Below are 115343 nucleotides of genomic sequence, written 5' to 3' on the forward strand. Positions count from 1 at the left end.
CAGGTTGTTGGAGATCTGTTCGGCACCGCCGTCAGCCACCTGCATTAGGGATACTGCGTCGTTGGCGTTACGGATTGCGACGTTGAACCCCTTGACCTGGGCATTGATGCGTTCCGAGATGGCCAGACCGGCGGCATCATCCTTGGCGCTGTTGATGCGCAAGCCTGAGGACAGGCGTTGCAGCGAAGTCGCCAGNCTGGACTGAGAGTTGACGAGGTTACGTTGAGCATTCAGAGATGCCACGTTGGTGTTGATGGTCATTGCCATTTTAAAACTCCTTTGCGTTTCCCACTTGGTGATCTTGCGAAGGTCGCCCCGTAGCGGGTGTTTCCTTCTTCGGGGCATCGCCTGTGACCTCGCAGCTCGTCAAGTTGCATGCCTTGGAACAAATAACGGCGGTTTTCCCCCTTTTTTCAGGGTTACCTGAGCCTTCAGGAAAGGATATTTTTTTGCTATGTACGGAGCCAGTCTGAAAAGGCGCATCCAGCCTGGGTTTACGGGCCGGCTGCCTTGTTGCATGATGGCTCTTGTAGACTAAAGAATTAATGGTTGGGTGCCGTAATTGAGGTTATGGCGGTAATGTGCCCTCAGGGCAATAGTCCCCCATCTCCCAGCCAGATGTGTACAGTAATGCCATTTCCAGGCGGGAGACTCTCGGTGATGACCGAACAGAACGTGCAGGACGAAGAACTCACTCCAATACAGGAAGCCTACCTTCACAAGTTGCTGGCGACGTACCAGGCCAACCTGTATTTCTTCAAGGGCATGTTCCCGCTTACCTTTGAGCACCTGATGCGTGCAGATTTGCCCTTGCCCTTTCAGCTGGGGCCGAACGCGGAGATCATGATCAACAGCGGGCGTTATGTTGGCAGCCCCAGGGATTTTGTCGATCACTCCCACATGATCTACCAGTACTTTGACGACCCTGCCCAACGTCCGCGCGTCAATGTCACCACCGAATTTGCCGACGATCCCAATTCCGCGATTCCCCAGGCTTTTTCACCTTACTTCAAGCGGCTGACCGAGCCCAAGTACCGCCTGGAGCTGATCCAGCGTTTCATCGACCTGACCCAGGAGCCGGGGGATCGGCTACCCGCCCCTGATTTTGGCAAGCGGACTTTGCCGCTGGCCGTGGTGTTTGGGACCGGGTATGGCTGGCATCTGGAACGTCTGGTGGATGACTGGGACATCAAGTATCTGGTCATCCTGGATACAGATATCCAGCGCCTGAACTTGTCCCTGTATTTTGTCGACTACGTCAATCTGTATCAGCGCTTTATTGCCAAGGGGCGATACCTGACCGTTGATTACGACAACAATGCTGAGCGCCTGGGCTGGAACCTGCGCGGTCTTCTCCAACGCCTGGGCCCCCCGTACTTCGTGCAGGGGGCAGGGTTGTTCTTCCAGGATTACGACTCTGTTCAGGTACGGGATCTGTGGTCGGTGTTGCAGCGCGATATGTGGACGTTTTATCGTGGCTGGGGCTTTTTGGATGATGAGGTGCTTGGGCTTTCCCATTCCCTGGAGAACGCGGCGGCACGCTATCCGCTGTATACAAAGAAGCCCCAAATTCCGGATGATGCCGTTGCCTTTGTGATTGGTGCGGGTCCGTCGCTGGATCACCTGCTTCCTTTAATCCGTGCCAATCGGGATCGTGCCGTAGTCATCAGCTGTGGCAGCAGCATCACGGCCATGGCACGTGCCAAGATCAAACCCGATTTCCATATTGAGATTGAGCGGACATCCTCCACTTTTGCCGTGCTGAACGACCCGCAGACGCGCGAGTGGGTGGCGGATGTTCCCATCCTTGGCCTGCCCATTCTGTTCCCGGAAATCTTCCGCATTACCAATCGTCCCCTGATGTTCCTGAAGGAACTGGACGCAGGTGGTTTCCTGTTGGATTTTGGCGCCAAATATCAAGCCTTCCGGTGCAACCCGACGTGTACCAATGGCGGTGTGGATGTGCTGCTGCGCATGGGCTTCCGCGAAATCTATCTGATGGGTGTCGATCTGGGCTTCAAGGACGTGAGCAAACATCACTCCCAGTCTTCCATCTACTTTGATGAAGAGGTGGAAAAAGATGAAATCCTCACCGGCGTAGTCATCCATGGCCACGTCTCGCCACAGTCCAACAAAGGTATTCCGGGCAATTTTGGCGATAACATCCTGTCGACGGATACCTTCATCCACTCGCGTGATGCAATGCAGGCCTCAATTGGCGAGCATCCTGATGCACGTGTATACAACCTCAATGAAGGGGCTCTGATCGTCGGTGCGCAACCGCTCCATGCGGAGGATTTTGCCATCCACAGCACACCTGCCACGCGGGATGCCGCCATCGCGGCCATGCTGGGAGCCTTCACACAGGACTACGACTCAGACCCCTGCGCCAATTTCGAACTCATTCTCCAACAGTTGCGAGCGGTGGAGGATGACTTCGCGCGAATCTGCAGCAAGAAGATCAACAGCAAGATTGATGCTTGCGAACTTTTGTTTGAGCTGCATGCCTACCTGACCCAGCCTGAGCATCAAAGCACGCAGATTTTCCCAGTACTACGGGGTTCCATGCAGCACATGGGGCGTTTCTTCTATGATTGTATCGGGCTGATCGCCAAGGAAGACAAAGCCATTGAATACGCAGAGTTCGGCTTTGGGCTACTGCAACGTTTCCTTGGTGGCATCGAGGCGACCATGGTGTCATTGCTGGAAGACGTGCGTAGCGGAAAAGAACAGACAACCTACCTCGGGGGAAAATCATGAGTCATACGGCGGGGGTGTTTGAAGACAAATCTGTATTGATTACAGGGGGGACGGGTTCCTTTGGTCGCCGCTTTGTGCGCACCCTGCTGGAGAGGCACAATCCCAAGCGGGTGATCGTCTATTCGCGTGACGAACTCAAGCAGTTCGAAATGCAGCAGGAATTCCAGGACGAACGCATGCGGTACTTTCTGGGCGATGTACGGGATGCCGAGCGGACCCAGAGAGCCATGCGTGATGTGGATATCGTAATCCATGCTGCAGCACTCAAGCAGGTACCCGCAGCTGAATATAACCCGATGGAATGCATCAAAACCAACATCATCGGGGCACAGAATGTCATTAACGCTGCCTTGGATAACAATGTCGGGCGGGTGATTGCGCTCTCAACCGACAAGGCCGCCAACCCCATCAACCTGTATGGTGCCACCAAGCTCGCGTCCGACAAACTTTTTGTGTCGGCCAACAACATAGCCGGGCATCTGCGTACCCGATTCTCGGTGGTGCGCTATGGCAATGTGGTCGGCTCGCGTGGCTCGGTGGTTCCTTTCTTTCGCAAACTTTTGCGTGAAGGCGCGCAAGAACTGCCTGTGACCGATGAGCGGATGACGCGGTTCTGGATCACCTTGCAACAGGGCGTTGATTTTGTGATTACCAATCTCTCGCGCATGCATGGTGGTGAAATTTTTGTTCCCAAGATTCCTTCCTCGCGCATTTCTGACATGGCTGAAGCGATTGCTCCAGGCATTCCGCATAAAATTGTTGGAATCCGCCCTGGGGAGAAACTGCATGAAATCATGGTGCCTGCAGATGATGCGCATCACACCCTGGAATTTGATCTGCATTATGTGATCACCCCCAGCATCATCTTCTATACCCAGCCCAATTACGCTGTAGATGGCTTGGGCGACAAGGGGGTCAAGCTGGGCGAGGGCTTTGAGTACAGCTCTGGCACCAATCCATGGATATTGAGTGTGGATGAAATCCGCACCATGATTGCCAACTCGCACGACGAATACAGCTCGCTATCCCGCAGCCAGTCATAGAGGCCGCCATGAGTTTTATTCCCTATGGACACCAGTCCATTGACGACACCGACATTGCGGCGGTTGTTGAGGTTCTGCGCTCAGACTGGCTGACCCAGGGGCCGAGTGTGTCGCGCTTTGAGCAGGCTGTTTGCCAATTTACGGGCGCCGCCCACGCGGTTGCGATGAGCAGTGCAACCGCAGCATTGCATCTGGCATGCTTGGCACTTGGCTTGGGGCAAGGGGGGCGATTGTGGACTGTACCCAACACATTTATCGCTTCTGCCAATTGTGGCCGCTACTGTGGAGCGAGCGTAGATTTTGTCGATATCGATGCGCGTAGCTATTGTATTGATGTCGAGGCGTTGGCGGGCAAACTTGAACAGGCTGCCCGCCTTGGTACTCTACCGGATGTATTGGTCGCGGTGGATTTTGCAGGCCAGCCTTGTGACTATGCAAAAATCATTGAGCTGAAACGGCGCTATGGCTTCAAAGTGATTGAGGACGCGTCACACGCCATTGGCTCGGAGTATGAGGGGGTAAAAGTTGGCAGTCTGGCGGGGATTGATTGCACCATATTCAGTTTTCATCCCGTCAAACTGATTACCACTGCCGAGGGCGGCATGGCACTCACGCAGGACGCTGAACTTGCTCACCGCCTTGCTATGCTACGCTCCCACGGCATTGAGCGAGATCCGACGCGCCTGAACGATACGAGCCAAGGCGCTTGGTACTATGAACAACAGGCGCTGGGCTTCAATTATCGCCTGACGGATGTACAAGCCGCCTTGGGCTCGGCCCAGATGCAGCGTTTGCCGGCATTTCTTGCCAAGCGTCATGCCTTGGTTGCGCGCTATGACGAGCTATTGGCGGAGTTGCCGTTGGTACTGCCCTGGCAAGCGCCACATACGCTATCAGCCCGGCATCTTTACCCGATATTGCTGGCTGATGCAGCAATGCGTCGCCATGTATTCGACCAGATGCGTGCACACAATATTGGAGTGCAGGTTCACTATATCCCGGTGCACCTGCAACCAGACTACAAACGCCTAGGATTTGGCGAAGGGGATTTTCCTGTTGCGGAAAACTATTATCAGCGGACTTTGTCTTTGCCACTCTACGCTGATTTGAGCATCGCGCAGCAGGACGAAGTCATCGCACGCTTGAAGGAGTTTCTCGCATGAGGCTCTGCATTATTCCTGCCCGGGGAGGCAGTAAGCGCATTCCACGCAAGAACATCCGGCCTTTTTGCGGCAAGCCCATGATTGCATGGTCAATCCAGGCTGCGCTGGCCAGTGGCTTGTTCGACCATGTGATTGTCTCGACCGAGGATGAGGAAATCGCGGCAGTTGCGCGTGAACACGGCGCTACCACGCCCTTTATGCGTCCTCCTGAGTTAGCCGATGATCATGCTGGCACGGGTGTGGTCGTCACCCACGGCATCCGCTGGTTTATGGAGCAAGGCCAACCGGTGGAACTCGTATGCTGTCTGTATGCCACAGCTCCCTTTGTGCAGGCGCAGGACTTGATTCAGGCGAATGCAGAGCGGGAAGCAAGCGATGCGGCTTTTGTATTTACCGCCACGAGTTTTGGTTTTCCCATTCTGCGTGCCGTGACATACAATTCGCAAGGAAAGCTTGGGCCTATGTTTCCCGAGCATATCGCCAAGCGCTCCCAGGACTTGCCAGAAGCATTTCATGATGCTGGGCAGTTCTACCTGGGGGATGCCAGATATTGGCTTGAAAATGTGCCGATGTTTGGTCCCCGGTCGCGCATCTATCTTCTGCCGCGTTACCGCGTGCAGGATATCGATACGCCGGAGGATTGGACGCGTGCCGAATGGCTTTTCAGAGCCATGCAGGAAAGCCGCACATGAGAGTCGCCTTTCGCGTTGATGCCTCGCGGGAAATCGGCTCTGGCCATGTAATGCGCTGCATTGCATTGGCACACGCTTTGGCAGAGCAGGGGGCGGAGATTGTGTTTCTCTGCCAGCAATTGCCAGGGAGCATGGAACGCCAGATTCAGGAAGCAGGATTCGTATGCTGGCTGCTTACTTCTGTCCAGGATATTGAGGATGATGCGGACCAGACCAATCGTCTGCTGGATCAGTCACCGGGCTGGGATTGGCTGATTGTCGACCATTATGCCTTGAGCGTGCGTTGGAGTCGGATTTTGCGGGCCAGAATCGAAAAGCTGATGGCGATAGATGATCTGGCCAATCGCTTGCTTGGCTGCGATGTGTTGCTTGACCAGAATCTGAATGCTAATCCTGCAAAGCGTTATAAAGGCCTGGTGCCACCAGACGCCGTATGCCTGTTTGGCCCCGAGTTTGCACTGCTCAGACCCGAGTTTGCGAAGAGCCGGAATGCGTTGAGGCCACGCTCGGGAGAAGTTGCCCGGATATTTGTGTGCTTTGGCGGAGCAGATGCCCCAAATGCCACGGGGCGCGTGCTTGAAACCCTGCTGCCGGTTTTTCCCCATGTGTATTTCGATGTGGCATTGGGGGCTGCGAATCCGCATTGTGAGTCTTTGCAGGCGCTATGCGCACAATATTCAAATGTGACTTTGTCATATGCAAAGATGGATGTTGCTACACGTATGTTGCAGGCCGATCTCTTTATTGGCTCCGGGGGTTCGATGACCTGGGAGCGCGCCGCACTTGCTTTACCCGGTATCACCTTGTCAATTGCAGATAATCAGCAAGCGCTGTCGCGTCTGCTCGCCAGGATGGGGGAGGGTAGAGACTTGGGGATGCTTGAGGATTTCAGCGCCGCCGCGCTTGTCGATACTTTGCGCGCCCTGATTGCTTCTCCGGCTACGGTCCGTGCGATGGGGCAAGCTCTTGCCAAACGTTGTGATGGACATGGTGCAGAGCGTGTCGCACAGATTCTGTTCGATCAGACCTTGATGTCTCTGTCGTCTTAGTTGAGGCAGTGGATCAGACGCAAGGCGAGCAACGTGGGAAGCAACACATATGAATGAGTTGTCACAGGATTGATCGTTCAAGTTGAACGACTTCGAGCGCTTCCCCTCCTCGCTGGCGAGGGTAGCGCCCGCTTTCCTTGAAGCGGTAACGCAGATGCATGGAAAGCACCGCCGTATTGAAGGCAAAAACCTCACAACATAAGGTGTTGCAGCCTAACTTATTTTTTGCGTAGTCAAGGGAGGCTTGCTCCATTCCATTCCAGGCTCGCAGGCGATCCATCCCGTCGGCAAAAGCGTCCGGGTTAAGGTAAAAGCCCCATAACCAGCAAGCTTCCCGATCCGCCATGCGGGAGAATGTCACAATACCGCATGCCAGCTCACCGTACTCGATGATGAGCAGACGGTAATCTGGATTGTTCCGGGTATGCGGCCACCATGCAGCGTGTTCTTCCGGGCTGATGAGATGATCGGTGAACATCACCTTACGGACTTCCGGGTGATTACGCCATGCCAGAACGGTGGCAGATTCTTCCTCGCGGGCAAGGCGCAAGCGTGTGAGTGTGGGGGTATTCATTCGATCATAACCAGGCGGGAGAAGGCCAGAAGCAGATCGTGCCCGTCCCAGCGATCAGCAAACCTCAGCGCTTGGCCCAGCGGAACGATGCGGTCGACTGCGCGGTCCGGCAGCATGAGTGCCCATCTGGTGAGAGCCTCGCGCTCAAAGCCCCAATAGGCCACGGTCTGATCGCAGGCTTCAAACAGGCTTATGCTGTTATCAAGTGACTCTCGTTGGATCTCGTAGATCAACCCATAGCCGCAATGTCCGTCGCGCATTGTAGCGTTGAATCGCTGTGCCGACAGGCGTAGCGGCCAGTCTGTGAGTGATCCTTCAAGTATCACGCCACCTTCCGTGGCAGCAAGGTGAGCGGCGACAAGTCTTGCTGCCAACTGGGTTGGTTCATCCTGCATGTTGCGCCGGGCGATCTCTTGCTTGACGGTAGGCCAGAAACGGGATTGCGCGGCTTGAACCTGTTCCGGTGTGCCTATCCAGAGCAAGGCGCGAGGTGAGGAGCAGGCTTGCTGGGCGAACCAGAATGTATCGTTGTAAAACGCACCGGCCATTTGTGTGAGTGTTTCGGCGCTGGTTTGATTGACATTTTCCGCATGGATCAATGCCCATGATGCCCGATTCGGGAAAACTAGTTCGGTGGCCAAGGGTGGTAATGGCAGGCTGCGCATATACTTGACGGTGGCATCTCCCCCCCAGACCACCCGTAGGTTGCAGCGTGCCGATAGTGCTGTGCTGATCTCATTGTCACGCTCATATGCCAACACTACATTGGCATTTGCAATGGCCGCATGTTCGGGGCGGGCCAGCAACTCGGTGAGTATTCCCAATAGCGCATCACGCTGTGGGTTTTCCCGCCGCGACAATCGCACGATATTGCGATTCCCGCATAGCAAAGACAGGAACCAGGAATAGACGAAAACCGAATCGACGTTTGCAGGGGCAACATGAAAAGCCACTCCACGCGGGCGTAGCAGGCCCAGTTCTCCTAGGTGTTGAAAGCGTGCAAGAAGCGCCTGGAGTGCGGCGGGGCGAAACCAGTAAGCCAGCGCCATCAATTCCGGTGCCGCACGCATGGCTGGGTCACGCAATATGTGATCGGCAAACGCAGCCAAAAAGGCTTGGATTGACGCAGAAAAGGCTTGCAAAGGAGCATGCTGCAAGGCGTCTAACCGCTGCGTGATGGCCGCTTGTTCTGTGTTGCGCAAAGGGATAAGGAGTTCTATCGCGTGCATGTTCAAACCGCCCGTGTATCACTGCAGCCACGCAATTCCGCACGCGGCAGGCGTCCATCCACCCGCAAGGTGCGACCGAGTCGTCCGCATGGGCAATCATCTTCGCCAAGGATGGCTCCTATATCCTCGGTGAGCAGGCTGTGGCCAGGGTAGCTGCCGGGTAGCTCACTGAGAACCTGGATGATACCGACTTGCCCTTGAGGAAGAGGGTGCAGGGTAAGCGGATCACGGACAATGGCTTCGGCATAAGCAGGCACGTGCAGGCGCCCATGCTCGCATTCCATGAAAATCGAGCCGACCTGTTCTGCCATGCCATAGTAGTCATGGACGAAATCAATGCCGAGTGCGGTGCGAATGGTTTGTTTGAAGTGCTCTTTGCTGATTTTACGTTCCGCCAGCCGTTTCCATCCTCCACCATGAATCAAGCGGCTGCCCTTGGGAAATTGCAGGCTGCGGCCTTTTGCGGCAGCGACTTCCAGCAGGTATTGCCAGACGACAAAGGTAAAGCCGAAAAGCAGTACCGGGCGAGCTGAATGCTGGGTAAGGAATGCTTCAATCTTCTCCCAATCAATCGACATATCTGGCCGTAACGCGTAGGTGTGTGCCCGCCCAAAGGTTGAGAAGCCAAGTACCGCAGCGCCTCTTGCGCCAAGTGCCATCTTGTTGTTGAGCAGATCGCTTTGGTCGATGATCAGCATCGGCATGCGCTCGCGGCCGATGAAATCCGTGACGATGTTTGCCAACGCACGGCTCTGGCGGGTTGCTGTGCCACGATCCAGAAAAATGCGTGAAGGTGTGCTGCCAGTGGTGCCGGAAGATCGCAACTCACGCACGATCTCTGCATCGGGTACGCTAGCCAGCTTGGCGCGTTTGAACAGCCCGACGGGAAGCCATGGCAGCGCATCCAGTGTGCGGGCTTCCTGCCAAGTTGGGTGTAATGTGTAAAGCATATTTGCATAAGGTGCACAGGCCTTCGCTTGCTCCTGGTTAAGCAACCGGAGTGCTGAAAACAGGCGTTGCGCTTTGGCTGCCTGGGGTTCGGCAAAGGGGGCTGTGAGGGTGGCGTCGTGGGCGTCCATATCTGCCATTGTCGCTTAAACCTTGGTAAACAGCACACGCAGAGCCGCATAATCCTTTTTGCCGGTGCTTGTCTGTGGCAATACAGGCACAGTGCGAATCTGCAAGCCGCTGGGGTGGACGCTCAGGTGGGTGCGCAGCAATTCCATGGCAAGGTTCTGGGTCTGTATTTCGTCATTGCCAGCCGTCAGCACGACTTGCAGGCGATCATCTCCATCCAGGGTCGCGGCCGGGCTGTGCAGAGTAGATTCAAGTAGGGCCTCGATCTCGTCAAGATTCACGCGGTTGCCGAATACCTTGGCGATACGCTTGCTACGCCCGGTGAGCCAGTAAATACCATCGGCATCAACTCTGGCTAGATCGCCTGTGCGCAGCACACCGCCCAGATCATCCCCGCGCATAAGATCGGCGCGGTTTTCCGCGTACCCTAACATCACATTTGGGCCACGGTAGATCATCTCCCCCTCTGCACTCAATGAGAGTTCTCCGCCGGGAATGGCGATGCCGATTGCGCCGATTTTGTCTTGCAGGCGTTCCCAAGGTACGTAAGCGATTCTCGGGCTGGCTTCGGTCTGGCCGTACATCACAAAGAAACGCCAACCGCGCTCGGTACTTATTTGCGAAAAGTGTGCAATCAACTCTGGCGCCAACCGCCCTCCGGCTTGGGTCAGCGTGCGCAAACTTGGCAGGTCCATGCGTTCCAGGCGCAAGCGTTGCAGCATCTGCCACATCATCGGCACACCTGCCAGCGAAGTTACTTCCGCGCGCTTGAATAGCTCCCAAAACTGGCGGGCGGTGACGGCCTCATCGGTCAGAGCAATGGCCGCGCCACATGCCAGATGGCTGTTGAGAATCGACAAACCGTAGGAGTAGTGGATTGGCAAACTGGCAATGGCCCGCTCTGTCGCATTGAGCCCAAGGTACTGTACGATGGACTGCGCATTGGCAGCGATGTTGGTATAAGAGAGCCTGACCATCTTCGGGTTGCCGGTGGTTCCTGAAGTGGAAAGCAACACGGCAGTATCCGGGAAGATTGCCAGACGCTTCTCAGAAACAGAGTTTTGTCGGATCAGGATGCTTTTGCCATGCCAGGGCAGGCGGGTGTAGCCTTGGATTTCTGCTTGGGGGTCTGTATGCAGCAGCCAATCAGGCGTATAACGCTCAATCAGCGTCGCCAGTGCTTGGGTAGAAAGGCGATCTGGGAGCAGGGCTACGCAGTCGTGGTTACGCAGTGCGCCCAGATAGGCTGTAACCGATGCTACATCGTTGCGGCAGAGTACAAAACCCAGACGTTTGTAGGATGCAATGGGCAAGGAGGCAATAAACTCGTCGGCACGGGTAGCGAGTGCGTGATAGTTCAGATTGTCTGCGGGCTCTGCACAGATCAGAGCCAGGGCGTTTCCAGGCGAATCTAATTGCCAGAATTTCATAGTACCATTCCGCCATCTATGCCAATGACTTGACCCGTGATGTAGCGCGAGGCATCGCTTGCGAGAAAGGCGATTACCTCTGCTACTTCTTCGGGGGTGCCCGCACGCCCCATGCCAATGTTGGCGATGATGCGTTCGCGCTGTTCCGGTTTGTAGGCAGCGGTCAATGCAGTATCAATGAAGCCTGGCGCCACCGCGTTGACCCGAATGCCTTTTGGAGCGAGTTCCTTGGCTGCGGATTTTGTCGCGCCGATCACAGCGGATTTGCTTGCGGCATAAAGCACCTGATTGGCGCTGCCTGTGATCCCCACAATTGAAGCTATGTTGATGATGCAACCAGCGCCTTGTCGTGTCATCAAACGTGCAGCGTACTGCATGTGGTTAAGTGTCGCTGTCAAGTTGATCTGCAAGCTCTGCTGGATAGTGGCACTACCTATCATGCCCAGTGGTGCGTCAATCATGATGCCTGCGGCATTGATGAGCACATCCAGGCGTTTGTATTGTCGGGCAAAATCCTGCAAGGCTGCGCTGCTTGCCTTGTCGTCTTGCAGATCGTAAATGAGTGTGCCCAGCGCTGGTATGTTGTGTGCGGCAAGCGTGGCTTGCAAGTGCGCCAGTGCGTCGCCATTCCGGCCTGCTAGCACCAACTGTGCGCCCCGCGTTGCCAAAATATGGGCGATGGCTGCACCCAGACCGCCGGTTGCGCCTGTCAGCAAGACGATGCGGCCATCAAGATTAAGCGAAAGGGGGAGTAGACCTTGGGTCATTTCGTCAATGCCAAATTGGCCTGGAGATAGTCCAGCGCATCGTGCAGATGTGTAATTATCGCAGTTGCGTTGGCGGGGAGGCTAGAACAATCGCCAGACGGTGCATAGATGAGGCGCGTGCCGACCCCGGCGCGAAGAGCCGCTTCCGTGTCACTTTCGTTGTCACCAATGAGGATAGAGCAAGCCAGATCAATATTGAATTGATGCTGTGCTTTCAAAATCATACCAGGGTTGGGCTTGCGGTCGGGCGAGTCGACGCGATAGTCGCCCAGGCCATGTTCCGGGTGACTGGGGCAATAGTAAACTTCTGCCAGCGGGGTGCCGTGTGAGGTGAATTGATCCTTCATCCATGCCGTCAGTGCAAGGAATTGCTCTTCGCTGTAGTAACCCCGTCCGATACCTGCCTGATTGGTGACAACAATGAGCAGATAATCATGCTTGGTCGCTTGTTGGCAAAGCGCGAAGATCCCCTCCATGAACTCGAATTGATCTGGCCGATGGACATAGGCAAAGTCATGATTGATGACGCCATCACGATCCAGAAAAAGGGCTTTCTGCTTGGGCTTCATGATGCAGAAGAGAAAAAATCTGCACCGGCAGCATAGGATTCAGGCGTGCCGATGTCGATAAATGGTTTGTCTTGCAGAAATACGCCAAGCTTGGCGCCCACGTAGCGGGGAAAGATTTCGCGCTCAAGTGAAATTGCACACTCTGTTGGTATGGATGCAAGCATTTCACGCTGCATCAGGTAGAGTCCGGCATTGATCCATGCTGGGCCGTTTCGTTGTGCAGATTTCTCGTGAAAAGCCAGAATGTGCTGTTGTGCGTCATCAAGTTCGAGTGCGCCAAATCGACTGGCATCATTAACGTGTACGGCACACAAGGTGATCGGGCAAGCCATCGCTCGGTGAGCAGAAACAAAACCAGCCAGATCAGCATCCACAAAGGAGTCGCCATTCAGGATCAGAACCGGATTGCTTGTTGTGTGTGATAATGCCAATCGAATTGCCCCGCCTGTGCCCAGGGGCGTAGGTTCAATGGATTCGATCAGATCCATGCCGAATTCGGTGCGCCAGCGTTCGATCCAGGGGTGTGCGGATTCTGCCATGTGGCCGAGTGCGAAAATCACACGCCGAATTCCCGCGCGCTGCAATTGGATGAGCAGACGGGCCACGAAGGGTTGCTCACCCACGCTGGCGAAGGCCTTTTGCCTGTCTGCCACCACGCTACGTAGCCGCGTACCCAGCCCACCTGCCAGGATGATGGCATCTAGGCGGCTTAATTCAGGCGTGTTCATCATCAAATGGAGCGTAGTAGACGATCTGGCTGCCTTGTGTGTCAAACCTGAACGGTACAACAAGTAAGTGAGAAAGTGCTTCACGGATGGCTGCATGGGTTTCCTGAGGCGCGATGAAGAGCATAAAGCCACCGCCGCCTGCGCCGAGCAGTTTGCCGCCGTGTGCGCCCGCACGCATGCCGGTTTCGTAGATCTGGTCGATAGTTTGCGTGCTGATGAGAGATGACATGCTCTTTTTGAGTTTCCATTGCTCATCAAGCAGACGACCAATTTCGGAAACGGGTGTTTGTGGGTTGATCAGGATATTGACTGCTGCATCGACCAGTTCGCCCATGCGGGAGAGTTCATGCGCCTTCTTGGGCGTGGCGCGGATCTGCTCGACAGCAATTTCAGATGCTTGGCGTTGCAAGCCGGTAAAGAACAAAAGCAAATTCTGCTGCAACTCTTCCAGGCGCGAAGCGGATAGGATCACTGGCTCGACCGAGAATTCCTGCATGCCGCCGAAGTGGATGAGGTTCAGGCCGCCAAATGCGGCAGCAGTTTGGTCTTGCGAGCCGACCTGTTCCTTGAGGATATCTTGCTCAATACGGATCGCGTTAATCGCCAGCTCACGTTTGGTCGGCATCCGGTGAGTGAGTGCATATAATGCGTGAAGCATGCCGACGGTAAAAGACGAGCTTGTTCCCAACCCTGACATAGCGGGCAGATCGCCGTGGTGCACGATGTCGATGCCACGTTCCACGCCCATGTGGCGCAGGCATTCACGGATCGAGGGATGCTTGATGTCGTCCAGGCAGTTCACCTCTTCGCGGTTGTAATAGCGAATACGATATTTGTAGTCAAAAAACGGTGGCAGGTAGCGCAGGGTGATGAAACTGTACTTGTTGATGGAGGTACTTAATACCTTGCCGCCATGCTCACGATACCACACCGGGTAGTCTGTTCCACCTCCAAAGAGGGAGATGCGTAGCGGAGTTCGGCAAATGATCATGACTATGTTCCGTGCTTAGAAATTGCCTAATATGGTGTCAAGAATGTGCTGGCGGCCCAGACCACAGGCTTCATGGATGGCGTCACGGCTGCCGATTTCAAATGAATAATGTGGTCGGGCGGCAATGACTTCAAGCCGCTGTGTGTGTCCCAATCCGCTTAGCAGAGTTTGGGCGCCTGCGCTGACCAGTGCTTCTTGGATGAGAAAAATGCGTTTGCAGTTACCCAATACGGATTGAAGTGCCTGCCCGTCTGCGCTGTTGTAAGCGACCAGATCAATCAGTGTGGGGCTCAGGCCGCGAATGGCGAGTTCTGGCAGAAGGCTGTGTGCCACATGGGTCATATAGCCGGTGCACACCAGTGCGACCTCTTTACCAGATTGAAGAACGCGAAAACCAGCCGTTAATGTCTCCACGCTATCATTATCCGCTACGGGTAGATGGGGTTTGGCATCAAAACGCAGGTATTTGACCCCGGGCTTGTTCAAGCAATGGTCTGCAAGCAATGGGGCCTGGGTATGATCGCTGGGTGAATAGACGGCCACATTTGGTAGTGTGGACATGATGGTAAGATCTTCAATGCAATGATGAGTCGGGCCGGATACGTCGTAGCTGAACCCCGCACCCACCCCGACCAGGGTGACGTTCATGGGCCGCAGTTGCGAGAGAATGGCCAGATTCACGCGGATCTGCTCGAAGCAGCGCATGGTAATGAATGGGGCGATAGCATAGGCTACAACCCGGTAACCTTCCAATGCAAAGCCGGTGGCGAGGTTGATGAGGTTCTGCTCGGCAATTCCGGTGTTGAAGAAACGGTCAGGAAATTCAGTTCTGATCTCGTCGATGACAGGCGCACCAAAGTCGGCAGAGAGAAGTACTATGTCATCATCTTCCCGCATCTTTTGCAGCAGGCGGGTGAGGAAGGTGTCACGCATGGTTGACTTCATGCCGCACCTCCATTACTGAGCAATGTGTCAATCTCGGATGAGGGGACACCCATGACATGGGCAAGCGGGCTGCTTTCCAACGATGGCACGCCTTTACCCTTGAGTGTGTGGGCAATCAGAACCTTGGGTTTGGCACTGCTTGAAGTCAGCAGGGTTTCAAAACCTGCCTGCAATTGTGCGATATCGTGGCCGTCACGAACAACGTAGGGTTCCCAGCCGAAAGCCTCGAATTTGGTTTCCAGTGGATTGAGGTCGAGAATATCCTTGGTGTAGCCAAGCATCGAGCGACCGTTGCAATCAACCATTGCGATCAACTTGTCCAGTTTATGATGCCCGGCGAACATGGCCGCTTCCCATACGGCCCCTTCGTTGAGTTCTCCGTCTCCGAGTAGTACAAAGGCGCGTTGCGGTTTGCGTGCGGTACGTAACGCTAAGGAAATGCCTGTGGCAACACCGAGACCGTGCCCGAGTGAGCCGTTGATGGTTTCGTAGCCAGGGATAATCGGGTCTGGAATGCCGCCGAGAAAACTGCCTGGTTTGCAGACTGTATCCAAGGCTGCGATCGGGAAAAAACCGAGGTCGGCCAGAATCGGATAGAGGCAGATCGAGCCGTGCCCTTTGCTGATGATGATGCGATCACGTTCAGGGTGTAGGGGAGACTGCGGGAAGCATTGGGCGATTTCGCCATAATAGAGCGTGGTGAGCAACTCAATCACCGAGAGCGAAGATGCCACGCGGGTTTCTGGCGCGTGTCGGTGTATCTTGAGTGTTTGCTCGCGTACCCAGCAGGATTTTTCCGCAAGCCATGCCGTGCGGGCCTGTGGGGTTGGGGGCAAGGAAGATGTGCTCATGAATAGCGTTTCTTTCGTTAAGCCGGGGCCGTCGTTTCAAGTAACTTGCGCGGCAGCTTGATGGCAAGCACTTCATTCAGATGATCCACCACATTCTGACCAAATTTGCTACGCACCATGTCTTGGTAACGTGGCGATTCAAAATAGGTATTGAAGGCATTGTCACGGAAAGCGAGGATTTCCGCTGCACTCAAGTTCGCGTTTGCCAGTGGCAGGGTATCCCAGGCATGTTGCGAATAGGCGCCCCAATGTTCGGGTAGGGCGATGCCTTGTTGCTGGGCGTAGGTGTAGAGTTGCGACCCAGGGTAGGCCATGGCTGAATAAAAGTTGGCGAATTCACAATTGAGTTCCTGCGCCAGATCAAGCGTGGCTTGCATGGAAGCGTGGGTGTCATCCGGCAGGCCGAAGATGTAGTTTCCCATCACGCGGATGTCATTGGCCTGGATTTTCTGGACAATTTCCGTGATATCTTCAGTGCTGAAAGATTTCTCTGCGCCGTCACGGACGTGTTCGCTGCCACTTTCGATTCCAAGGCACAACCAGTTGAACCCAGCCGCCCGGAGCTTGGCAAGCATATCATCCTTGACGGTGTCGACACGCGCATAGGCCCAGATGTTCAGGTTGTGACCGCGTGCGATGAGCAGGTCGCAGATGTCCAGCACATGACGCCGGTTGAGTACAAACATCTCGTCGACGAACTTGATGTTTTTCACTCCATGGCGTTCGACAAGATAATCGATCTCACGCACGACCGATTCTGCACTCCACATGCGATAGGCATTCTTGCCGTAAGGGGCGTTGATGCAACAGAAATTGCATTTGAATGGGCAGCCCAGGCTGGTATGGATCGAGGCGTAAGGTGAGCGCTCTTCAATATGGTCGAAGCAGTGCCAGTTGTGCGCGCGGTAACGGCTCATGTCAAGCAGATCCCAGGCGATGCCAGGCATTTCGCCATCCAGATCGGTAATCAGCGGTTCGGTTGATTGTGGCGCCATGATGAGTGTGCCACGCCTCCACCACAGCGATGGAATAGCGCTGAAATCCGTCGTGCCTGCGTCTAGTGCATCAAGCGTTTTGAGGATGGTAGCGGGGCCTTCCAGGCTGCAGACAAAGTCTGTCTTTTCTTCTCGCATGGTGCGGTCGGGCAGAGCGGCAGGATGGGTGCCGGTCATCATGATCGGCACATCGCTGCATTCCTTGATCAGTCGAGCAATCTTTCCCGCCGAAGGCATGTTCTGCGTGGATGCCGAAGGCTGGAGGCCGTATACCACGAGTACCACAAGCTTTGGAGCGTACGCGGAAAGCATTTCCTCAACAGCCTTCTCTGCGCTCAGGCGTGTTGCGGGCACATCCAGAATTGCGACTCGTTTGCCCTTGCGTTGCAGATAGGTGGCAAACAACCCTGCGAATACCGGCGGCTCAATGGCTGCAATGGTAGCCCCCAATGCCTGATAGGTGCCGCGATGGTCACCGGGATTGATCAGCAGTACATCTAGTTTTTCGGCCACATCAGGCTCCTTGCCCGGCCACGATCAAACGTTGCCGTAGCTGTTGTTGCGCAGCATGGTAAAGCCTTTGATCAGCTCGCGAATGCCATCTTCAAGCCTGTAAGCAGTACGGTAGCCGGTTGCCTCGATCTTGGCATTGGAAACGACGTAGTTGCGCTGATCGGGGTCCTTGCCAAGCGGGGCTTCCAGGAAGGTGAAGTCTGGTACTTGCTGGGCGATGCGCTGGCAGAGTTCAAGCTTGGATATATTTGCGCTGGATAGACCCACATTGTAGATCTGGTTACGCATGGCTTCGAAATTTGCCAGCCCGTGGAGAAATGCACGGCACACATCGCGCACATGGATGTAGTTACGCTTGAAGTGAGCTTCGAAGAGCACGATGAAGCGATCATTGACCGCACGGTAGGTGAAGTCATTGACCAGCAGGTCGATGCGCATGCGTGGCGACATGCCGAATACAGTGGCCAGCCGGAAGCTGATGGCATTGGGGTGCTCCATCAGGCGTTGCTCAACTTTGACCTTCTCAATGGCGTAGAGCGATATCGGCCGCAGGGGCGAATTTTCGTCGCAGTAGTTCTTTTCATCGCCTGTGCCATACGCACTGTTGGTGGTGGGCATCAGGATGCGCTGTTCGGGCGACACATGCTGCATCATCATCTCGATGGCATCATGATTGGTGGTGGTGGCACCAATTGGGTCGCGTGCACATAAAGGTGCGCCCACATAGGCTGCGAGCGGGATGATGACATCGGCCGCAGCAATCAATGGCTTCATTACCGCTTCAATACGTACATCACCACGCACAAGCTTGAAATTGGGATCGGCACAGACGTGGTTGAGGCTTGCCTGGCGGTACATGAAGTTGTCTACCACGGTGACTTCATGGCCAGCGGCCAGCAACTCTGGCACCAATACTGAACCGATATAGCCGGCGCCGCCGGTTACAAGAATTTTCATGGCGTTTCCTTTGTTTATGTTGTTTCCGCTCGGGGGAGTGTGTCACTTCCGAGTGGCTTATGGTGCTTTATCGGGTCGCTTCGTCCAGAACTTGATACAAGGTGTCGATACGGTCACGCAGGTCGAAGGGGTGATTGCCCACAAAGAAGCCATGGTCATGCGCAATGTTGGCATTGATGATCGGGCCGACACAGTCGTAGTCGAAGTGCTTGATCACGTCGTGGCGCAGGAAATTCCCCCCTGTGATGATGCGATAGCCGATATCCGCAGCTTTCAGGCTCTGCATGACACGCTTGCGGTCCAGCTTCATGTTCGGGTTCAGGATGAAGGTGAAGGAGAACCAGCTTGATTCGCCGTTTTCACGCTGGATGATGAAACGGGGATCAGCCGCAAAGCGTTGTGTGAAGTAGGTGCCATTGGCGCGGCGCACGGCGGTAAATCCATCCAGCTTTTTGAGCTGCTCGACGCCAACCGCGCCAGAAAGCTCCAAAGGACGAACGTTGTAGCCGGGCAGGATAAAGCGGTAGGCCTCAAAGAAATCATCCTCACTGCGCTCGAACAACATGCTATCGGCGGGCTGATCGCGGGTCCAGCCGTGGTTCCTCATCGCCCGGCACAGTTGATAGAGTTCATCATTGTCGGTGAGAATCATCCCACCTTCCATGGTGGAGATGTGGTGTGAGAAGAACAGGCTGAAGGTGTTGAGGTCGCCATAAGTTCCTGTTGGTTTGCCGTTGAGTGTGGCGCCCATGGATTCGCAGTTGTCTTCAAACATGATGAGGTCATGCTTGTCGCAGAAGGCCCGAACAACGTCCAGTGCTGCTGGGTTGCCCAAGATGCTGACTACCGCCACCGCACGGGTTCGTGGTGTGAGGGCTGCCTCAAGCTTGGAGACATCCATATTGAGCGTATCCAGCTCCACATCCAGGAAACGCAGCTTCAAACCATACTGTTGAAATGGGTAGAAGGTGGTGGACCAGGATATCGCCGGTACAATCACCTCGTCGCTACGTTGTAGGGGTTTTTCACGCTTGTAGGCAAGCGCAGCCACTGCAACAAGGTTGGCCGACGAGCCGGAATTGACCATCACACCGTGTTTGACGCCAAATTTGGCGGCGAACGCCTGCTCAAATCGGCGAACATTTTCACCCATGGTGAACATATTGCTGTCGATCACACGATGCAGGGCTTCCACTTCTTCTGGCCCCCAGGTGCTGGCGGCAAGTTCGTAGTACATATCAATACCTCTGTCAGTTCGTTGATGCTGTGTCCGTTGTGAAACGGGCTAGATAATCCTGAATCGCCAAACGTAATCCTTCCGCATAGCTTGTGCGGGCTTGCCAGCCGAGTGCTGCCAGCCGACCATTATCGAGCAATTTGCGTGGCACGCCATCGGGCTTACTAGGGTCGGTGACGATCTTGCCTGTATATCCAACTGCTGCCGCAACATCCTGGGCAATTTGCAAGATGCTGCGTTCTGTACCGCCTCCGATGTTGATAACAGGGTAGCGTTGTGCCTGGAGGATCGCGTCAAACTGCTCATCCGGCAAGCCTGCAAGGAACAGGCATGCATCGGCGCAGTCATCCACGTAAAGCAGCTCACGCAAAGGAGTGCCAGTGCCCCAGATCGTCTCAACAGGGCTGTTACTGGCTTTGGCAGCAACAAAACGGCGAATCATTGCAGCCATGACGTGGGAATTTTTCGGATCAAAATTGTCGCCAGGGCCATACAGGCTGGTAGGCATGACCGCCAGATAACGTGTGCCATACTGTTGATTATAGGCACGGCACAGCTCAATGGCGGCCAGTTTGGCCATGGCGAAAGCGGAATTCGTCGGCTCTACCGGGCCGTTGAGTAGCTCACTCTCGGGAATGGGTTGAGGCGCGTTACGTGGATAGCTGCAATTCGAGCCTACGAAAATCAGGCGCTTCACCTCAGCCTGGTAAGCGGAGTGGATGACATTGCTATAGATTGCCAAGTTGTCCGCCAGGAATTCGACGGGCTGTGTCGAGTTGGCGTGAATTCCACCTACCTTTGCTGCAGCAAGGATCACCAGATCAGGTTTGTGTTTGGCAAAGAACGGATCTGTGGTGCTAGTGTTGCGCAGATCCAGGTGGCAGCTATCGAGTACCGTATAGCGGGCAGGCTCCGCCTTGCGTGTCAAGGCCGAGCCGAGCAGGCCCCGATGCCCTGCAACATACAGACGTTGTTTGTTGTCACTGTTCATGAGTGGCCTCCAAATACTGATGCAAGCCCCTCATCCAAAGTGATCTGAGGTGCCCAACCGGGTAATGGGTGGAGATTGTACCAAGGCTCCATTATTTCTCGCTGGCGGTATGACCGTGTTGTCACCGTGTTCTGCATCGTCAGCCAATGGCTGTACGGGAATCGCCAAGCCGTGGTCGCGAGTAACGGGGATGTTCACGTTCACCCGCTTGTGACAGTGCGGGCAACCGGTGAGAATTCGGTGGCCTTGAGTACGAACGGATGCCTCGTCAACGAGTTCTGGGTAAGTGTATTCCTTTCCACAGAAGGGACAGCGGATTTGCAGGCGCCACAGTGACTTGCGCCCTTCTTCTGTGATGGTTTTACCCGCGACGGATTCATCGCGGAATATCGCGGAGATATTGACGCAGCGTACTAACGCAAAGGTGCCTAGGGCGGGAATGATCCGGCGCAGCCAGTGGTTCCAGTCCTTGTCTGGCATGGTGGTCATATTGAAATCCGCCTTGTCTATTGTCTCATAATATTTGAGTTTGTCTGTGATGATGCCATTGGCAATGCATTCACTGAATAAGCGGCTTCCTGGATAAGGGCGGATTTGGCCGAGGTAGACATGGCTTTCGGTACAGTGCTGACGATAGAAGGTCAATGTCTCCGAGATCGTTTCAGGGGTCTCCGCTGGGTCCCCGAATATGAAATTCCCACCAAACCCGATCTCGGCCTGTTTAGCAAGTTCGATAGCAGTAGCCAGTTGTTCCGGGCGGGTTTTTTTGTTCATGCTGGCGAGCACGCGAGGGCTCGCACTTTCCATGCCATAGCTGAAGAAGAAACAACCAGCCTCTTTAGCCATTTTGAGTGCGGGGAGATCCAGGGCCGCGCTTGCATGGGTCTGAAATGTCCAAACGAAATCCCAGCCATAACGCTTCCGTCCGTCATTGATGGCGGCGCAAAATTCGCGAAGTCTGGCCTTGTTTACAGCAAATAGTTCGTCAAGCATGATCAGGATGTTGAAGTGGCTGCGATCAAAGTTGACGCGAATTTCCTCAATTACATTTGCGACCGAACGCGCCCGATAGCGCCGATTTACCTTGGCGTGGGTGCAAAACGTACAGCTGAAAGGACAGCTTCGTGCCGCAACCAGCGTCATCAAGCGAGGTTTGCTCTTCGGATAGCGGTAAAGGTATCGAGCGGCGAGAGCGAAATCGTCCATCATTTCTTCGAGACCGAACGGCGAGTAGTCCGGGAAGGGGAGCTTATCGATGTCGATATATTCTTTTCTTTCTTCAGTAAAAACTGGATTAGCGTTGTCCCAGTAGCCTATTCCAGGTATATCTGAAACCGGCAGTCCTGAAGAAATTCGGTTGGCCAAAGCAACGATTGCCTCTTCTCCTTCTCCTATGATGCAGTAATCCGGAATCAGTGTTTCGAATATGAATTTAGCATCATAGGTGACGATTCCCCCTCCCAGTACGATCGGAATGCTCTTATCGAATTCCCTGATGATCGAGATGGCGTCCCGTAAGAACGCAAAATCGGTACATAACCCGCCCAGTCCGATGAAGTCGGGTTGATGAGTCTTGAGCCCCTCAATGATGAGTGTACGCGCCATCTGCTCAGCAGACGTGTAGCCGATGCGATTGTTAGGGTTGACTCCTGCCACCTCATGGCCGGCCTCTTTGAGTGCAGCCGTCAGATAAGCGAAACCGGCAGGAAAGTCGGTGTTCGATAAAAAAGTCGGGTAGGCTGTTGTATAGGAGAGGGTCGGGACGATGAGCAGTATTTTCATGATCTATGCCGTATTTAATAGCAAGTTATTACGAAGTCATGCAAGGCTCCGTGCGAGACCCGCGGGCGATTCAGGAGTGAGGCTGGGATCCAGGTTGGTGCACATATTTATGTTGAAAGAGCCAGACCTGATAGATATCCAGCAGGAAGGCGCGCTGCAGATCCAGCGGCGTACAACCTGCCTCACGAAAATGGGCTTCAACCTGGGCTTCGGTCAGCCAGTCTTCGGTGGGTTGTGGGGGAGTGCCAAACTTTTCGCTCCATTGCGGATAGATATCCATCCGTGGCGTAGTAATGATCAGATGTCCGCCAGGTTTGACCAGACCGACCAGATTGGTGACAAAAGCGGCCTTTTCTGCATAGGGCAGGTGCTCAATGACCTCTGAACAAACCAGGAGATCAAAGAAGCCGCCAAATCCCAAGAAGTGCAGGAGATCGGCGTTCCCGGTGAGGAACTGGAGATTCGGAAACAGGGCTTGGGCGTGATGGATCACGTCTCCCACGGGTTCTACCCCGAGTACAGCGCCATACTGACTGCATAGATTGCTCATCCAACCACGTCCGCAGCCGATTTCTACCATGCTCAAAGGTGCATTCTCGGTGGCTCGGATCCGCTCGATCATCGCCTGGATTTTTTCCCAGCGGGCACGTTCGTCGCCGTTCGGGGTGGGAAGCGACCAATGCTTGTCCTCAGCAAAGAAATGCTTGTAATACAGGCTTTCTTCTACTGTGGGCTTGTAACCGATGTCGCCAAAGAAATCGGGGGAGATGCCCTGATCTAGCCAGTTGGTGTATTGGCGCAGGCGAATGCGGGTGGTGTGCCGATTCAATAAGGTGTTGCGTGCAGCGATGACTTGCCGGTTGCGGCGTTCGCTATCAGTTGCCAGTGCTGTGAGATGCGCCTGCAATTCGGTGGGCGAAGAGAATAGCTCGATTTCTTCGCCTGCCTTGAAAAGCTTTGCGCAAGCAGGCCGATCCGGAGGGAGCCAGCTTACCGCGGGCGTGGCTGCTGCCATGGATTCGGTTACGCGTCCAGCGTAAGCCTTGAGCATGGATGGTAGATTGACATTGGCAAACCCCATGCGGATGCCATCCAGATGCAAGCGGAAAAGCGCCTCACGCACCAGCTTCATCATGAGGGTGGATTGCTGAAGCATCGCCAGATCGGGTTTGCCCGCGAGGAGTTTAGCCCGGATGTCCTGATGGATGGCGTCAAAGCGCTGCGGTCGATCAGTGTCGCGTTCCGGCAGGTGCGGGCGGTAGAGCAAATCGCCAAGCGCTGCGTCTTCCAGATAAGGAACGCGTTCGCCATATTTGTTGCCAATGAAGGCGGCCCTGGGATGCTCGGGGGCTGCATCAAAGCGCACGAAACGCTCTGGCACCATCACCACGTTCCAGGTTGCGGGAATCCCCAGGCGATTTTGCACCAGCGTTGTGTCCGCTTCATCGGCCACAATGGCGTGAGTACAATGGCTGAGTTGCTCCAGCACTTCATCCTGGCGTTTGGCAAAATGTGGGAATTCCACCGCCTCTTGTGGGGCGACTGATAAGGATTCCATGGTGATGCCAATGCGACGCGGTGCCACACGCTTGAGCCATTGCCAGAATTTGGCATCGTATTGCGTATGGACGCACCACACCCAGGCCTCATCAAAATGGGTGTCACCCAATATGCTTTCGGCGTGATGGATGAAACTGTCGGCTGCGTCTGGCGCGCGTCCCCAGATGGCAGGCAAAACCGTGCAGCGGTGGCCGTTTTCTTCCAGCCCATCCTGAAAGGCCCATGCACCGGTGTAAGACCAGGCACGTGCCTGCTGCCAGTTGTCAAACTCCAGCATTACCAGCAGAATATTTTTGCTCATCGGGCTTGCTCCGAATTGATTTGTGTTGTTTCTGCGGCCAGTGCCAGGATTTCTGCCCGACGCTGTGCCTGCTCGTGCGCGGGGCGGTTTTTTACAAAGTGCTCTGCAAGGCGCAAGAGTAGGCGCCGCAGGGCATTGTCGGTGCCTGGCAGGGTTCTGGCCCAAGCAATGTACGCGCCTACGTAGGTGGCATCTTTGGTGAGAATCATTTCTGCCAGTCGGGCGACTTCATCATCACGGGCGCTACGTGCGGCTTCTTCCATGCGGAAGAATAGATCACGGGCGGACAGGGTATTTGGGTCATGCTGCGCTGTGCCCGTTCTGCCAAGATGTTGCAGAATAGCGCGTTCGGTACGCATGTCAATAGCATGATTCCAAGCGGCGTGGAAAGTGGCCAAGGCAGCTTGTGTGGCGGTATCCAGCGCACCTGCCCATTTCACACGCAGCAGATAGGGCTCCGCATAGTGGGGCATCAATTCCTGCGCGCGATTCAGTAGTGTTTGGCGTGCGGCAGCATTCTTGCTTTGTTTGGCCCGCATCACCAGGAAAGGTGCAAAATCATCGACATTGTTCACTAGCGCATCCGCATCCATGTCTGGCGTGCCGTAGGCTTGGGCAAAACCCGTGTGTTGAGCACACAGGTATTCCGCAAGTCCGGTCTGCATGGAGTGCTCAGTCAGCGTTTGCATCAGCGCGTGGATTTCCTGTCCGCTGCTGGCGGCGTGCTGGCTGGAGAGGAAATGCTCTGCGCATTGCATGAGTGCGGCGTGATGTGAGGCGGGCAGCGGGTGCAGGATGGCGCGACAGATCAGGTTGAAATCGAAGGCTACATCCGGGTGCAGCCGCATCAGTATGCCCCGAGAATGTCCTGCGCCGACGTGGTCGCGGCAGTAGGTGGCAAGATCCAATTGCTTATGGTGGGCGCCATGTACGCTGGGCCAGTAGACCAGGCGCCCGCCTTGGCGGAAGAAACGGTAGCCGAATTCCACGTCTTCACAGCCGTAGCGGGTGAAGCTCTCATCGAAGCTGATCCCTTGCAGTGCGTCAGCCTTGAAGCTGGTGAATCCACCCATGAAGTTGGAGAGCGGCTGCCCTGCCGTAGCGGTATGGAAGACACTCCAGTTGCCAAGCGTTTCAAACCATTCTGTCAAGGAATTGGCATAGGGCGTGTTTCGCCAGCTTACACACCCCATCAGCATGGTGAGTGGGTCTGTGTGATGATTGTGGAAGGCAATCACATCATCGGCAAAACCTTCGCGCGGGATGATGTCATCGTCAATGAACATCCCTAGCGCTGTGGGCAGGTCTTTGGCCCCGGTGTTACGCGCTGCGGAAAGCCCTCTGTTATGGGTGTGTTCGATGATCTCTACCTGCCGGGCCATGCCCAGGATGGTTTGCCGGATTTCGTCGGTGAGTGGATTTCGACCATCCCATACGATGCGCAATGCGAGGTCTGCCGCATCCACGCGTGCGGCGACTTGCTGCAGCAGCGCCAGATCGCGTCCAAGCGTTGGAACGATGACAGTCAGGTCATGTTTGCTATACATGACGCAAGCCCAGGGTTTGGGGTGAGGCGAGGTTCAACTGTTGAAGAATGGTTTGCGTCCACCGTGCAGGGGAGTAGTCCTCTGCCCATACCTGCTGACCTTTGGCAATCACTGCTTGGTAATCGGTGGGTGTCGCCAGATAGTGGTCAATCAGTCTGAATAGTTCATCTGCATTGCGGAAATAGCGTAACCCCTCACCATCGCAGAGAATGCAGCGGGTTTCCGGGTTATCCTCTTCCAGTAGTAGCGTTCCGCAAGCCAGTGCTTCGCGTACTTTGCCCTTGCATTGGTTGCGGAATGGGTAGGTTTGGGTGTTGATGCAGATACGGGTGCGACGCAGTGCTTGGGCGTATTCCGCAATCGGTAACGGTGGGCGGTCTTTTTCATATACGCCGCCAAGGTGATGGAAGCGTTCGCCATAACGTGCCTTGAGTAGATCAATCCATTCGCGCCGACGCCCCACGGAACTGCCAAACAGTGCAATATCATACAGTGGTGCTTGGTCAGGTTCCGGGTAGAAAAGGGCTGGGTCGAAAATGGTGGGGTGGAATATCACTTTGTCTGTGTCTTGATGCTGCTCGTATGGGCTGATGCCTTGGCGCATGCGCTCCAGGCGCGTGACGTTGGAGTTTTCAATGACTAGATCGGCCCAGCGTAGTGTTTCACGTTCGTAATCCAGATAGCTGCCTTGGTGCGCTGCTTCGTCATAGTCCCACCACAGGGTAAGACACTGCATGTCAGGGTGGAGGCGGCGCAGATCAAGGAAGAAACTTGCAGAGAGATTCTCGTGTGGATGTACCGGTGTGTGCACCAGCAGATCGGGGCGGAAATCCGCGACCGTGTTACGGATTAAGCCTTCCCATTGTTGGCGTAGTTCGCCATCCGGGTTACGACCATAAAGGGGGTGGATACGCACGTTGGAACCGAACGCAACCTGTAGGTCCTTGGCAATCCCTTCCTCATAGGCCCGGCTGGAAATGATGACGTGCCGGGCATGTGCCGGGATTTGCGCTGGGGCGATTACAGGGTGCCCCAGAACGGTAGTGCCCCAAAGGCTTTCGTCACGGTCTGCGATGGCAACGACACGGGCTTTGCCCAGTTGCGGGTAGAACTGCCGGGTATGCGCGCCTGCGCCATAGATGACAACCGGATCGGTTCCACTCTGCGCCAGGATGTCCGCCATGCGTGCTTCAATCAGGCTGATGTAGTCTGCAGTGTCTCGCCCCAGGCTGATGAGGCGATGTTCGCCCAGCAGGCCGGAGGCCAACATGGGGCGCATGACTTCGACCACGCCCGCCGAGTCCTCCAGCGACTTGGTGTCGAAGCGATGGACGAGGAACAGGGTGCGCGGCTTGGCGGCTGTCATGGTGTGTTCAGAGGACGACACCATATTTGGCCAATATCTCGCACGCCTTGCCAACGCTGGACATGTCGATCACGTCTTCGGTATCCATCATGATGTCGAAGGCTGACTCAATGGCGGCAATCAGCGCCATGTGGGCTACCGAGTCCCATTCCGGGATGCTGGCGTAGCGCAGATCGTCAGTCACGCGGCCAATATCAATGGCAAGCGATTCGGCAAATACTTGGCACAGTTTCTCTTTGTTTTGACTCATTTGAGTGTCTCGGGTGGCTTATGAGTGCCTTGTTACATATGTTCGCCTGATTATAGGCTTGTGGGCAATTACCCTTAAGTCCAATAACGGCAGGCTTTGCCCTTTTATTTAGGTGTTTTGGCGACATGGTTTCCAGCCCCCAGCCTGCTAGACTATTGGTGAGCCAAAGTGTTGGCGTCTTTTGCGAGGGCAGCATGGTGCAGATTGGAGACCGTTTCGTTGGGCGCGAGCACGCGCCGTTTGTGATTGCGGAGATGAGTGGCAATCACAACGGCTCCTTGGAGCGCGCGCTGGAGATCGTAGATGCGATTGCGGCTACCGGGGCGCATGCACTCAAGCTGCAAACCTATACGGCTGACACGATGACGCTTGACTGCGATCACCCGGATTTTGTGATTGGCGAGGCTGACAGCTTATGGCATGGCCGCAAGCTCTACGATCTATACGATGAAGCACATACTCCATGGGATTGGCACAGACCAATTTTTGAACGTGCGAAAAGCCACGGCATGCTGGCCTTCTCCACCCCGTTTGACGATACCGCCGTGGATTTCCTGGATGAACTCGGGGTACCGTGTTTCAAGATCGCCAGCTTCGAGAATGCCGATCTGCCCTTGATCCGCAAGGCGGCCTCCAAGGGCAAGCCCTTGATCATCTCCACCGGAATGGCCACGTTGGCTGCGATGGGTGAGGCGGTGGAGGTGGCTCGTAGTGCCGGGGCGGCGGATGTGATTCTGCTCAAATGTACCAGCACCTATCCTGCTTCACCGGCGGATAGCCATCTGCTCACCATCCCGCATATGCGTGAAGCGTTTGGCTGCGAGGTGGGGATCTCTGATCACACTCTGGGGATTGGCGCGGCAATCGCAGCGGTGTCCTTGGGTGGAACGGTGATTGAGAAGCATGTGACCCTGCAGCGTGCTGATGGAGGCGTCGACAGTGCTTTTTCGCTGGAACCGCCAGAACTCAAGATGCTGGTGGAAGAGAGCGAGCGTGCCCGCCAGTCCTTGGGTCGGGTGCATTATGGGCCAAGCAACAAGGAGAAGGCCGCGCTCAAATACCGCCGTTCCTTGTATGTGGTGGCGGACATCAAGGCGGGGGAGCAATTCTCCGCGCAGAATGTGCGGGCGATCCGCCCTGGCTTCGGGCTGGCGCCCAAGCACTACGACGCGGTGATCGGGCGCCGCGCCGCACGGGATATTGCGCGTGGCACCGCCCTGAGCTGGGATCTGCTGGCCTGATCTTCAGCCTGCCTCCAGCGCGTGTCTGAGCTGTTGCAAGGCAGGTGCCCACCCCAGAACCGGGTCGCGCCAAAAAGGGCGCACGCCAGGGTAGAGCGTGCAGGTGGCTGAACCTGCACGGCCCCAGCGCCAATCTGTGCCGGGGAGCAGCAGCCATGTGGGTTTGCCAAGTGCCCCCGCAAGGTGGGCAAGTGCCGTATCCACCGCAATCACCAAGTCCAACTCCGCAACCAAGGCCGCTGTGTCGGTAAAGTCATGCAGCTTGTTACCGAGCGGAATGATGCCAGCCTGGCGCTGCTGATCCAGCACATCCTTGGCCTGTTCGCCAACTTGCAGGCTGAAAAAACGATGACGCTCGCCCAGTCCCTGGACCAGCGTCAGAACGTCATCCAGCCTGATCGAACGTAGTGCATCCACGCTGTTGCCTGTGGCGCCAGACCACACCAGCCCAATCTTGCGTTGGGAAGATGTTGCCCAGCCACCCAGTAGGTTCCGCCAATGCTCACGTTTGCCTGTGTCGGCAGAGAGATAGGGAGCCTGCCCGCAGGCTCTACCATCCATGCAGCCCAGGTGCAGAGGGAGGCTGAGTAGAGGGGTCCAGAAATCGTAAGTTGGGACGACTGGCAGCGCCCCCATGCAGGCATGCACGCCAGGGGCGCTGGCCAGCAGGCCTGCCAGCACGGGTTTGCACAGCAGATCGACTTCAACCCCTTGTTTTGCAAGGTATTGGATGAAGCGGGCGAAATGGATCTGGTCGCCGAATCCTTGTTCGCCCATTACCAGAATGCGCTGACCAGTAAGACTTTCGCCTTGCCACTGTGGGCAGGGCGGCGCTTGAAAGCGGACCGCATCCGTGGCGCTGAGGGCCGGGTCGTAACGGCTTTCATATAAGGGCCACGCTTCTGCAAAACGCGACTGCGCAAGCAAAGCCAGGGCAAGGTTGGAGCGGGCGCGAGGCGTATTTGCAAGGCTTTGGGCTTTGCGATAGCAAAGCTCGGCCTCCTCTGGTGACTGCTGAAAGAGGCGGGCGTTGCCCAGCGTCAACCACAGCTCGGCCTTGCCAGGTTGAGCGATGCAAGCCTCTTGCGCAATGGCCTGCCCCGCAGCGGGCTGGCCTTTACTCACGAGCATCTGAGCGTATTCGCCTTCTAGCTCTGCACCCAAGCGATTGGCCTCCACATAATGGCTGCCGGCTTCATCAATTTGCTCCAGTGACGCGAGCGCACGGGCTAGATTGATCCGTGCAGGCAGAAAATCGGGGCGCACAGCCAGCGCCTGCCGGTAGAAACTGAGGGCGTCTTCTTTGTTTCCCACCCGGAAAGCCAACGCGCCAAGATTGTTGAGCGCCTCCACGCAAGCCGGGTCCGCAGCCAGCAAAGCGCTGTAATGCGCCACCGCGCTGCCGAGGTCGCCCGCAGCCTCGGCCTGGATGGCAGCTTGCAGTAGAGACGGGTTCATTTATCGTTTGGCGCCGGATTTTTCATTCAAGGCGATATTCACGCACCATGTCAGGATGCTGTAGAGCAGCGCCCCCCACATTGCCGACCAGAACCCCGGCACATAAAACCCCTGCACCATCTCGGATACCAGCCAGAAGAGAAAGGCGTTGATGACCAAGGCGAAAAACCCCAGGGTCAGCACCGTTACCGGCAGCGTGAACAGCAACAGCACCGGGCGGATCAGTGCATTCATCAGGCCAATCAACAATGCTGCCACCAATGCGGCGGTATAGCTACGAACCTGGATCGAAGTGACCACCTCTGGAATCAGCATCAAGGCAAGCGCATTCAGCGCCCAACGCAACAAAGTCTGCACAACCGCCTCCTTACATGAGAATGCAACAGCTTTCGTGATCTTACTGCGAAGGGGGGCATTGTTGCTTGGGGGGGCTTAAATGGCAAGCCATGCTTGGTAGTTGTCTTTTGGCGGCGCTAACTGACAAAAATTGAGCTCATTGAGGTCAATGGCTTTTTTACCCATTTGGATTAGTGTCGTGTTGAAATGCGTACTTGAATGGAGACGAAGGGCAAAATAACTTCTGGCTTAAGTTAAGCCGCTTTAATGAGTTCGTTTGTGGCACAGTTCAAAATGTAGACTGTGCTGAAGTTGCTTTGGGCAAAATTGATTTTTTTTGTCAACGGCAGCAAACAGCTTGTTCCATGCGCTTCGGCCAAGCAACGTGACGCTATCAAAAGCAATTAATAAAACAGTTCCTGTAGAGTAGGATATTTTTATTTTCTTTTGGAAGCGTTCGGCAATGCCCGCCGCTGTCTTGTTGATTTCGTCATCATAGTCAACTACGACAGGTGTTGCGATGATGGCTCTGGATTGTTTGCTACGCGCTATGGGGCCAGCGCCTGGTGCTATGCCTTGGCTCTGTAAAAGTTCTCGGCGCAACGCCTCTTCGTAATCATCGACAAAAGTGACCTGAATATCAAAAATTCGTTCTCGAAAACCTTTTTGCGTGATGCGCCCATCGGCGACACCATCATCTCCAAATGCCTGAACTTCTATATGAAGCCCTGGTTGTTTCAGGTGTAGAGCTAAGCGTGAGATTGGATACCATTCTTCAAGTAGCAGTTTGCTGCGGCCTCTTCGTTTGTGGTAATCCTCATTTGAAAGGGCTTCTATTTGGTGTTCGACTTCGGCTGCAAAACTTAGTGCTGAACCATGCATGATGTCTCTCCTCGTATGTCAAAATGCATGTAAGTAGAGCTATTTGTGTAGCTGGCGTTTTTGTTTGGAGGTTAAATTATGCATTTGCAATATAAATAAGCCATGAAATCAATGAGGATATTTGAATCCAATGGGCGATAAACAACCAGCTTCCCCAGGCAAGTGATTTTGGGCAGTCTTTTAGTTCGCTCCTGTACTTGCGAAATAGAATTAGCCTCGAAAAAGGTACAAAAAGCATCCTTCCAAATATGTTTGGGGATGTTGCCGAAACACCTAGCGATTTGTATAGACTTGGAGCCTCTAGCTTTACCGCATCGATAAAAGGTTGGCAAAGTACGGAAAAAACCAAACTTGAAATGATTAGAAAGTAGAAAGGTAGTTCAGTCATAACCCCAAAAAATTTCTGAATGAAAACCATAGCTGACGAGATAAAACGCAACCAAACTTAAGAAAATTAGCTGAGTCTCCTGGTCTGGCGAACAAAGTGCTTCTCAATTGGTTTGAGGACGGCTGGTCATGTTGTGGACTGTCAGTTCATAACGATTTGACAAGGGCCCTCTAAATTTTTTTAAAATGCTTTCGGTATTCTACTCTTTTGTGGCAGTTCGCGGTGTGTAGCATCAAAGACGCACTCACTGGACGACAGGGTAGGTCAAGCAAAGTCTTGCCGGTGATAGAGTGGGCAGCGCTGTGGCTTGGTGGAGGAGCGTGCGGGCCGAGATGCTCGCCGCGCAGCCCGGATTGCGTGTGGATGCGGGGGGAAGGATACCCCGGTCAATTTGCAGAAGCTGATTGTTGGACGTGGCCGGTTCATTTTGCAAAACGATTTTGCCTTGGATGATGAGATCAAGCGGGACAAGTTGGGTGACAAGATAAAGATCCTGCCTGCCAAGTTCGACAAGGAGGGGGCCGAGCGTTATATGGTTGTTTCCAAGAAGGCCGCGCCGCAGATCAAGGAAAAGCTTCGTGCTGCACTGGATAAGCTCAACCGTAGCGGTGAGCTGGGCAAACTGTTTCGCCCCTATGCGCCGATGTGATGTTGAGCCGTTTATTGGCAAGCTCATGTTGCTTATTTTGTTTTGATCTAAGGAAATAGTTTTTTTGCAGAAAATGTAGATAAAGACTCTGGGACAATCGGCTCCATTCCCCAAGGAGATTGTCACCATGAAAAAAATCCTGCGTAATGTGCTGTTTGCTGGCGCTGTGAGCTTGTCCCTGCAAGGCGTGGCTTCGGCTGACACCACGCTTTTGAATGTGTCTTACGACGTGGCGCGGGACGTATTCAAGGACTACAACCCGCGCTTCATTGCGGCCTGGAAGGCCAAGTCTGGCGAGACTGTGGAGGTCAAGCAATCTCATGGTGGCTCCTCAAAGCAGGTGCGGGCAGTGGCTGACGGGTTGGAGGCGGATGTGGTGACGATGAACCAGCCTACCGACGTGAGTTTCCTGGCCGAGAAGGGGCTGGTGGCGACGGATTGGGCCAAGAAATTTCCCAACAACGCATCTCCCTATACCTCCACGATGGTGTTTATCGTCCGTAAAGGAAGCCCGAAGGGTTTCAAGGATTGGAGTGATCTGATCAAACCAGGGGTGGCGATCACCATTCCGCACCCCAAGAATACCGGCAATGGCCGCAATACCTATCTGGCGGCTTGGGGTTGGGCATTGCGCCAGCCGGGCGGCAATGAGAAAAGCGCTGCCGCATTTGTGAGTGCTTTCCTTAAGAATGTGCCCGCTTTTGCTCCGGGCGGACGTGACGCGACAACCAACTTTATCCAGCGTGGGCAAGGCGATGTGCTGATCACCTTTGAAAGCGAAGCCGAGCTGATTGCCCGTGAATTTGGGCGTGGCAATTTCGATGTGGTGTACCCGAGCCAATCCTTGCTGACTGAATTCCCGGTCGCTATCGTGGAAAAGGTGGTCGACAAGCACAACACCCGCAAGCAGGCTCGTGCTTACCTGGAGTATCTGTGGAGCAAGGATGGGCAGGAGAATGCAGCGCAGAATTACCTGCGCCCGCATGACCCGGAAGTGTTCAAGAAATATGCAGCACAGTTCCCCGCGATCAAGACCTTTACAGTGGATGAAGTGTTCGGCAGTTGGGATAAGGCCTTTGCAGCACACTTCAAAGACGGTGGCAGTTTTGACCGCCTCTTTCAGGCCAAGTAATTCATCGACCCTTCTGGATGAGGCCGGGCTTGTTCCGGCCTTTTTACTGTTATGTTAAATGCATCGCGCCATAACGTATTGCCCGGCTTCAGCCTTTCGCTAGGCTATGTGCTGGTTTATCTTTCCCTGCTCGTGCTGATCCCGCTGGGTGGGCTTGTTGCCCGTAGCATGCAGATGTCTTTCTCTGATGTGTGGGCGATTGCCACCTCGCCACGTGCCTTGGCAGCCTATAAGGTGAGCTTCGGCTGTGCCTTGCTGGCGGCCATCGTGAATGCCTTCTTTGGCCTGATCGTGGCCTGGGTGCTGGTGCGCTATGACTTCTGGGGGCGCAAGCTGATCGATTCCTTTGTGGATCTGCCTTTCTCATTGCCGACAGCGGTGGCTGGCATTACCTTGACTTCCCTGTATGCCAATACGGGGTGGGTAGGGCAATATCTGGAACCCCTAGGTATCAAGGTGGCATTTACGCCGCTGGGCATTGTGGTGGCACTGATCTTTATTGGCATCCCGTTCGTGGTGCGAACCGTGCAGCCGGTGATTGAAGATATTGAAGCCGACGTGGAAGAGGCTGCCGCCACCTTGGGCGCGACGCGCTGGCAGACCTTCAGCAAGGTGCTGTTTCCTGCACTGGCGCCCGCATTGCTGACGGGTTTTACCTTGTCGTTTGCGCGTGCGGTGGGGGAGTATGGTTCTGTGATCTTCATCGCAGGAAATATGCCAATGGTGTCAGAAATCACGCCCTTGCTGATCATTTCAAAACTTGAGCAGTATGACTTGCCGGGAGCCATTGTGTTGGCGGTGGTGATGTTGGTGATCTCTTTTGTGTTGCTCTTGGCGATCAATCTGCTGCAATGGTGGTCAGCCAACCGGCATAGCGGCAGGCATGTGGATGGAGGGGTACAGGCATGAGCCGGATTCGTCGTGTCAATACCGAGCCGTTTGCCATCCGTTGCGTGTTGATTGCGCTGGCACTGGGGTTCTTGTTTTTCTTTCTGGGGCTGCCGTTGCTGGCGGTGTTTTCCGAAGCCTTCAAACAGGGCTTTGGCCCCTATTGGGATGCCTTGGCGGAGCCTGATGCACGCTCGGCGATCAAGTTGACGATTCTGGTGGCGCTGCTGGTGCTCCCGCTCAATATCCTGTTTGGTCTGGCGGCAGCGTGGGTGATTGCCAAATTCGATTTCAGGGGCAAGAGCCTGTTGCTGACCTTGATTGATCTGCCGTTTGCAGTCAGCCCGGTGGTGGCAGGGCTCCTGTTCATCCTGATTTTCGGGCGTCAGGGCTGGTTTGGCCCTTGGTTGTCTGACCATGACATCAAGATTATTTTCGCCATCCCCGGCATGGTGATTGCCACCATGTTCATTACCGTACCGTACATCGCGCGGGAGTTGATCCCCTTGATGCAGTCCCAAGGTAAGGACGAAGAGGAAGCGGCGGTATCGCTGGGAGCTTCGGGGCTGCAGATGTTCTGGCGTGTCACCGTGCCAAATATCAAATGGGGGCTGCTTTATGGCGTCATTCTCGCCAATGCGCGGGCAATGGGGGAATTTGGCGCGGTCAGCGTGGTCAGCGGCCATATCCGTGGAGAGACCAACACTTTGCCTCTGCATGTAGAGATTCTCTATAACGAATACAACTCGGTTGGCGCATTTGCGGCTGCCTCAGTGTTGGCCTTGCTGGCATTGGTGACGCTGGTGGCTAAGACCTTTGTGGAATGGCGTATGAAACAGGAAACAGCCATGCTCAATGCGGAGCTGCCGGCTGAGAGGGTGCAAAAATGAGTATCGAGGTTCGTAATATCACCAAGCGTTTCGGCAATTTCGTGGCGTTGGATAATGTTTCTTTGCAAATTCCCACGGGTGAGTTGGTCGCCTTGTTGGGGCCATCGGGCTGCGGCAAAACGACCTTGCTGCGCATTATTGCGGGTATGGAGAGTGCTGACGCGGGTAGCGTGTCATTTCACGGTGAGGATGCAACCCATGTGCATACCCGCGAACGCAAGGTGGGGTTCGTCTTCCAGCACTATGCCTTGTTCCGCCACATGAGTGTGTTCGATAACGTGGCGTTTGGACTCCGCGTGAAGCCCCGCAACGAGCGGCCCAGTGAAGCTCAGATCCGCGAACGGGTGATGACACTGCTCTCACTGGTGCAACTGGATTGGCTGGCCGACCGGTTCCCTGCTCAGCTCTCCGGTGGGCAACGCCAGCGTATTGCCTTGGCCCGCGCTTTGGCTGTGGAGCCCAAGGTGTTGCTGCTTGATGAGCCTTTTGGTGCACTTGATACTCAGGTTCGCAAGGAATTGCGTCGCTGGTTACGCCGTTTGCATGATGAAATGCACATTGCCTCGGTTTTCGTGACTCACGACCAGGAAGAAGCGCTGGAAGTGGCCGACCGCGTGGTGGTGATGAACAAGGGGCATGTTGAGCAGGTGGGGACGCCCGATGAGGTGTACTCTGCGCCAGCTTCACCGTTTGTCTATCGCTTCCTGGGTAATGTGAATGTCTTCCATAGCCGTATGCACGGGGAATGGGCCGAGGTGGGCCGTGGGGGACCCAAAACTCAGGATGAGAGCCTGGCCTTTGTGCGCCCACATGACATCGAAATTCAGCGCGAATCTACGGCGGGTTCTTTGTCTGCCCGTGTGCTGCATATACAGGCGATTGGCCCCCTGGTGCGCGTGGAGGTTGAGCACCAGGGTGAAATATTTGAGGTGGAATTGACGCGTGAGCGCCATGCCCAACTTGCCCTGCAGGAAAACGAGGTGGTATGGCTCAAGCCGCGTTCAATGCGCATCTTCCAAGGCGACCAACTGACGCAGGCGCATACCTTTGATCTTGGAGGCGGTATCTGAGAACCAACTGCTTCACAACTTCAGGCCGAGGCACTGGCCTTGGATTTGAAGATCTGCTGCCGCATCGTTTCGCGGTCGGGCACGGCGTTGGCCTCCCAGTGCAGCAAACGGATGCGGCTCTGCTTGAGTAGCTGGGCTGCACGTTCTCGTAGTGGGTCGCTTGCGCCATGTTCAAGAAAGATGGCTACAACGGGGGTGAAATCCTTGCGGCAGACCACAAAATCGGCATGTACCCGGGGAGAGGCGCTCTGCGTACCCGGCAGCAGCCGTGCGATATCGACGCCGACCAGTAGCGGGTATTCGCCCACACAGCTCTTCAGTTGCAGGTAGATCAGTGAGCCCGCTTGGTCAAGCAAGGCCGCAGGGCGTTCGGCGCTTTTCTTGAGATCTGGCATGGGCGCCACCACTGCGGCAGGATTGACTATCGTAGCCGCCGGGTCTCTGGCAGGCGCTGCTTTGGGTGAGGCGTTGGGAGATAGGTCCGCCTGCGCCTGGACAACGAAAGCCATCTCCCGAGCGTCGTACTCCATCGTCCGGCCACCAAAGCGGCTTCGCCAGATATACCACACCCATATTACGCCCCCGACCAGGGCGGCGAAGAACAGAAAAATCAAAAAACCGGCCAAAATAATCTCCTCCTGGCCGGATTTTAGCCTTATGGCATGGAGTCTGAATACCCTTGTGGCCTGCCTTCCGTCCGCTGGTGATCTTTTGCGGCAGTTGGCAGGGTTATTGGGATGGCTCAGATCTTGAAGCGGCTGACAATTTCCTTGAGGTTGTGGGCGATCTGTTCAATGCCTTCGGCTGTTTCTGCCGTATGGGTGATGGAACTGCTGGTTTCCTCCGCCATCTGCGAGATGTCTTCCACCTGTACCGCAATGCTAGTGCTGGCCGTACTTTGTTCCCGTGTGGCAGAGGCCACATCGGCCAAGCGGGTCAGCGTGGTTTCGGCACCCTGATGGATTTGGTTGAGCAGGGATGCAATTTCGTAGGTGATGTTGACCCCACGGTCTACCTGTGGGATGGCTTCATTCATCACGCGTACCACGTCCTGGGTTTCCTGCTGCACGGCAGCGAGCATTTTCTCGATGTCTACCGTAGCGGTAGCGGTGCGCTCGGCGAGTTTGCGTACTTCGTCGGCCACCACGGCAAAGCCGCGTCCTTGTTCCCCGGCACGTGCCGCTTCGATGGCCGCATTGAGTGCGAGGAGGTTGGTTTGCCCGGCAATATCCTTGATCACCGCTGCAATGTTTGAGATTTGCCGGGCGGCGTCATCCAGGTGGATGATTTGCTGGCTGGCTTGCGACACGCTTGTGCTGATCTGTTCTATTGAGGCACTGGCCTCACCGACCCGCTTGACTCCACTCTTTGATAAATCTGCCGCTTGGCGGGAAGCGCTCTCGGTGCTTGAGGAACTGTCGGAAATATGGGTAATACTGACGGTGAGTTCTTCCATGGCAGCCGCCATGGAAGTTGTTGCGTCGGCCTGACGGCTGGCGGCGGCAGAAATCTGTTGGCTTGATGTGGTGATCAATGCCGTCTGGCTGTTCAGGGTGGAGGCGTCTGTGGCGATCTCAGAAATCATGCTGCGCAATGAACCCACCATCTTGCCTAAGGTGGCGAGCATGCTGCCTGCTGGCGCATGGCTAATATTGACCAGCAGATCGCCTTCGGCAACGCGTTCCATGATGACGATGCCTTCATGTGGCTCGCCACCCAATTGACGCAGTACGCTGGCTGCTATCAACCAGGAAACACCTAGCAGTGCGATGGCCAGTACGACCAGTTCGCTCAGTAGCCAGGTTGCTTTTGACCAGAAAGCTTGGTTGAGGTCATCAATATAGACGCCTGTGCCGATTACCCAATTCCAGTCTGGAATGAGGGCGGCATATGATAGTTTGGGTTCCGGCGTGTCAGAGCCTGCCTTGGGAAACCAGTAATCAACAAATCCACCTCCATCGGCCGCCGCCTTGTTCATGGCTACCAGGATCAATTTGCCGTTGGCATCTTTTAGGTCAGCAAAGCGCTTGCCTTCACGCTCCGGCTTGGGGTCCAGCAATTGGTAGACGTAATCCGTGTTGAAAATGAAGAAGTATTCGGTGGTGTCAAAGCGAACTTTGCGCAGTGCTTCAATGGCTGCCTTGCGCGCGTCGGCATCGGGCATCTGACCTGCCTTGGCAAGGTCTCGATAGTGGAGGATGACGCCGCTGGCGGTTTCAATCTGGGTTTTGATCTTGCTCTTGCGATCTTCCAGCATGCTGCTGCGCAGATCCTTGAGGCTCAAGGCGTTCATGACGCCCATACCCAAAATGGCGGCCAGGCACATGAGAAACAGGCGTGTGCGAACCCGATAGTTCATAAACCAGTTCATTACCGTGCCTCCATTCAGAAGTGTGCTACCTCTTGATAACGGCGGAGGGGGCAAAATCCTTAAGGGGGATAGGGGCATGCATCAACAAGTCTTATATCATGCCAAAAGCCTTGCTACTCCTGCCATCGGCTGGGTTCTTGCGCAGAAGCCTTTGTGACAAGTTGTGGCGGGATCAGTGCTATAGCATGGGGAAGAGGGCGCTTCTTGATCAAGGCGTAACCGTATTCCACGGCTTTTTCTGCTTGCAAATCGGGTTGCTGGGCCAGCGTGGCGATGATCAGTGAGCCCACATCGCGCATCCTGGCACGGGTTTTCGGTGCCCCATCGACGCCAACGATAAAAAATTCCGAGCGCCCGGCCTGTCGGGCTGCTTCCTCCGCTCCCATGGCTGTGGGGTCGTTGATAGCGAAAACTGCATCAATATGCGGGTAAAGCGTGAGCAGATCGGTCATCTTAGCGAATCCTCCTTCTGCGCTGCCGCCCCCATCACGGTCGGCAGATAACATCTGTATGCTAGGGTAGGATTTGAGTTTGGCGAGGCACCCGGCCACCCGGTCGATGGTTGCAGAGACACGCGGGCCGTTTATGATGACGAGCTTGCCGTGGCCCTTGAGTTGCTGGGCGATGTATTCGCAGGCCAAGGTGCCGACAAGAACGTTGTCGGTGGTAATGGTGGCGTCCGCCCCTGCTGCGCGCACGTCTACAGCGATCACAGGGATGCCTGCGGCCTGGGCTTTGCGTACAGCAGGCTCAATGGCGACGGGGTCGGCTGCGGTAATGACAATCAGATCGACCTTCTTTTTGATGAATGAGTCAATCTGCATAGCTTGTCGTGGCAGATCATAGGCGCTGGATGCGACAAATACCTGTACGTTCGGGCCAATCATGCGCCGGGCTGCTACCTCCACCCCATGGGCGATGCGCACAAAGAAGGGGTTGCCCAGGTCGGTGACGGAGACGCCAATGCGGTGTAGTTCTCCTGCTTGGCAGGGGATGCCGCACACAATCAGAAAGATACCTGCTAGCCAGTGCATCCAGAATCGGTAGTATGAAAATACTTTTGGCATATAAAAATCCATCACGCTAGTTTTGAAACAGCGCCATTGCTTCACGGATGGCGGTATCGAGTTGCTGGATGGTGAAGGGTTTAGGCAGTAGTGGGTAGTGCGGCTCCAGCCCAAAGCGTGAAATCAATATTTCTGCAGGCAGACCCGACATGAGGATGCGCGGCAGCGAAGGGTAATCCTGCGCGATCTGCCGCATCAGATCCACACCGTGGGTTTTGCCGCCAAAATCCACGTCCGAGATGACCAGGGTTTGATGGGTATGCCGGAGTAATTCTAGCGCTTCGCCCACGCTGCTGGCTTCTGTCACGGTATGGCCTGTTGCCCGCAGGAGATCTGATAGTGCTTGGCGAACGTCCGGGTCATCCTCAACGAGCAGGATGGTTTGTTCCCCTGTGTGTGCCACTTCGGCTTGTGGCAAATCTTCTGCGGCAGGGCAATAGGGTTTGGCAGGCAGGCGCAGTACGAAAACCGAGCCTTCGCCCACGTGGCTTTTCAACTCGATTTCACCCCCGGATTGTTTGACGAAGCCATACACGATGCTTAAGCCCAACCCGCTACCTGAGCCGCCCTTGGTGGTGAAGAAGGGTTCAAAAACGCGCTCACGGGTCTCGTCATCCATGCCTTGCCCGCTGTCAGCCACTTCGATGCATACCATCTCCGCCTCGCTTTCCTGGTGGGTCCGCAGCGTCAGCGTTCCTCCCGTGGGCATGGCATCGCGGGCGTTGATGGCGAGATTGAGCAGCGCATTTTCCATCTGCCCACGGTCCACCCAGGCACACGCAGGGCTGGCTTGAAGCTCCAGGTCCAGGCGCACGCCTTGGCCGATGCTGTATTCGATCAGGTCAGCCAGATCGCGGATGAAGACATCGATATCCACCGCTGTAGGTGAAAGCGGCTGGCGCCTTGCAAAGGCTAGCAGCCGGCGGGTGAGGGTGGCCCCGCGTTCAGCGGCAGAACGGGCACGCCCTGCGAAACGTTGGCCAAGCGACGAGAGTTCTCCGCTCTCCTCCAGCAGATACAGGTTGCCGGTAATCGCGGCGAGCAGGTTGTTGAAGTCATGTGCCACGCCACCGGTGAGTTGGCCCAGTACTTCCATCTTCTGGGCTTGGCGCAGTTGTGCTTCGACTGCCCGGCGTTCAGTCAGGTCACTGTAGAGGGTTACAAAGCCACCGCCGGGCATCGGGTTGCTGCGGAACTCCACCACCCGCCCACCGGGGAAGCCCAGTTCAAAGCGGTATGCCATATTCTGCCGGGCGAAATTCAATTCGCCCAGCACAGTGGGTGCGTTGCCGTGTTCGTTGATATGCTCAGGCAATAATTGCTGGATTTGTTCCAGCGTCATGCCATGCACAATGGCATCACTGGGGAGGCGGAGCAGTGCTGGGTATTGGCGATTCCAGGTGATGAGCCGTCCTTCACGGTCGAATACCGACAGGCCGTCTTTCATGCTTTCCACCACGGTGGCGAGCAGATTGGTTTGCTCCAGCATGTCGCTTGCCAGCCGCCGCACGGCCCGGGCATTGTCGCGGAAGACCTCGAAAGCGCGGGCGAGTGCGCCGAGTTCGTCGCGGCGCGTGGTCTCCAGCGTGGTTTGCTCGGTATCCCCTTGTGCCAGGCGGCTCATGATCTGGGTGATGCCGCCCAGGCTGCTGACCATGCGGACAACCACGCGCATCCCCAACCCAGCAACCGCGATGCAGACCAGGGTGAGCAGGCCGATCCCCAGAATCCCCGAATTGACTGCGCGGTTGATCGAAGCACTCTGTTTGTCGACCGACTGACGGGCACTACGCACGTAGGCATCCACGCGCTCGCCCAAGCGTTCGGCCTCGGCGCGGGTACGGGCAACCAGAAAGGTTTTACGCTCACGCAATTGGGATTGACGAGCCCGGAGGATGAACACGTTATCCGGGCCTTCCAGGTTGTCGCTGATCAGGTTGGCAACCTGTGCTGCTTCTAGGCTGTTGCGGTCGATCCGGGCAATCTGCTGCTTGACCTGCTCGTGAAGCATTTTGAGTACGCGGGGGTCATTGACCTCGATTGCTAGAGCCGAGTCGCGCAGCAAGGCATCAATTTTGTCGACCGCAGGTGTTTTGGCGCTCAGGTTGTTGCGTGCGCGTTCCAGTCGATAGAGGTATTCGCGCAGGTCTTCTTGCAGAAACAGATCGCTGCGGGTGACTTCAATCAACTCGTCAATGCTGGATTTGAGTGCCAGCAGTGCTGGTTGCACATCCAGCTGATTGTTCTTGTTGCGGGGCAGCGTGATAGCGAGCTTCTCAGCTTCTGCCAGGCGCATGCGTAAGGCATTGGCCTCTGCTTGAAGCTGGAAGGGGCGATTGCTTTCCGCCACGTAGGGCGCCATGGCGGCAATCGCGGCGGTGCGCTGCGACAATTCCAGTGAGCGTGCAACATCAGGCAGGACGTGGGATTGGAAGTCTTTCAATGCGTCGCGGGTATCGCGCATGCCCAGCCAGCCAACCAATGCCAGGATCATGACCGACAGAAACAGCACGGCAAAAGCCAGCAGCAGCCGACTGCGTACAGAGAGTGGCAACCAGCTTGGCGCCTGGGGCTGATCGGTTGCGGATTCGGATATAAGATCCGGCTCAGCCATTATTCATGCTCGACCGGCGCTGTGAAAATATAACCCATGCCGCGCTCTGTGCGGATGAAGCCAGGATGCTCCGGGTTGGGTTCGATTTTGCGGCGCAGGCGCAGGATCAATACATCAATGGTGCGGTCGAACACCTCGGTATGCTCACCGCGCATGTGTTCGAGCAACTGGTCTCGCGTCAATACCCTATTGGCATTCTTGACCAGAGTTTCCAACAGGGAAAACTCGCTGGGTGTGAGCGTGCAATGCTGGTGTTGCGCATCCTGCAAGACCCTGGTGGTGAAATCCAGGGTCCAGCCACCAAAGTGGGCTACCTCATGAGGCGTGGTGGGTTTCCTGGCACTGGTGCCGGGAGCCAGTTCGCCTGCACGGCGGAGCAGGGCGCGTACCCGCGCCAGCAACTCACGCGGGTTGAAAGGTTTCATCAGATAATCATCGGCAGCCAGTTCAAGGCCCAGGATACGATCTGTTTCATCCCCCTTGCCGGTCAGGATCATGATGGGGATACTGGAGTGTTGGCGCACGGCGCGGGCCAGAGTCAGCCCATCCTCGCGGCGCAGCCGCAGGTCCAGGATCAGCAGAGAATATTCTCCGCCAGCCAGCTCATGGCGCATGCCCGCCCCATCTTCAACCGCGAAGGCATGCAGACCGGCGGACTCGATCAGATCGCACAGTAGCTCACGCATATCCTGTTCGTCATCGACGATCAGGACGCGAGGCTCGGTTGAATTCATACGTTCTCCAATAAGACTGACGGTACTTCCATCAGGGCTTGCGCAGGATGGTACCTGAGCGCCCGCTGCACGGTTATTGGTGTTATTCCCTGGCTGGGTGGGGGAGACGCACGCGGATTTTAACTAGCGGCCCGCAGCGCGAATGTTTCAAATGTTTCAAACATGAGCTTTATGTGACAGTAGGCGACATGCTTGTCACAAGAAGGCGGGCGGATGAAATTCGCCATTCATTTTTCTGCTCTTCAATACGCCTCAATCGCTGCGCAGGATTGAGGCAGCGGCAGCTACCCGATCAAAAAATCCACGGGCGCTGCATGCAGGACGCAGGTATCGCCTGGCGCTACCGTGCTGTTACCGGTGTTGATCCGTCGAGCCGACAGGCAGGCGGCGGCCGGTTGGAGTGTTGTCCAATCAAGGAGGAGGGATTCATGAAACAACGCATTATTCCGCTGTTGCTTGCTTCGCTGTCTGTACTGGCTGTAACGTCCGCTTCGGCGGCAGACAAACCCCTGAAGTCGATCGGCGTGTCGGTCGGTGATCTGGCCAACCCGTTTTTCGTGGCCATCGGCAAGGGAGCTGAAGAAGCCGCCAAGAAGATCAACCCGAATGTGAAGGTCACAACGCTTTCGACCAAGTATGACCTGAATACCCAGGTCAGCCAGATCGAAAACTTCATCGCCAACAAGACCGATCTGCTGCTGGTCAATGCGGTTGATCCCAAGGCGATCGCGCCGACGCTGAAGAAAGCACGTGAGGCCGGGATGGTGGTGATCGCCATCGACGTGGCTGCTGAGGGCGCCGACTACACCGTGATGTCCGACAATGTGGCCGCAGGTGCCAACGCCTGCGAATACATCGCCAAGAAGCTCAACGGCAAGGGCAAGGTCGTGATCGTCAATGGTCCCCCGGTTTCTGCCGTGATCGACCGCGTGGCGGGCTGCAAGAAGACATTTGCCAAGAACCCCGGCATCAAGGTCCTCTCTGACAACCAGGATGCTAAGGGTAGCCGTGATGGTGGCATGGCCGTGATGCAGGATCTGCTCACCGCCAATCCTAAGATTGATGCAGTGTTCGCAATCAATGACCCGACCGCCATCGGCGCTGAGTTGGCCATCAAGCAAGCCAAGCGCGAAGGCATCTTCATCACCGCCGTGGATGGTGCGCCTGATGCAGTGGTTGCGCTGAACGATCCGAAGAGCCTGCTCGAAGGCAGCTCCGCCCAGAACCCCTACGCAATGGCTACCGAAGGCGTGAAGATCGGCTACGAGATGCTCAACGGCAAGAAGCCCGCTTCCAAGGTCAAGCTGCTGCCCGTGCCGCTGATTACCAAGGCCAATGTGAAGACCTACCCCGGTTGGGTGAAGGAATAAGCCTGACGATGTCCCGGCCCGGTCTGTCTTGATCGGGCTTGTTGCATGGTGCTTCCTTGTGAAGTTCCATGCACTTGACATTTGTTCTTTGCGCGGGAGTCGCCAGGATGAGTCAAATCGTTCTTCAGATGCAGGGCATCAGCAAGCGTTTCGGGGCCACCCAGGCGCTTAATAATGTTCAATTGACTGTTCATAGTCATGAAATCCACGCCTTGATGGGTGAAAACGGTGCAGGTAAAAGCACCTTGATGAAGGTGCTCTCCGGTGTCTACCAGCCTGATGCCGGGACGATCAGTGTCGCGGGCAACCCGGTTGTCATCAACCGCACGACCGACGCGCGTAACGTCGGCATCAATCTGATCTACCAGGAATTGTCAGTTGCCACCAATTTGACGGTGGCCGAAAACGTATTTCTCGGCAGCGAACTGCGTACCCGCTGGGGCACTGCCGATACCACACAGATGGTGGCGCGTACCAACGAGGTATTGCGCAGCCTGGATGCGCCGTTCGATGCCACCACCCCGGCGCGCAAACTCTCGATTGCCCAGCAGCAACAAGTGGAGATCGCCCGCGCCCTGATCCACCGTGGGCGCATCCTGATCATGGATGAGCCCACCGCTGCGCTTTCTGACCGTGAAACCGAGGCGCTTTTCCAGATTGTGCGCAAGCTGCGCAATGAAGGTATCGCCATCATCTACATCAGCCACCGCATGGCCGAAGTCGATGCGCTGGCAGACCGTGTCACGGTGCTGCGCGATGGCGGCTATGTGGGCGAACTGAATCGGGAAGAATTGGAGCCGGGCCGCATCGTGCAGATGATGGTGGGGCGTCCGCTGGGGGATTTCTACCAGCATAAGACCGGTCGTGTGCCAGGGCGGGTGATGCTAGAGGTGGAAAATGTGGCGGGCGGTAAGGTTAAGCCCGCCTCCTTTAAGGTGCACGCGGGTGAGGTGCTGGGTTTGGCCGGGTTGGTCGGAGCCGGGCGTACCGAGCTGGCGCGGCTGATCTTTGGGGCCGATGCCAAGGCGTCTGGCCGTGTATTGCTTGATGGCAAAGAGGTCAATATCCGTGAGCCGCTCAATGCGATTCGCTTAGGGATCGGCTATCTGCCGGAAGACCGCAAGGGGCAGGGCTTGTTCCTGCAACTGTCCGCGCTCTCGAATACCTCGATGAATGTACTCAGCCTGCATAGCCGGGCAGGGGTGGTGAATCACCCCGCATTGCGCAAACTGACGCAGGAAGCGATTGCACGCCTGAACATCAAGGTGCCAGGGCCCGATGGCATTGTCGGGGGGCTTTCCGGTGGCAACCAGCAGAAAGTGCTGCTGGCCCGCTGGCTTGAGATCTGCCCCAAAGTGCTGATTCTGGATGAGCCGACGCGGGGCGTGGACGTGGGCGCCAAATCTGAGATCTACCGCATCATCAATGATCTGGCTGCAAGCGGGGTTGCCATCGTGGTGATTTCCAGCGAATTGCCCGAGGTGATCGGCATCTGTGACCGCATCGTGGTGATGCGTGAAGGCGTGATCACTGGCGAATGCCAGGGGGCGCAGATCACGCAGGAGAACATCATGACGCTGGCGACCCACGCGACATCGGCTGCTGCCTGACGTAGTTCCCGGATAAAGAATAAAACCGGATGACATATTATAAGGAGGAGATATGAGCACAACACTGAGCCTGGGTTCCAAGGCGGGCGGTGGCCGATCAATGGGCCACCGTGTCTTCGAGCGCCTGGGCATGCTGCCCGTACTGATCGTGATGTATCTGCTGTTCTACGCACTCACGGTGTATTTCAGTGACGATGGCGTCTCGAATTTCATGACGCTGAACAACACGATGAACATTCTGCGGCAGGTGGCCATCAATCTGGTGCTGGCTGCCGGGATGACCTTCGTGATCCTGACCGGGGGGATTGATCTTTCAGTAGGCTCCATTCTTGCCGTGTCTGCGGTGCTGGGGATGCTCACGTCCTTGCCAGACGCCATGCCAGCCATGTCCTTGCCAGTTTTTATTCTTTCCGGCTTGGTTATCGGGGTATTCAATGGTGCCCTGGTGGCCTATCTGAACATCAATCCCTTCGTGGTCACGCTGGGAACGATGACTGCTTTGCGTGGCGCCGCCTATCTATTTGCCAGTGGTACCACTGTGCTTAACAACAATATTCCCAGCTTTGAATGGCTGGGCAATGGGGAATTCCTCCATGTGCCCTGGCTGATTTGGGTAGCTGCGATGGTGGCGGTGGTCTCCTGGTTTATCTTGCGCAAGACGATTCTTGGCCTGCATATCTACGCAGTTGGCGGTAATATGCAGGCAGCACGGCTGACCGGGATCAAGGTTTCGACCATCCTGTTATTTGTGTATGCCATGAATGGCTTGTGCTCAGGCTTAGGTGGCGCGATGTCCGCCAGCCGTCTGTACGGCGCCAACGGTAACTGGGGTGTGGGCTACGAGCTTGATGCCATCGCTGCCGTGGTGTTGGGCGGCACAAGCCTGAACGGCGGGGTCGGCTCAATCTGGGGAACCGTGGTGGGGGCGCTGATCATCGGTGTGATGAACAACGGCTTGACGATTCTCGGCCTGTCTTCCTTCTGGCAGTATGTAGCCAAGGGCGCGGTGATTGTGATTGCTGTGGTGCTCGACAAGTGGCGCCAGAAGCAGAGCATGGCGAATTGATCCAGCTCTTGGACGGCACACGGAGGCTCCTTTCTCTGTGTGCCCTTTTTTGTTTGTGTTCTGATGGATGACAAATAGATGTATCTGGGTCTGGATATCGGTACCGGTTCTGCCAAGGCCTTGTTGCTGGATGAAACAGGAGCCACGGTATATGAAGCCAGCGCGGCGTATCAGCCACTCAGCCCGAACGCAGGGTGGAGCGAGATTGATCCGGGGCTGTGGTGGCAGGCCTTATGTGATTGCTTGAGCCGCTTCCCCGCAAATGCACGGGCTGCCATCAAGGGGATCGGCCTCTCCGGGCAGATGCATGGTGTTGTATTGTCTGATGCCGATGGCAACGCCTTGCGCCCGGCCATCCTCTGGCTGGATACGCGGGCAAGGGCACAACTTGCGCGTTATCCCATCGATAGCCTGCAACGCCTTGGCAATGCACCTTCACCGGGGATGGCCGGGCCTATCCTGGTGTGGTTGGCCGAACATGAACCTTTGAGCATGCAGGCTGCGCGCTGGGCCTTGCAACCCAAGGATTGGCTGCGTCTGAAGCTGACAGGGTACGCCAATGCCGAGGATTCAGATGCCACCGGCACTTTGCTCGCAGACCGACATGGCGCATGGGATCGCAAATTGCTGGCCCAGCTTGGCCTGCCAGAAAGCCTGTTTGCACCCACGGCTTCATCTGCCAAGGTGACGGGTTGCCTGACCACACAGGCCGCTGCCGTATTGGACTTGCCTGCAGGTATCCCTGTGGCGGGCGGCGGTGGCGATACGCCGGTCGCCGCATTCGGCAGTGGTTTGATACAAGACGGCGCAGCCCAGCTTACAACAGGCAGTGGTGCGCAGATTGTGGTGATCCAAAAATCTATGCCTGCGGCTTCACCCGTTCTGAACTGTTATCGCACAGTCGGGCCTGAGAATCTGCCACGTTGGTATCTGATGGCGGCTATGCAGAATGCCGGTGTGGCCTTGGAATGGGTCAGGCATACCCTGGGGCTGGATTGGCAAGAGGCTTATGCCAAAGCATTTTCGGCTACTGTAAATGATAATGTGTTTTTCCTGCCCTATCTGAGTGGTGAGCGTACGCCCTGGATGGATTCCCGCGTGCGCGGCGCCTGGATCGGCGTGGGGCCGGATAGTGATGCAGGCGCTCTGATGCGTTCGGCATTCTTCGGGGTTGCCTTTGCCATTCGTGCGGGGCTGGATGCCTTGCTGGATCACGGCGTCAGCATTACCGGCCTGCGTCTGGCAGGCGGTGGCTCTGTGTACCGGCCCTGGCAACAACTGTTGATGGATGTATTGCAACAGCCCTTGAGCGCAGTGGCCTGCCCAAATGCATCTGCACGCGGGGCAGCCATCCTGGGTGGAATGGCTGCCGGGCATTGGCAGGCATCGGATCTGGCTGCCCTGGCGCCCACGTGCGAACCGCTGGGCGCTCCTGAACAAACGTATGAGGACGCCTACCAGCGGTTTCGTGACCTGTATGGGCGCCTTGCTGGCTGGTTCATCTGAGGATCTACTCGTGACGCCCACTCCAGCACTTGAGGAGTAGGGTGTTGCCGACCACGCTGACACTTGAGAATATCATCGCCGCTCTAGAAATCACCGGGTTGAGTATGCCCGCAACAGCCAGTGGTATGCCGATCAGCCGTGTAGGGCGAGTTAGGCGAAGCCGTAACCTGTGCTACAAGGCTGGTCGAAGCGATAAGCACCTGAAAAAAATGCCCATGCAGTCGCATGGGCATTTAAATCTGTACAAATAAAACAATCTAAACGCAGTGTTTAAAACGAGGAGCTTGAGCAGGCCGGCACGGTGCCAGACAGGGTAAAGTCTTTGGGCGTGCTCACATTAGTACCCGATGCCGTCACGCCCGTCACGTTGTACTCATGAATGGTGGCGAATTGATCGGATGAGTTGCCGCCCACTGCTGAATCCAAACTGACGTTAGCCAGATAGGCTTCCAAAATGTGGCTGGCATCACGTCCGTCGAACAGAGTATAAGCACTGCCCAAGGAACTGATCGAGGTTGCGCCATTGACGACGACCCCGGTCACGGTCGGCGTACCACTGGGCGAGCCGGTTTTGCACGCTGCGTAGTTGGTGTCAAACATGATGACATGTTTGACACCCTTCATGCAGGTATTCAGGAAGCTCACATTCTTCACGGTCAGGGCACAGCTTGGGCCAGTCTTGATGTCCATCCCATTCGGGTTAGACGTCACGTTGCCCAGCAAATCAGTACCCGATACCCAGTTGGAGTCAAACAGGATGTTGGAAACGTTGTTGGCATAAATGCTGCCCACTGACAGACCGTGTGTGCCGTAGAAGTGGGAGTTCTTTACCGTTACATTAGATATATCACCGGTGTTGGTCTTGATCGCAACGCCATCATCCCCGGCTTCAACTGAAGAGTTGATAACTGAAGCATTGGTCAAACTATCAATATCAATACCATCAGCATTCTTGCGAGTCGCGGGGGTGCGAATTGTCACTCCCCAGGCGGTGAAGCCACTGCCACCTTCCACATAAAGGTTGGGGAAGATGGATTCTTTCAATGTGACGTTATAAACAATGAAATTGCTGATGTTTTTGGCTTGAACCAAGCGTGAAGTGCTGCTGCCAGCCAGGATATCACCGCGACCGTCAATGGTTCCCTGATCGGAACCTGCAGTGCCCAACCCCATCAGGAAGGAATTCGAACCACTGAAAGTAATCAACGGAGCATTGGCCGTGGCATAACTTTGCAAACCATACACAGTCACCCCTTTGCCAATCACAAGACCTGCACCACTAGCGGTCAAATTGCCAACGTAAAATGCATTATTTGAACCCGATGCCACCAAACAAATAGCTTTGCCAGTACCTGCAACGCCAGTCAGTGCGTTCTGCACACGTGTGGTGTCATCACCAGTGGGGCTGGCACGGTTATTGGACGAGAATTGTGCGCTCAAGGTTTGTGCAGCAGCACAGCTTGGTACGCTAGGTTGCGACACGGTACGAGAATCCCCTGTCGCTATAGTAGGAGTTGCTGCAAATGCAACTTGAGCAGCCAAGGCAGACAGAACGGCCAGCGTGCTGGCGGACAACAGAAACTTGGTCTCCACATCTTTCTCCAGTCTTGATTTTTTATCAAATTAACACCGATGCAATCTCATTTGCACATAAGCACTTTCAAAAAGCCAATAATCATGAACGGTCATGTTGACTAGCCTATTAATGCTGATTAAGTAGCAAATGCCTCACAGCTGTATCCAGATCGCGTTAGCAGCCTAGCAAATGATTCTGGAGAATTCAATGTCAGACAAATTCTTAAAATATGTCAAAAAAGAAATTTTTGCGCCTCTTTGTTCTCCCGTTTCTCTCCTTTTAGCTTTGCAAAAATATGTCATTAACAAGCCTGCGAATATCTCAAGAGCCAAGTCACACAACAGTCTTGAGACCGGTATCAAGACTAGAGGCAGCACGGAGCATCTCGGAGATTTCTCCTTTTCTTGTAGCAAAAAGTCTGACAAAAAATTTCTTATATATCAATAAAATAATATTGTTAATAAGTGTAACGAAATTTTCTACAAACTGATTGAAGCTGAGCCAAAGCTTACAAAAACATCTTCAATACATTGATATATATGGATATTATTGAAACTCTGAAAGTCTGGCTATGCAGAAAAGAATATTTACAAAAGTGGTAGGTGTTTACCCTTGTCTCTGGCTTTCTTGGTGGAGCTGGAATGAAGACTTGAGTTGTAATCGCTTACAAGCAAACCGGTAGATAATGACCCTGAACGCGGCCTAAGCCAGATTTGCCAATTTTTGCATTTTCAATTTGTTACAACTCACTCGAAAAACTACAAGAACTGTGACTGTGGCGAATAACAAAGGGGTAAGAACTTTATCGTTTGACACGTGAGCGATTGCAAATAAATATACGTAATAAATAATTCAAAACATGATACAAACGAGTGGGTAAAATTATTCTCATCTGCTAAGGAGCATCCAGGAAAAAATCAGAAGACACCGCGTATGGCGCACACTGGATAATCCGGCACGACTTGTAGGGCGCCAATGAGCGCAGCGAATTGCGCCGTATGAAGGAGCGTTCTGGGATCACCCCATCCGGCGCAATTCGCTTCGCTTCATTGTCTCCTTCGGCGCCTTACTAATGCCCGCTTTCGACACGTGGCGCGACCGTTCGTTCATGGCCGAACTCAGTGAAAGGCTGGTGTATTGCACTAGCCTTGCATAGTTACTCGTGATGTCCGCGCCAGCGTTTGAGGAGCAGGGCGTTGCTAACTACGCTGACGCTTGAGAATGCCATGGCCGCCCCGGCGATCACAGGGTTGAGCATGCCTGCTGCGGCCAGCGGTATGCCAATCAGGTTGTAGATGAAGGCCCAGAACAGGTTCTGATGGATCTTGCGAGTCGTTTGCCGGGAGATATCGATGGCATCCATGACCAGACGCGGGTCGGCGCGCATCAGGGTAATGCCTGCGGCATGCATGGCGACGTCGGTGCCGCTTCCCATGGCGAACCCGACATCTGCTGCGGCAAGTGCCGGGGCGTCGTTGATGCCATCACCGATCATGGCGACAGCCCCGTATTGCTGACGCAGGGCTTCGATGATGCGGGCCTTGTCGGCGGGCAATACTTCTGCGCGGACTTCTTCCACACCGAGTGTTTTGGCAATGGCTGCCGCGCTGATGGCGTGGTCGCCTGTGAGCAACACGCTGCGGATGCCAGCGGATTTGAGATGGGCAATGGCTTGTGCGGATTCCACGCGGGGGGCATCGCCAAAAGCGAATAGCGCGAGTAGCTGTGGTGGTGTGCTTAACTCGACCAGCCAGGAGACGGTATGCCCTTGTTCTTGGTGGGGGGCTGCCTGGGTTGCCAAGGTTTCGGCGTGCAGGCCGAGTTCGCTCATCCATTTCAGGCTGCCCAGGGCATAGGTATGGCCGTCAATCACGCCCTGGATGCCTCGCCCAGCGACTGCTTTCACATCGCTTGCGGCAGGTGTGGCGCCCTGGGCTGCGTTGCGCAGGGCGTGGGCAAGGGGGTGTTCGCTGCCTGCCTGCAAAGCGGCCGCCAGTGCCAGGGTATGCGATGCGCCTGCGGGAGACACGTTTTCGTGGGCCATCAGGATCGGTTTGCCCTGGGTCAGCGTGCCGGTCTTGTCGAAGGCCACTACGCGTACGCGGTGGGCAATTTCCAGCGCTTCTGCATCGCGGATCAGGATGCCGTGGCGAGCCGCTACGCCGCTACCCACCATCATTGCGGTGGGCGTAGCCAAGCCCAGCGCACAGGGGCAGGCGATCACCAGTACCGCAACGGCGTTGAGCAGGGCCTGTTGCCAGTCGCCTTGCCAGATGCCCCAGCCAAGCAGGGTCAGCGCGGCGATGCCCATCACGATGGGGACGAAGACTGCGGCCACGCGGTCTACCTGATGCTGGATGGGGGCTTTTTTTGCCTGGGCGCTTTCAACCAGTTCGATGATGCGGGCCAGCGCGGTTTGTGCGCCGACTGCCGTGGTACGCAAGGCGATGAGGCCTTCCCCGTTGACCGAGCCACCAATCAGCACGGCCCCTTGGGTTTTGGCTACAGGCAGGCTTTCACCCGTGATGAGCGCTTCATCCACTTGGCTTTCGCCTTCGATCAACATGCCGTCTACCGGGATGCGTTCGCCGGGCCGTACGACGACAATGTCGCCGAGTGCGACACGCCCGATGGCGACCTCTTCCTCGCCAGCAGCGGTGCGGATACGTGCGGTTTCCGGGCGCAAGGCCTGCAGGGCGCGAATGGCTGCTGTGGTCTGGCGTTTGGCACGGCCTTCCAGCCATTTACCCAGCAGCACCAGGGTAATGACGACGGCGGAGGCCTCAAAATACAGGTGGGCACCCGGTTTGGCAAAGAGCAGATACAGGCTGAGCCCGTAGGCCGCGCTGGTGCCCAAGGCCACCAGGAGATCCATGTTGCCACTGCCGGCACGCAGGGATTTCCAGCCAGCACGATAGAAACGGGCGCCAAACACAAACTGTACCGGGCTTGCCAGCAGGCATTGCAGCCAACCAGCCAACATCCAATGGACACCGAACAATTCGCCTGCCATGGGGAGAACCAGCGGTAGGCTCAATAGGGCGCTGAGAATCAGCGGCAGGGCCTGTGCCTTGCGGTTTTCCTCGGCCTTCTGGGAGTGCGCTTCGCGGAGATTACCCTCAAATCCAGCGCCTTCCAGGGCTTGAATAAGCGGGGCAACATCTGCATCCAGGCGGGTTTGGATGCGCGCCATTTCTGTGGCGAGATTGACTTCCACCTCGGTGACGCCGGGGACGCGGCCCAGTGCTTTTTCCACGCGGGCCACGCAACTGGCGCAGGTCATGCCGCGTACTTCAAGATCGATTTTGTGTACCGGCACATCGAATCCGGCGCGCTGGATCGCTTGCAACACCGCATCCAGACTGGCTTCGCCACGGACGCTGGCACGTTCGCTTGCCAGATTGACACTGGCCTCATGTACCCCCTGCACAGCACGCAGGTTTCTTTCCAGGCGGGCAGAGCAGGAGGCGCAAGTCATGCCTTCAATGGGAAGGCTGAAGTGATTGTCGGGCATGAGTGATCTAATTATTGGGGGAGGGGAATAAGACGTATTCTCCCTCATCCCCCGGTGCTTGCCCATCCCTACATCTACAGGTAGAAACTGTCAGTGGTGCATGGGGGCTGCGCCCACGGCCTCTACCTGGACTTCAACATCGATTTCGCCTGCCTTCTCGAACTTCAGATGGAGCGGGAATTTGCTGCCTTCCTTGAGTGGAGCCTTCAGTTCGATGAACATGATGTGCAGGTTTCCCGGCTTGAGTTCCACGGTTTGCCCGGCAGGCAGTTCGATACCGTTATCGAGCTTGCGCATGCGCATGACTTCACCGTCCATGCTCATCGAATGAAGCTCGACGGCCTTGGATACGTCAGCCTCTGCCGAGATCAGGCGATCTGCTTCGCCACTGTTGTCTATACGCAAAAAGCCGCCGCCAGAGGGTTGTCCGGCTACGGTAGCGCGCGCCCAGGGGTGATGGATCTTGAGTTTGCCAAGCGTGTAGCCGTGGGCCTGGGCATTGAAAGAGGCGAACGAGAACAGCGCCAGCAGCGCTATCCACAGCGTGCGCGAGAAGATTGATTTCATTGCAGTATCCTATCTGTTTGGGTGATGAAAATAAGGGTTCAGACAGATGCTGCGGGTGGGGCGCGAGGGGATTGCAGGTTCCAACGTGGTTTATTGTCAGGAGTAGGTGTGACAGCAGCATGGAGAATATGGCCGTAAGCAGTTGCGAGCGGGCCATCGCTGTTGGGTAGGGCATTCAGTGCCAGATGGGCACCGGCCAGGCAGAGCGGGCAGCGTAAGGGTGAGTTTGGGGCGGGTGAGCCCGGGGCGGGCGATTTTTTGCTACTGTCATCATCCAGGCTGACAAGAATCTGCCGGGCACCACTTGCCGAGCATAGGGTACTCAGAACCCCGCTTGGGATGGGGAACGCCATCCATAGTGGCATCAGGCCATGGCAGAAGACCGCCAGTATGGCAAGCCAGATAATCTGGCGAGGACACGCACGGATAGGCTGGAACTTGGGCATCCAGTGTGGCAGGCTCTATTGGGTGACGATGATTGCCTGAGTCATGCCCAAGCAAATTCTATTTTGCTGACATGGTAAATGGAGCGGCTGCCTTTTGCCAAGTAAGGGGAGGGGGACGAGATAAAAAATGCCAGTCTGGTGACTGGCATTTTTGGGGAACAGCAACGGGTTCTTTCAGTGCCTGAGCTTTCTGACCCGCTCTGAAGGCGTGATGATGTCTGTGAGCCGGATACCGAATTTGTCGTTGACGACCACCACCTCACCCTGAGCGATCAGGGTGCCGTTGACCAGCACATCCATCGGCTCGCCTGCCAGCGCATCCAGTTCCACGACTGAGCCGTGTGCCAGTTGCAGAAGGTTGCGGATCGAAATTTTGGTGCGGCCCAGCTCCACGGTCAGGGCAACTGGGATGTCCAGAATCAGCTCGTAGTCATTCATCGAGCCTGGGCCGGTCGATGTGCCGTCAAAACTCGGGAAGAGGCCCCCTGCCGGTTGAACCTGGGGTTCAGCCATTGCCGCATCGGCAACAGCCTGTTCTTGCATGGCGGCAGCCCAATCGTCTTCAGAGATCTGGTCGTCTGGGGTGTCTGTATCAGCCATGGTTTTGTCCTCCTTGTACGCCCAGCTTGGTGGCGATCAGGTTGATCTCGGTGTCCTCGGGGCGGATGAAACGCTCCACCCGCAAGGCATAGTGCCCTGCCTGGGTTCCGTATTTGCATTCAAGCACTTTAACGCCATCTACATGCGCCTCAATCAGCTCTGGCACTTCCATCGGAATGATGTCACCTACCTTGAGATTGGCAACCTCACGCAGGCTGATTTTGGCGGTGCCCAAGTTGGCGATCAGATTGATGTCCACGCCGTTGATCTGCTTGGACATCAGGCTGACCCAACGCTTGTCTTGCGTGATGTGGTCAGACTGCATGGTGCTGTAGAGAATATCGCGTATCGGCTCCACCATCGAGTAGGGGAAGCAGATGTGCATGTCTGCCTGCGCTCCTCCGAACTCAAGGGTGAAAGACGTTGCCACCACGATTTCAGAAGGGGTGGCAATGTTGGCAAACTGCGAGTTCATTTCGCTGCGGATGTATTCGAACTGTAGCTGGAATACCGGGGACCATGCACGTTCATACTCGGCAAACACCACGCGCAGCAGCCCCTGGATGATGCGTTGCTCGGTAGGGGTGAAGTCCCGCCCCTCCACCCGAGTGTGGAAGCGACCGTCGCCGCCGAACATGTTGTCGACCACCAGGAACACGAGGTTGGGGTCGAACACGATCAGCCCCGTGCCACGCAGTGGCTTGGCCATCACCAGGTTGAGGTTGGTGGGTACGACCAGATTGCGCACAAATTCGCTGTACTTCTGTACCCGGATGGGGCCCACCGAAACTTCCGAGTTCCGGTGCATGTAGTTGAAGAGCCCGATCCGCAGGTAACGGGCGTAGCGCTCGTGGATGAGTTCGAGCGTAGGCATCCGCCCACGCACGATCCGCTCTTGCGTGGCGAGGTTGTACGGACGTATACCAGAGCCGTCGTCGCTTGACTGCTCCGGTTCATCCAGCTCCCCGGTAACGCCCTTAAGTAGTGCGTCTACCTCTTCCTGGGAGAGAAAGTCCTGACCCATGATCGGCCTCGCTTCCTGCCGTTTGCCTACTGCACAATAAACTGAGTGAAGAATACGCCAACGACGGGAGCGCCATCATCGCCAGCCTCCCCATCATCTACGCTTTTCTTCTTTTTCTTGGGGGGTGTCCACCCCAGTACATTGTTCACGATATCCCGGATGTCCTTGGCGAGTTCCTTGCGTCCATCAGGTGTGGTGACCTCTGAGGCCTTTTTGCCTGATAACAGCGAGAGTACCTCATGACGAACCTGGGGCATGAACACCTTCACCTCTTCTCCAATCTTGTCGTTCTGAACACGCAAGGTGGCAACCACCTGGAGGAACTGTTCGCCGTTTTCCGGTTGGAGATTGACGGTAAAAGGTTCCATGGCCACAAAGACGGGCGGCTTGTGCGGGTCAAATGCTGCAGCCTCATGTGTTTGCTCTGCAGTAGCTTCTTCACCGTCTGCCGCTTTGCTCTTTTTCTTGAGCATCAAGACTGCGCCTACTCCTGCTACGGCCAATACCAGCACCAAGATAAGAACCATCACAATAATCTTCTTCATGTTGCTTTTGCCTGCTGGTACTGGTGCAGGTGCTTCTTCTTTCTTTGGCGCTTCTTTGGCCATGATCACAAATCCTATATCTCGTTATCTTGGTGACAGAATGGAGTACACCACAGTCTGAATAACGGTTGATCCCAGCCTGAAATGAAGGGCGTTGCCCCCTGTTTTTTACTTCAGCCTTGCAAATGTTCAGGCAAGGCTTTCATTTTTCAGGCAAAAAGGTCTACCAGACCATTGCCTCTTGTCGTTCTGCCGTGTGTATCTGCCAGTGATGGCAGGCCGTCTACGTCGGCGCTGCCGCCTGTGAGCCAGCGTTGAGATTGCGATGAGTTTCGCGCTGCATATTGATCGGCTTGTGCTTGCCCGCTGTTGCCCGCACTCACGTTGGCCTGCCCCAATTGGATGCCTGCGTCGGCCAGCACTTCGCGCAAGCGTGGCATAGCGTCCTGAATGGCATCCCGCGTGGCTTGGTTGGCGGCCGTGAAGGAGGCCGATGCCTGATCGCCATTAAGGTTGATGCTCACTTCGATCTTGCCCATATGCGGTGGATTCAGGATCAATTCAGCCCGGCCATTATCCTTGTTGGCGACCCAGCTCAGGCGTTGCCCCACCTCGTCAGCCCAGTTGTGGGCGGTGACGGGGGTGCTGATGGTGTGCTGGGTGATGATCTGTGGTGAGTCTGCACGCGTTTCCGGTTTTACGCCGAATGCCATCTGGGCGTTGTTCAGCTCGGTGGCGAAACTGCTGGTATGCGAGGTCGTGGCTTCACGGGGGAGATCCTTCCCCTTGAGGTCTTCTGCGACCAGGGCAGGCGCGTTCTTGTCGGTGACAACCTTGGTCGCAAGGCTGAGCAATTCCTTGCTGTCTTTTGTGTCAAGCGCGTCCGGCGTTGATTTGCTTGGGACCAGAGGATCGGTGGGCAAGGTGGCGGAAGTTGATGCCGCCTGCTCCTTATTGTTTGCCGCAGGCACGGCAATGTTTGCCGTGGGCGCCTGGGTAAATGCCACGGCCTGCTGGGCTGCCAAGGCCAGAGTCGTATCGTCTGGCGTGGTGTCATCAGGGGCGGTGCTGTTTTGTGCCGTCGGTGTAACAGTGGTTTGGCTCAGCATGGATTGAAGGGCGCTCAGTGCCAGTGTGGCAGGCGAAACAGGGGCTTGGCGTGCGGGGTCGGCAGCTTCCGGCTCCGAAGCGTCCGCCGCTGTGGCGGCGGGTTGATTGGCCTCTGCTGCCTTGTTTGCCGGGTTATTGCCTGAGCTGGCTGTGTTCTCTATGCGGCTATTGGCTGACTTCAAGGCCTGTGAGAATGAGGATGGGCCTTGGTCCGGTGCGCCTTGTGTGGTGGCGGGTGCGGCTGTATTTTGCGGCACGCGGGCGGCAGGGGGCGCTTGTAGCGGGATGTTCAGGGTGCTTTGCTCATTCATGGCCATTCCTTAATGCCCGACAGGGTTTTCTGTCCATCATTCAGCAAGCACTGTGCCAAGCCAGATCTTACTCATCCGGCTGAGCCTGATGATGCTTGGCGGCATGCTCATCGCTCAGGCGTTGCTCCTGCTTGGCTTCACGTTGGAGTTCCTGGAGATGCTGGCGATGGGACAGCGTGTCGAAGGCCTTGGCCCGGTTACGCTCGTGCGTCCAATGTTTTTGCCCGGTAGCCGTTGCGTGTTTGGAGTGGTCAACGATGCGCTCCTGCTGGGTGATGGCCTCATCCAGTTGCAGCAGGAAGGACGAGTAATTGCGCCAGGCATTGGGGTCGATCCCCCCCTTGGCGGTGGAGAGGAAACGGGCCCGGTATTCCTCACGATACTGGCGGAGCATTTGCAGCTTGTCTTCGCAAGCCCGTTCACTGGCAATGAGTTCGCCCAACTTGCGAGTGGCATCATCCACGCGAGTCTTGGCCAGATCCTGAAGCGTTTGCAGTGGGGTTTTGTGTGGCATTGTCTTATTACTTTAGACCTTGTACGGCTAAAAGATGCTGGTACCAAACAGTTGTTGCAATTGATTTAGACTGTCTTCGTGGTCAGCGCGCTCTTCAATGGCTTGCTGCAGGAATTTCTCCAGCATCGGGTACATGCGCACGGATTCATCAAGCAAAGGATCGCCGCCCGGTTGATAGGCGCCTACTGCAATCAGGTCCCGAGAACGCTGATAGCGTGAGAAGAGCTGTTTGAATTTGCGGACCAGTTCGAAATGGCTGGGGCGGATCAAACCGTGCATGGCACGCGAGATGGATTGTTCGATGTCGATGGCAGGGTAGTGTCCTTGGTCCGCCAGTGTGCGGGAGAGCACGAAGTGGCCGTCCAGAATGGCCCGGGCCGAATCGGCAATCGGGTCTTGCTGGTCGTCTCCTTCGGTCAGCACCGTGTAGAAGGCAGTGATGGAGCCGCCATCTTCCGGGCCATTCCCTGCACGTTCCACCAATACCGGCATGCGGGCAAACACCGATGGCGGGTAGCCACGGGTGACGGGGGGTTCGCCAATGGCCAATGCGATTTCACGTTGGGCCATGGCGTAGCGGGTGAGGGAATCCATGATCAGCAACACCTGCTTGCCCTGATCGCGGAAGTACTCGGCAATCGAGGTGGCGTAGGACGCTGCCTGCAAGCGCATCAGTGGGCTGGTGTCGGCGGGGGCAGCCACCACCACAGAGCGCGCCAGCCCATAGCTGCCGAGGTTCTGCTCAATGAATTCCTTGACTTCACGGCCCCGCTCACCGATCAGCCCGACCACCACGACTTCTGCCGAAGTGTAGCGGGCCATCATCCCGATCAGCACAGATTTACCCACCCCCGAACCTGCAAACAGACCAACGCGCTGCCCGCGTCCGACGGTGAGCAGTGCATTGATGGCGCGAATCCCTACGTCCAACGTATGGGTGATCGGCGCACGCGCCAGTGGGTTGATCGGGCGACTCTGTAGAGAGCGGGTATGAGTGGTATTGAGGTTGCCCAAGGCATCAAGGGGACGCCCGGCGCCATCGACAACCCGCCCGAGCAATTCGTCGCCCACTGGCAAGTGTTTGGCGCGGTCAGAGGCACGCCGCCGGGGTTCAATCCGCTCGCTGGTGTTCGGCATAGGCTGTGCAGGTTCGTTGGGGAGAACCTGTGCGCCGGGGGCCAGCCCGAAGACATCGTCAGTGGGCATCATGAAGAGTTTCTCGCCAGAGAAACCCACCACTTCGGCTTCCACTGCGCCGCCACCGGGAACCAAGACCCGGCAGCCCGACCCCAGCGGGAGTTTCAGCCCCGCTGCTTCCATGACAAGGCCGTTGATACGGGTGAGCCGCCCCATGACCTGATAAGGCGTACTGGAGTGGACCACCTTCTGGCAGTCTTCCAGATAGCTACGCCAGGTTGGGCCAAAGTGCGGCATCTGTGTCTCCCTTTGGCCTATTCATCCAGGTATTTTGCGGCGGGTTTGGCGAGGTTTTCCACCACACGCCGCCAGCGGGTGTGAATCTGGGCGTCAATCATGGCACCTGCTGATTCGATCAGACATCCTCCTGGGGCAACGCTACTGTCTTCGGCAATCCGATGATGGATGTTGTCGTAATGTTCGCCCAGATAACGGCGGAGCATGTCTGCGTCGGCCGGATTGACGTGAATGCTGGCCGATTGCTGGGGCAGTTGAAGCAGTGCTTCGCGCACGACCGCTAATACAGCCTCCGGCTGGGTTTGCAGGGTGTCGCGCACCACTTGGCGAGCGATCTCGATAGCCAGCGCCTGGATTTCTTCAGCCACCTGCTGGTCGAAGTTGCTCATGGCCTTGTCCAGCTCTTCTACCATCTGATGCAATTCGGCTGCTTCAATGCGGCCCCGGGCGCTGCCTTCTTCATATCCGGCGGCATAGCCTTCGCGGCGGGCATCTTCCTGGAAGCGTTCGAGGTCTTCCAAGGTGGGTAGCTGCACGCCTGGGGCGATTTCCAGCGGCCCTTCCGGCTCGACAGCTTCCGCGCCAGTGGGCTGTTCGGCCTCAGTAGGCGGAGGCGGTGCAGCATCGAACTGGTCGAATTCCAGGCGCTGATAGGCGTTGGAGGCTTGGTTGCGGGAGATGACCTGATTCATGATCGGTTACGCCTAAACGAATGCATCTTCGCCGCCCTTGCCGCCGAGCATGATCTGCCCTTCTTCCGATAGGCGACGGGCAATCTTGAGGATTTCCTTCTGCGAAGCCTCTACTTCCGACAGGCGCACAGGGCCTTTCGATTCCAAATCTTCCTTGAGCATTTCCGCCGCACGGGATGACATGTTCTTGAAGACTTTCTCGCGCATTTCCGGGGCGGCACCTTTCAACGCAATGACCAGTTGGTCGCTTTGCACCTCGCGCAAAATGACCTGGATGCCCCGGTCATCAACATCCAGCAGGTTCTCGAAGACGAACATTTCATCGAGGATGCGTTGGGCCAGATCGGGGTCGTATTCGCGCACGTTGTCCAGAATGGCTGTTTCGGCTGCCGAACCGACAAAGTTGAGGATTTCCGCCGCGTGGCGCGTGCCGCCCATGGCGGTCTTCTTGGTTTGGGCCGAGCCAGACAACACCCGTGTCAGCGCCTCATTCAATTCCTTCAATGCGGTGGGCTGCACACCGTCCAGCGTGGCAATACGTAACAGAACGTCGTTGCGTTGGCGCTCAGTGAAATGGCGCAGGATTTCACCCGCGTGGTCAAACTCAAGGTGCACGAGAATGGTGGCGATGATCTGCGGGTGCTCGTTCTTGATGAGATCGGCGGCCGTAGCCGCATCCAGCCACTTGAGCGACTCTATCCCTGCAGTGTCGGAGCCCTGCAGCACGCGGGAGATCAGGTTGGCTGCGCGCTCGTCCCCCAAAGCCTTGGTCAGCATGATGCGGATGGACTCTTCATCCGGCTCGATGTGTGAGCCACGAGCAGCATGCATCTGCAATTCTTCAAGCATTTTCTCGACGCGGTCGCGCGGCTGTGGTGTCATGCGCGCCATCGCCGTTCCCAGCTTTTGGACCTCGCGCGGCGACAGATGCTTGAGCACCTCAGCGGATTCATTCGCGCCCAATGTAAGTAGGAGCAGGGCGCTCTTTTCCAGTCCTTCGTTAACGTCCTTCTGGGCCACCGCTGCCTCCAATCCATTCTTTGATCAGTTGTGCCACCATCCTTGGATCTTTTGCCGCCACCTCTCGAGCGCGAGCGAGTTTCTTCTCGTAGCTCATCTTCGCAAGTTCGAGTTCGAGCAACTCTGGTGACATTTCCTCTTCTTCCATCCTTTCCAGGCGTTCTTCCATGGTGGCAGAAGCCAATTCTGCGGCTTCCTCTTCTGCCTTGGCCGCTTCTTCTGCCGTTTTGGACGGCGCTACTGCACGCAGCAGCGGCTTGATGACACCAAAGATCAGGAAGGCCACCGCAGCGATCACAGCTAGCCAACGGGCGATTTCCTTGAGCATCGCCAGATTGTCCGGGTCCTTGAGGAAGGGCAGCGGCGGGACTTCTTCCTTCACGCCTTCAGTGAAAGCTGTGTTGGTGACGTTGAGCGTGTCCCCCCGCTTCTCATCATAACCAACTGCTTCACGCACCAGATCATTGATCTTTTTGAGTTCTGCGTCGGTGAGCGGAACCGGCTTCAACTGGCCTTTTGCGTCTTTCTCTGCACGGTTGTTGACCACGAGTGCAACCGAGAGGCGCTTGACCTGCCCCAGTGAGCGTTTGACGTGCTGGATGGTCTTGTCGAGTTCGTAATTGGTGGTTGAGTTCCGGGCAGAATTCAGTGGCGTAGCTGTCGTGGTAGCGGATTGTGTGGTGCCCGGCACGGCAGGTGTGGTGACGGGCGCTGTTGCCGGTACGGGCGGCTGATTGGACAGTGCCCCCGGCACACCTTGCGGGCCGGGTTGGTTGGTTTGATTGTCGCTGAGTTGCTGGCTGCGGATGGCTGTATTGGGCGGTGGATTGGGCTTATAGGTTTCCGAAGTCTGCTCGGTGGCGTCAAAGTCAATATCGGCGGCGACCTGGGCGCGGAAGTTGCCGATGCCTACGACGGGTTCAAGAATGGTCTGGATGCGTTGGATATAGCTATCTTCCACATTGCGGATGTATTCAAGCTGGGTATCATCCAGCGCGGGGCCATCTTGTGAGCGTTGGCGGGCAAGGAGATTGCCGTTCTGGTCAATCAGGCTGACTTGGTTGGCAGCCAGTTCCGGCACACTGGAGGAAACCAGATGCACGATCCCGGCAATCTGTGCTTGATCCAGCTTGCGCCCTGGGCGAAGGTTGACGACAACTGATGCGGTGGGTTTTTGCTCATTGCGCAGAAAGGCGGTCTGCTTGGGGATTGCCAGATGGACCCGTGCGCCTGCAACGGAGGAAATGGACAGGATGGTACGGGCCAGTTCGCCTTCCAGGGCGCGCTGGTAATTGATCTGCTCGTGAAATTGAGAGAGCCCCAGCTTGCTGGCGTCTAGCAACTCGAAACCCACCATGCCGCCCTTGGGAAGCCCTTGGGATGCGAGTGTCAGGCGCAATTCATTGGCCCGGTTGGCCGGTACCAGGATGGTGCCCCCACCACTTTCAACCTTGTACGGGATGTTGCCTTGTTGCAGGGCGGTGACAATGGCACCGCCATCTTTCTCGTCGATATTGGAAAACAGCACCGAATACTGTGGCTGCTGACTCCACAGCCATACCCCTACCACTAGGGCGATTGCCATGGCCAATACAACCGCACCCGCCATTTTTTGCTTGGGCGTGAGGCGATTGAAATTCTCCACTATCACCTGGATGGGAGAGGGGTTCGGTGCTGCAACTGCTTCTTCTGCCATGGTCGGACTCCTTGGGGGGATGAAGCATTAGCTCCCCCATTTCTCATGTCAGCATTGTGCGCGGGTTTCTGCAAGCTAAAGTAGAGAATAAGCGGCAGTTTTTGCCGGTTAATCCGGTGCTTGCCGCCTGTTGTTTGCCGCTATATTGGCAAGCATCCCGATTCAGGTTGGCTTTTGCCGAGGATTGCCATGAACCAAGCGCCGCCGATGGATGCAGCAAGTCTCGCCCAGGCTTTTGAAGCCTTTGCGCGTGCATCGGATGAACTCACCCAGGCTTACAACGGCTTGCAAAGTCAGGTCAGCACCTTGACCGAACGCTTGAGCCTGCTGCTTGCAGCCTTGCCTGCCGGGGTTGTTGTGCTGGATGGTTTGGGGCGGGTTGAGCAGATCAACACTGCCGCTGGCAGCATGCTGGGGGATGTGACGGGGCGGGAGTGGCGCACAGTCGCCCAGGTTCTTGAGCCGACCGAAACCCCCGGCGAATTTGCCTTGGCCCGTGCAGAGGGCGTGTTGCGGGTTTCCATCTCGGAAACAGCCGTGGAAACCGGGGGTGGGCGCATCGTCTTGTTGCACGATGTGACCGAGGCTTGGCGGATGCGGATGGAAAAGGCACGCAATGAACGCTTGGCCTCGATGGGGGAAATGGTGGCCGGACTGGCTCATCAGCTACGCACTCCACTGGCGGCAGCCTTGCTCTACACGGGGCATCTGGCCAACACCCAGTTGATGCCACAGGATCGGGCCAAAGCGGCCGACCGTGCGCTGGAACGCCTGCGTCATCTGGAAAAACTGATTCAGGATATGCTCATCTTTGCCCGTGGCGAAGCCCTGGGGCGCGAGAGTTTTGGCGTGTGTGAGCTGGTGCGGGAGTTGAGCCATACCATTGAGCCGGTTGCCCAACGCCGGGGCGTGTTGTTTGAGTCGGACTGTCAGGCGGGTTTGTGCAGCCTGTTTGGCAATCGTAAGGAAATCAGTGGGGCACTGACCAATCTGCTGGAAAACGCGCTTCAGGCGGTGGGCGAGGGCGGCACGGTAAGGTTGCTGGCAACCCAGAGTGGAGACGAAGTGGTTTTCATGGTGAAAGACAATGGGCGCGGAATTCCGAAGGAATTGCAAGAACGCCTCTTTGAACCCTTCTTCACTACCCGTGCTGATGGTACTGGCCTGGGCTTGGCGATCGCGCGTGGTGTGGCGCGTGCGCACGGGGGGGAAATCGCCTTGCAATCGGTGCTGGGCGAGGGAAGTGAGTTTTTGCTCAAACTGCCTCTGGTTGGTGTGCGTACCGCCGAGGCTGCCTGAGGCGCAGCGAGTATTCAATGAACAAAAAAACGAAGTGGGAGCATAGGCCATGATCGAGTTACTCAGCATTCTGGTGGTAGATGACGATGCCAGTCTGAGAGATGCCATCTGTATGATTCTGGAGGCAGCGGGGCATCGCGTCGAATTGGCGGCCAGTGGCCCGGAAGCCCTGACCTTGCTAGAAAAAGGGCGTTTCAATCTGGTGATCACCGATCTGCGCATGGACCCCATGGATGGGTTGGAGTTGCTCTCGCGCATCCGTACCTCGCAAGCCAATCTGCCGGTGTTGCTGATGACGGCTTTTGGGGATGTCGACAAGGCGGTGGCGGCGATGCGCGGCGGCGCCTGCGATTTCCTGATGAAACCGTTTGAGTCAGAAGTGCTACTGGAGAGCGTGCGCCGCTATGCCAGCGTGCTCCCGTCGCAAGAAGACATGGTGGCAGAAGACTCGCGTACCCGTAATGTATTGGCCATGGCGGCCAGGGTCGCAGAAACCGATGCCACGGTGTTGTTGACAGGGGAGTCGGGCACCGGCAAGGAAGTGTTTGCCCAATATATCCACCAGCATTCGCGCCGCAAAAATGGCCCCTTCGTGGCGATCAACTGTGCAGCGATTCCCGAAAATCTGCTCGAAGCCACGCTGTTTGGCTACGAAAAGGGCAGTTTTACAGGTGCCCAGACCTCTCAAGCCGGGAAATTTGAGCAGGCGCAGGGCGGCACGATCCTGCTCGATGAAATCTCTGAAATGCCCATGGGCCTGCAAGCCAAGCTTCTGCGGGTACTGCAGGAGCGCGAAGTGGAACGCGTGGGGGGGAAAAAGCCGGTGCCCCTCGATATCCGAGTGCTTTCAACCAGTAACCGTGACATGCTGCGGGAAGTGCAGGCAGGGCGTTTCCGTGAAGACCTGTACTACCGCCTGAACGTGTTCCCCTTAGGGATTCCCAGCCTGCGTGATCGGCCAGCAGACATCCTGCCCTTGGCGCATCACTTTATCGTCCGCCACGGCGAGCGCATAGGCAAGACGGCAAGAATTTCAAACGAAGCGGCGGCAATCCTTGCCGTATGGCGTTGGCCGGGTAATGTGCGCGAGCTGGAAAATACTGTGCAACGTGCGTTGATCCTGGCGGTGGGCGACACCATTCTTGGCGCGGATGTGAAACTATGCCTGCCCGGCTGGGATCAGGCCGACATTGTGGTCAGTCCTCATCACGACGCGGCACCTGTCGTCGCTGAGTCGATGGCAATCGAGCCTGCCAAGGCAGGGCAAAGCACCCCCGAAGTGTTGCCAACCAATATGAAGGATCTGGAAAAGCAACACATCCTTGATGTACTCAAGGCCGTGGGGGGCTCGCGCAAGAAAGCGGTTGAAAAATTGGGCATTTCAGAACGGACGCTACGCTACAAGTTGCAGCAATACAGGGATGAAGGCTGGATCGAGTAGGCAGATCACCCTCTGGGCCAATGGATTGGCCTTGTCTGGCACTCTCTGCTAAAGTAACTGGAGGAGTCATCCGTTACAGGTTTATAGCGCCCAAATTTTCACCAAAGCCGTGATTTGGGCATAAAACCTGCTTGTATTCGGATGTATAGATGGAGCCAGGAATGGACACTCGCGGTATAGAACAGATGCTCGGTCAATTGCGTGCCACGGCGGATGCCGCAGGCAGCAAGAGCACGACTGCAAGTGCCGCAGGCGGGGCGGACTTCTCCTCTGCCCTGGCAAACGCCCTGCAGGAAGTTAGCCAGGCTCAGGAATCCGCCCAACAGATGTCGCAAGATTTTTCCTCCGGCAACTCAGACGTCAATCTGCAAGATGTCATGGTCAACCTGCAAAAAGCGAATCTGTCGTTCCAACAAATGGTTCAGGTTCGCAACAAGCTGGTCTCTGCCTACCAGGACATCATGAACATGCAGGTTTAAAGTGTAGAAGTTTCGACTTGGCCTGACGGTCTCCGCTTCTGACGGGGCTAGATTGTCGGATCAATTCAGGTTGCCGTTCTTTTCATACCTCCTCTCCCTCTCCTGAGACTTGCTCGTGGGCCGCTTGCTCGGTGGCATAGGCGATCACCACACGCTCAGTCGCTTCGTCGATTCGATTCTTCTGATTCGGTTCGCGCCGGTTGGCGTCAAACAAAGCATTCACACCACCTCCAGCCACTGCATTCTGATTAAAGCCCCCGGCTTTGTCGGGGGCTTACTCGCTCACCTGATACGCAGCCATAAAAACCTCAACAGCCCTTGCCACTGCCGCATTGATTGTTTGATCGTTAATGATTGCTGCGATTTGAAAGTGAAAATAATCCGTAAACTCTGCTTCCAACAAGGCACATAAGTGCTTGGTGGCTATTTTTGTATTCGTCGGTTTGATTTTTCCTGCAAGAATTGCACGGTCGAGAAATTCCGCAACCCGTGCATCACTCTTCTGTACACCCCGCTCAAAACACAATTGACCGAGATTGGAGCGTCCGGCTTCTGCAATCACCACGCGTCGTATGGCCTGGACTTCAGGGGAATACAGCACGCTAAGAAAATGGTGACCAAAACGCTTTAGCGCCTCCTCGACATTTTCAGTTCCAGATTCCAAGGCTTGGTGGGTTGCTTCAAACTCGGCCGCTGTTGTTTTCAGCATGGCGTCGAAGAACAGCTCTTCTTTTGATTCAAAGTAACTGTAAATAGTTGCCCGTGCCCCGCCTGCCCGTGCGCTGATTTCGGTCATTGACGCACGTTCAAACCCCACCTCTCCGAATACCTGCGCTGCCGCTTCCAGAATGGCCTCGCGCTTTTCTTCGCTTCTATGTCTCATAAAAATTTCTAGTAGTTGAACTGATGAGTCTATTTTAGCTTGACTCGCGCTTTTTTAAAACTATACTAGACGGTATAGTATATTTAATAAAGGTTGATACCCATGATTACTCCGCCTCCCAGCAGAGCAGGTAGTTTTCGCCGGATTTCCCTCACGGTGCTTTTTGCGCTGGTATTTGCAGGCTGCGCGCAGCTGCCGCCTTCCTCCGAGTCGACCATCACGCCTCTCAGCGCTGAAAAATTGAAGAGTGACGAGTCATTCAAAGAGGTCGCGGCAATAGAGTGGCCAAAAGGGCAATGGTGGAAAGACTACGGAGATGAACAGCTCAATGCGTTGATTGAAGAAGCCCTGCGTGATTCACCCGATATGGCGTTGGCCATTGCGCGTCTGCACAAAGCACAGGCAAGCTCGGATATTGCCAGTGCAGCGCTACGCCCCGAGGTATCCGCCAATGCCTCCCCCACTGAGCAGAAGCAAAGCGAAAACTATCTGACCCCCAAGGCAATGACGCCCGAAGGTTGGCAGGACTATGGCCGGGCGACATTGGATTTCAGTTGGGAGATTGATTTCTTCGGTAAGAACCGGGCAGCTTTAGCCGCTGCGACTTCAGAGCTGGATGCACGCCAGGCAGATATGGCGCAGGCACGCCTGACTTTGGTGAGCAGCATTGCCGCTGGCTATGCTGAATTGGCACGCCTGTATGCAGAACGGGACACTGCTGAAGCCGCTTTCGACGTGCGTAACACGAGCGCCAAATTGTTCGCTGAACGCTTTGATAATGGCCTTGAAACCAGAGGGAGCGTGAAACAAGCTGAAGCGCGTGCAGCCAGTGCGCAAGGCGATCTGTTGCAGCTGGATGAGCAGATCAGCCTGCAATGCAATCGATTGGCCGCGTTGCTGGGAGCAGGGCCGGACAGAGGCCGTAGCATCACACGTCCGCAGATTAATTATGATGCGCCCCCCGCACTCCCCACGAATTTGACTGCAGATCTGCTTGGGCGCCGCCCTGATGTCGTGTCGGCACGGTTGGTGGCAGAGGCACAGGCGCAGCGCATCAAGCAGAAGAAGGCCGAGTTTTATCCCAATGTCAATCTGACAGGCTTTATCGGTTTCCAGTCTTTAGGGCTGGATATGCTCACCAAAAGTGGTTCCCTAGTTGGCAGCATTGGCCCCGCCATTTCTCTCCCCATCTTTAACGGCGGGCGCCTGAGAGGTGAATTGCGCAGCTCTGAAGCGGGTTATGAAGAGGCTGTGGCGACCTATAACCAAACGCTCACGCAGGCTTTACAAGAAGTTGCTAATGCTTATCTGAGCAAAAAGATGCTTGAGCCGCGTCTGCAGACAGCCAACCAAGCGGTAGATGCCGCGCGCGATGCCTATAAAATACTCATGCGTCGTTACCGGGGCGGACTTTCCACGTATCTGGAAGTTCTTTCTGCTCAAGACACCTTATTGACCAACCTGCGCTCACTCACTGATCTGCAGGCCCGGGCCTTCACATTGGATGTGGATCTGAAACGGGCACTCGGCGGTGGATACGAAGCCAACAACAGTTAAGAAAACGAGGAAATATCATGACTGAAAATTCGACCCCTAATCAAAATTCCAGCGAACCCGCACTTCGTAATCGTCGTAACAGGCTTCTCGCTTACTTGGGTGGCGTGGTGGTTGTGGGGGCGGTGGGAGCCGGTGCCTATTGGTATATCCATGCCTCTAATTATGTATCGACTGACAATGCTTATACGGCAGTAGAAACCGCCGAAGTGACACCTTCTGTAGATGGCACCATAGCTGAAGTGCGGGTTAATGACACAGAAATAGTGCACAAGGGCGATGTTTTGGTGGTAATCGACCCGACTGATGCGAAATTGGTGCTTGCCCAAGCTGAAGCGGAGTTGGGGCGAGCCGTGCGCCGGGTGCGTGGTTATGTGGCGAATGATGGCAATTTGAAAGCGCAAATTGACGCACGTGAAGCCGACACATTACGTGCAACTGCGCAGCTCAAATCTGCCCAAAGCGATCTTGACCGGGCTGCAATCGATTTGCATCGTCGGGAGGCGCTGGCAGATACAGGCTCCGTTTCGGGCGAAGACATTAGCAAAGCACGTAATGCCTATGCTTCCGCAGAAGCAGCGTTGATTTCAGCACGGGCAAGTGTTACGCAAGCCTATGCCAATCGTCAGGCTTCAGAAGGATCACGTCAGGCCAATGCCGTGCTGATAAACAATGCCACGGAAGAGACCAATCCGGAAGTGGCGTTGGCACGCGCCAAGAGAGACCAGGCTACGGTAGATCTGCAACGTACTGTCATACGCTCTCCGATAGATGGAGTCGTGGCTAAGCGCCAGGTACAAATCGGTCAGCGCATCAAATCCGGTACGCCTTTATTGTCTGTGGTGCCTGTGCAAACCATGCATGTGGATGCCAACTTCAAAGAAGTTCAGTTGGAAAAGGTCAGGGTCGGGCAACAAGCCACGCTGACTGCCGATCTGTATGGAGATTCGGTGACTTACCACGGCGTTGTGGAAGGATTCTCAGCGGGCTCTGGCTCGGCGTTTGCCGCTATCCCGGCTCAAAATGCCACTGGCAACTGGATTAAGGTTGTGCAACGGCTCCCGGTGCGTATCAAACTCAACGCGGCAGAGCTTGCTACGCATCCTTTGAAAGTCGGCTTATCCATGGCTGTGAATATCGACACACGCAATGGATTGGCAAAATAGGAGCCATTCATGAAAACGGATGCTTTGGATGTAGCGTCTCCGCTCACAGGAGGCATGCTTTGGCTGGCTGCAATCGTACTAGCCGCAGCCAATTTTGTTGCGGTGCTGGACATGACTATTGCCAACGTATCGGTGCCGACCATTGCCGGTGCGTTGGGGGCGACAAACAGTCAGGGAACGTGGGTGATTACCTCGTATTCGGTGGCCGAAGCCATCACCGTGCCGCTGACTGGATGGCTTGCAGCACGCTTTGGCGCAGTACGGGTATTTGTGATGGCCATGGCTCTTTTTGGCATATTTTCAGCCATATGTGGTCTAGCCAGTTCTTTGGGAATGCTGGTCACAGCGAGAATTTTCCAGGGATTGGCGGGTGGGCCATTGATGCCTTTGTCGCAGACACTTCTTCTCAGAATATTCCCACCCAAAAAAGCTACCATGGCAATTGGTATCTGGTCTATGACAACATTGGTTGCACCGGTGTTGGGGCCGATTTTGGGAGGCTATTTGTGTGATGAATACAACTGGTCATGGATCTTTTACATCAATGTGCCTATCGCATTAATGTGTTCGTTTTTTGCATGGAAGCTCTTGGCTCGCTATGAATTGCCCTTGATTCGTAATTCTATCGATAAGGTTGGTTTGGCGCTGCTGGTACTATGGGTGGGCGCCTTGCAGATCATGATTGATGAGGGGAAAGATCTGGACTGGTTCGCATCTTCCCATATTGTGGCCCTGGCAATTGTTGCGCTGATTGGTTTTGTGGCATTTCTGATTTGGGAGTTACACGAAATTCATCCGATTGTAGACTTGAAAGTATTCCGGCATCGCGGATTCTCTGCATGCGTACTTACAATCAGTCTGGCCTTTGCCGCGTTTTTCGGCGTCAATGTCCTTATCCCTCTATGGCTGCAAAATAATATGGGTTATACCGCTTTGACTGCCGGTGAAACCACAGCCTGGAGTGGTGTCTTTGCGCTGATAGCGGCTCCTTTTGCTACCGGGCTTATCGCCAAAGTTGATTCCCGTAAGCTGATATTTTTTGGCGTTGTTTGGCTGGGTATTGTGACTTTGTGGCGTACTGTCGCAACAACCGATATGGGATATTGGCAGATTGCTATGGCACAAATGGCGATGGGGTTGGGTTTGCCTTTCTTCTTTGTGCCACTCAGCGGCTTGGCAATGGCGAGTGTGAACGAATCAGAAATGGCTTCTGCTGCGGGGCTGATGAATTTTTTGCGGACGCTCTCGGGAGCAATTGCAACCTCCATGGTCAATACCGCATGGGAAAATAGCGCAACAGTCAATCATGCGGAATTGGTAGGTTTGACTGATAGTGATGGTCGCTTAAGCTCTATACTGAGTAATATGGGAATGAGTTCAGATGCGGTTAAACAATCCATTAATCAGTTATTGAATAGTCAAAGTATCATGTTGGCAACCAATGACATATTAACAATTGTTGGGCTTGCATTTGTTGTTGCGGCAACAGCAATTTGGCTAGCACCGAAGCCCACCCGTAAAGTGGATGCGACGGCAGCAGGGCATTAATATGGAAATCAATCAGTATTTTTGCATTGAAAGTGCTGGTTGATCGTAGTTGGCCATGCGCTTAGCAAAACTCCGAGGATTCCAAAAAGGAAGAACAGAGATGAATTATGTTTTTCCGGAAAGTAACCTGCATGCACGGCCGCGCTAACAGGCAAAACTAGGTCCGGCGATGACCACAGGCATAGGAGGTGGTTTTTTACGTGTCAAGAAAATAAGAAACTTTATTCCCTTAAGGGCAGGGGCAAGGCGCGCAACACTCTGTGTTGAACCTATAGAGAAACCTCGGAAAGATGAGCGATGTTTGGGAGATTCGCATAAATCCACATACTCCTGACAAGAAAGTGGTTTTTGCACACGGCTAACCAAGTATTTCTTGATAAAGATTAACAGAGTGTTCAACACATAATGCAAATCCCATTTAACTTTGTATGGAGTTTTGCATTATGAATATGCAGAGGCGGCGTAAGGTTTCAGAAAAGAGTGACGAAAAACGAGGATTTGAGGATGAGAGTTTTTCTTTATCTCCCAATTTTCCCCTGGATGCTCATCGATTCATAGAAGAATCCTATTGCGCCTACGTCTCATTTAACGATTTTGCCTATGCCATTTTGAATTGCATTGCAAATTTTTTGCCAAATGCCTGCCTGAAGTTACAGGTCGAGCCTTTTGGAGAATACGTTTTCAAAGTACCTGCTGTGGCAGATAGGACAGACAGCCCACGCGGAAGAGGGCTTGATTATGTGCAGACCTTTCCCTTACAGTATGTCAGTGTGTGTATTGGTGTGTTGCAAGTTGAATGGGATCAGCCATTGGTCACAGATTCTGGTGCAGGGGAGTTTCTTAACAAATATACAGATCGCTTGGCCCAGATTGTTCAACGTTACCGATTTAGCGCCTGGGCAAAAGGACACGCTGCGCGCTCCACTTTGCTCGTGGGGGCCGGCCCCGTGCTGGAACGTTTTGAGACGGAATTGCAGCTTTGTGCCAATAGTCCGCTGCCCACACTGATCAGTGGTGGATTTGGCACCGATCCCACTACGGTTGCCTTGGCGTTGCATTATGGGCGATGCGAACCCGATGCGCCGTTTATTGAAATCCGCTGCTCAAAGCCAGCCAGTAGTGTGGAAAATTGGTTTCAGCAGGCTCAGGGCGGAACACTTTTTCTAAATGGAATACATGAATTGTCGGTGGCTATGCAATTGCAACTGACTCATCATCATGTTTCGTATCTGGGGTTATGGGAGAATTATGCAAGTCAGGCTGCGGAAATCTCTAACTGCAAGATCATCACATTTTGCCCCTTGTCTGCCGCCCAGATGGAAGAGCAGGGCACTCTCCCTAAATGGTTGCTGGCAGAGTTGAGTATTTTGCAGCTGGAAGTTCCCAGCCTGAAATCCCGACGAGAGGATATGCATTGGATTATTCGCCATGCGTGCGCCTGTCATGGCGTAACTTTCGTTGAAAGCGATCATGAAAGCATTTTCGCCGCACTTGCACGTTATGACTGGCCTGAAAATCAGGTAGAACTTTACCGCCTGATGATGCGCTTGTCAGTGATGACGAAAGGTCGCCCGGTCAGCTATGCGAATTTACATCAATGCTCGCCATGGATTGCGCCGGAACAGGCAAGTGTCGTAGAGATCGTGAAAACGCCTGCCTGCGCTGCGCGTGCGCATACACGCCAGCAGCAGGATGCGGGATTTTGGATCGATTGCATCCTTGCGCAAAACGAGGAGGCCATGCGCAGCCTACCCAACGGGCTTCGGCGTGCCATAAGCTATCTGTCGCTCAATTACGCCCAGCCAGTGAGTCTGGCTGATCTGGCTGAGGCTGCGCACCTGAGCCCCTCGCACCTGAGTGCACTGTTCAAATCTAACCTGTCGGAAAACTTTAAATCCATTCTCCGCAAGGTGCGTATCGAGCGGGCCATGCAATTGCTGCGCACCGTGCAGGACATGAAAGTGACGGACATTTCGATGGCAGTCGGGTTTTCAGACTTAAGTCATTTTGAACGCTGCTTTCGGGAACTGACCGGTAAAAGCCCTCGATCCTATAGAGAAGGTAGTTACTGAATCCCCAATAAGGCGGTTTGAATACCTCTGCGTTGCATGAAAAAACGGGGGGGTGAGAAGCCTGTTTTTCATTCACCCCCTATTTTAAGGTGCCTTGGCGAGACCGGGTTCAGCTTGCCCCGAACAGCTTCATCAAGCTAGGCATGCTGCCATTGAAACGATCTCGATCGCATGCGAAAGCGTTATTGCACGGGCATCCCGCATCTGTATACTGCCACATTGTCCATATTGGCCAAATAGGCGGAAAGGCGGGGGCGGGTGTTTTTTCATAGTCGGCATACCACAGCCAGCAATTGATAAGTACGGTGGAGTGAACATTTGTCAGTATCTGCTTCAGATAGCTCCCGCAATAAAGCCCCGGCCAGTGCCCGGTAGCGGCTTGTACTTGTGTAACGAACTGCTCTGCTTGTGTCAGTGTCATGCTGGGGCCACTGGTGTTTTCTTCTACATCGAGTACCAGTAGTGTTGTGCCTGCCGCAACACTCAGAAAGTGCTTGACCTGTGTTGCCACATCTCTGCCATCTCCGAAATGATAAGCGCCCCAATACAGCCCTGCGTTGAGGGCTGCGGTTTTGCGCGCGGCGTAGGTAGGGTCAGTCCATTGCCCGCCTTGTGTTGCCTTGTGGATTACACCGACTACCCCATTACTTTTGAGGGTAGAAAAATCCGGGCTTGCGTTAAAATGGGACAGATCAATGATGTTGTCCAGCATGATGATCTCCATGGGAAAGCAAAAATGAGAAACTATGGCTAATAAATACTAGCATTCCCATAATCTGAATATGATTGGACGATGGTCTGGCCCCGCCATGTCGATGAGTGGGTTGAACTGCCCGAAATAGGTATAACCGTTACTTGTCCCCAGCCCGGTCTTGCTGCCTGCCAGACACCAATCCAGAATTCCGCCCTTGGCCTGGGATTGATCGGCCCACATGGTGGCGGCGTGTGCACCCGCAGGTAAATCCAGCTCCCCAAATTTTGAGTAATCCCAATTCATGTCGCCCAGAATGCCCCAGCGTCCGGAAGATACACTATCAAGAAAACTGGCAGCGTTTTCCAGTTGATCTTTTGTCAGACCCGTTTGTCCTGATTTGAAATGTGCCAGTACCACCCATATGTTGTACCAACTGAAAATGAGCCCACTACGATTCAGACCTTTCAGTTGGGCGTATGACAAATTCTGGACCCCAGATGATCTTCTAACCAAGCAGATGTAGTTGTTACTGTTCCCCCCGTCAAGGGAGTCAACCGAATATTGAGTGTCGTGGACTGATCTCAAGAAATCAACATAATCTTCTACTCTGGCCGAGTGGACTTCACACAAAAAAAGTACGTCAGTTGGTGCATTGCATTGCTGGGCAATAAAATCATTCACCTTGGTTTGTTTCTCAATAGGTGAAGATTGCCCGGATTTTTCAATGTTCCATGAGGCAATGGTAAGTGGCATAAGCGCGACTCCCGGTTGTGTCTGCTCGCTTAATTGCCCGGCGAATTGCTGGCAGGCGATTCAGTTTTCTTGTCAAATGTACAGGTATAAATCGCCATCGTGGGCATATCTGTGCGGGTGAAACCTGAGCCGGGATTCGAGAGGAATTGATGAATCTGCGCGCCAATCGAGATGGGGACCAGAATGATCATCAGACCGAGGTCTGATTGGGGCCTCAGGGTCTGAAGTGCTTCAATGTCATGCTGGGCCATGTCGATGAAGCGGTTTTCCTGTGTTTCCATGAAAATGTCAAAAGCCTGTACTTCAATCCACACAAGGCCGTCGCTCGGGTTTTTCCGTGCGACCACTGTATCGCACACCGTAGGGGCTGCGGGGTAGGCGAAATTGCGCTCTGCGGAACAATTCTGATAGAGAAACTGTAACCACAGTTCGCACAGAAACCATTCTTTCCAGCCGCCCCGGCTCAGTGCCAGGGCGGCGGCTTTCTGGTCGTAGTTGACGATGATTTTGACCAGATCAATGATGCCTTCAATCATGTTTGACCTCGACTAGAGATTTTTTCGGGATGGCGAAAGGCATTCTCATCACCATGTGTTTTCAGGCCCGACCGGGCCCACGTTCATGCGCGCAGCGATGGCTACAGGCATTGCCATGCCATGCCACGGTGAGGCGGGGTTGATATGTAATTTTGATGCGTAATCATCTACGTAGATGATGTTGATTCGCTGGTCAGTATTGGGGGTGTAGACGTGTCCTCCCCAGTGTGTCGGGGTAGTGAAAAAAGGCAGTAACTGTGGATTGGATTCGTTTCGGGCTGCGTGAATAGGGTTGTCCAGACGGGTTTGCGGGGTCAGCGTCCAGGACAATAAATGCAAGGTTCCCGCAACACCCCCAGGTGCATTGGCTGCCCATAGGCCGGCTCCTGCACCCCATGCCAATTGTGTATAGTTAAAATTGTGACGATTGTTCAATTTATTGAGCTGATCCGTTTGCATGCCGGTTTGGCGTAAATGGTCGCGTACAAACCACTTGTTGGCATACTGGTCAAACAGCTGCATCTGATTGGCCGCAGGCGCATATTTTGGGGACAAAACAAAGAATCCGGCGGGGAGTGCGTTGACGTTGGCAAGAATATACGCTTCAGTATTTGTGTCCAGGGCGCCGTCATAGATGATTGCGACTCTGCTGGCTACACCCGCAGGATCAGTGAGTAGTGTCAGATAGTTTGTATCAAACAGGTTGATGGCAGCCTGGGTTTGTTGCACCAGATGATTGCCTAAGCTATTCGTAATTGCTGCAATCAGATTGATGTGATCTGCGTTCTGGAACTGATCGAAATGGGAGATATTCAAAATGATCAGTTCCCGGTCTGACGGGGCGAGTGTCTGGATATACTGTGCGACCTGATCGATAATGCCGCCTGCACCATCGATTCTTCCGCCATAGTATCGGAGATACTGAGGGCCGTGATAGATCCAGAATTGACCATGCCATATGCACGGGCGGATGTCAAAGTAGCGGATGCCGCCCGCCAGTTGATCAAATATACTTTCAGATTGAGTGCGGGCCAGATAATTGGTAGTCAGGTAATTGACGTAGCAGCCTGCATCGTGCGTACCCGGCAAAGTCATCTGGTACAGGCGGCGATTTTGAAAGGTGCCACGCGGATCGCTTGTTGTGGCAGGGTCATAGAAAAGATCAGTCATCCAGGGCATGGTGTGGGCCTTTCTTATTGCGCGCTGGTGTTGTTGGGTGCGGGTGTGCTGGCGAGTGCCTGATGGATGGCCTGATCGGCGGCCTGCATGGCATTGGCGGCTTGTTGCTGGGCTGCGTCCATTGCGGATTGCTGGGCTTGTAACGCCGCCTGTATTTGTTGTGCGTAGGCCGACTGGGTGTTTTGAATGGCTTGTTCGGTTTGCGCAACAGCATTGCTGACATTGGTATTGAGTTGATTGCCTGTGGTAGCCGACTGGACGGCTTGCATGGCATTGTCGATTTGCTGTTGCGCAGCTTCCACTGCTGCTTGTTGGGATTGCATGGCTGCCTGAATGGCTTGCTCATATGCCGTTTGGGCATTCTGTATGCTGGTTGCGGGGTCAAGAGCAGGGGCCGCGGCCGGGGAGGCTACAGCGGGGGCTTCTGCTTCGGTGGAGTTTGCATTAGGGGGCAGCACCGGATCAGTGCCGCTGGTGTTTTTCTTGCCAGGATTCTGGGTAGCCATGATCACCTCGTTCAGTTAGGCTGCTTGGGGGGATGAGGGGGACGTCTCGGCTGGAGTGTTGGACTGGCTGCTGTTGACGTTCGGCGTGTAGTCATCCAACGAGACAATGCTATTGCCATCAAGCAGCAAGGTGGCCTGTTGTGCGCCGCCATTGAGGATAAACTGGCAACTGGCCCCATCCTGATTCATGTGTGGCAATACCTGCGTGGTGGAGAGCAGAAAGCTCTGCGCCGCTTGTACATAGCGCCAGATGCTGGCTGATGCGTTGTCGGTAGGGGCGTTGCTGAAGCCGGTATGCTGCACAATGCGGAGCGCTGCGAGCGAAATCCGCGCAAAGCCCAATTGTCGGGAACGGCTATTCCAGTCTTTGACAGCCTGTATGACGGCGATAGGTGAAGGCAAGCCTTGTAATTGCGGGCAGTCAAGCCATTGAAATAAATTGGGCAGCAATGCTTGCAGAATGTTGATGGCTTCGGCTTGCTTTTGCTCGGCTGCGAGTGCTAGATAGAATTGGTAGTAGTCTGCAAATTCCATCGGGCTTCTGGCCTGATCTATGCCAAATTGTGCTGCAGCCTGACTCAGTTGAGGGTTTTCGTCTGTGTTTTCGGTGGCAGGTTGTTGGAGAAGTTGGTACAGGCATAATGCTTCAGGCAGGCTCATGCTGCCAAAGTGTGGCGCATTGCTCACACCGAGCTGAGTGAGCCACGCCTGTACCGCGTGCAAATCCTGCTGCCGTACCAGTTGGTGTTGCGCCAAGATGCGGTTCAGGCGGGCATCCACGACGCCATCGCTGGTGCCTTGGGTTTCTGCCTCAGCCAGCACACGCAGATCGGCCAGCCCGAGCGTCATCAGCTTGACTGGGCTGGCACTCAAGCCGGTCACAGGCAACAATGTCAATGGTGTGCCGTGCAAGCCCTGTTGGGCGTTGGCAACCAGTTGAGTTTCGTCGGGCATATTATAGCGCACTGTGTTGCTATGGATTGCCCAGTCCAGCCATTGCAGCCCGCCGTCGACCAGACTCAGGCACAACCGCCCCAATTCGGAAATGGCACTGGCTTGGGGAATATTGCGTCCAGCCACAATCAGTGACATGGTTGATCTCCAATATAACAGCGATTAGCCTGCGGGGAATTCTTTCAGCACGGTTGCTGCTGTGGTCCCGATTTTGCTGAAATCATCGGTGGCGCTTTGCATCATGCCCTGGGCTTTGTCAAGCACTTTGGCATATTTGTCATCCCCCGTGGCCAGCAACTGCGCCATGGCGACCCCCGCAGCGGTGGTGGCAATGGTGGAGATGTTGCGCAGGGCGTCTGCCGCATCCTGCACGGCAATGGCTGTAGATTGAGCCACAGACTGGTAGGCTTTGCCTGCACCGCTGGTGAGCACGACCTGCGGGCTCATCGTGGCCAATTGCACCTGATTGATTACATCCACCACCTGGGCATTTACTAGGCTTGAACTCATGACAATTCCTTATAAAAAATAAAACATAATCTGCGCGTCATGAATAGCTCGTCTGCGCTGTACTTAATGGGTGCTGCTACCACTGTCGGTTGCGGGCGCTTCGGGGTTGGCTGGCGCTGCAGGAGGTGTGGATGACGTAGGGGCGGCTGGTCCTGTACCCGAAACATTTGCTGCAGGCGTGGTACCGACAGTTGAGGTGCCCGCCGCACTGGCCTCGACATTGGCAACAGCAGTGATCGACGCAGCCAGCTTTTCCATATCCTGCTGCGCTTGTGCGGCGGCTTTGGTGCTATCAGTAGCCTGTTGTTTCATGGCATTGAGGGCTACTTGCGCTTCGGCCGTGGCGGCGGCTACGATTGCTGTGGGTGACAAGCTCTCATGGGGCGGCCCGGGCAGGGGCGATACGCTTGAGGGCGCAGGCGGTGTAGGCGTGGGGGCTGGTGGCGTGGGAAACGGCACGGATAACATCTTGGCGCAGGCAGAAGTAACTGCTGCGGCACTGAGCATGCCGGAGCCTTGCTGGCGGTTGACCGCGTTATACATCGCAATCCCCAGTGTTTCCAGTAAGACCGCATCCAGCATGCCAAATGCCTGAGCCGGGGCCTGACCTGTACTCAAGGTGACCACAGAGCTGGTGGCATCGACGATTTGATCGTTGACCACGGGAAGATCGTTACTCATTTACCTGAAGCTCCTTTTGTCAGAATCAACACCAGCACTTGGCTTAATGCTGCCTCACTGATTGTTTGCCCGCGTTGCTGATTGGCCACCGCATTGCCCATATGCAGGCTCAGGCTGTTGGCCATGGCAATATCTGTCATTCCCATCGCAGCACTGGGCGCCAGTGCGATTTGTAGTTCGTCGCTGAGTGAGGCCGCCTCAAGCGAGGGAATGGATTCCGAATTCGAAGGAGGCATTACAAACAGGCTTATTTAGCGCGAGCAAGGTTGTAATGCCCCATGCTTTACTGTGCCGATTTACTTTAGCCCCAGAATTTCTTTGGAGGCTACTCCGGCGGATGCGGTTTCCACTGACAGCAGAGTGGCAATGCCTTGCGTGGTGGATGCTTGCATGGTCACATAGGATTGCTGCTGGTTATTGGTGGCGTTGTGAGCTGCGTTGGATAGGGCTTGGCCGGTGGCGACAAACAGATTGCCCATGGCCACAGCAGGCGAGTCGCCCAGTACTTTGGCGTTGACTTGGCTGATTGAATCAGTGATTTGGCTGTTGACGGCGGTAGGAAATGCCATGATGTTAACTCCTGTTCAAAATTACCACGTGAAAAGGGAATGCTTCGGGGTGCGGAGGCTTAGCCAAGAATCTTCTTGGTGGCCGCTGCGGTAGACCCCGTGTCCAGTGAGTACAACAAAGACACGCCCATGGTGGTCGCTGCCTGCGCAGTCACATACATTTGTTGCTGTGCCTGCGTGGCGTTATGCGCCGCATTGGCTAGTGCCTGGGCGGTGGCTTGATACAGGTTTCCCAATGCTATGCTGGGCGAAGCACCGAGTACCTGCACATTCGACTGCGTGACCGAATCCGTGATTTGGTCGTTCACTGCGGTAGGGAATGCCATTTATATACTCCCGCTCGTATCCGCGTGTTAGCCCAAGATGCTCTTGGTCGCTGCACCCGTGCTGGCTGTATCAATCGAATACAAGGTCGACACACCCATGGTGGTAGCTGCCTGGGCCGTTACATAGCTTTGCTGCTGCGCGTTGGTTGCGTTATGCGCCGCATTGGCCAGTGCCTGAGCGGTCGCCTGATACAGGTTACCCATGGCAATGGCCGGTGCGTCACCCAGCACTTTGGTATTGGCCTGGGTAACGGAGTCGGTGATTTGGTCATTTACTGCGGTAGGGAATGCCATACAGAATCTCCTTAATCAAGAGAGAACGACGGGCGATTGATTATCGGCCCAGCCCTGCAACACCGGTGCCAAGGATTTCCTTGGTGGCAACGCCGGTTGACGCCGTGTCCAGCGAATACAACGTGGCCACGCCCATGGTGGTGGCTGACTGTGAGGTGACGTAGCTTTGTTGCTGTGCATTGGTTGCGTTGTGTGCCGCGTTAGCCAGTGCTTGGGCGGTAGCCTGATACAGGTTGCCCATGGCAACTGCGGGTGCGTCGCCCAATACTTTGGTATTGGCCTGGGTAACCGAATCGGTGATTTGGTCATTTACTGCAGTAGGGAAAGCCATGATGACTCCTTGAGTTGAAGGCCGCTTGCGGCCAGATCGTAGGATCACGGCCAGATTGAATATTGTCTGACCGTGTGAGGCATTCTATGCATTGGCGGTAATGACAAATTGGTCTAAACGACGGACTTTGAAATCACTATAGTGCGAACCATGCAGCAAAACTTACAGTTTTTTGCAGAATCTATGGTGACTATGCATGGCAGGGGGTGAAAAGTTCACATTTCGTGAAGAAATGTCGAAAATGCTGCAAAAACCGCTCCCGTTTTTCTGGCTTTATGCCCTAATGGCTGTATGGAGTGTTTGGCAAACAAGACTTTCTGCGGATAACGAGACGCCTACCTCAAGCTATCCCAGTGTTGTTCAGGCGCCGTTCACATTGGTGAGATTGTCATGCCTCTGACGGGTACTTACTATGAATATACCCAGACTTCTGCCAACGGCAGCGCACCGCACCGCACGACAGAATATTGCAGGATGGGGTTGCCAGTGGCGCCAGCGCCAGTGCAGTGGATGAATTTATCTCTTTCATTAAGAGTACATCTGGCAAGGCGATCATCACCCGTTATTGCTATGGGGTAACGAGTTAATTGGCATTAACAGTGCGTGCTCTTCCTCCTGGAAAACACGCGCTGTTAATGCCAGTGGCAAACTATTACCGAAAGGCAAGGGCCTCTTTTACTGTTGATTTCCCGCGCAGAGCACAGGTTGTCTTGGCCGATTCAGTAAGCGGTGGACGCTTGCATCGCCCAGATGTGGGCGCCGATCAAGGCGCGCCAAGGGGAAAATTGCGCCAGCCAGGCCTCGGTCTCTTTTTCGCCAACTTTGTTTGGCGTGCCCAGCAGCGTTTGCAGCCCTCGTCGTACCGCAGCGTCACCGTGCAGTGATCCATCCAGCCAGCCGAAGCCGCGCAGCAAGGTGTAGTTAATCGTCCAAGGGCCGATACCGCGTATGCCCAGCAATTGCTCGCGTATGATTTCGGCCTCTGGAAAAGCCTGTGCCCAGGCATCAAGCGGCAGCCTGCCATCAAGAACTTGCCGGGAAATTGTTTGTAAGGTTTTGGCTTTTGTCGATGAAAATCCTGCTTGGCGCAGTATTTCTTCTGGCATCTCCACGATTTGCTGTGCACCGGGGTAGCATAACAAGCCGCCGGAGTGGCGAAGGTTCGCGGCCAGGATCAGTTTGCGTCGCAACGAAACGGCGGCGCTGACGCTGATCTGCTGGCCGGTGATCGCCCAGGTCAGGGCTTCGAATGGGGTTGCTGCAACCGGTACGCGTAACCCCGGTTGCTGCTTGATCAATTTGCCCAACTGGGGATGGTCGGCATAATGCTTCTCGAAGGTTTCAATATCCTGAGTCAGCCCGAGCATTCGCCTGACCATCCTGTCGAGAGCCAGTTGGTCGTTCTCCTGTGCCAGTCTATCTACTGCCAGATGCGCCTGCACCTGCTTTGAGGAGAAACGGAGCGACAGGCTGGCCGGTGCTTCACGCCAGAGCATCCCTTTGACCAGGAGGAGTCCGTCAACCGTCTCGGCGATTCCATGTGGGTCGCGCCGATGGAAGGCTAGGATGTCATTGGGGCGGAATCCCGGGGGAAGTGGCAGCGTGAAAGAATATTTATTGAGCATGATCTATCCTGGAAAACGAGACCGGATGTTGGTGCCAGTGACGCTCACCGCTTGGCCTGATGAAAGCTCAAGTTGAAGTGGTGATGCCCGGTCATCCCTTGGCCTCTCGCTCCAGCAGAGCCCGCTTGCGTTCCACGCCCCACCGATAGCCGGACAGATCGCCGTTGTTGCGCACCACCCGATGGCAGGGGATGGCGACAGCCAATGCATTGGCCGCGCAGGCTCCGGCTACCGCACGCACTGCCTTGGGCGAGCCGATGCGCTGAGCGATTTCCGTATAGCTTACGGTCGATCCGGCAGGAATCTCACGCAAGGCTTGCCAGACGCGTTGCTGAAAGGCAGTCCCGCAGATATCCAGGGGCAAGTCGAGGCCCCGTTTCGGCATTTCCACGAAGCCGACGACCTTGGCGACCAGTTGCTCGAATTCGGCATCGCCGCCGATGAGGTCTGCTTTCGGAAAGCGGTCCTGAAGGTCGCGGGCCAGGATATCGGGATCGTCCCCGATGAGGATGGCGCAAACGCCGCGTTCGCTGGCAGCAACCAGGATGGCTCCCAGCGAACACTGGCCAATGGCAAAGCGAATGATGGCTTTGAGCCCACCAGTCCGGAAACTTGTAGGTGTCATACCCAGCAATCGATTCGATTCCTCGTAGAAGCGCCCATTGGAGTTGTAGCCGGCTTCGTAGATCGCGTCGGTGACGCTGCCACGTTGTATCAATTCGTCTCGAATCTTTTTGGCGCGATGTGCAGCAGCATAGGCTCTGGGCGTGACCCCCGTGACTGCCTTGAAGACCCGGTGCAGATGATAGGTGCTCATCTGGGCAGTTTGGGCCAAGGTTTCAAGGCTGGGAGGTACCTCGGCAGACTCGATCTGTCGGCAGAGGTCTGCTACCAATTTGGCATGTTGCACGCTGAGTGGAGGTTGGTCCGGTTTGCAGCGTTTGCAGGGACGGAAGCCCGCACGCTCGGCTTCTGTAGGCGTCAGGAAGAAACTGACATTCTCGGGGTGCGGCGTGCGGGCCCCACAAGAAGGACGGCAATAGACTCCGGTTGTTTTCACCGAATAGTAAAACAGCCCGTCCGCTTTAGGGTCTCGTGTGACGACCGATGCCCAGCGTGTATCGGACAACACTGCATGCGCGTGCGTTTCAGTCTGCTTTGACATGTTCGAGCCTTTCATCACGATTGTATGGTGGAACTCTAGACGTCGAAGAAGATTCTGACACTCCGGATCTTGCTTTTGAATTCACACAAAACGATTCGGGTTTGCCTGCCATTGGCTCCGAGAGATCTTGAAGAAATGTGAGTGTACTAGACTGGTATGTTGCTGTTCATAATGTTAGCTGCGTTCGGAGAGTTTCTCTGGCTGCGTCGAAATCAAATTGTTTGAGTTGCTCGCTGAGTGTTTCGCCGGTTGGCCACAGTGCCGTTTGCAACAAGGCCGCGTGTTCTTCAAATAGTGCTATGGCGGCAGTGTCTGCCTGTGCCAGCAGGGCATCAAGTTGTCTCAAGATGGTTTTCAGGCGATCAGTATCCACAGGTGGGGGATTGGTCACACTTTTGATTGGAGCAATAGGCAGCGCAGCCGCCAGCGAGGTCAAGCCGTCATTGATCTCCGCCATGCTGCTCAGGATTGCAACATCATCAGGCGGTATTTCTGTCTTGGTGCGCAAGATGGTTTCCAGTCGTCCGGCGATTGCAGCCAAGTGATCTGCGCCCAGCATGGCTGCAGTGCCTTTAAGCGCGTGGGCCAAGTTTCTGCCCGCGTGGAGATCTCCCGCTGCCAGGTGCACAGCCAGTTTTTCCATATCATTGCCGTGTGATTGGACAAAACGTGTAAGCAGGCTCAGGTATTTGTCGGCTTTGCCACGCAAAACGGTTAGGCCGTGTTCCACGTTCATGTTTGGCACATGTGCAAGGAGGGTGAGCAGTGCTGCATCGGCTGTTACTGCAGGTGTGGGTACTTCCGGTAGTGTTGTGGTGATGACTGGTTCATTTTGTGCATTCGTTTTTGCGGAATTATCTTTGTGTGCGGCCGATAGCCATAGCAATAGGTTCTGGTAGAGCACATTGGGCTCAATGGGTTTGGTGATGAAGTCATTCATGCCTGCCTCTTCGCAGGCGCGACGATCCTCGTCAAAGGCGTTTGCTGTCATGGCCAGAATAGGCGTGCTTGTCCAGCCCGGCAGTGCGCGGATCGCACGGGTGGCATCCAGACCATCCATGTTTGGCATCTGCATGTCCATCAGGATCAGGTCATAGGCGTGGGTTTTGGCTTGCTCGATTGCTTCGCAGCCATCGGCGGCTGTATCGACAGACAGACCTACACTATGTAGCAATTCCAGCGCCACTTCACGGTTGATGGGATTGTCTTCTGCCAGCAGGAGTCTTGCGCCTCTGTGATGTTGGCACAGCTGTGTTCCGGCATCGGATTCTTGCAGAGCTGATGCGGTGGGGATGTTGGAGTGGCCGCGCTGCAGCGTTGCCGTGAACCAGAAGATGCTGGACTGCCCATATACACTTTCTACGCCTGCGTTACCTCCCATCAGTTCCGCCAAGCTGCGGGTGATGGCCAGCCCGAGTCCGGTACCCCCGAATTTACGGGTGGTCGAGCTGTCGGCTTGTTCGAAGGGCCTGAACAACTGGGCGGCCACTTCGGGGGCAAGGCCGATGCCTGTATCTGAGACTTCAAAACGCACCAGCAGGCCATGATGGTCTTCCTTGAGCAGTTTGGCGCGCAAGACGATGCTACCTTTCTCGGTGAATTTGACGGCGTTGCTGGCGTAGTTGAGTAGTGCCTGACGTAGCCGGGTCGGATCTCCACGCAGCCAGAGTGGCACGGCATCAGAGACAACGGTCAGCTTTAAGCCCTTGTCATGCGCAGCCTCGCCAACGATGGAGGCCACGTTGTCTAGAATGGCCGAGAGATGGAAGTCAATGCACTCCAATTGCAAACGCCCTGCATCGATTTTGGAAATGTCGAGAATGTCGTTGATGGTGGCCAGCAAGTGCCGACTGGCCGAATCAATCTTGTCGAGTCGCTCTGCCTGTTTTGGAGGGACCTTGGCGCGTCGTAGTAGGTGGGTCAGGCCGATGATGGCATTCAGCGGGGTACGGATTTCGTGGCTCATATTAGCCAGAAAAGCGCTCTTGGCCCGGTTCGCTGCGTCCGCCTGCTGGCGTGCGGCGACTAACTCAGCGGTGCGTTGTTCGATCAGTTGTTCCAGATGGTTGCGATAAATATCCAGCTCTTCGCCTAGGCGTTTTTTCTCGCTAATGTCTTCTTTTACCGCAACATAGTGGCTGATCGTGCCGTCGATCTGGCGAAGCGGGGTGATAATGGCAAACTCAGTGAATTCGCCGCCGTCTTTTTTGCGGTTGGATAGCTGACCTTTCCACGGCAGGCCATGGCTCAAATTATTCCATAGGGCTATGAAAGTTTCGGGCGGGGTCTTACCGGATTGCAGGATACGTGGATTTTGGCCCATTACCTCTTCGCGGCTGTAACCGGTCGCTTGAACAAAGGCATCGTTAACGTATTCAATTTGCGCATCGGTATTGGTGATGACAATGCTTTCCGGACTTTGTTCCACTGCAAGTGAGAGCTTACTGAGCAGTGCATCGGCTGCGCGGCGTTCGGTGATGTCAAAAAAGCTGATCAGGCTGGCCGAAATCTGTCCCTCTTCATCAACGACAGGGGCTCCGAAGGCTTCAAGTTGCCTTTGAGTTCCGTCAGGGCGCTCGATTACCAAGTCGTCTATGCGTGATGTTTCGCCACGCATCCCACGCACGATCGGCAGATCTTTAACCGGGTAGGGGGTCATACTGCCAGCTTTGTAGACCTTGTAGAGATTTCCAAGCCTGTCTTCCGACACATCCGGCAAAACGTCTTGCCCCAAAAGGGTGAGTGCGGCTTGGTTTGCCACAAGGATTTTGCCACTGGGTGCTTGCACCATGACGACGCCCATGGGAAGATTTTTAAGTAGTGATGAAAACAAGTCGTTTTGGTATCGAAGCGCTTCCTTGGTAGCCCGGATTTTTTCTTCAATCCGTTTTTTGTGGCGCCGGTTGATCAGCAGGGCCAAAATCATCAAGGACTGCACGATGATGAAAAAGCCAAAAATAATCACATAGCCTTTGTACAAAATCCAAAATGTCGGTTCTCGATTGATGAATGTGCTGTCTTTAGGCAGGCGGGCTGGATCGCCGCCCCAGTGTTGAATCTGGTGCCAATCGAATATTGGCTCTACGGGTACGTTAACGCTGGTGATCGCAGGGGACCGTTGCAGTGGGTCATTCAGCAGACTGAGGGCCAGATCTCCGGCCCTTTCTCCCAAGCCCTTGACGTTGACCACCGAGCCGCCAATGCCGCCATCCATGAGGTTGAAATCGTAGAGGCCGAAAACCGGGGCATTCGCTACTTTGGTCATCATGGCCTCAACCTCGTAGGCCACGGTGGTGTGACCAAGACTATCGCGGTTGAACTGCGTGAAAATGACGATGCTGTCCGGCGGCAGCTTGGAAACCCGGTTCAGCATATTTTCGAGGGATTGGTCGAATGTGTATTCGAATATCAGCTTGCCCTGCCATGGTGCCACAGTGTTGGCGGCATCTTCTGCCATCTTGCGATCAGCCTCGCTGCTACCCGATACGAATACGACTCGCTGGGTGTTGGGGAACAACTCCAGCGAATGCTCCAGTGTCCCCTTGATGTCAAAATGGGTCAGCAGACTGACGAAACGGCGCCCCTCTGCTGCGGTGCTGCTTGGCGTCGGTGCTTGTACTGTGATGACCGGGGCGCCAGGGGCAAGCTGGCGTCCTTCGTTCAAAAGGAAAGCGAGTGCCGGTTGTTGCACCGTGATGATCAGATCAATACGACGTTTCGCATATTTGTGTTGCAGTAAATTCAACATGCGCGAGCGGTATTGGGGATCTGCCGCGTTGCGTTCCAGATCAAGATATTCAAACAATAGGTTATTGCTGCTGATGCCTCCGGCATTCACACGTGAGATCAGCCCGTCGTCGAACAGAGCAATGCCCTTGCTGCCATGCCCATACGAGTAAAGCAGCAGAATGTTTTTTTGTGCATCGGACACCGTTAATGGTGATGCTTGGCCTTGAGCAGAATGAAAGCAGACGGAGAAAAACAAAATCAGTAGAGACAGCGTGCGTGCAACGATATTTGCAGCCAAGCTGACTTTATGGCTTTGTTTTGGCGGCCAGCGAGTGCTTGAGTGATCAGGCTTCATTATTGACTGCCACAGTCAGTTTTGCTGTATCAAGATGGCGCTCGGCGGTCGCTACAAAGTCATCAAAGCCAACGAGAAAAGCATCAATGATGTCGGGATCAAAATGTGCCCCACGACCCGCAGCCATGATGGCGCGAGCTTCCAGGTAAGGCACTGCAGGTTTGTAGACGCGCACTGAAATCAGGGCATCGAATACATCAGCTACTGCCATCAGGCGCGCGGAGAGCGGAATGGCATCACCTGCCAAACCATCGGGGTAGCCGCTTCCATCCCATTTTTCATGGTGCCAGTGGGCGATTTCCTTGGCTGTGGCGAGGAACGCCAACGGCATTTCAATATCCCGTTCGGCCTGGGCTATGGCGTCGCTGCCGAGTCTGGCATGCGTGCGCATGATGCTCATTTCCTCAGCGGTGAGTTTGCCGGGTTTGAGTAGGATGTGATCGGGGATGCCAACCTTGCCGATGTCGTGCAGCGGTGCCGAGCGGACAAGCAGATCGATATAGCTTTCCGTCAGGGTGGCGGCGAAGCGTGGATGCGAACGCGCGGAGTTGGCCAGTTGCTGCACATAGCTCTGGGTGCGCAAGATGTGGTTGCCGGTTTCAGGATCGCGGGTTTCGGCCAGATGAGCCAGGGCCCGGATGCTGGCTTGCTGGGTGAGATTATTTTCAGCCATGCGTCGGGCGACTTCGGCTTCGAGCGTGGCATTCTGGTCTTGCAGCCAATCACGCGCCTGCTTGGCTTCCAGCTGAGTGCGGACGCGCGCCAGTACCAGAGAGGGCTTTATTGGCTTGGTAATGTAGTCAACGGCCCCGAGCTGCAGACCGCGCTCTTCGTCATCGGCGTCGCTCAAGGCTGTGAGAAAGATCACTGGAATCTGCTGTGTGTCGGCGCTTGCTCGCAAGCGTGTGAGCACAGCGTAGCCATCCATACTGGGCATCATCACGTCAAGCAGGATCAGATCGGGCATAGGCTGGCGGGCGGCCACGCGTAGCGCAGCCTCGCCAGAAGTGGCGGCCAGCACCCGGTAGTGTGGACGCAGCAAGCTACTCAGCGCGTAGAGGTTTTCGGCAGAGTCATCGACGATCAGCAAAGTGGCGTTAAGCGGGGGCATGATGGAACTACGGAGCCGAATATCAATGTCAGAGTTGATCATAATTGACGGCAGAGGCAAGACATATCTTGAGCTATCCGCCCGATAAGGAAACTGCGTTAAGAGTTCAATAACCCCTTGCCTAGACGGGCTTCTTTCAGTAACGGCCATTGGTGGAACTCAGGGCCCCGAATGCCTCCTGATGCGGAAATCTAGACAGGGATTGACTCGAAGGGCATGAAGCGACGTTTGCAAGGTACTGCCTGCCTGAAAAGTTTTGCTCAAGCAGACAGTTGGGCACTACCCTGAGAAGACCGTCAAGATACTTTGCAGCCACTCCCAATGTGGTGCTGAACCGTCCCTTGGTCGTGGCTTACCTCAAAATGCCTTGTGGTCTGTTGATCCATGCCCGTTAGGGCAAATTACCGCGTGGATTCAATCTTTGCGGGCACTTGCAAACTCAAAATCTTGTGACGCATCGTCACATGTGAATTGGCGCGGATGCTGAGTTTTCAGCATCCGCGCCAAGAAGAGAAGGGGGAGTCTAGGGTAGAAAACTATTAGGCAGGTATTGCTGTTGCCAGGTAGTTAGTGGATGGCGTATCCAGCCGCCCCTTGAGGTTTTGCAGATAGCTGTCGGTAAACGATTTGGCTTGGTCAATGGCCATATCGATGCCAGTATTCATAGTCTTCTCCATGAGCTTGCGTGCCAAGCCCTCACGCATTGCCATACGCATTTCTGGCCCACCGATGCAGCCCAGCGCTGCAGATGCCATGTCGATGCCTGCTTCTGCAAACGCTTTTCCGATGTTGCCGCCTTCAATGATGGTTGACAGTATCTTGCATGCCTTCGATTCCGCTTCCGCGACCAGGGACAGCGCGTCAGCGATCTCACCAAACCCCGGAATGAAGCCTAGCGCACCGACTATTTGGGAGCCTATGTCAAACACTTTGCCAGCGATGTTTAGGATCTTGTCCATCGCATGCATCAAGAAGCCCCCACTCTTTTTGACTGCCTTGATATCCGGTTGGTCATCAATACCCATGCCCATATCGGCGACTGCACTTTGGCTTTCTGCGCTCTTGGTTTTATGTGTGACGCGGCTTTCAGGCGATTTATTGGCCGGCGACATGTTATTAAAGAACTGCTGGAAGTCTTTCTTGCCAATGACGCCGGAATCTACCGTGGGACCGCCAAAATCAAAGAAGCCTTTCTTCGTTTTGTAACCTGATCGGGCGTTATTAATCAAGCCAAACAGCAGTGGGTCTTGCAGCAACTGTTTCGCCGTGTCCCGAACCTCATTGGATAAGCTTTTGTTGGTTGCTATGCTGGCGAGCTTGTCGCGCGTCAGATCACCGTCGCCAAAGAAGGCGTCAAGATTCTTGTTGATGGTTGACGCGGTCTTTATTTCATCCTTATTCAGGTGAATTGAAGAAGAGGCCGTATGCAAGAAATCCGACTTGCTCATCGTGGGGTTATCGTCGCTGGTCTGATTCAACTGGCTCCATGCTTGGCGATGCTGCAGGAAGTATTGGGCTGCGGCTATCACCTGAGGAGGGCATTTGCCGACGTTTTCTGTTCCATCGACAATGCGTTTGAAGGTATCCTCATTGAGTTTCTTCGGCAAATAGTCGGAGTAACGATAGAGTTCGCGTAGCGCATCGTTTTCCGTCATAACGGAGGCAGATTGGTTTTGGCTCGCATCGGAAGGAATGTAATTCTCCATGTAGTTTTGTGCCTGTTTCTCGTTAAACTCCTTGACCTGCGAGTGATTGTTCGAGAATTTTCCGAGATCCTTATCCGTGATCTTACCACCGCACTTGCCATCGTCCTGAGAGCCGATGGCATAAAACAGAGCTGGATCGTTGGCAAGCTTTTGCAATGCAGCACGCAGATCGGGCGGATTGCTGGTATCGTTGGCCTGATCACGGATGGAATCCCAACTGATAGGGCATTTATCTTTGTGGCGATCCAGGATGGCGACAATCTCAAGCTGGGCGTTGTTGAGTGAGCCACCGTTCCAAGTGAGAATCTGGGAATGGCTATTGGAGAATTTCATCAGGTCTTTCGACGAGATCCGACCGCCGCACTTGCCATCGCCTTGCGAACCGATGGCCGAAAAAAGGGTCCAGTCTTGTGACAGCCCTTGCAGGGCCTCACGCAAATCAGCGGGGGTGTCGGGGTTATTGATCCGATCTTGCAGATCGTTCCAGCTGATGTCTCCTGTCTGGCTCTTGTACAGATTTAATACCGAGACGATCTTCAATTCTTTCTGCGTCAGGGTGCCGCTATTCCAAGTCAGGTCAGCAGACGGTGCAGACGATTCAGGCGTATCGGCGGTAGCCGTAGCCTGGGTGCCAGCGTCCGTACTGCTGTCAGCGGAAGAATCGTCTGTGGTATAGCTGCCAGAAGTGTTGCTGTTGGTCGAATCCTGTTGCTGTAACGAATCCTGTACCAAACGGTTGATCGCCTGGGTGAGCGGGGAATTGGCGTCATCGACTACCGTTTTGGCGGTAGCGCTATTATCTGTGCCACTCGATTCACTGTCACCACCCATGACCGGTTGGTAAGATAAGCCCGTTGTGCTTGTAATCGTTGTGTTCATCATTATCTCCAGGTAAGGTTGAACATGATCTCTGTCTTATTTCAGAGATGACACTTTGCGTCATTCAACGATAGGATATGTCGGATATTTAGTGCGTCGGCATTTCGGAAGCTCTGATTAGGTTGACGAAATTATGCAGATATCAACGGTTGCTTACCGTCATTCTGTGGAGGTGGTGAGTGCGCCAAACCGAGCTGGAAATTGTATTGGCCTTTTTGGGGCAAGGCCGGGTTTGTACTGGATTTTGGCGGCGTCATATCTTCCCTTTTTTGGGGTAAGGAGAAGAACAGGTTCCATCGGCAATACTCATTCTATACGCTTGGGTTAGTTGCTTGTTGTACAATCAGTTTGGCAGCCAAAAAACCTCGGCTGAGAACGCTGTATTCATGTTGCTTGGATGGGTCGCTGACGATATTGCGTTGCCGAGCACAGAAATTTTCTGCGTTGCTCAGGAAATCGTTGATGGCCGTCAAACGTTCTCCGCTTGAATCCTTGTCACGGGTTTCCAGCAAATTGTCCATGTCGTGCAAAACTGCTTCTGGAATGTTGTTGAGCATGAGTTTCTCCTTGCTAAATACATTGCTGCGAAAATGGAATGGATATTTCAGGGGACTTTTTAGGTGCCACTCTTCATCACCTATTTTTGGTGCCTTGGCCAAGGAGCCGTTACACCAGGGAAGGGAATTGGAAGCTTTTTACGGATCAAGCACAGCGTCAGGAAAGTGCCTGATCCCGTCAGTGGTTTCCACGTAATGCATGTTCTCTGTTTGTACAACTACATCGGTATTGGGTGGAAAACCATTGCCGCTTGATTGAATGGAGACCTCAAGTCGCGTCTGGTTCACCCCCAGATCGTCACGCAGTCTGTTCAGAATTTCTCGATCTCGCTCTGCCCGAGGTGTCACCCCTGTGACCTGGAATACCCCGGCACCCATATATCTATAGGCCAAATAGCTGTCGCCAACTGAGCTTTTCAGATTTTCCAGTACATCGCTTACCACCGTGACCTTCGGTTGAATCTTGCCTGGTGCTATGCTGTTAAGAGCGTTGAGCACATTTTGCAGATCAGCCGATGAATTCACCAAGCCTTTGAGTATCACGTCATTGCCATTGGTGACAATGTCAAGTTCTGGTTGCTTCAGATTTGAGAGGGCGGCGCGCAGGTGTGGCATCGCATTTTCGGATTGCACAGCGACGACTGGTTTTGCTGCGCCAAACTGATTTGCCGAGGTGACGGTTATGCCAAACAGTACAGCACCAACTGGTGCCAGCCACCATTTCACTCTGAAACCATGTGATACTTGCTTTTCGGAGGTAAGAATTGGAGGTGGTGCAGGTGGACGTAACATTTTTTCCAATAGGTCCAAGTCACTCGGCCACGTTGCATCGATGTTGCCAAATGCAATCGCAATACTACCAAACCTGTGCGGCTCGAAATCTCCGAAGAAAAGCAATGAGGCGTCATCGGTTGACGCTGTGAGGCGTATTTGCGTGATTTGTCCGTCATCCGAGACGTCGATCCATAGGGGAGAGGCGTCCCAATCGCTGATTCGGATCTTTGCATCGTCACCTTTGCCGATATGCTGAATGCCAGATTGCAACGCTAATCGAGCACCCGCATGAAGACCCGTGAGAACCCGGATTTCTTTACTCATGGTATTTCACCAATCAGTACCAGAATGAACAATAATCTGCGTTTCTAGATAATCATGAAAACGCTTGTTATGCAATTGAATAAAAGTTATGGCAATTGATTTCGTCGGATCATGGTTGCACCGTGCTGCAACGTGGAGATGGTAGAGCATGCTGTGGCACGATGGATAGATTTGCGAGGCCTGTCCAGATTGAGTAATATCAATGGAATTTTCAAATGATAATTGCGTAAAGATTGTGCAGGGATGCCTTGCGGTGCTATTGATACAAGCAAATCACGTATTTCTGACAATGTATTTGGTATATTTCTTGTGGTTTTGTCCTCTTTTAGGTATTGACGCACAATAGAGAGGATCGCATGTGTCAGCGACACATCTACGCCATGCTGCGCCTTGGTGTCGCGTAGCGAGATCAGGGATTTGGCTACCGCAGTCAGGTTTACCCTGGCGTGTTGTGGCCCATCTGTTTGCGTGGAACTGCCATCCAGAAAGGCCTGAACGATGGTGTCAATGTCTTTTCTTGCTGCTTCATCCAGTGGTGCGCCAATCTGGTTGAGTGGCCTTTTTGGGTTCAATTCTTTCCCGGCCTGCTGTTGGGCCGTGCCTTGATCCATCTCGAACCTGAACGTGACCATCAATCGAGGCCGCTCCCGCTCTTTGGCGTTGGCCTCAAGCATGATCAACAACTCGTCCAGGTTGTTATGCTGTTCTGTTGACTCTGCGTCTTGAGCACGTCGGCGCCTGCGCAACCGAGACGTCATATAGGGGCCAAAGCGGGAGAGGTGTTTATGTTTTTCACGTCCTTCACCTGAACTATTGCCAGGGGCGAAATTGTCACTTTCCTGGCTGTTTGCCTGAGCGAATGCTGCTGGGTTCAATAGATTTTTATGGTTGATCTTCATACAAAGATGGCCTCCATAATGGAGCATGCAAATTGTAGGATCGCGGATGCGCCCCACGGCGCAGCAATCATGAGTACGACGACTGCGATTACCAGCTTCAATCCTTGTGAGACGCTTGAGTCCTGCAAGGAAAGAATCGCTTGAAAGAAGGCGATCAGCAGCCCCGCGAGTGCAGTGACGCCCACGACCGGAAGGGATACCATCAAGGCAAGCACAAGCGCAGTCGTTGTGAAACGGATGACAGATTCGTATTCCATGGCTATTTGTAAGTCAGGATGAGACCGTGAATCAGCGTTGACCAACCATCAAGAACGACGAACAGCAAGAGCTTGAAGGGGATTGCAACGTTTGTTGGTGTGACTTGTGTCAGGCCCATAGCCATCAGTATGTTAGCAATAACCAGATCGATGACCACGAAGATCAGATAGAGGAGAAAGCCGATCTTGAATGCTTCTGTGAGCTGACTAAGTGCGAACGCAGGGGCCAACACGATCAGGTCATCTGGTTTTACTTCGGCAGCAGCCTCTTTGGACCACATCTGCTGAGCTGCTTTGATGAAAAAGGCCTTTTGTCGTTCATGAGTGTGTTTTTGCAGAAACTGGCGAAATGGGTCGCGTGCCGCATCAAGTACCGACATGATCTGTGTGGAAGAATCACTCCCTTGGGCATGCTTGACCGCCTCCATTCCAATGGGGGCCATGATAAAGCATGATACGATCAAGGCAATGCCATTTAGCACCATGCTTGGTGGTACTTGCTGAACGCCGATGGCATTCCTCAATAAACCCAGAACAACTACGATCTTTGTGTAGGATGTTACGACCATCGCTGCAAAAGGCAGAAGTGAAATGGCAATGACCGCAACAAGAAGAGATAGGTAGTCAGGCGTGGGATTCATTGCTGTAGTCGCTGAAAGCGTTAGAGGTGTTCGGGGTCGATTGATCAGGCTGGATTTTTGTGCCCAAGCCTGGACCGATCATCTTTATGATTTGCAGGCCCAGATTCTCACCGACAGCGACTAGCTGCCCAAAGCCCAAAACCTGTCCGTATGAGACCAGCCGGATTTGAGTGTCGGAAATGGGGACGGGAAGTTCCAGTACATGGCCGGATTGTATGTTGCACAATTTTCCCAAAGGCATTGCCAGTGAATCGAGTTCCAACTGCACTGGCAGCTCCAGGTCCTGCATGCCTTCAATGAAAATCTGAGGGAGTGAGTTTTGCCCAGGCTGGTAGTGGGGAGAATCAGCAGTCATAGTGACAACTTTCTTGATGGTAATTGAACTATTGTGCAGGTGGCCATGGGTTTGTATTTGTCGACCATGTGGAGCGCCCCAGAATATGCCAACATCTGTCAATTCATCTGGGGTGTTTCCATGGCCGTTGATACAGTTGAGCAATACGTCACCTGGTTGAAGGGACTGTAGAAATTGTGCTTGATATTGGCGGCTACCTAGTACCACGCGGGCAGGCATCTTAAGTAGGCTCAGCTCGTGCGTCATGCTTGGTGATGATGTAGCCATCCTGTGCTCGAATGAGCGAAAATCGCTGTCAGCATAAATAGTCAATTCATGTGATGTGTTGTCAGTGATGTTATGTAGTGTGACAACAACCCCATGATTGGCAGTACCGATTGGTTTCTTTTTGTCCGTCGAAACAGTGGAAAACGCGAGGAATTCGACGGGTTCCCCCAATAGGCGTGCCAGAGTTGCCAAGGATGCGTCCATTACCAAATTTGCCAGCGCATGGCGTAGCGTTCCATCGGTTGTGCTGACTGCGATGGCCAATGCAGGAGCGCTTTGTGCGCTCAAGCTCACCCTAGCTCTTTCCGTACCGACTTGGATGGCTACTATATGTGTGTGGGGGGATTTGTGCGGGAAGGAGATGGGAGCGATATTAATGCCTACCGAGTGGGCCAACGAGCTGGCCTGGGTAGTAAACAGAATACGTGTCAGGCGCGCAGCCGCAGCCGGTATGCAGGGTAGCTTCCCGGAAAGTTCGCTGATCGCTACGGCTTCGTTGTGCATTACTGACGCTCCAGAGCCTGTGGAAATGTTGCGGGTAAGTGTTGGGTAATGGGTGAGCATTGGGGTGGCCCGGAATGCTTACTCAGTCCATGGCAGAAGCGTATCTCGGGAGGAGATGTCTACAGTGTGGCGATGCGAAAATCTGGGTTAAGGGACGAAATGCTTTATGCAGCCCCGAATTGTTGTGATGAACGTTTGAATTTGCACCGTCCGCTATAACTGGGAGTGGCAATGCACAGATCAGTGGTCTGGATGATACGGAAGTATCGTCCAGACTGTAAATAGAGTCGCTTTGAGTGGCTTGGAAGATTCAAGCGGTGAAGTAGATGCCAAAGGTGGGTCAGTGGAGTTTTACCTTCTTGTTTTTGATGTCGACGGTATAAACATTTAGTGTGCGTGCGTCAATGCGAAGATGTACCTTGCGCCACTGGCGTCTCCTATCTGTGACGTGTTGATGACATTTTTTCTCCTCGTCATTGAGTATCTTGATGCCATTGCTTTCAATGAACAAATGCAGCAATCCTCCGATATCTTTAGGCGAAAGAGTAATCGTCATATACCTTTGGCGGCGGCTTAACGTTGTGTAGTCTGGTACCTGCCAATTAAGGCCTGCAAGCTTGAGTACGTTGCCAATCAAACTTGTGGCTTGACGTAGAGCCAAACCGAATAGACTTTTTATTATCAGGCAAAACTGAATCGCGGCATCAGAGAAGAGGCGGGGATGTCCGCGATTGCCATTTCGCTCACCTGTCCAACTCATATCCTTATCAATCCAGAGCATGATTGAGGCGCGTAGCATCAGTGGTCCGCATTTCGGAAGTGAATCGCTTGACCTGAGATTAAGGTCTTCTTGTTTGCTCATCTCGTTTTTCTCTTTGTCTAGTTGTTATAATCAATTTGAATGTTTTGATGAGCATGTGGTGTTGGCACCCGGTGCGGAATTGTGGCATTATTCATTTTATATGTATCTATTAAATGGAGCGAAGTGAATGACTTCTGATTGGTAAATACAGAAAAGGTTTTTTTCATCGATTAGCCAGAGGGTGATTCATAGTTGCCACACCTGGATATCGATGTCGTATTTTTCACGTAAGCAGACGGATAGTTTCTGATTAAGTTCCGCTTGTCGGTCACGTAAGAGCTGAACCGAGGTGGGAGTGCGACTCTCGAAGAGAAGCTGCAACTGGTGAGAAAACAAGCGCAGCAGCAGAGAGGTTTCCGGTAGGACCATCGGGTCGATGGCCAAGCGTATCTCCCATGAACCTCCGGCCACGATGGATGGTGCTTGGCAAAAATCAGCGATTTGGCGCGCCAGATGGTCGATTGCCGTATCGGTACGATGCAGGTGCATGAGTGCACTTGTAATACGGTGCTGTATTGCGCTGGAATCACTCCCCGCTTCGCTGAAGTTGGTTTGTTGTACCATCCTTGATGGCATGTCCATAATTCGAAAATCTTCCTGACCTGGCTGAACAGAGTCATTATTCTGCTGTGCATGTGGTGACGCATCATTTTGTTGAGGAAGGGTAGAGCACAATGGTTTGAGTGTGTCTTCAAAGGCACAAGGTCGCATTTGCCGGAATCGGACTCGAACTGATTCCGGTGGCGGTTGTCGCATATTGGCGACTGCCAGGATTCGGATTCTTGAGGCCTGGATGGGAAGCTTGCTCATAGCGAGAGTCTTCCAACGGGTTTGAGGTCTGCATGCGAAGACAATTCTTGGAAAGAATATACTTGCAGCATTGGCAGATGGTTCTCAATCATGCGACGGAAGTATCGGCGAATGTCCATCGACGAGATCACTGCGATGGCACCCGATACGCATCCTTGCGGGTGACCCTTTACAAGTGCGGATAGCTGGTCGATTAGTGCTTGTGCCTGATCCGGCGGTAGTGTGAGGAAGTTGCCTGCAGGGGTTTGCTTGATTGACTGCCGGATGGTTTGTTCGACTGGTAAATCAAGTGTGACGACCTTGAGTTGGCCTGTTCCACCTGTGGCGCGGTGAGCCAGGAAACGCCCCAGGTCGCTCCGTACATATTCTGTGAGCAATAGCAGATCTTTTTCTTTTGGCCCCCAGGCAATCACACTTTCAAGAATGGTCTTGATGTTGCGGATGGGAACTTGCTCTTCAAGCAAGCGACGCAATACCTCTGCAATGCGTTGTACCGGCAGCGCTTTCTGTGCTTCCGCAATAAGACTGGGATATTCTGAATTAATCCGATCCATGATCCATTGCGCTTCTTGAACCCCCATGAATAAATGCATGTGTTTGCGCAGTTGTACCACGATATGATGGGCGATCAGCTCTTCCGATGTGTAGTTTCCCGCTTCAATCTGGGCCACGCTATTTGATTGCTCAACCCAGTAACCCATTTCGTGACCGCAGCTATATGCAATATGCTCGGCGTGCTGGAGATGGGTTTCTGAAGGGTTTTTCAGCATCACCTTGTTTGGCGGCAGCAAGCCTGAAGTGGTAGGTACATCAAGCAACAAAATGTCATATTCATTGTCAGCTAAGGTTGGAGATTTCCACATTGCTACGCCCGGGAAAGGTAGGCCGATTTCTTCTGTGAAAACCTGTCGTTCGGCAGCAATGGCCTTGTTTAGTTTGTCAGCATTGATTCGGCTGACCAAATCTGGCGCCATTCTGACGGCGAGGGGGGAGGCGAAAGCAGGGGCGTTTTCATTGATTCCAGGTATGTCACCTTTCGCACCTTCACGTTGCAAGGCAGGGATTTCCTGTGCGGCAGCCTCAGCCTTGCCACGACGTGTCCTGCGAACCTGAAATGCAGCGAAACCGATGATTGAGGCTAGCAAGACAAACAAGGTAGATGGGAAACCAGGCACCAGTGCGAAGCCTATCAACAGAGCACTTGCCGCGAATAGGGCGCGAGAGTTGCCAACGAGTTGTTTGCCGATTTCGAAACCTAGCGAAGCAGGTTTTTTCTGATGCTCATCAGATACCCGGGTGATGATGATGCCGGCTGCCACTGAGATCAGTAGAGACGGTATCTGTGACACCATGGCGTCACCTACTGACAGCACAGAGAAACGATTGGCGGCTTCACCTGCCGTCATACCGTGATAGCTGATGCCGACAACGATACCGGCCAGAATATTGACTACGGTGATGACCAGTCCTGCGATTGCATCTCCCTTCACAAACTTCATGGCACCATCCATGCCACCGTGAAGCTGGCTTTCCATGGCCAACAGCGAGCGTTTATGGCGGGCTTCTTCCGCCGTGAGCGTGCCCGCCCTGACATCCGCATCAATACTCATCTGTTTGCCGGGTAAGGCATCCAGGGTAAAGCGCGCTGACACTTCGGCAACCCGCTCTGAGCCCTTAGCAATTACAATGAATTGTACTGTGGCGATGATCAGGAATACGACGAGACCCACCACAAGATTGCCACCTACGACGAGTTGGCCGAAGCTGTCGATAATGTGGCCCGCTTCGGCGTGAAGCAGAATGGATTTTGTTGAAGCAATATTCAGTGACAGACGAAACAGCGTGGTAAACAGTAGCAGCGATGGAAATGAGGATAGGTGCAATGCATTCGGTATGTACATTGTTACCGTAAGTAACACGACGCTGATGGCGATGTTGATTGCCAGCAGGGTATCGATAGCAAAGGTTGGTAGCGGCAGAATCATCAAAGAGATCACTGCTACCACCAACAGGGCAATACCTACCTCACCCGCGTAATCCAGTTGTTTTCCGATGACTATCATGATGAATATTCCCTGAGCTATATGGTCGTTGGAGGTACTGAAGAAGCGGTGCTGCCTGAGGAGATATTTTCCATTTCAGTCTTTTGGGCACTGAGTTGCTCGACCCAACGCAGGATGACCGCGACGATTTCAAATAGGGATTCAGGCACCGCTTCGTCAATGGGAACCTTATAGAGTGCGCGCGCAAGTGGCGGATTGGAAACGATAGGAATATCCAGCTCTTGTGCCCAAGTGCGTATACGGAAGGCATCGTGGTCACTACCTTTGGCTACCACTTGAGGTAGGCCTAGTTCATCGGCTGCATATCGAATCGCAACGGCATAGTGTGTGGGGTTGACCACCACGACGTTTGCTCCAGTAACGCGTTTGCGTTCGTCTGAGGAAACCATTTCACGTCCGATCTGACGGCGTTGATCTTTGATAATTGGGTCGCCTTCTGAGTCCTTTGTCTCATGCTTGACATCGTCTTTACTCATGCGATGGTCACGGATGAATAGCCAGTGTTGAATGCCATAGTCGGCTGAACCAATGACAAGGTAGAGCAGGCATGCGACGGCAATAAATTTGATTAAAACGTCCCAGCCGATTTTGATGATATCCGGCAAAGTGGTGTACGCCGAGCTGGCCAGCAGGGGGAGGAGCGAACGGATCGTGAGCCAAGCGACAGAGGCGACGATGCAGCCATTGATCGACATCTTGAGCAGGTCGATTAACGAGCGTAGAGAAAATATGCGCTTAATTCCATTTGCTGGATTAATTGCATCGAACTTTGGTTCCAAGGGTTTAAATGAAATGACAATTCCAATTTGGGACAAGATCGCCGTGATAGCCATCAAGACTGAAACTAAAACGAAAGGGCCGATGATCATCAATCCTTCCAGCATGATTTTCCACATTGCACGGTAGAGGTCGAAATCCTCTCGTTGTGCTGCCTGGATATCTAAGCCTATTGCCAGAATTGCATGCATCCGATCTGCAAAGAACTTGCTGCCAATCCACATGGTGATTGTGACACCGAGAAATATTGCAGCCACCGCCAGATCCTGGCTTTTGGCTACTTCTCCTTCACGACGGGCATCTTCGAGCCGTTTGTCGGTTGGTTTTTCTGTCTTTTCGTCGGACATCGTATCTCCAATGATCATGTGCTGATATGGCATATGAGAGTGTGTATGTGGTTATGCAGTTTGGTGCATCAAAGATGCGAAGCTAGAAGTGATTGTCCGAAATTGACACACCTATGTTGACTATTCGCTTCTTGAGGGCGTCATGCATATCGGTCTGTTGCATAATTGCCCGCTGATGGATCAATGGCGCCTGTGAAATCAATACTCTTCAGCGCGTCTTTTCTAGAAGTTCGAAATTTCGGTTGGATATTTTCGGTAATGTTGGGTTCGCTTCCTTGGCGGTTGTTTCGCGTACTGGGAAGAGTTTGCTGAAGGGGCAGGGTAGAGTCTGTCCATGCAGTGCTTGCGGTCAGGCATAGCCGCAAAATTTCCTCAACTGGAGAATGACGATGGATAACCAGTACGCAGGCCCGTGGCAATTCGACAAACGTTTGGTTCCCGGTTTGATTGAGCTTGTAACACAAGGGTTGATGTTCGAAATGGTGGACGAGGCAGAGGCTGTCCTTGCCGCGTTGCATGTACTGCGTCCAGACATGCATTCGTTTGATATCTTCAATTCCTGGGTTCTGATCAAGCGGGGGCGCTATACCGAAGCCGCGCGCGTGCTACGCGGTTTCGATGCTTCGCCGGAGATGGGGCCAATGGCTACGGCATTGCTGGCAGTATGCAATTTCGCCAATGGTGATTCTGAATGGCGAATCAATGCTAATGAAATTTTGCAGCGCAATGAAAATCCTGATGCTGTTGAACTCGTTAGTACCTTGCTGGCCAGAGTCGAAGGCCAGGGGGTTGAACTGCCGGTGAGTGAGCAGGCTGCAGAAAAGCTTGATTGGATGGGATATTCAGGATATCTCAGAGCCTGATTTGTCAAATGACGTCTGATGAGTGATTTGGTATGGCATGCACGACTTTGTCGTGATATGGGTCAGCGATGGCAGCAAACTTGCCTTTGCTTGTGGGGTGTAATAATTGAATAAGTTCCCAGGAGATGCAAAATGGTTTCGATCTCATCCTTAGCCATGAATTCGCCGCTTTCTAGCATCACAGGCACTGAGCCAATGGCAGAAATGACAAATACATTTATGGCGGGAAAATTTGATGCCTTGATGCAGAATCTTCGCAATATGCCTGCGCATAATCCTGCCGCCGACAGTGCTTCAATTGTGACGAACTTGGTGCAGACGGGGAACACTTCTGTGCAATCGGTGATGGATCAGGTCCAACGGTTCAATGATGGGGCCTCAATGATGTCGAGTCAGGAGTTCAGTGCAGCAGGTATCGCACTGACTATGGACACTGCGATGGTGATGTTCCAGCTCAATGCTGGCATGGGGATGGTGCATTCGAGCAAAAGTGCGGTGCAGATCTTGTTCAAGAATCAATAGTGGTGTGTTGCCTTGTTGTGGGAAGGAATTGGCGATGAAACGAGTTACCAATCTGTGGCGAGTGCTTGTTCTGGCGTTGTTTCTGCTGAGTGGATGCACCGAAAAACTCTATTCGCATCTGGCTGAAGATGAGGCGAACGAGATGTTGATGGTTTTGCTGCAACGGGGGATTGAGGCCGAGAAGGCTACTCCAGACGACGGTAAGAGCTGGAATTTGGCGGTCAATCGAGAATACCTGGTTTCAGCGATGGAAACTTTACGCTCACAAGGCTTACCTCGGAGTAAGTATGCCAACTTGGGCGAGATGTTCAAGAAGGATGGTTTGATTTCCACGCCTACTGAAGAGCGGGTCCGCTTCATTTATGGTGTGTCACAGCAACTATCTCAAACATTGACCAAGATTGATGGTGTTGTAGTGGCGCAGGTCGAGATTGTGTTGCCCAACAATGATCCCTTGTCGAATGTCATCAAACCGTCCAGTGCTTCAGTGTTTATCAAGTATCGGCCAAATACCAATGTTGCGCAACTGGTTCCCAATATCAAAAACTTGGTAATGCACAGTGTAGAAGGGCTCGGCTATGAAAATGTCAGCGTCACTTTGGTTGAAAGCGAGGTCCGTGCTGCGCTACCTGCAATGACGCCAGCAAAGCACGGAGGATTGTATTGGACTATCACTATGATAGCCTTGTTTGTTGGTTTGTTGGCTGTATTGTTAGTTTGGTTTAGGCAGCTCAGCGAAAATAGAGTGCATGTCGCATCAGAGAGAGCTGTGATGCGTTCTCCTTTCCAGGCCATAAACGAATGGATGGGAGCTTGGCGGGCCCGTATAAAACGTACGGCATAGGGCAGGGAGATGGCGCATGGGTGTTACGCTTGATGTTAAAACGTCGGTAGAGCCACGTTCTTCTATGCGTAGCACGACTGATGAACAAGCTGCAGATTTGTGTCGATGGCTGAATGCTTATGATAAACGTATTGATGATCTGGCAGAAAGTCTTGACGAGCAGTGGATTTTGCAGCGATTTGATCAATCTTTGCTGCATTCATGGCGTCGCAGCACGTTGATACGTCGTCGGCTGTTGATTGTGGCAATGCTTGGTGCATCATACCCGACTATTAAAGGACTGCAGAATCCAGCCAATCGCTTGGCGCTTTTGCCTACCGAGCAATTACACTGGGTATTACGTACCCGCGCTTTATACGAAAGGGCTACAGCATTGAGGCGCTGCGTAGATGGCCAGTTGATTGATTGTGTAGCGGCTATGTTGGGACCGTGTGGTGCAAGCGTGGTCAGGCAGATAAGTAGTCAAGTAGGGATCACCCAGAACGAAGACCTTACGCTGTTTGCGCAGACAGAACCTGCTGCCTGGAGCCATGACGGAATGGTTATCTTTGAAAAGGATGGCGCTTGGAGTGACCCCGTACTAGAAGGAATGATACGGTTGGCATTGCCGCCAGATACTTCTGTCGTGGATCGAACACGTGTCAAGGGCCAGGAGAACAGCAGTGTATTTCTCCGTTGCGTCGCAAATTTCTATCCGGATATGTCATGGTTATTTGGCTAAGACAAGGAATGAGTTCTGTCGGCATTGGCACGGATGTTATTCGCAGAGAAGATCTGGCACAGCTGGTTTCTCTGGACCATGCACATATTGCCATGCAGGAAGCGCGTGACAGCCTACTTGAACAAGCACGGATAGAGGCAGAGCTGATTCTGGAGACGGCCCAGGTTCGAGCGGACGCCATGTTGGAGCAAGCCCAACAAAGGTTTGATGATAGTACCCGATTAGGGTATGCGGAAGGTATGCAGCGAGGATTGGATGATTGGCATAATTTTGCGGTCCAAGGTATGGTCCATACCAAGCTTGCGTTGTCTCGCATGCGTGAGCGCTTGGCACTACTGGTTGTGCAGGCGGTCGAACAGATGGTGGTTTTGGAGGATCGCAGTGCGTTGTTTCGGCGCGTTGGCTCTTTGCTGGAAAAGATGATCGCGGATTCTACCTTGATGACTATCAAGGTCAATAGTCTGGAAGTAGATCTTGCACGTGCGGATTTCGCCAAGATTGCCAAAGAAGTGGGGTGGACATTACCGATCAAAGTTGTGGGGTCCGATAGTTTTGAAGTGGGTTCCTGTCAATGCGAATGGGATTACGGCACTTTGGATGCAAGTATTCCCAAGCAGTTAAATGCGATCCGACGGGCCGTTCAGTATGCGTTGGAACGTTCGGATTTCGCCTTCGAGGTGGGCAATCAGGCCTTGTCCCAGGATGCAAAAATTGTCGTTGATGAGAACCAAGAGTCTGAGATGGATAATGATGAAACATTCATAGATGAAGAAATGCTTGACTACGTTGGAGGTGGTAGAGAATGAACAAGCCTCTGGAAGATATTCTTGTCAATAGCTCTACTTGGCTGTCTGAATTGCCTGGCTTTATTGAGCAGGAACTCTCGCGTAATGTTTCATTTCAGCGGACCGGAAAAGTTCTAGAGGTTGTCGGTACCTTGCTGCGTGTTGGTGGACTCGATGTCACCCTGGGCGAAATTTGCGAACTACGTGATAGTGAGGGATCTCTTCTTCAATATGCAGAGGTAGTAGGATTTAATCGTCATGTGGCACTGCTTGCGCCGTTCGGTAATCTGGTTGGCTTGTCCCGCAATACCCGGGTGATTGGACAAGGACGCCCTTTGTCCGTTACCGTTGGTACCCAATTATTGGGGCGTGTGCTCGATGGGTTGGGTAGGCCTATCGATGGATTAGGGTCTCTTGTGGAGGAACAAAGCGTTCCTGTTTTCGCCCCCGCACCAGATCCAATGCGTCGTCGCATGATTGAGCAGGCACTTGCCACCGGGGTGCGTGCCATTGATGCGCTGATGACGCTTGGTGAAGGGCAACGTATGGGGATCTTTGCGCCTGCTGGAGTTGGTAAGAGTACCTTGCTGGGGATGCTCGCTCGCGGTACGCAGAGTGACGTCAATGTCATCGTTCTGATCGGAGAACGAGGACGTGAAGTACGCGAATTTATTGAACTGATCCTGGGGCAGGAGGGAATGGCAAAGAGTGTCGTGGTGTGCGCAACCTCAGACCGCTCTTCCATTGAACGGGCCAAGGCTGCTTATGTGGGAACATCGATCGCCGAATATTTCCGCGACCAAGGGTTGCGGGTCTTGCTGATGATGGATTCTTTAACTCGATTCGCTCGTGCGCAACGGGAAATAGGCCTTGCTGCAGGCGAGCCTCCTACACGGCGCGGTTTTCCGCCGTCATTTTTTGCCGAATTACCCCGCTTGCTTGAGCGGGCAGGAATGGGGGAGACAGGATCGATCACCGCTCTATACACGATCTTGGTCGAAGACGAGAATGGCTCAGATCCGGTGGCAGAAGAAGTGCGCAGTATTTTGGATGGACACATGGTTCTGTCGCGCGAACTTGCAGCTAAAAACCATTACCCCGCTGTCGATGTATTGGCCAGTCTCTCGCGTGTCATGCCCCAGATTGCTACGGAACAACATATGCGGGCTGGTGGTCAGTTGCGCAAACTGATGGCTAAACACAGGGAAATAGAACCCTTGGTCCAACTGGGCGAATATCAGCAGGGCTCTGATCCACTCGCTGATGAAGCACTCGAAAAAGCGGATCTGGTGCGTGCATTTTTGCAACAAGAAACCAGTGAGCTGACTGACCCACACGAAACGATTGGCTGGTTGGAAGAATTGGTGGGTGATGTCACTAATGGCTGACACGCAGGAGAAATTGTGGGAATTCGCAATCTCGGCCAAACATAGGGCATATCGTCGTCTGGAACGCACATTGGCGGCACAACGCAAGGAATTACATGTGTTGGAAGAGGATGCTTCGGTGCGGAGGATGGAGACACAGGAAGTACGCGATTTGTTGTTGGAATGTGATACGGATATTGAAGGGTTGCTGCAGTCTCCAGACCCTATTCCTGTGCAGTGCTATCTGGATTACAGCATGTGGCGACAGCAGCTTGAGGAGCGGGTGAAGAGTGCTCAACACGCTCAGGAACGCAGCATTGTGGCAGTGGCAGACAAGAGAAATGAGACGCTTGAAACAAGCCGCAGTATGGCGCGAGTCGATAATCAAACACGTATGTGCAAATCGCGCTTGAAAATGGTTAGGCAAAAGCGTGAGGAGGCATTGTCGCTGCAGGCAGAAGAGGAAGCTGTGGAAGTCATTGTGATGCACGCTCATTTGGTGGGGCAGGTGTGTTAGCAGGGGAAATGTATGCAAACTGATGCGATATCCCAAATAAATCTGCTTCACACGACATGGGCTTCACTTGTCCAACTGTTGTCCATTTTGGCACTGTGTAGCTTGCGTGTCATGGTTACGTTTATGGTGTTGCCTGCAACTTCAGGTGAAGCCATTCCTGGCGTTGCGCGTAATGGCGTGATTTTGGTATTGAGCATGTTCGTCTGCTTTGGGCAACCAATGAGTGCCTTCGAGAGCCTCACACCAGTGGCCTTGTTTCAGCTATGTGGAAAAGAGGCGTTCATCGGTCTTTTGCTCGGGTATGCCGCATCCACGATTTTTTGGGTGGCGGAGTCAGTTGGGGTCGTAGTCGATAACCTTGCGGGCTTCAATAATGTTCAGATGACGAATCCATTGAGGGGAGATCATAGTACCCCGGTAGGGAATTCGCTGTTGCAATTTGTGATCACCTTGTTTTACCTGCTTGGTGGGATGAGTGCATTATTGGCTACGATTTTTGAAACCTTCCGTTGGTGGCCATTGAACGATGCCTTGCCGAACATTTCGGCATTGGCTCAAAGCTTCGTATTGAAGAATACTGATTCGCTATTTCAGATGGTCATCAAGATATCAAGCCCGATCATGTTGGTTATGGTACTTATTGATCTGGCGTTCGGAATACTGGGTAGATCCGCAGAGAAACTTGAGCCTTCAAGTTTGAGCCAACCTGTACGCGGAGCAATTGCACTGATGATGCTTATTGTGTTGACCGCGACAATTGCAGATCAAATGAGAGAACAGCTTTCGTTTTCTGATTTCTCCAAAACATTTCAGTTGCTTCTTTCAAACGCCTCGAATTTAGGTGGGAAGACTATGTCTTGATTCTGAATGTTTTTCAGTTTCTGTAATAAATACATTTGCTGATAAGCATTATGTGCTTGGCAAAGGAATATTTATTGCCAGAATTTTCAGTGCGGACAAAAATAAATGCTTTATGGCTAGGTTGCGAAAGTCGATAGGTAGTTGTTTTATGCCCCAAGTTTGTTGCATAATCGGTTTAAATCCAAAGCGCTTTGGGTGTTGTTGAATAGTAGTAAGCTTCTTTTTTATGCCTTCATATTTGTGCAACAAATAGAAGTATGGTTTTTGTATAAAGAGTATCGGTGATACTCCGACTATTCATATTGCGCTGAAAATTTGTTTTATGTCGCTATTTTACGTGAGTGAAATAGCTGTGAGAGTTTTTTACAGATTTTTATACTAACAACGGATTTCCGTTTTCGGCTCCGATTGTTGGATTGGCCTGAGAAAGGGGAGTGAAGATGTCCACTGTGCTCTATTTCGCGATGTGTTCTGCATTGTCTGCGTCAAAAGATCTACCAGGCTATTCAAGGAAAATTATCAGCGGCGATTTCAAAGGCGCTTTGCGTAGTTTGAACGCCTTACAGGACAAATCTGATTCTGCTCTGGAAAGATCTGATCTGCTTCCGCTTTGTTCTTTGGCAGACGTGATGCTGATGACCGGTGAGGGGGAGGAAGCCGAGGAATCCTTCCGTCGCGCTCAGAAAATAATGCGTAATGACAAGGATATGGTGAGAATTTTGTCATGCCGGAATACGGGATGGCAGGCTTTGCTGGCAGGCCGGTTTAGTGCCGCATTGAATTGCTTTTTATGCAATACTGAGGACACCAGTGCATCGGTTGCTGAACGTATCGAAGCGGTAGTTGGGGCTTCACTGACGTATTATAAGCTAGGTCAGCAGGCTGCAGCGGGCGATGCGCTGGGATATGCAAGGTCGTTTTCTGAAGAGCAGGATGATTATCGTTGGAATTTTCTGCTTGATTGTGTATCTCTGGATTTTGCGACACATTTCCGTATTCGTGGTTCTGGTAATTTGCAAGATCATGCTTTCTGGCATTCTTCTGGTTTGTTTGGTTCAACTCAACTTGCGCTGGATTGTGAGCAGAGGAGTGCCAAGTTGTGTTCAAGCCTTGTTGAAGTTCCCTTATTGCAGGCAAGGGTAAAGTATTTGCCAGAACTTCTCGCCTTGAGTGAAGGTTGTCGGGGCGCTTATGAAAAGACACTGTCCCATGCGCAATGGGCTAGCAGCCAAAAGTTCAACAAATATAGTAAAGATGTGCGCTTGGAAGTTGCTATGTCTGCACTTGCGGCAGGTTGTGTCGATTTGGCAAAGGCCGCTGTTGAAACTTCGCCAGACTATGGTGTGGATACCGTATCTTCTCGCTGGAATATTGATCATTTGTATTGTCTGGCCAAAATCCGACAGCAGCAGGGCAAGGTCAATGAGGCACTTGGACTCTACCATCGCTATGCGCTTGATGCGATTCAGTGCCTTAGATCAGAAACAAATGCCATCAAACCTCTCAGAAACGAAGTGAGTGCCGGAGCGAATGTGCCCACTGATGACGTTGGGGCCAGATTGCCGGCGAAATATAGAAAAGCGTACCGTTATATTATTTCCAATATCGCGCGCAGTAATCTGAGTATCCAGGAGGTTGCCAATCACATTGGTGTGACTGGGCGAGCGCTTCAGTTGGTTTTCAAGGAGCATCTCGGGCTTTCTCCCAGTGAGGTTATCCGTCGAGTTAGAATGAACGGGATTCGCGGGGATTTGCTGGAGCAAATCAATTCTTCTTCGGGGATTCTACAGACAGCCGTCCGCTGGGGAGTCAAGAGCCGTTCGACCTTGATTACCAGCTATCGCAAGCAATTTTCGGAGACTCCCTCTGAAACGCTTCAGAGATCGTAAAATATACAATTGGCATTGAGGTGAGAAATGGCTGCCAGAATTTCGCTATCACGTTTGAGCAGGGGAAGCTGTATGTACGGGATCGGCCGGGGGTACAGCTTCATTCGAATCATGTTGATGGGTTTTTTACTTGTGACATTCCTGTGCAGCACTTTAGCTGCCGAGGCCGCACAGATTCCCTGGAGAACGTCACGCTTTGAAGTGGCCGCAGGTGGTAAGGATTTGAAGGAACTGTTGCGTAGTCTGGGGGCAAGTCAGAATGTGGCGACCTGGATTTCTCCACAGGTTACCGGCGCCGTTACGGGTAAGTTTTCGACGACGCCGCAGCAGTTTCTTGACCTTATGGCCTCCACATTCGGTATTTCTTGGTATTATGATGGAAGTGTATTGTATGTGTATGGCACGAATGAGACGCGAAGTGCTACCTTTAGCCTCAGCAGTTCCGGGATCAACGCCCTGCGAAATTCTATGGACAGGATGGGGGTTACTGATTCACGCTTTCCATTGAGAACAGATCAGAAGGCCCGTGTGGTCGTGGTGTCTGGTCCCCCACGTTATGTTGAGCTGGTTTCTCAAATTGCGCGAGTTGTTGGTCGAAATGTGCAACAGTTCGATGCACCAGAAGTGCGGGTATTTCCACTGCGTTATGCCTGGGCTGCAGATCATTCGGTGCAAGTGGAAGGGCAAACGGTGGTGATTCCCGGCGTTGAGCGGATTTTGAATTCAATCTTTGCTGATAACCGGAAGGAAGGACCGTATGCTTCTGCAACCAGAGCTGTCAATCTGGGACGTGAAGATACTGCGCAGGATATCGTAGTTGGACAACCGACAAGCGAGAAGGCTACGAGACCAGGTTCTTTTGGTGCCTGGGTGGGTTCCGGCGGTGCAGGAGCAATGGCACTGAATCCTCCGTTACCCACGGCGGCGAACCCGGCTGAAGGTAAGTCTGCTGCGCCTTTGCCAGACGATGCATATAATGACGTTGTGTTGACAAACCCGCGTCAAGGGCAGGCTGCGAGACGTAGTGATTATGGTGACAACAGATCAGCCGGTGTGCCTGCGATTCGGGCGGACCCGAGAACAAATTCCATTGTTATTCGAGATATACCTGAGCGTATCAGTGCGTATAGCGAATTGATTGCGTTGCTTGACAACAAACCCAAAGTGGTTGAGATCAGTGCCACGATTATTGATGTGACGGATAATGCGCTGGAACAGTTAGGTGTCGATTGGCGTTTGCATGGCAGCCATATCGATCTGGAAACTGGTAACGGGCGTAATGCCCAGGCGGGGAATGTGGCTTCGCTTAATCCTAATGGTTTTCCTGATCCAACGAGTTCTACGCAGAATTTAATCGCTGCGACACCGGCAGGGGGCGTTCTTACTGCCGTGATTGGAGGTCCGACAAAGTATCTGTTATCACGGATCAGTGCGTTGCAGCAGAGCGATCAGGCAAAAATCACCGAAACGCCTAAAATTGCGACGCTGGATAATGTCGAAGCGTTCATGAATAACAAGCAAACCATGTATGTGCGCGTATCAGGATATCAGGCTGCCCAACTCTATAGCATTACAGTTGGTGTTGCTCTTCGGGTGTTGCCAAGTGTCATTGAAGATGGGGGGAGTACACAATTGCGTCTGGGGGTGCATATCGATGACGGACAGCTCACATCAAAAATGGTTGATCAGATTCCCATCGTTAACAATAGCCAGATTGATACTCAGTCTTTGATTCGGGAAGGCCAGAGTCTGTTGATTGCGGGCTATTCGGTTGATCAGACCAGTACGAGCGAAAGTGGTATACCGCTGTTGTCCAAGATCCCGTTTTTGGGGCGGTTGTTTCAATACACGGAGGCGAGTGGGCGGAAATATCATCGATTGTTTTTGCTGACCCCGAAAATTATATCTATTTAGTATGGTTGTCTTTGTGGTTTTGATCCGGCCTGATTGATCTTGTTGAAAACCCATTCAGGTCTGTTTTACAAAAAAAATCGTAACGAAATTTCTTCCGTTGATTTGCGTTGCGTGCCTAATTTGACCATGCAAGCGTAAGCCTAGAGTGAGTTTTCGTTCAGGAGGGCAGAAGTTCGTCTCTAGCAAGTGACAATATGCGCTCAGGGCTAGCATCGTATCCATTTCACCGCAGTCCGATTTTTGGACTTTTATGCAGCAAAAGGATATAGCTATGCTTTCCCCTCTTTCCAGTACCAAGACTGCTTCTCCCTCGGCGCACGCCGAACTCGACGCGACTCACACGCCGCCCTCAGATCCATCTCCACAGGCGGTTCGTCCGACTCACGGACAGCTTGGGGAGTTGCACAGTATGTCACGCCGCTCACACAATGCGGCTTGGCGTGCTTCGAGCCAGGGAGAGATCTGTGTTGAAATCAGCTCAGATAGGTCTTCGGGCAACATTAATGACAATCAGATCGATTTGTCTTCTTCTTCGGCATCAACCGCATCTGTTTCACCTGCTTCTCACAAATTCTCCAAGCCCCTTGCTGTGGCCAAGAATGTTTTGCGGATGGTTGATCTTCACACCTTGTTATCGAAGTCAAATGATGCCGAATTTTTGGCTCAGCTACGACATGAGCCATTAACTGCTCAGCTTGAGCGGGCGACCGCCGAGGTGGTTGAATTGAAGTCTGCGTTGATGAACTCGTCCGTGTCCAATGTGCAGAAAGCCGCTCTGCTAGAACGTGTAGATGTGCTGTCTGTAGCATTGAAGACATTGCAGGCAGATACTACATCAATGCCTTCCTTAGCTACAGGTTCTGAGGATCTTCTTGCTCTGGTGTGTGCCGACACTGGCGCATTAAAGGAATTGATTTTGACATTGGAGTTGCCGGAGGATCTGAAAGCAGTGACGACAGGTCGTCTTGACCAGGTGCATACAAACCTGGAGGCAATGAAAGTTCAGGGATTGCAAACTCGTCAGGCGACGCAGGATCAGGCCGGAAGTGTTGGTGAATCAATTGCGACAGAGGGGGCTCGTCTCGCCCGATTGAGCGCTAACGTGACTGCCTTGCAGTCCACTTTGGGGGCGTCTGAGTTGCCAGCCGAACTGAAGCAGGTTTTGTCGAAGCGGCTTCATCAGGTGATTACTGCGTTGGCAGAATTGCAGAACGATAAACCACTTGCCAATCGGGTTGCCAAAGTCATCGCCATCAATGCTTTGTTGGCGCCTTTACCATTGATGATTCCGATGATGAGCAAGCCGGTCCAGCCGAAAACGGAAGCGGAGATCATTGCTCTCATGGCAAAGGCCATGATCGAGGGCATAGGCCTGATCCGTACACCGACCACGGGAAATTCCTTGCTCAAAGACCGCACGATGGCACGTTACTATGCCAACACAATACAGGCGCTTGAATTCTCGTTGCCAACCTTTGTCAGCAGTCTGCATTTTCTCAATAAGAGTACGCCATTCAATATTGGACTGGGTTTGTTGTCTACGGCTGGATTGTTTGGTGGCTTTATGTCGAAAGAGATCAAGGAGAAGTTCAACCAGTGGCGTAGCGGTAATCCCCACCCCAAGTTGGCGGATGAAGGCAAGAGGCTGTTTGGTGACATGCAAGGGCTCGGTGAAGAGCCGCAGGCATTGCATGGTCGGATGAAAGTGGTGTTGCAACAGCTTATGGAGGGTGTGACGCACGACAAACAGAGCTTGCTCGAAACCAAGGAGGCATTTGTCGGCAGCAACGGGCATGAGTTGAGCCCATATGTCAGCAAGCAAGTGGCTATGGCGGTGGGGGCGTATCAGCAGGTGGCTGACGAACTGTCCAGCTTGATGGGGAATTATGCTCCTGCAGGCGGAAGGCATAATAAGGATCGTAGCGCCAAGTTAGCACTTGCTCTGTTTGCGACGGCGGTATGCGCGGCGACTACTGTATTGATGCTGCCGGACAAAATCGGGGTGGTGGACCTGGGCTCTGATGCTGCGTTTACCTCTGCGCTTATGTTCAGTCTGATGGCCAATTCCAATGTTAGCCGTAAGGATGCACTTGAAGAATTTAAGACTTTTGTGGGTTTGAGCCTGGTTATGTTGGCCTTGCTTGCCACCAATAAGGGCACGAAGGACTTCATGGAGAAGGGGAGCAGTGGTTTGCTGATTGGCTCCATTACCATGACTGCTTTGAATCTGACCCTGCCTGGGCCGATTGGGCACTATGCTGCTTCAGGTATTGAGAAATTGATGAACTTGAAGCCTTCTGATTTGTTGGCTGCGGTGCACGGGGTTGGCCAATGGGTCTGTGAGATGTTCTGTGGTAGTAGCACTGAACCGAAGCAAAAATCCAATGTGGTTATTCAGGAAATTGTAGAGCCTGACTTGGAACATGGTCTAGGTGCCTAGGCGTGATCATGAGCAGCTTGTTTGCACATACTGTTTTCGAAGCACTTTGAAATGCTTTTTTAATCTGAAGCATCTATGGCAGATAGAAGCGCTGAGGTTTATACCAGCGTATTGCTGGAAATGATTTGTGTGATGCGTGCACTTCGAACGACTGTGGCATATTTCGCATTTCCTCATGTCGGCTCTGTATGTATCGCTAATGTAGACAATGCCTGCTGGGTTTTTGGTTTGCCGTTATACGGCACCAAACAATATGCTGTCACGTGCTGTGTCAGACGTGATCTTTCTACGAAATACGAAAGGAGCTGTATATGTCACTCAATGTTTCTTCCTTGCAGACTTCCGGTTTGGGGCCGTCCGGACTGTCGCCGCAATCGAATTCGGTTCAGCAACCGATCAGCAACGAGCAGAGCAACACGCTCATGCAAGTGGGTTTCGAGCTGATGGCACGTGGACTGCAAGCAAAAATGCGCTCGGGCGACTCTTCGCAAAGCACTTCCGGGCCTTCCAGCACGGGCAGTGCACAAAATTCCTCTCAATCTTCTGGTGTGGATCAAGTCATCCAACTGCTTCAGCAATTGCTTGAATTGATGAAGACAATGAAGGGGCAGGGGGCGGATCAACAAAGCGGTGGTAGCGATCAGAAGGGCAACCAGTCGTCCAAACTTTCTGATCTGTTGTCGACCTTGATTGATCTGATCAAACAGCTGCAAGGCTCTGGTGGCGCAAGCAATGCGGGCGGTGCAGGGGGCGGTAGTAAAGGCGGCACCGGCGGCGGTACAGGTAATGCCGGTGGCGTGGGCGGGGCGGGTGGTGCAGGTGACACCAGTGGTGCCGGTGGTACGGGCGGCACAGGTGACACAAGCAGTGCCAGCGGTGTGAATGGTACAGGTGATACAAGTGGTGCCAGCGGTACCAATGACACGAGCGCCACCGACAGAACGGATCAATCGAGTGGTTCCGGTTCGCTGCAACAGATTCTGCAAATGCTGATCAAGTTGCTGGAGATGCTTGGCGGTAAGGGCGATAGCCAGGGCTCAGGTAGTGGTCAATCCAGCCAAGGCAGTGGCTCGGCTAACTCGCAAGGTGGCAATGATCTGATGCAGGCCTTGACCCAATTGCTGAATCAACTGAAGGCCTTTGGTTCAAA

General features: G+C 54.0%; 106 protein-coding genes (1 of these 106 running past the window's edge). 35 read left to right on the forward strand and 71 right to left on the reverse strand.

The window, feature by feature from the left end; genetic code table 11:
* Positions 1–267, reverse strand: a 267-nt coding sequence (locus B145_RS24915; RefSeq protein WP_033406674.1) for a flagellin N-terminal helical domain-containing protein, incomplete at its 3' end; no start/stop codon positions are given.
* A 393-nt stretch (positions 268–660) separates the two neighbouring features.
* Between B145_RS24915 and B145_RS0108195 the strand changes: the two genes are divergently transcribed.
* From B145_RS0108195 to pseG, 5 genes are read left to right on the forward strand one after another with little or no spacing between them, the layout of a single operon-like run.
* On the forward strand, positions 661–2760 hold the full coding sequence (locus B145_RS0108195; RefSeq protein WP_018606551.1) for a motility associated factor glycosyltransferase family protein: 2100 nt from the start codon (positions 661–663) through the stop codon (positions 2758–2760).
* On the forward strand, positions 2757–3803 hold the full coding sequence (gene pseB, locus B145_RS0108200; RefSeq protein ID WP_018606554.1) for a UDP-N-acetylglucosamine 4,6-dehydratase (inverting): 1047 nt from the start codon (positions 2757–2759) through the stop codon (positions 3801–3803). Before B145_RS0108195 ends, pseB begins: the two co-directional genes overlap by 4 nt.
* Before the next feature lie 8 nt (positions 3804–3811).
* Positions 3812–4966 (forward strand): UDP-4-amino-4,6-dideoxy-N-acetyl-beta-L-altrosamine transaminase, encoded by a 1155-nt coding sequence (gene pseC / locus B145_RS0108205; RefSeq protein ID WP_018606556.1) that lies wholly within the window; start codon positions 3812–3814, stop codon positions 4964–4966.
* Entirely contained in the window at positions 4963–5658 is a 696-nt protein-coding gene (gene pseF, locus B145_RS0108210) for a pseudaminic acid cytidylyltransferase (protein WP_018606558.1), read from the forward strand. Before pseC ends, pseF begins: the two co-directional genes overlap by 4 nt.
* Positions 5655–6707 carry a UDP-2,4-diacetamido-2,4,6-trideoxy-beta-L-altropyranose hydrolase gene (pseG, locus tag B145_RS24920; RefSeq protein WP_018606559.1) on the forward strand — a complete coding sequence of 351 codons (1053 nt, stop codon included), beginning with the start codon at positions 5655–5657 and terminating at the stop codon, positions 6705–6707. The genes pseF and pseG overlap by 4 nt, the downstream gene beginning before the upstream one ends.
* A 61-nt stretch (positions 6708–6768) precedes the next feature.
* Here pseG and pseH read toward each other — a convergent pair whose 3' ends face one another.
* The 19 genes from pseH to B145_RS0108310 form a co-directional block, all read right to left on the reverse strand.
* A complete protein-coding gene (gene pseH / locus B145_RS0108220) occupies positions 6769–7281 on the reverse strand; it encodes a UDP-4-amino-4,6-dideoxy-N-acetyl-beta-L-altrosamine N-acetyltransferase (protein WP_018606560.1) in 513 nt (170 codons plus the stop codon).
* Positions 7278–8510, reverse strand: coding sequence for an acyl-CoA reductase (locus tag B145_RS24925; protein ID WP_018606561.1), 1233 nt, complete (start codon positions 8508–8510; stop codon positions 7278–7280). The genes pseH and B145_RS24925 overlap by 4 nt, the downstream gene beginning before the upstream one ends.
* Positions 8511–8512: 2 nt before the next feature.
* Positions 8513–9598, reverse strand: coding sequence for a LuxE/PaaK family acyltransferase (locus B145_RS0108230; RefSeq protein WP_018606562.1), 1086 nt, complete (start codon positions 9596–9598; stop codon positions 8513–8515).
* Between the two features lie 6 nt (positions 9599–9604).
* Positions 9605–11017 carry an AMP-binding protein gene (locus B145_RS0108235; protein ID WP_018606563.1) on the reverse strand — a complete coding sequence of 471 codons (1413 nt, stop codon included), beginning with the start codon at positions 11015–11017 and terminating at the stop codon, positions 9605–9607.
* Positions 11014–11784, reverse strand: a complete 771-nt coding sequence (locus B145_RS0108240) for an SDR family oxidoreductase (protein ID WP_018606564.1) — start codon at positions 11782–11784, stop codon at positions 11014–11016. Before B145_RS0108240 ends, B145_RS0108235 begins: the two co-directional genes overlap by 4 nt.
* Positions 11781–12353, reverse strand: a complete 573-nt coding sequence (locus B145_RS0108245) for a D-glycero-alpha-D-manno-heptose-1,7-bisphosphate 7-phosphatase (RefSeq protein WP_018606565.1) — start codon at positions 12351–12353, stop codon at positions 11781–11783. The genes B145_RS0108240 and B145_RS0108245 overlap by 4 nt, the downstream gene beginning before the upstream one ends.
* On the reverse strand, positions 12350–13084 hold the full coding sequence (locus B145_RS0108250) for a nucleotidyltransferase family protein (protein ID WP_026258956.1): 735 nt from the start codon (positions 13082–13084) through the stop codon (positions 12350–12352). Before B145_RS0108250 ends, B145_RS0108245 begins: the two co-directional genes overlap by 4 nt.
* The gene (locus tag B145_RS0108255) at positions 13068–14072 is read right to left on the reverse strand and encodes a GHMP family kinase ATP-binding protein (RefSeq protein ID WP_033406676.1); all 1005 of its coding nucleotides are present in this window, start codon (positions 14070–14072) and stop codon (positions 13068–13070) included. The genes B145_RS0108250 and B145_RS0108255 overlap by 17 nt, the downstream gene beginning before the upstream one ends.
* A gap of 15 nt (positions 14073–14087) precedes the next feature.
* Positions 14088–15017 carry a transketolase family protein gene (locus B145_RS0108260; RefSeq protein ID WP_018606568.1) on the reverse strand — a complete coding sequence of 310 codons (930 nt, stop codon included), beginning with the start codon at positions 15015–15017 and terminating at the stop codon, positions 14088–14090.
* Positions 15014–15868 carry a transketolase gene (locus tag B145_RS0108265; protein WP_018606569.1) on the reverse strand — a complete coding sequence of 285 codons (855 nt, stop codon included), beginning with the start codon at positions 15866–15868 and terminating at the stop codon, positions 15014–15016. Before B145_RS0108265 ends, B145_RS0108260 begins: the two co-directional genes overlap by 4 nt.
* 17 nt (positions 15869–15885) lie before the next feature.
* Positions 15886–17376 (reverse strand): B12-binding domain-containing radical SAM protein, encoded by a 1491-nt coding sequence (locus B145_RS0108270; protein WP_018606570.1) that lies wholly within the window; start codon positions 17374–17376, stop codon positions 15886–15888.
* A gap of 24 nt (positions 17377–17400) precedes the next feature.
* Positions 17401–18333: an NAD-dependent epimerase/dehydratase family protein gene (locus tag B145_RS0108275; protein WP_018606571.1), complete on the reverse strand. Its 933-nt coding sequence runs from the start codon at positions 18331–18333 to the stop codon at positions 17401–17403.
* 67 nt (positions 18334–18400) lie between these two features.
* The gene (locus B145_RS0108280; RefSeq protein WP_018606572.1) at positions 18401–19570 is read right to left on the reverse strand and encodes a DegT/DnrJ/EryC1/StrS family aminotransferase; all 1170 of its coding nucleotides are present in this window, start codon (positions 19568–19570) and stop codon (positions 18401–18403) included.
* Positions 19571–19583: 13 nt separating this feature from the next.
* Positions 19584–20561 (reverse strand): GDP-L-fucose synthase family protein, encoded by a 978-nt coding sequence (locus B145_RS0108285; RefSeq protein ID WP_018606573.1) that lies wholly within the window; start codon positions 20559–20561, stop codon positions 19584–19586.
* Between the two features lie 30 nt (positions 20562–20591).
* Positions 20592–22343, reverse strand: a complete 1752-nt coding sequence (locus B145_RS0108290; RefSeq protein ID WP_018606574.1) for a B12-binding domain-containing radical SAM protein — start codon at positions 22341–22343, stop codon at positions 20592–20594.
* A gap of 70 nt (positions 22344–22413) precedes the next feature.
* Positions 22414–24204, reverse strand: coding sequence for a methyltransferase domain-containing protein (locus B145_RS27355; RefSeq protein ID WP_018606575.1), 1791 nt, complete (start codon positions 24202–24204; stop codon positions 22414–22416).
* Positions 24201–25751 carry a glycosyltransferase family 2 protein gene (locus B145_RS0108300; RefSeq protein ID WP_018606576.1) on the reverse strand — a complete coding sequence of 517 codons (1551 nt, stop codon included), beginning with the start codon at positions 25749–25751 and terminating at the stop codon, positions 24201–24203. Before B145_RS0108300 ends, B145_RS27355 begins: the two co-directional genes overlap by 4 nt.
* The gene (locus B145_RS0108305; RefSeq protein WP_157288326.1) at positions 25744–27117 is read right to left on the reverse strand and encodes a glycosyltransferase; all 1374 of its coding nucleotides are present in this window, start codon (positions 27115–27117) and stop codon (positions 25744–25746) included. The genes B145_RS0108300 and B145_RS0108305 overlap by 8 nt, the downstream gene beginning before the upstream one ends.
* Positions 27118–27124: 7 nt before the next feature.
* Positions 27125–27367, reverse strand: coding sequence for an acyl carrier protein (locus tag B145_RS0108310; RefSeq protein WP_018606578.1), 243 nt, complete (start codon positions 27365–27367; stop codon positions 27125–27127).
* Positions 27368–27492: 125 nt separating this feature from the next.
* Here B145_RS0108310 and pseI point away from each other — a divergent pair, with 125 nt between their 5' ends.
* Positions 27493–28608 (forward strand): pseudaminic acid synthase, encoded by a 1116-nt coding sequence (gene pseI, locus B145_RS0108315; RefSeq protein WP_245541845.1) that lies wholly within the window; start codon positions 27493–27495, stop codon positions 28606–28608.
* A gap of 3 nt (positions 28609–28611) precedes the next feature.
* On the opposite strand, the gene B145_RS24935 is transcribed toward pseI, so the two are convergent.
* The 3 genes from B145_RS24935 to B145_RS0108330 all read right to left on the reverse strand — a co-directional run bounded on the left by B145_RS24935 (position 28612) and on the right by B145_RS0108330 (position 31284).
* Positions 28612–30066 (reverse strand): tetratricopeptide repeat protein, encoded by a 1455-nt coding sequence (locus B145_RS24935; protein ID WP_018606581.1) that lies wholly within the window; start codon positions 30064–30066, stop codon positions 28612–28614.
* Complete coding sequence (locus B145_RS0108325; RefSeq protein ID WP_018606583.1) at positions 30067–30423, reverse strand: phage holin family protein; 357 nt, start codon at positions 30421–30423, stop codon at positions 30067–30069.
* Positions 30424–30666: 243 nt separating this feature from the next.
* Complete coding sequence (locus B145_RS0108330) at positions 30667–31284, reverse strand: hypothetical protein (RefSeq protein ID WP_018606585.1); 618 nt, start codon at positions 31282–31284, stop codon at positions 30667–30669.
* A 779-nt stretch (positions 31285–32063) separates the two neighbouring features.
* Here B145_RS0108330 and B145_RS0108335 point away from each other — a divergent pair.
* From B145_RS0108335 to B145_RS0108355, 5 genes are all read left to right on the forward strand, one after another.
* Positions 32064–32321, forward strand: a complete 258-nt coding sequence (locus B145_RS0108335; protein ID WP_157288327.1) for a hypothetical protein — start codon at positions 32064–32066, stop codon at positions 32319–32321.
* Between the two features lie 127 nt (positions 32322–32448).
* Positions 32449–33453 carry a sulfate ABC transporter substrate-binding protein gene (locus tag B145_RS0108340; protein ID WP_018606589.1) on the forward strand — a complete coding sequence of 335 codons (1005 nt, stop codon included), beginning with the start codon at positions 32449–32451 and terminating at the stop codon, positions 33451–33453.
* Between the two features lie 51 nt (positions 33454–33504).
* Positions 33505–34362, forward strand: a complete 858-nt coding sequence (cysT, locus tag B145_RS24940) for a sulfate ABC transporter permease subunit CysT (protein WP_018606591.1) — start codon at positions 33505–33507, stop codon at positions 34360–34362.
* The gene (gene cysW / locus B145_RS0108350; protein ID WP_018606593.1) at positions 34359–35231 is read left to right on the forward strand and encodes a sulfate ABC transporter permease subunit CysW; all 873 of its coding nucleotides are present in this window, start codon (positions 34359–34361) and stop codon (positions 35229–35231) included. The genes cysT and cysW overlap by 4 nt, the downstream gene beginning before the upstream one ends.
* The gene (locus tag B145_RS0108355) at positions 35228–36301 is read left to right on the forward strand and encodes a sulfate/molybdate ABC transporter ATP-binding protein (RefSeq protein WP_018606594.1); all 1074 of its coding nucleotides are present in this window, start codon (positions 35228–35230) and stop codon (positions 36299–36301) included. Before cysW ends, B145_RS0108355 begins: the two co-directional genes overlap by 4 nt.
* 20 nt (positions 36302–36321) lie before the next feature.
* On the opposite strand, the gene B145_RS0108360 is transcribed toward B145_RS0108355, so the two are convergent.
* The 5 genes from B145_RS0108360 to B145_RS0108380 all read right to left on the reverse strand — a co-directional run bounded on the left by B145_RS0108360 (position 36322) and on the right by B145_RS0108380 (position 43087).
* Positions 36322–36927 (reverse strand): hypothetical protein, encoded by a 606-nt coding sequence (locus B145_RS0108360; RefSeq protein WP_018606596.1) that lies wholly within the window; start codon positions 36925–36927, stop codon positions 36322–36324.
* A 116-nt stretch (positions 36928–37043) separates the two neighbouring features.
* Positions 37044–38672: a methyl-accepting chemotaxis protein gene (locus B145_RS0108365; protein ID WP_018606598.1), complete on the reverse strand. Its 1629-nt coding sequence runs from the start codon at positions 38670–38672 to the stop codon at positions 37044–37046.
* A gap of 113 nt (positions 38673–38785) precedes the next feature.
* Positions 38786–39739: an ABC transporter substrate-binding protein gene (locus tag B145_RS26980; RefSeq protein WP_211209789.1), complete on the reverse strand. Its 954-nt coding sequence runs from the start codon at positions 39737–39739 to the stop codon at positions 38786–38788.
* Positions 39740–39755: 16 nt separating this feature from the next.
* On the reverse strand, positions 39756–42353 hold the full coding sequence (locus B145_RS0108375) for a PAS-domain containing protein (RefSeq protein WP_018606602.1): 2598 nt from the start codon (positions 42351–42353) through the stop codon (positions 39756–39758).
* Positions 42353–43087 (reverse strand): response regulator, encoded by a 735-nt coding sequence (locus B145_RS0108380; RefSeq protein ID WP_018606604.1) that lies wholly within the window; start codon positions 43085–43087, stop codon positions 42353–42355. The genes B145_RS0108375 and B145_RS0108380 overlap by 1 nt, the downstream gene beginning before the upstream one ends.
* A gap of 428 nt (positions 43088–43515) precedes the next feature.
* Between B145_RS0108380 and B145_RS0108385 the strand changes: the two genes are divergently transcribed.
* The 4 genes from B145_RS0108385 (at position 43516) to B145_RS0108400 (ending at position 48639) form a co-directional block, all read left to right on the forward strand.
* Positions 43516–44457, forward strand: a complete 942-nt coding sequence (locus tag B145_RS0108385) for an ABC transporter substrate-binding protein (RefSeq protein WP_018606606.1) — start codon at positions 43516–43518, stop codon at positions 44455–44457.
* Between the two features lie 107 nt (positions 44458–44564).
* Positions 44565–46067 carry a sugar ABC transporter ATP-binding protein gene (locus B145_RS0108390; protein WP_026258960.1) on the forward strand — a complete coding sequence of 501 codons (1503 nt, stop codon included), beginning with the start codon at positions 44565–44567 and terminating at the stop codon, positions 46065–46067.
* Positions 46068–46119: 52 nt separating this feature from the next.
* Positions 46120–47133 (forward strand): ABC transporter permease subunit, encoded by a 1014-nt coding sequence (locus B145_RS0108395; RefSeq protein ID WP_018606611.1) that lies wholly within the window; start codon positions 46120–46122, stop codon positions 47131–47133.
* A 78-nt stretch (positions 47134–47211) separates the two neighbouring features.
* On the forward strand, positions 47212–48639 hold the full coding sequence (locus tag B145_RS0108400) for a xylulokinase (RefSeq protein ID WP_018606613.1): 1428 nt from the start codon (positions 47212–47214) through the stop codon (positions 48637–48639).
* A 270-nt stretch (positions 48640–48909) separates the two neighbouring features.
* Here B145_RS0108400 and B145_RS0108405 read toward each other — a convergent pair whose 3' ends face one another.
* Positions 48910–50232, reverse strand: a complete 1323-nt coding sequence (locus B145_RS0108405) for a glycosyl hydrolase family 28 protein (protein WP_018606615.1) — start codon at positions 50230–50232, stop codon at positions 48910–48912.
* A gap of 190 nt (positions 50233–50422) precedes the next feature.
* Here B145_RS0108405 and B145_RS0108410 point away from each other — a divergent pair, with 190 nt between their 5' ends.
* Entirely contained in the window at positions 50423–50662 is a 240-nt protein-coding gene (locus B145_RS0108410; protein ID WP_018606617.1) for a hypothetical protein, read from the forward strand.
* Positions 50663–51371: 709 nt separating this feature from the next.
* Here the strand turns inward: B145_RS0108410 and B145_RS0108415 are convergent.
* The 12 genes from B145_RS0108415 to fliF all read right to left on the reverse strand — a co-directional run bounded on the left by B145_RS0108415 (position 51372) and on the right by fliF (position 63688).
* Entirely contained in the window at positions 51372–53729 is a 2358-nt protein-coding gene (locus B145_RS0108415; RefSeq protein WP_018606618.1) for a heavy metal translocating P-type ATPase, read from the reverse strand.
* 90 nt (positions 53730–53819) lie between these two features.
* On the reverse strand, positions 53820–54296 hold the full coding sequence (locus tag B145_RS0108420) for a copper chaperone PCu(A)C (protein ID WP_018606620.1): 477 nt from the start codon (positions 54294–54296) through the stop codon (positions 53820–53822).
* A gap of 38 nt (positions 54297–54334) precedes the next feature.
* Positions 54335–54742: a DUF2946 family protein gene (locus B145_RS29615; RefSeq protein ID WP_169558544.1), complete on the reverse strand. Its 408-nt coding sequence runs from the start codon at positions 54740–54742 to the stop codon at positions 54335–54337.
* A gap of 174 nt (positions 54743–54916) precedes the next feature.
* Positions 54917–55342 (reverse strand): flagellar motor switch protein FliN, encoded by a 426-nt coding sequence (fliN, locus tag B145_RS0108425; RefSeq protein WP_018606622.1) that lies wholly within the window; start codon positions 55340–55342, stop codon positions 54917–54919.
* Positions 55335–56366, reverse strand: a complete 1032-nt coding sequence (gene fliM / locus B145_RS0108430; protein WP_018606625.1) for a flagellar motor switch protein FliM — start codon at positions 56364–56366, stop codon at positions 55335–55337. The genes fliN and fliM overlap by 8 nt, the downstream gene beginning before the upstream one ends.
* 26 nt (positions 56367–56392) lie before the next feature.
* The gene (locus B145_RS0108435) at positions 56393–56974 is read right to left on the reverse strand and encodes a flagellar basal body-associated FliL family protein (RefSeq protein ID WP_018606627.1); all 582 of its coding nucleotides are present in this window, start codon (positions 56972–56974) and stop codon (positions 56393–56395) included.
* A 146-nt stretch (positions 56975–57120) separates the two neighbouring features.
* The gene (locus tag B145_RS27360; protein WP_018606629.1) at positions 57121–58332 is read right to left on the reverse strand and encodes a flagellar hook-length control protein FliK; all 1212 of its coding nucleotides are present in this window, start codon (positions 58330–58332) and stop codon (positions 57121–57123) included.
* Between the two features lie 67 nt (positions 58333–58399).
* Positions 58400–58846: a flagellar export protein FliJ gene (gene fliJ, locus B145_RS0108445; RefSeq protein ID WP_018606631.1), complete on the reverse strand. Its 447-nt coding sequence runs from the start codon at positions 58844–58846 to the stop codon at positions 58400–58402.
* Between the two features lie 27 nt (positions 58847–58873).
* Positions 58874–60280, reverse strand: coding sequence for a flagellar protein export ATPase FliI (fliI, locus tag B145_RS0108450; protein WP_018606633.1), 1407 nt, complete (start codon positions 60278–60280; stop codon positions 58874–58876).
* Between the two features lie 17 nt (positions 60281–60297).
* Positions 60298–60972 (reverse strand): flagellar assembly protein FliH, encoded by a 675-nt coding sequence (locus tag B145_RS0108455; RefSeq protein ID WP_018606634.1) that lies wholly within the window; start codon positions 60970–60972, stop codon positions 60298–60300.
* Between the two features lie 12 nt (positions 60973–60984).
* Positions 60985–61992, reverse strand: coding sequence for a flagellar motor switch protein FliG (fliG, locus tag B145_RS0108460; protein WP_018606636.1), 1008 nt, complete (start codon positions 61990–61992; stop codon positions 60985–60987).
* A complete protein-coding gene (fliF, locus tag B145_RS0108465) occupies positions 61973–63688 on the reverse strand; it encodes a flagellar basal-body MS-ring/collar protein FliF (protein WP_018606638.1) in 1716 nt (571 codons plus the stop codon). The genes fliG and fliF overlap by 20 nt, the downstream gene beginning before the upstream one ends.
* A gap of 189 nt (positions 63689–63877) precedes the next feature.
* Between fliF and B145_RS0108470 the strand changes: the two genes are divergently transcribed.
* The 3 genes from B145_RS0108470 to fliE all read left to right on the forward strand — a co-directional run bounded on the left by B145_RS0108470 (position 63878) and on the right by fliE (position 66907).
* Positions 63878–64987, forward strand: coding sequence for a sensor histidine kinase (locus B145_RS0108470; RefSeq protein ID WP_018606640.1), 1110 nt, complete (start codon positions 63878–63880; stop codon positions 64985–64987).
* A gap of 49 nt (positions 64988–65036) precedes the next feature.
* Entirely contained in the window at positions 65037–66428 is a 1392-nt protein-coding gene (locus B145_RS0108475) for a sigma-54-dependent transcriptional regulator (protein ID WP_018606642.1), read from the forward strand.
* A gap of 161 nt (positions 66429–66589) precedes the next feature.
* On the forward strand, positions 66590–66907 hold the full coding sequence (gene fliE, locus B145_RS0108480) for a flagellar hook-basal body complex protein FliE (RefSeq protein WP_026258963.1): 318 nt from the start codon (positions 66590–66592) through the stop codon (positions 66905–66907).
* Between the two features lie 82 nt (positions 66908–66989).
* On the opposite strand, the gene B145_RS29620 is transcribed toward fliE, so the two are convergent.
* Together B145_RS29620 and B145_RS0108490 are read right to left on the reverse strand one after the other, a co-directional pair.
* Positions 66990–67130: a hypothetical protein gene (locus B145_RS29620; protein WP_018606646.1), complete on the reverse strand. Its 141-nt coding sequence runs from the start codon at positions 67128–67130 to the stop codon at positions 66990–66992.
* Positions 67131–67181: 51 nt separating this feature from the next.
* Positions 67182–67790, reverse strand: coding sequence for a TetR/AcrR family transcriptional regulator (locus B145_RS0108490; RefSeq protein WP_018606650.1), 609 nt, complete (start codon positions 67788–67790; stop codon positions 67182–67184).
* Positions 67791–67892: 102 nt separating this feature from the next.
* Here B145_RS0108490 and B145_RS0108495 point away from each other — a divergent pair, with 102 nt between their 5' ends.
* From B145_RS0108495 to B145_RS0108510, 4 genes are all read left to right on the forward strand, one after another.
* The gene (locus tag B145_RS0108495; protein WP_033406678.1) at positions 67893–69347 is read left to right on the forward strand and encodes an efflux transporter outer membrane subunit; all 1455 of its coding nucleotides are present in this window, start codon (positions 67893–67895) and stop codon (positions 69345–69347) included.
* A gap of 17 nt (positions 69348–69364) precedes the next feature.
* Positions 69365–70510 (forward strand): HlyD/EmrA/EmrK family protein, encoded by a 1146-nt coding sequence (locus B145_RS0108500; protein ID WP_018606653.1) that lies wholly within the window; start codon positions 69365–69367, stop codon positions 70508–70510.
* A 9-nt stretch (positions 70511–70519) separates the two neighbouring features.
* Positions 70520–72058: a DHA2 family efflux MFS transporter permease subunit gene (locus B145_RS0108505; protein ID WP_018606654.1), complete on the forward strand. Its 1539-nt coding sequence runs from the start codon at positions 70520–70522 to the stop codon at positions 72056–72058.
* A gap of 443 nt (positions 72059–72501) precedes the next feature.
* Entirely contained in the window at positions 72502–74130 is a 1629-nt protein-coding gene (locus B145_RS0108510) for a helix-turn-helix domain-containing protein (protein WP_018606655.1), read from the forward strand.
* A gap of 109 nt (positions 74131–74239) precedes the next feature.
* Here B145_RS0108510 and B145_RS0108515 read toward each other — a convergent pair whose 3' ends face one another.
* From B145_RS0108515 to sctU, 28 genes are all read right to left on the reverse strand, one after another.
* Positions 74240–74842 (reverse strand): glycoside hydrolase family 25 protein, encoded by a 603-nt coding sequence (locus tag B145_RS0108515; protein ID WP_026258965.1) that lies wholly within the window; start codon positions 74840–74842, stop codon positions 74240–74242.
* A 48-nt stretch (positions 74843–74890) separates the two neighbouring features.
* On the reverse strand, positions 74891–75577 hold the full coding sequence (locus tag B145_RS0108520; protein ID WP_018606657.1) for an exonuclease/endonuclease/phosphatase family protein: 687 nt from the start codon (positions 75575–75577) through the stop codon (positions 74891–74893).
* A gap of 29 nt (positions 75578–75606) precedes the next feature.
* Positions 75607–76113 carry a hypothetical protein gene (locus tag B145_RS0108525; RefSeq protein ID WP_018606658.1) on the reverse strand — a complete coding sequence of 169 codons (507 nt, stop codon included), beginning with the start codon at positions 76111–76113 and terminating at the stop codon, positions 75607–75609.
* Between the two features lie 48 nt (positions 76114–76161).
* A complete protein-coding gene (locus tag B145_RS0108530) occupies positions 76162–77292 on the reverse strand; it encodes a PI-PLC domain-containing protein (RefSeq protein ID WP_018606659.1) in 1131 nt (376 codons plus the stop codon).
* A 14-nt stretch (positions 77293–77306) separates the two neighbouring features.
* On the reverse strand, positions 77307–77798 hold the full coding sequence (locus tag B145_RS24950; RefSeq protein WP_018606660.1) for a hypothetical protein: 492 nt from the start codon (positions 77796–77798) through the stop codon (positions 77307–77309).
* A gap of 15 nt (positions 77799–77813) precedes the next feature.
* Complete coding sequence (locus B145_RS0108540; protein WP_018606661.1) at positions 77814–78890, reverse strand: hypothetical protein; 1077 nt, start codon at positions 78888–78890, stop codon at positions 77814–77816.
* 24 nt (positions 78891–78914) lie between these two features.
* On the reverse strand, positions 78915–79262 hold the full coding sequence (locus B145_RS0108545) for a hypothetical protein (protein ID WP_018606662.1): 348 nt from the start codon (positions 79260–79262) through the stop codon (positions 78915–78917).
* A 63-nt stretch (positions 79263–79325) separates the two neighbouring features.
* A complete protein-coding gene (locus B145_RS0108550; protein ID WP_018606663.1) occupies positions 79326–79943 on the reverse strand; it encodes a RebB family R body protein in 618 nt (205 codons plus the stop codon).
* The gene (locus tag B145_RS0108555) at positions 79940–80179 is read right to left on the reverse strand and encodes a RebB family R body protein (RefSeq protein WP_018606665.1); all 240 of its coding nucleotides are present in this window, start codon (positions 80177–80179) and stop codon (positions 79940–79942) included. The genes B145_RS0108550 and B145_RS0108555 overlap by 4 nt, the downstream gene beginning before the upstream one ends.
* Positions 80180–80239: 60 nt before the next feature.
* The gene (locus B145_RS0108560; protein ID WP_018606667.1) at positions 80240–80512 is read right to left on the reverse strand and encodes a RebB family R body protein; all 273 of its coding nucleotides are present in this window, start codon (positions 80510–80512) and stop codon (positions 80240–80242) included.
* A gap of 59 nt (positions 80513–80571) precedes the next feature.
* A complete protein-coding gene (locus tag B145_RS0108565) occupies positions 80572–80838 on the reverse strand; it encodes a RebB family R body protein (RefSeq protein WP_018606669.1) in 267 nt (88 codons plus the stop codon).
* Between the two features lie 27 nt (positions 80839–80865).
* Complete coding sequence (locus B145_RS0108570) at positions 80866–81132, reverse strand: RebB family R body protein (protein ID WP_018606671.1); 267 nt, start codon at positions 81130–81132, stop codon at positions 80866–80868.
* Positions 81133–81172: 40 nt separating this feature from the next.
* A complete protein-coding gene (locus B145_RS0108575) occupies positions 81173–81463 on the reverse strand; it encodes a RebB family R body protein (protein WP_018606672.1) in 291 nt (96 codons plus the stop codon).
* Positions 81464–82182: 719 nt separating this feature from the next.
* Positions 82183–83088 carry a DNA-3-methyladenine glycosylase family protein gene (locus B145_RS0108580; RefSeq protein ID WP_018606674.1) on the reverse strand — a complete coding sequence of 302 codons (906 nt, stop codon included), beginning with the start codon at positions 83086–83088 and terminating at the stop codon, positions 82183–82185.
* 91 nt (positions 83089–83179) lie between these two features.
* Positions 83180–84253: a bifunctional DNA-binding transcriptional regulator/O6-methylguanine-DNA methyltransferase Ada gene (gene ada, locus B145_RS0108585; protein WP_018606675.1), complete on the reverse strand. Its 1074-nt coding sequence runs from the start codon at positions 84251–84253 to the stop codon at positions 83180–83182.
* Positions 84254–84419: 166 nt separating this feature from the next.
* The gene (locus B145_RS27365) at positions 84420–88184 is read right to left on the reverse strand and encodes a response regulator (protein ID WP_169558545.1); all 3765 of its coding nucleotides are present in this window, start codon (positions 88182–88184) and stop codon (positions 84420–84422) included.
* 142 nt (positions 88185–88326) lie between these two features.
* Positions 88327–89490: a response regulator gene (locus tag B145_RS0108595; RefSeq protein ID WP_018606679.1), complete on the reverse strand. Its 1164-nt coding sequence runs from the start codon at positions 89488–89490 to the stop codon at positions 88327–88329.
* 497 nt (positions 89491–89987) lie between these two features.
* A complete protein-coding gene (locus B145_RS24960) occupies positions 89988–91694 on the reverse strand; it encodes an HrpF/NolX family T3SS translocon protein (protein WP_211209790.1) in 1707 nt (568 codons plus the stop codon).
* Positions 91695–92344: 650 nt separating this feature from the next.
* Entirely contained in the window at positions 92345–92590 is a 246-nt protein-coding gene (locus tag B145_RS0108605; protein ID WP_018606681.1) for a hypothetical protein, read from the reverse strand.
* Between the two features lie 138 nt (positions 92591–92728).
* Positions 92729–93688: an HrpD5 family protein gene (hrpD5, locus tag B145_RS27370; protein ID WP_157288329.1), complete on the reverse strand. Its 960-nt coding sequence runs from the start codon at positions 93686–93688 to the stop codon at positions 92729–92731.
* An 86-nt stretch (positions 93689–93774) separates the two neighbouring features.
* Entirely contained in the window at positions 93775–94587 is an 813-nt protein-coding gene (locus tag B145_RS0108615; RefSeq protein ID WP_018606683.1) for a hypothetical protein, read from the reverse strand.
* Positions 94584–94844 carry a type III secretion system export apparatus subunit SctS gene (gene sctS, locus B145_RS0108620; RefSeq protein ID WP_018606685.1) on the reverse strand — a complete coding sequence of 87 codons (261 nt, stop codon included), beginning with the start codon at positions 94842–94844 and terminating at the stop codon, positions 94584–94586. The genes B145_RS0108615 and sctS overlap by 4 nt, the downstream gene beginning before the upstream one ends.
* A gap of 2 nt (positions 94845–94846) precedes the next feature.
* Positions 94847–95485, reverse strand: coding sequence for a type III secretion system export apparatus subunit SctR (sctR, locus tag B145_RS0108625; RefSeq protein ID WP_026258968.1), 639 nt, complete (start codon positions 95483–95485; stop codon positions 94847–94849).
* Positions 95469–96611 (reverse strand): type III secretion system cytoplasmic ring protein SctQ, encoded by a 1143-nt coding sequence (gene sctQ, locus B145_RS0108630; protein WP_018606688.1) that lies wholly within the window; start codon positions 96609–96611, stop codon positions 95469–95471. The genes sctR and sctQ overlap by 17 nt, the downstream gene beginning before the upstream one ends.
* Positions 96612–96951: 340 nt before the next feature.
* A complete protein-coding gene (locus B145_RS24975) occupies positions 96952–97473 on the reverse strand; it encodes an IS5/IS1182 family transposase (protein ID WP_051082562.1) in 522 nt (173 codons plus the stop codon).
* Positions 97474–97659: 186 nt separating this feature from the next.
* On the reverse strand, positions 97660–98283 hold the full coding sequence (gene sctP, locus B145_RS28055; RefSeq protein WP_083917684.1) for a type III secretion system protein SctP: 624 nt from the start codon (positions 98281–98283) through the stop codon (positions 97660–97662).
* Entirely contained in the window at positions 98280–100346 is a 2067-nt protein-coding gene (gene sctV, locus B145_RS0108645; RefSeq protein ID WP_018606691.1) for a type III secretion system export apparatus subunit SctV, read from the reverse strand. Before sctV ends, sctP begins: the two co-directional genes overlap by 4 nt.
* A 17-nt stretch (positions 100347–100363) precedes the next feature.
* Positions 100364–101470 (reverse strand): type III secretion system export apparatus subunit SctU, encoded by a 1107-nt coding sequence (gene sctU, locus B145_RS0108650; protein ID WP_018606692.1) that lies wholly within the window; start codon positions 101468–101470, stop codon positions 100364–100366.
* 389 nt (positions 101471–101859) lie between these two features.
* On the opposite strand from sctU, the gene B145_RS0108655 reads away from it, so the two are divergent.
* From B145_RS0108655 to B145_RS28580, 12 genes are all read left to right on the forward strand, one after another.
* Entirely contained in the window at positions 101860–102333 is a 474-nt protein-coding gene (locus B145_RS0108655) for an HrpB1 family type III secretion system apparatus protein (RefSeq protein WP_018606693.1), read from the forward strand.
* Between the two features lie 132 nt (positions 102334–102465).
* A complete protein-coding gene (locus B145_RS0108660; RefSeq protein ID WP_157288330.1) occupies positions 102466–102855 on the forward strand; it encodes a hypothetical protein in 390 nt (129 codons plus the stop codon).
* 34 nt (positions 102856–102889) lie between these two features.
* Positions 102890–103699 (forward strand): type III secretion system inner membrane ring lipoprotein SctJ, encoded by an 810-nt coding sequence (sctJ, locus tag B145_RS24985; RefSeq protein ID WP_018606695.1) that lies wholly within the window; start codon positions 102890–102892, stop codon positions 103697–103699.
* 16 nt (positions 103700–103715) lie between these two features.
* On the forward strand, positions 103716–104420 hold the full coding sequence (locus tag B145_RS0108670) for a type III secretion protein HrpB4 (RefSeq protein ID WP_083917688.1): 705 nt from the start codon (positions 103716–103718) through the stop codon (positions 104418–104420).
* The gene (gene sctL / locus B145_RS0108675; RefSeq protein ID WP_083917690.1) at positions 104405–105226 is read left to right on the forward strand and encodes a type III secretion system stator protein SctL; all 822 of its coding nucleotides are present in this window, start codon (positions 104405–104407) and stop codon (positions 105224–105226) included. Before B145_RS0108670 ends, sctL begins: the two co-directional genes overlap by 16 nt.
* Positions 105223–106593: a type III secretion system ATPase SctN gene (sctN, locus tag B145_RS0108680; protein WP_018606698.1), complete on the forward strand. Its 1371-nt coding sequence runs from the start codon at positions 105223–105225 to the stop codon at positions 106591–106593. Before sctL ends, sctN begins: the two co-directional genes overlap by 4 nt.
* Positions 106586–107089: a hypothetical protein gene (locus B145_RS0108685; RefSeq protein WP_018606699.1), complete on the forward strand. Its 504-nt coding sequence runs from the start codon at positions 106586–106588 to the stop codon at positions 107087–107089. Before sctN ends, B145_RS0108685 begins: the two co-directional genes overlap by 8 nt.
* Positions 107090–107101: 12 nt before the next feature.
* Positions 107102–107950 carry a type III secretion system export apparatus subunit SctT gene (gene sctT, locus B145_RS0108690; protein WP_018606700.1) on the forward strand — a complete coding sequence of 283 codons (849 nt, stop codon included), beginning with the start codon at positions 107102–107104 and terminating at the stop codon, positions 107948–107950.
* Between the two features lie 440 nt (positions 107951–108390).
* A complete protein-coding gene (locus B145_RS0108695; RefSeq protein WP_018606701.1) occupies positions 108391–109839 on the forward strand; it encodes a helix-turn-helix transcriptional regulator in 1449 nt (482 codons plus the stop codon).
* Between the two features lie 72 nt (positions 109840–109911).
* Positions 109912–111753, forward strand: coding sequence for a type III secretion system outer membrane ring subunit SctC (sctC, locus tag B145_RS0108700; protein ID WP_018606702.1), 1842 nt, complete (start codon positions 109912–109914; stop codon positions 111751–111753).
* Positions 111754–112162: 409 nt separating this feature from the next.
* A complete protein-coding gene (locus B145_RS27375) occupies positions 112163–114193 on the forward strand; it encodes a hypothetical protein (RefSeq protein ID WP_018606703.1) in 2031 nt (676 codons plus the stop codon).
* Between the two features lie 311 nt (positions 114194–114504).
* On the forward strand, positions 114505–115343 hold the 5' portion of the coding sequence (locus tag B145_RS28580) for a hypothetical protein (RefSeq protein ID WP_018606704.1). Its footprint extends 40 nt past the window's final position; 839 of the gene's 879 nt are visible here — the first part of the coding sequence; it begins with the start codon at positions 114505–114507; its stop codon lies off the right edge, out of view.

The organism is Uliginosibacterium gangwonense DSM 18521, from assembly GCF_000373965.1.
Lineage (GTDB): Bacteria > Pseudomonadota > Gammaproteobacteria > Burkholderiales > Rhodocyclaceae > Uliginosibacterium > Uliginosibacterium gangwonense.

What these genes read in the sequence shown, in the direction of transcription:
- B145_RS27355 (WP_018606575.1), bottom strand. Translation starts at nt 24,204, where the DNA reads ATGAGCAAAAATATTCTGCTGGTAATGCTGGAGTTTGACAACTGGCAG.
- B145_RS24975 (WP_051082562.1), bottom strand. Translation starts at nt 97,473, where the DNA reads ATGAGCAAACAAGAAGACCTTAATCTCAGGTCAAGCGATTCACTTCCG.
- sctS (WP_018606685.1), bottom strand. Translation starts at nt 94,844, where the DNA reads ATGGAATACGAATCTGTCATCCGTTTCACAACGACTGCGCTTGTGCTT.
- B145_RS0108420 (WP_018606620.1), bottom strand. Translation starts at nt 54,296, where the DNA reads ATGAAATCAATCTTCTCGCGCACGCTGTGGATAGCGCTGCTGGCGCTG.
- B145_RS0108575 (WP_018606672.1), bottom strand. Translation starts at nt 81,463, where the DNA reads ATGGCTTTCCCTACTGCAGTAAATGACCAAATCACCGATTCGGTTACC.
- fliN (WP_018606622.1), bottom strand. Translation starts at nt 55,342, where the DNA reads ATGGCTGATACAGACACCCCAGACGACCAGATCTCTGAAGACGATTGG.
- B145_RS0108490 (WP_018606650.1), bottom strand. Translation starts at nt 67,790, where the DNA reads ATGAGACATAGAAGCGAAGAAAAGCGCGAGGCCATTCTGGAAGCGGCA.
- B145_RS0108265 (WP_018606569.1), bottom strand. Translation starts at nt 15,868, where the DNA reads ATGAGCACATCTTCCTTGCCCCCAACCCCACAGGCCCGCACGGCATGG.
- B145_RS0108235 (WP_018606563.1), bottom strand. Translation starts at nt 11,017, where the DNA reads ATGAAATTCTGGCAATTAGATTCGCCTGGAAACGCCCTGGCTCTGATC.
- B145_RS0108395 (WP_018606611.1), top strand. Translation starts at nt 46,120, where the DNA reads ATGAGCACAACACTGAGCCTGGGTTCCAAGGCGGGCGGTGGCCGATCA.
- B145_RS0108240 (WP_018606564.1), bottom strand. Translation starts at nt 11,784, where the DNA reads ATGACCCAAGGTCTACTCCCCCTTTCGCTTAATCTTGATGGCCGCATC.
- ada (WP_018606675.1), bottom strand. Translation starts at nt 84,253, where the DNA reads ATGTCAAAGCAGACTGAAACGCACGCGCATGCAGTGTTGTCCGATACA.
- B145_RS0108495 (WP_033406678.1), top strand. Translation starts at nt 67,893, where the DNA reads ATGATTACTCCGCCTCCCAGCAGAGCAGGTAGTTTTCGCCGGATTTCC.
- fliM (WP_018606625.1), bottom strand. Translation starts at nt 56,366, where the DNA reads ATGGGTCAGGACTTTCTCTCCCAGGAAGAGGTAGACGCACTACTTAAG.
- B145_RS0108550 (WP_018606663.1), bottom strand. Translation starts at nt 79,943, where the DNA reads ATGAGTAACGATCTTCCCGTGGTCAACGATCAAATCGTCGATGCCACC.
- pseF (WP_018606558.1), top strand. Translation starts at nt 4,963, where the DNA reads ATGAGGCTCTGCATTATTCCTGCCCGGGGAGGCAGTAAGCGCATTCCA.
- B145_RS0108555 (WP_018606665.1), bottom strand. Translation starts at nt 80,179, where the DNA reads ATGCCTCCTTCGAATTCGGAATCCATTCCCTCGCTTGAGGCGGCCTCA.
- sctT (WP_018606700.1), top strand. Translation starts at nt 107,102, where the DNA reads ATGCAAACTGATGCGATATCCCAAATAAATCTGCTTCACACGACATGG.
- B145_RS0108230 (WP_018606562.1), bottom strand. Translation starts at nt 9,598, where the DNA reads ATGGCAGATATGGACGCCCACGACGCCACCCTCACAGCCCCCTTTGCC.
- B145_RS0108255 (WP_033406676.1), bottom strand. Translation starts at nt 14,072, where the DNA reads ATGATCATTTGCCGAACTCCGCTACGCATCTCCCTCTTTGGAGGTGGA.
- B145_RS0108540 (WP_018606661.1), bottom strand. Translation starts at nt 78,890, where the DNA reads ATGTCACTGATTGTGGCTGGACGCAATATTCCCCAAGCCAGTGCCATT.
- pseB (WP_018606554.1), top strand. Translation starts at nt 2,757, where the DNA reads ATGAGTCATACGGCGGGGGTGTTTGAAGACAAATCTGTATTGATTACA.
- sctL (WP_083917690.1), top strand. Translation starts at nt 104,405, where the DNA reads ATGGTTATTTGGCTAAGACAAGGAATGAGTTCTGTCGGCATTGGCACG.
- B145_RS0108470 (WP_018606640.1), top strand. Translation starts at nt 63,878, where the DNA reads ATGAACCAAGCGCCGCCGATGGATGCAGCAAGTCTCGCCCAGGCTTTT.
- fliE (WP_026258963.1), top strand. Translation starts at nt 66,590, where the DNA reads ATGGACACTCGCGGTATAGAACAGATGCTCGGTCAATTGCGTGCCACG.
- sctU (WP_018606692.1), bottom strand. Translation starts at nt 101,470, where the DNA reads ATGTCCGACGAAAAGACAGAAAAACCAACCGACAAACGGCTCGAAGAT.
- B145_RS0108415 (WP_018606618.1), bottom strand. Translation starts at nt 53,729, where the DNA reads ATGCCCGACAATCACTTCAGCCTTCCCATTGAAGGCATGACTTGCGCC.
- B145_RS0108475 (WP_018606642.1), top strand. Translation starts at nt 65,037, where the DNA reads ATGATCGAGTTACTCAGCATTCTGGTGGTAGATGACGATGCCAGTCTG.
- B145_RS0108340 (WP_018606589.1), top strand. Translation starts at nt 32,449, where the DNA reads ATGAAAAAAATCCTGCGTAATGTGCTGTTTGCTGGCGCTGTGAGCTTG.
- B145_RS27360 (WP_018606629.1), bottom strand. Translation starts at nt 58,332, where the DNA reads ATGAATGAGCAAAGCACCCTGAACATCCCGCTACAAGCGCCCCCTGCC.
- B145_RS0108565 (WP_018606669.1), bottom strand. Translation starts at nt 80,838, where the DNA reads ATGGCATTCCCTACCGCAGTGAACGACCAAATCACGGATTCGGTCACG.
- B145_RS0108290 (WP_018606574.1), bottom strand. Translation starts at nt 22,343, where the DNA reads ATGAAAATACTGCTCATCGTCCCGACCCTCTCCTATACAACAGCCTAC.
- B145_RS0108570 (WP_018606671.1), bottom strand. Translation starts at nt 81,132, where the DNA reads ATGGCATTCCCTACCGCAGTAAATGACCAAATCACCGACTCCGTTACC.
- B145_RS0108655 (WP_018606693.1), top strand. Translation starts at nt 101,860, where the DNA reads ATGGATAACCAGTACGCAGGCCCGTGGCAATTCGACAAACGTTTGGTT.
- B145_RS24935 (WP_018606581.1), bottom strand. Translation starts at nt 30,066, where the DNA reads ATGAACCCGTCTCTACTGCAAGCTGCCATCCAGGCCGAGGCTGCGGGC.
- B145_RS27375 (WP_018606703.1), top strand. Translation starts at nt 112,163, where the DNA reads ATGTCACGCCGCTCACACAATGCGGCTTGGCGTGCTTCGAGCCAGGGA.
- B145_RS0108355 (WP_018606594.1), top strand. Translation starts at nt 35,228, where the DNA reads ATGAGTATCGAGGTTCGTAATATCACCAAGCGTTTCGGCAATTTCGTG.
- B145_RS0108365 (WP_018606598.1), bottom strand. Translation starts at nt 38,672, where the DNA reads ATGAACTGGTTTATGAACTATCGGGTTCGCACACGCCTGTTTCTCATG.
- B145_RS0108595 (WP_018606679.1), bottom strand. Translation starts at nt 89,490, where the DNA reads ATGATCAACTCTGACATTGATATTCGGCTCCGTAGTTCCATCATGCCC.
- hrpD5 (WP_157288329.1), bottom strand. Translation starts at nt 93,688, where the DNA reads ATGAGTAAAGAAATCCGGGTTCTCACGGGTCTTCATGCGGGTGCTCGA.
- pseC (WP_018606556.1), top strand. Translation starts at nt 3,812, where the DNA reads ATGAGTTTTATTCCCTATGGACACCAGTCCATTGACGACACCGACATT.
- B145_RS24950 (WP_018606660.1), bottom strand. Translation starts at nt 77,798, where the DNA reads ATGGCTACCCAGAATCCTGGCAAGAAAAACACCAGCGGCACTGATCCG.
- B145_RS0108545 (WP_018606662.1), bottom strand. Translation starts at nt 79,262, where the DNA reads ATGAGTTCAAGCCTAGTAAATGCCCAGGTGGTGGATGTAATCAATCAG.
- pseI (WP_245541845.1), top strand. Translation starts at nt 27,493, where the DNA reads ATGGTTTCCAGCCCCCAGCCTGCTAGACTATTGGTGAGCCAAAGTGTT.
- B145_RS0108520 (WP_018606657.1), bottom strand. Translation starts at nt 75,577, where the DNA reads ATGCCACTTACCATTGCCTCATGGAACATTGAAAAATCCGGGCAATCT.
- B145_RS0108305 (WP_157288326.1), bottom strand. Translation starts at nt 27,117, where the DNA reads ATGACAGCCGCCAAGCCGCGCACCCTGTTCCTCGTCCATCGCTTCGAC.
- B145_RS0108275 (WP_018606571.1), bottom strand. Translation starts at nt 18,333, where the DNA reads ATGAAAATTCTTGTAACCGGCGGCGCCGGCTATATCGGTTCAGTATTG.
- B145_RS0108500 (WP_018606653.1), top strand. Translation starts at nt 69,365, where the DNA reads ATGACTGAAAATTCGACCCCTAATCAAAATTCCAGCGAACCCGCACTT.
- sctQ (WP_018606688.1), bottom strand. Translation starts at nt 96,611, where the DNA reads ATGCACAACGAAGCCGTAGCGATCAGCGAACTTTCCGGGAAGCTACCC.
- sctN (WP_018606698.1), top strand. Translation starts at nt 105,223, where the DNA reads ATGAACAAGCCTCTGGAAGATATTCTTGTCAATAGCTCTACTTGGCTG.
- B145_RS0108300 (WP_018606576.1), bottom strand. Translation starts at nt 25,751, where the DNA reads ATGTATAGCAAACATGACCTGACTGTCATCGTTCCAACGCTTGGACGC.
- B145_RS0108435 (WP_018606627.1), bottom strand. Translation starts at nt 56,974, where the DNA reads ATGGCCAAAGAAGCGCCAAAGAAAGAAGAAGCACCTGCACCAGTACCA.
- B145_RS0108670 (WP_083917688.1), top strand. Translation starts at nt 103,716, where the DNA reads ATGGGTGTTACGCTTGATGTTAAAACGTCGGTAGAGCCACGTTCTTCT.
- B145_RS0108390 (WP_026258960.1), top strand. Translation starts at nt 44,565, where the DNA reads ATGAGTCAAATCGTTCTTCAGATGCAGGGCATCAGCAAGCGTTTCGGG.
- B145_RS0108195 (WP_018606551.1), top strand. Translation starts at nt 661, where the DNA reads ATGACCGAACAGAACGTGCAGGACGAAGAACTCACTCCAATACAGGAA.
- pseH (WP_018606560.1), bottom strand. Translation starts at nt 7,281, where the DNA reads ATGAATACCCCCACACTCACACGCTTGCGCCTTGCCCGCGAGGAAGAA.
- cysW (WP_018606593.1), top strand. Translation starts at nt 34,359, where the DNA reads ATGAGCCGGATTCGTCGTGTCAATACCGAGCCGTTTGCCATCCGTTGC.
- B145_RS0108525 (WP_018606658.1), bottom strand. Translation starts at nt 76,113, where the DNA reads ATGATTGAAGGCATCATTGATCTGGTCAAAATCATCGTCAACTACGAC.
- B145_RS0108375 (WP_018606602.1), bottom strand. Translation starts at nt 42,353, where the DNA reads ATGGCTGAGCCGGATCTTATATCCGAATCCGCAACCGATCAGCCCCAG.
- B145_RS0108260 (WP_018606568.1), bottom strand. Translation starts at nt 15,017, where the DNA reads ATGAAGTCAACCATGCGTGACACCTTCCTCACCCGCCTGCTGCAAAAG.
- B145_RS0108580 (WP_018606674.1), bottom strand. Translation starts at nt 83,088, where the DNA reads ATGCTCAATAAATATTCTTTCACGCTGCCACTTCCCCCGGGATTCCGC.
- cysT (WP_018606591.1), top strand. Translation starts at nt 33,505, where the DNA reads ATGTTAAATGCATCGCGCCATAACGTATTGCCCGGCTTCAGCCTTTCG.
- B145_RS0108280 (WP_018606572.1), bottom strand. Translation starts at nt 19,570, where the DNA reads ATGTACTACGAACTTGCCGCCAGCACCTGGGGGCCAGAAGAAGTGGAA.
- fliI (WP_018606633.1), bottom strand. Translation starts at nt 60,280, where the DNA reads ATGCCGCACTTTGGCCCAACCTGGCGTAGCTATCTGGAAGACTGCCAG.
- fliF (WP_018606638.1), bottom strand. Translation starts at nt 63,688, where the DNA reads ATGGCAGAAGAAGCAGTTGCAGCACCGAACCCCTCTCCCATCCAGGTG.
- sctV (WP_018606691.1), bottom strand. Translation starts at nt 100,346, where the DNA reads ATGATAGTCATCGGAAAACAACTGGATTACGCGGGTGAGGTAGGTATT.
- B145_RS0108660 (WP_157288330.1), top strand. Translation starts at nt 102,466, where the DNA reads ATGGTTTCGATCTCATCCTTAGCCATGAATTCGCCGCTTTCTAGCATC.
- B145_RS29615 (WP_169558544.1), bottom strand. Translation starts at nt 54,742, where the DNA reads ATGCCCAAGTTCCAGCCTATCCGTGCGTGTCCTCGCCAGATTATCTGG.
- B145_RS0108250 (WP_026258956.1), bottom strand. Translation starts at nt 13,084, where the DNA reads ATGATGAACACGCCTGAATTAAGCCGCCTAGATGCCATCATCCTGGCA.
- sctC (WP_018606702.1), top strand. Translation starts at nt 109,912, where the DNA reads ATGTACGGGATCGGCCGGGGGTACAGCTTCATTCGAATCATGTTGATG.
- B145_RS0108245 (WP_018606565.1), bottom strand. Translation starts at nt 12,353, where the DNA reads ATGAAGCCCAAGCAGAAAGCCCTTTTTCTGGATCGTGATGGCGTCATC.
- B145_RS0108560 (WP_018606667.1), bottom strand. Translation starts at nt 80,512, where the DNA reads ATGGCATTTCCTACCGCCGTCAACAGCCAAATCACTGATTCAATCAGC.
- B145_RS0108455 (WP_018606634.1), bottom strand. Translation starts at nt 60,972, where the DNA reads ATGAATCAGGTCATCTCCCGCAACCAAGCCTCCAACGCCTATCAGCGC.
- B145_RS0108685 (WP_018606699.1), top strand. Translation starts at nt 106,586, where the DNA reads ATGGCTGACACGCAGGAGAAATTGTGGGAATTCGCAATCTCGGCCAAA.
- B145_RS0108505 (WP_018606654.1), top strand. Translation starts at nt 70,520, where the DNA reads ATGAAAACGGATGCTTTGGATGTAGCGTCTCCGCTCACAGGAGGCATG.
- B145_RS0108510 (WP_018606655.1), top strand. Translation starts at nt 72,502, where the DNA reads ATGAATATGCAGAGGCGGCGTAAGGTTTCAGAAAAGAGTGACGAAAAA.
- B145_RS0108530 (WP_018606659.1), bottom strand. Translation starts at nt 77,292, where the DNA reads ATGCCCTGGATGACTGATCTTTTCTATGACCCTGCCACAACAAGCGAT.
- B145_RS0108605 (WP_018606681.1), bottom strand. Translation starts at nt 92,590, where the DNA reads ATGCTCAACAACATTCCAGAAGCAGTTTTGCACGACATGGACAATTTG.
- B145_RS0108380 (WP_018606604.1), bottom strand. Translation starts at nt 43,087, where the DNA reads ATGAATTCAACCGAGCCTCGCGTCCTGATCGTCGATGACGAACAGGAT.
- B145_RS26980 (WP_211209789.1), bottom strand. Translation starts at nt 39,739, where the DNA reads ATGCCAAAAGTATTTTCATACTACCGATTCTGGATGCACTGGCTAGCA.
- B145_RS0108695 (WP_018606701.1), top strand. Translation starts at nt 108,391, where the DNA reads ATGTCCACTGTGCTCTATTTCGCGATGTGTTCTGCATTGTCTGCGTCA.
- B145_RS0108285 (WP_018606573.1), bottom strand. Translation starts at nt 20,561, where the DNA reads ATGAACAGTGACAACAAACAACGTCTGTATGTTGCAGGGCATCGGGGC.
- B145_RS0108385 (WP_018606606.1), top strand. Translation starts at nt 43,516, where the DNA reads ATGAAACAACGCATTATTCCGCTGTTGCTTGCTTCGCTGTCTGTACTG.
- pseG (WP_018606559.1), top strand. Translation starts at nt 5,655, where the DNA reads ATGAGAGTCGCCTTTCGCGTTGATGCCTCGCGGGAAATCGGCTCTGGC.
- B145_RS24925 (WP_018606561.1), bottom strand. Translation starts at nt 8,510, where the DNA reads ATGCACGCGATAGAACTCCTTATCCCTTTGCGCAACACAGAACAAGCG.
- sctR (WP_026258968.1), bottom strand. Translation starts at nt 95,485, where the DNA reads ATGAATCCCACGCCTGACTACCTATCTCTTCTTGTTGCGGTCATTGCC.
- B145_RS0108400 (WP_018606613.1), top strand. Translation starts at nt 47,212, where the DNA reads ATGTATCTGGGTCTGGATATCGGTACCGGTTCTGCCAAGGCCTTGTTG.
- sctP (WP_083917684.1), bottom strand. Translation starts at nt 98,283, where the DNA reads ATGAGCAAGCTTCCCATCCAGGCCTCAAGAATCCGAATCCTGGCAGTC.
- B145_RS0108615 (WP_018606683.1), bottom strand. Translation starts at nt 94,587, where the DNA reads ATGAAGATCAACCATAAAAATCTATTGAACCCAGCAGCATTCGCTCAG.
- B145_RS0108330 (WP_018606585.1), bottom strand. Translation starts at nt 31,284, where the DNA reads ATGCATGGTTCAGCACTAAGTTTTGCAGCCGAAGTCGAACACCAAATA.
- B145_RS0108310 (WP_018606578.1), bottom strand. Translation starts at nt 27,367, where the DNA reads ATGAGTCAAAACAAAGAGAAACTGTGCCAAGTATTTGCCGAATCGCTT.
- B145_RS0108515 (WP_026258965.1), bottom strand. Translation starts at nt 74,842, where the DNA reads ATGCTGGACAACATCATTGATCTGTCCCATTTTAACGCAAGCCCGGAT.
- sctJ (WP_018606695.1), top strand. Translation starts at nt 102,890, where the DNA reads ATGAAACGAGTTACCAATCTGTGGCGAGTGCTTGTTCTGGCGTTGTTT.
- B145_RS0108410 (WP_018606617.1), top strand. Translation starts at nt 50,423, where the DNA reads ATGTCAGACAAATTCTTAAAATATGTCAAAAAAGAAATTTTTGCGCCT.
- fliJ (WP_018606631.1), bottom strand. Translation starts at nt 58,846, where the DNA reads ATGCCACACAAAACCCCACTGCAAACGCTTCAGGATCTGGCCAAGACT.